The organism is Burkholderia sp. MSMB0856 (genome assembly GCF_001524645.2).
GTDB classification, from domain to species: domain Bacteria; phylum Pseudomonadota; class Gammaproteobacteria; order Burkholderiales; family Burkholderiaceae; genus Burkholderia; species Burkholderia diffusa.
The window spans coordinates 2,282,142-2,397,484 of sequence record NZ_CP013427.1; the positions used below are offsets into that span (position 1 = coordinate 2,282,142).

Below are 115,343 nucleotides of genomic sequence, written 5' to 3' on the forward strand. Positions count from 1 at the left end.
CGTCGAGCGCGCGCACGAGATCCGCATCGAACGACAGCCGCGCGGAAAGTTCGGCGGCCCGGTCACCGAGGAATGCGGCGAGCGCGTCGCGCAGACGCGCGTCGGCCTGCGGTGCGGGATCGGTCGCGACGACGTCGAAGCCCTTCGACAGATAGAAAGCCGCCCAGCTCGCGCCGATCACGCCGGCCCCGACGATCGCGATGCGTTGAATGTCCATGTCCGTCCCGTCTCCGTGGTCTGTGGATAGCGCGACGATTGTCGCATCGATTCACGTCACGACGCGTTGATGCCGGTTGCACTTCCCCTCTTGAAAACCGCCGCGGCGGCCTCTAATTACCGGTTGCCAGGCGGTGCCCGTCACACGCACTGCCCCCGTTTCGACTCGGCGGAAAGCCGCACATCGCACTCGCCATCGGCGTCGCGTCGGCGCGTTTTTCGCGTTTCCTGTTCCGGAGGACCTTCATGAGCGGTATCCATCACGGCCACGACCTGTTCGATGAATTCGCCCGCGTGCAGCGGCAGATGGCGAGCCTGTTCGGCGAGCTTCCGACCGGCATCCGCGCGGTGCGGCCGAGCGCGTTTCCCGCGCTGAACGTCGGCGCGACCGACGACGCGATCGAGATCGTCGCGTTCGCCCCCGGCATGGCCGCGGCCGATTTCGACGTCTCGATCGACAAGGATCTGCTGACGATCAGCGGCGAGCGCAAGCCCGTGCCGCAAGACGCCGGCGACGACGTGCGCACCTATGCGCAGGAGCGCTTTCACGGTGCGTTCCGCCGGGTGGTCGAACTGCCGCAGAACGCGGACGCGGACAACGTCAGCGCCCGCTACGAAAACGGCTGCCTGCTGATTCGCGTCGGCCGGCGCGAGGCATCGAAGCCACGTGCGATCAACGTTCAGTAACCTTCAGGAGAACGACGTGAATATGAGCCAGATCCTGACGGAACGCCAGGCCGGCGCCGTCCACGCGCCCGCCGCCGAGGCCGCACGCCGGCCCGCGATCACGCCGGCCGTCGACATCGTCGAAGACCAACGGCGCGTCACGCTGCGCGTCGACCTGCCGGGCGTGCCGCGCGAGAATCTCGACGTCAAGGTGCACGACAACACGCTGACGATCGAAGCCGACACGCGCATCGACACGCCGGCCGACCTGCGCGTGCGGCATGCCGAAGTCCGCGCGCCGCGCTTCGCGCGCACGTTCGTGCTGAGCCCCGATCTCGACACGTCGCGAATCGATGCGAGCCTGCGCGACGGCGTGCTCACGTTGACGATTCCGCGTCGCGAGGAAACACGCCCGCGCCGCATCGACGTGACGGCCGGCAACGCGTAAGCGCTGCCGCGTGCCGATCGCGCGACGCGCATGACAAAGCCCCGCCGGGCATGACACCCGGCGGGGCTTTGTTTCATCGTGCGGCGCGGTGCACGCCCGCCGTCACGCTCAATCGAAATCGAACAGGTCGAACACCGATTTCTTGCGACGCTGGCCGTCGTGGCGATAGCGGTCGTCGTGCGAGCGGCCGTCACGCCCCCAGCCGTCGTCACGCCCGCGCGGCGCCTGCGCATCGTGCCGCACGGGCGGCTCGTCGCGGCGCGGCGGCGCATCGCCGGTTTCGCGTGCGATCAGCTTGTCGAGCTCGCCGCGATCGAGCCACACGCCGCGGCACGTCGGACAGTAATCGATCTCGATCGACTGGCGCTCGGCCATCAGCAGGTCGGGCGTCTTGCAGACCGGACATTTCATCGCGCTTCTCCTTTCGTTGAGCATTCCGAACCAAGGGCGGGCCCTCGCCCGCCCGCTTTCTCAGTGACCTTCGACCCGCGCCGCGCGCTTCGCCTTCGCACGCCGCGCCAGCATGTTCATGCCTTCGACGAACGCCGAGAACGCCATCGCCGCGTAGATATAGCCCTTCGGCACGTGCGAACCGAAGCCTTCCGCGATCAGCGTCATGCCGATCACGACGAGGAACGACAGCGCGAGCATCACGATCGTCGGGTTGCGGTCGATGAAGCGTGCGAGCGGCTGCGCGGCGAACAGCATCACGCTCACCGCGACGATCACCGCGACGAACATGATCGGGACGTGCTCGGTCATGCCGATCGCGGTCACGATGCTGTCGATCGAGAACACGATGTCGAGCATCACGATCTGGCCGATCGCGGCCCATACCGTCAGTCCGGCCGCGCCGCCGGACGCACCCGCGCCGTCGCCGTCGTGCGACACGTGGTGATGGATCTCGGTGGTTGCCTTCCAGACGAGGAACAGGCCGCCCGACAGCAGGATCATGTCGCGCCACGAGAACGCGTGATCGAACAGCGTGAATACGGGCTCGGTGAGACTCGCGATCCACGCGACGCTGCCGAGCAACGCGAGGCGCATCACGAGCGCGAGCGCGATGCCCAGGCGCTGCGTGCGGGCGCGCTGCGCTTCGGGCAGCTTGTTGCTGAGGATCGAGATGAAGATCAGGTTGTCGATGCCGAGCACGACTTCCATCACGACGAGCGTCAGGAGCGCGGCCCAGACGGCGGGGTCGGCGGCAAGCGTCAGCAGGTAGTCCATGAACAGGGCCGATTCGAATGTGGAAAGCCCGATGATAGGCCACCCCACGACTTCGAAAAAATCAGAGAGAATCTGATCTTTGGTTCGGTTTTTCCGAAATATCGATCCGATGCTGAATTTTCGCCATCTGTACTATTTCTGGGTCGTCGTGAAGGAAGGCGGTTTCGCGCGCGCCGCGGAGCGGCTCGACATGGCCGTGCAGACGATCAGCGCGCAGGTCCGCGAACTGGAAAAGGCGCTCGGCCACCAGTTGCTGCGCCCGGTCGGGCGCGGCATCGCGATGACCGATGCGGGCCAGGCCGCGTATGCGCGCGCCGAGGTCATCTTCGAGATGGGCCGGCTGATTCCCGACGAGGTGCGCGCGGCGGCCAGCCAGCCGACCGTGCGGCTCGCGGTCGGCCTGGCCGACGGGATCTCGAAGCTCGCCGCGCATGCGATCCTCGCGCCGGTGCTCGACACGCCCACGCTGCGGCTGCTGTGCCATGAGGGCGAGCACGACGCGCTGCTCGCGGAACTGGCGCTGCATCACCTCGACCTCGTGCTGGCCGGCCAGGGCGCGCCGTCGGGGTCGAATCTGCGCGTGACGAGCGAGCGGCTCGTCGCGTCGCCGGTCGACTGGTACGGGCCCGCGGCGCTCGTCACGACGGCCGCGCGGCAGCGCTTTCCGCAGTGCCTCGCCGAGTTGCCGGTGCTGCTGCCGACCGCCCACTCGGCGCTGCGCGCACGCCTCGACCTGTGGCTGGAACGGGAACGGATCGTGCCGCGCGTGGCCGGGGAATTCGAGGACAGCGCGCTGATGGCCGTGTTCGCGGCGCGGGGCCTCGGCGTGTTTCCGCTCAGCGAACTCGGCGCGAACGACGCATCGCTGCTGCGTGGGCTGCGCCGGCTCGGCCGGGCGGGCGACGTGACCGAGGAAATCCACGCGATCTGCTCGCGGCGCGGCGAACACCACCCGCTGGCATCGCGACTGCTCGCCGCCGCGCGGCCTGCGCCGGCCGCCTGAAGCGAGCGCGACATCAAACGAAACTATAATGACGCCCCGGCCATACGAGATTGCCACGCGCATCGCACCGGCCCCGCCGCTGCGCCCGCAGCCCCGCGCGGCATCTCGCCGAGCCTTTTGAAAGACGCCATGCACAACCGATTTCGCCTGTTTTCCGTTTCGTGCGCGCTCGCGGCCGCGACCGTGCTGGCGGCGTGCTCGTCGCCGCCCAAGCCGATTTACCAGCAGGAGCAGTTCGACGCGACGAGCAGCCCGTATGCGCACACGTTCCGCTCGAAATCCGACGCGGCCTGCGAGGCCGCGCGGCGCGCGCTGCTGAGCCAGGGCTACGTGGTGTCGTCGTCGCGCAACGATGCGGTCGACGGCAGCAAGAATTTCCAGCCGAGCAACGACATGCACGTCGTGATCGAGTTTCACGTCGTGTGCGCGGACGCGAATGCGGACGGCTCGTCGAGCATCGCGTACGTGAACGCGGTGCAGGACCGCTACACGCTGAAGAAGTCGAATACGTCGGCGAGCGTCGGGCTCAGCGTGTTCGGCTCGCTGTCGCTGCCGATCGGGTCGAGCGACGACGCGCTCGTGAAGACCGCGAGCGAGACGATTCCCGCCGGCGTGTTCTACGAGCGCTTCTTCAATCTCGTCGAGCATTTCCTGAAGATCGATCCGGCCCGCCGCGATCGCGCGACCGTGAAGGCGGCCGAGAAGGAACCCGTCACGCCGCTGCCCGAACCCGCGCCGACGCCGCAGGGCGAGCCGATGAAGATGACGACGCCGGTCGTGCCGACGCCGCCTGCCGCGCCGGTGCCGCTGTCGGGGCCGGGCGTCGCGCCGGCTTCGGGCGCGTCGGCCGTGCCAGCTGCGCCTGCCGCGCCATCGGCCGTGGTCGCGCCGGGGGCGATGCGGGGTGGCGTGCCGGCATCGGTTGCGGCACCTGCGTCGGCGTCGGCCGCAGTCCCGCCTTCCTCCTCGGCATCGGCTGCGGCACCTGCGTCGGCGGCCGTGCCTGCTTCGACGTCGGCTTCGGCACCCGCCTCCGTGCGGACGCCCGCGTCTGCTTCGGCATCGCCCGCATCGGCAGCCTCCGCACCTGCCCCCGCGAGCGCTGCTCCGGCATCGGCGAACAAGGCGCCCTCGCCCGCTGCCGCCGATCCCGTCGCCTCGTCCGCACCGACCGGTGCCAGCGCGCCGTCCGCGAACTGATCGCGCGACCATCTCTCCGCGTCGTGCGCCCGTCGCGCGCGGCGCGCCGTGTGCGCCCTTCCCCGACGCCTCACTTAATCGTCGTACACCCGAAGGCCGGTTGCGCATGCGCGCCGTGACGTGACCGGCGATCGAGCGCAGCCCGTCGCGACGAACCACACGAATCCCGATTCCGCCGACGCCCGCGACCATTCCCGCCGCGCGATCACTCCGTCGTTACGTCTTCGCCCCCGCAGCGCCGCCCGGCCGCGCCGCGACACGCGCGCTGGCGCGTTACCGCAACGTCGCGTTCAGCGCCTGCAACTGCTCGACCGTCGCCGTCACGCCGCCGCACACGATCACCGCGATTTCCGACGCCGAAGCAAGCGCCGGCACCGACTGTTCGAGCGCGGCCAGCGCGGCGCCGCACGCCGGCTCGACGACGATCCGGTGCTCGTCCACGAACCGCAGCGACGCAGCCACCGCCTGCGCATCCGACACGACGACCGGATGGATCGCATGCCGCTTCGCCCATTCGACCGCCGCGTCGCACGGCCGCTTCGCGCCGAGCGACGTTGCGATGCTCGTGATCGCCGGCAATTCGACCGGACGACCTTGCGCGACCGAGCGCGCATAGCTGTCCGCGCCTTCCGTCCCGACCGCGACGACCGGCACGTCGTGCCAGCCGTTGCGTGCGAGCCCCTCGAGGACGCCGCACAGCAGCCCGCCGCCGCCGACCGCGAGCACGACCGCGTCGGGTTTCGGGCCGGCCGCCGCCATCTCGTCGATCATCGTCGCGTGCCCCCGCCACAGCACGGGGTCGTCGAACGGATGCACGAACGCGTCCTGCGCGCCGACGGCCGACAGCGCGTACGCGTTCGCCTCGGCCCAGCTCGCGCCGTGCACGACCACCTCCGCGCCCTCCGCGCGGATCAGCGCCCGCGCGCGAGCCGATGCGGTTTCCGGCACGGCGACGAGCACCGGCACGCCGAGCTCGCGACCGCAATACGCGACCGCGATGCCCGCATTGCCGCCCGACGACGACACGAACCGGCGCGCGCCGGCCGCATGCCGCGCTTCGCACACCGCGCCGATGCCGCGCAATTTGAACGAACCGGACGGCTGCAGCGCGTCGAGCTTCAATCGGATGTTCTTGCCGAGACGGCGCGACGCGATTTGCGAGCGGACATAGGGGGTCGGGATATGAAGCGGCATGGTGCGGGACACGGTCGGGACAAAGGGAACGCACGCGGCCCGTGAACGGGCCCGGCAACGTCGATCATCGTACGGCACGCCCGCCATGCTTTTCCAATACCATCGGATGGTGCTTGCCATGCTTGGCAGGCATATCCACCGAATCAAGTCCGACAACCGGAGTCGACACCGCATGCGCCAGATCGAACTGCGTCACCTGCGTTACTTCGTGGCCGTCGCGCAAGCCGGCAGCGTGATGGGCGGCGCCCGCGCGGCCGGCATCGTCCAGCCCGCGCTGTCGCGGCAGATCCGCGAGCTCGAGGATGCGATCGGCACGCCGCTGCTGATCCGCCGCACGACGGGCGTCACGCTGACGGCGGCTGGCGCAAGTTTCCTGCAGGATGCGACGGGCCTGCTCGCGACGTTGCAGGACAGCCGCGAGCGCGCGTTGCGCAGCGCATCCGGCCAGCTCGGCGAGCTGCGCCTCGGCGCGCTGCCGAACTGCCTGCCGCTGCCGGTCGTCGCGAACGTGCTGAAGGCGTTTCGCGACGCGTGTCCGGACGTGAAGTTGTCGATCGCGCCGATGCTGTCCGCCGAACAGGCGGCAGCGCTGATGCGCGGCCAGCTCGACGGCGGCATCATGGCGTGGCGCCGAGACGAAGCGCCGCATCTGTCGGGCGTGCGGCTGCTGAGCGACCGCTTCGTGCTCGCGATGCCCGCGCCGCCCGGCGGCCGCTTCCGCGCGCCGCGCATGCTTGCCGACGTCGCGCACGAGCCGTTCGTCTGGTTCGACGCGCAGCGCTCCGCCGCGCATCACCGCTTCCTGATGGCGCAGTGCGAACGGGCCGGCTTCACGCCGCGCATCGCGCAGGTGGGCAGCGACATCCCGACGCTGATCGGTCTCGTGGCGGCCGGCATGGGCTGCGCGTTCGTGCCGGAAAGCGCGTCGCCGACATGCCCGCGCACGGTCCGGCTCGTCGCGCTCGACGAACTCGCGAGCCGCTTCGATATCGAGTTCGTATTCGACGGTGCGGCGGTGCCGGCGTCTCCCGTCGTCGCGCGGTTTCTCGAAGCGGTGCGCGACGCGACCGGCCAAGCGGAATGATCGATTGCCGGCACGCGCGAGCCGCGCGCTGACGGTGGATTCAGTCGGCTTCGCCGTCATCGCGCACTAAACATTAGCTCGGACAAACGAAAAATCTTTCAGATCGATGACGGACGACGCCGTCACGTCGGAATTTTTAAATTGGCACCAAAAGAGGCCCTTTAACGTCATTTCGAAATGTTATGCCCCGAAATATACTGCGCCCGCATCCAACCCTCGTGCCAAAGAGAGGATGCTTTTCGCCCCGGTCACGGCCCCCCTGTGACCGGGGCTTTTTTCGTCGGCAAGCCGCGCCGGCGAATCGCCGAAACCGCGCCACTCGGGCCGCACACGCATGCCGGCTCGACTCCGAATTATTGACATCGAATCAAGATAATTTCGCCCGAGCGCGGCTTTTTCCGCAAAAGTAATGCAGGCACACTTCACCCTGTCCGCAATGGCCAGGTGCCGTTGCCCCATGCTTGCAGGAGCTCATCGCGTGAACAGCACGACCTCTTCCCCTTCCCGCCCGGGCGGCAGCGCCGCGCTGCCGCTGCTGGCGCTTGCCGCCGGCGCATTCGGCATCGGCACGACCGAGTTCTCGCCGATGGGCCTCTTGCCCGTGATCGCCGACGGCGTACACGTGTCGATTCCGCAGGCCGGCATGCTGATCAGCGCGTATGCGATCGGCGTGATGGTCGGCGCGCCGCTGATGACGCTGCTGCTCGCGCGATGGTCGCGTCGCTCGGCGCTGATCGCGCTGATGTCGATCTTCACGATCGGCAACCTGTTGTCGGCCGTCGCGCCGGACTACACGACGCTGCTGCTCGCACGGCTCGTCACGAGCCTCAACCACGGCGCGTTCTTCGGGCTCGGCTCGGTGGTCGCGGCGAGCCTCGTGCCGCGTGAAAAGCAGGCCAGCGCGGTCGCGACGATGTTCATGGGCCTCACGATCGCGAACGTCGGCGGCGTGCCGGCCGCGACGTGGCTCGGCCAGATGATCGGCTGGCGCATGTCGTTCGCGGCGACCGCGGCGCTCGGCCTGATCGCGATCGCCGGCCTGTTCGCCGCGCTGCCGAAGGGCGAAGCCGGCAAGATGCCGAACCTGCGTGCCGAACTGTCGGTGCTCACGCGCCCCGTCGTGCTCGGCGCGCTCGGGACCACGGTGCTCGGCGCCGGCGCAATGTTCACGCTGTACACGTATGTCGCCCCGACGCTCGAACACCTGACCGGCGCAACACCCGGCTTCGTCACCGCGATGCTCGTGCTGATCGGCGTCGGCTTCTCGATCGGCAACATCGCCGGCGGCCGCCTCGCCGACCGCTCGCTCGACGGCACGCTCATCGGCTTCCTCGTGCTGCTGATCGTGACGATGGCCGCGTTCCCGCTGCTCGCCCGCACGCATGTCGGTGCGGCAGTCACGCTGCTGGTCTGGGGTGTCGCGACGTTCGCGGTGGTCCCGCCGCTGCAGATGCGCGTGATGCGTGCCGCACACGACGCGCCGGGCCTCGCCTCGGCCGTCAACATCGGCGCGTTCAATCTCGGCAACGCGGTCGGCGCGGCAGCCGGCGGCGCGGCGATCTCGGCCGGCTTCGGCTACGCGGCGGTGCCGCTCGTCGGCGGGCTGATCGCCGCGGCCGGGCTGGCGCTGGTTGCGCTGCAGATGATCCAGCGCCGCCGCGCGCCGGTCGCCGCGAGTTCGTAAGCACGCGGCGATCCGTACGGCTGCCGGCCGGCACGGCGGGCGACGCAACGCGACGCGTCAGTCAGTTCAGTGGTGAACCTCGCCGCGTTCGAGCGGCAGGATCAGGCGCTCGGGGATGCTGCGTCGCGACGCACGCGCGCCGACGTAGTACAGCCCGGCCGGCACGACGAGGCCGAGAATCCATGAGATGTCGGTGCCGCCGAGCGCGTCGACGAGCGCGCCCGTGTAGATGTGGGTCGACATGAACGGCAGCTGCACCAGGATGCCGACCACGTAGATCGTGATCGCCATCACGTTCCAGCGGCCGTAGCGGCCGTCCGGATCGGACAGCGCCGGCACGTCGTAGCGCGAGCGCGTGAAGCAGTAGTAGTCGACCAGGTTGATCGCGCTCCAGGGCGTGAAGAACGCGAGCAGGAACAGGATGAACGCCGTGAATTCCTTCAGGAACGAATGGCGGCCGGCGAGCGCGATCAGCGTCGACACGCAGATCATCCCGAAGATGTACACGAGACGGCTGCGTGACGACACCGCACCCTTGCCGCGGAAACCGCTGACGATCGTCGCCATCGACATGAAGCTGCCGTACGCGTTGAGTGCCGTCACCGTCACCTTGCCGAACGCGATGGTGAAATACAGCAACGCAGCCACGGCGCCCGTCGAGCCGAGCCCGACGATATACGACACCTCATGGTGCGCGAACTGGCTGCCGGCCAGCGCGGCCGCGAACACGCCGAACACCATCGCCGCCTGCGCGCCGATCACCGAGCCGAGGCCCACCGCGAGGAACGTGGCGACCGACGACGTCGAGCGCGGCAGGTAGCGCGAATAATCGGCGACGTACGGGCCGAACGCGATCTGCCACGACGCGGACAGCGACATCGACAGCAGGAAGCTCGCGAGCGAGAAGTGCCGGTTCGCGAGCAGCGCGCCGACGTCGTGGTTCGCGAACAGCTGCGCGAACATGTAGACGAATGCGACGATGCCGACCACGCTCGCGATCCGGCCGACGAAGTGGATCGCGCGATAGCCGAACACCGTCAGCACGACGATCACGGCCGCGAACAGCAGGATGCCGGCCGCGTCGTCGACGTGCAGCAGTTGCGCGACGGCCTGCCCGGCGAGCACCGAGCCGCTGGCGGAAAAACCGATGTACATCAGGCACACGAGCACGATCGGAATCATCGCGCCGTAGACGCCGAACTGCACGCGACTCGAGATCATCTGCGGCAAGCCGAGTTGCGGCCCCTGCGCGCCGTGCAACGCCATCACCGCGCCGCCGACGAGCTGGCCGAGCAGCAGCGCGACCAGCGACCAGAACACGTCGCCGCCGAGCACGACCGCCAGCGCCCCCGTGACGATGGCCGTGATCTGCATGTTCGCCGACAGCCACAGCGTGAACTGGCTCAACAGGCCGCCGTGGCGTTCGGCGTCGGGAATGAAATCGATCGAACGTACCTCGATCAGACCACCGGCTTTTCCACTGGGATTCGTTGACACGGGAAAATCTCCAAGATACTGAGGATCGCAAACGGTTTGGACGAGACGGGGAACGTGCCGAGCCACCCTTTCGACTCGTCGGGTGCGGCGCGCCGTGAATCGCCGGGACACGCGCCACGCACGGTCCGCACGCTGGCGCGCAGCCGGCACGCCCCGTGGCCGACAGTGCCAGCGGATGATCTTGTATATACAACCAGGCAGATATCGGTGATTACCCGGTGTCCGGCAGCTTTCCGGATCGTCCGGGAAAACGGAGCGCATCCGGCGATCGCAGGTGTCGGTCGACCGTATGAAAAATGCAGGGAAAACGAAAACTCAGGCGCCGGCGGGCGACGCCTGATCGGGTGCGGCGACCATGTCGCCGGCGGGAAGGAGCGTCAGCATGCGCCGCGCCGCCTCGATGTCGCGCGCGTGCAGCCATTCGTCGTAGTCTTCGCGGCGCAGGATCACGACGCCCCGCTTCTCGTCGCCGGGCCGATGCATGCGCGCGAACACCGGATGATCGTCGGCATTGACCGTGAGCATCGTCATGCCGATTCGCTCGCGGCCATCGACCGTTTCGTAACGCCGCCAGAGGCCGGCGACGCAGCACGGTTGCCAGCCGTCGACGCCGATCCGGTGCCACACGTTGCGGCCCGTTTCGTAGCACGGCTCGAAGATCCAGCGCACCGGAATCAGGCAGCGCTGGCCGTTGCGCCAGGCGTTGCCGTAGAGTCGCGACGAACCGACCGTTTCCGCGCGCGCGTTCACCGTATCGAGCTTCTTTCGCTTGCGGCCGTTCTCGTCGAGACGCTCGGGCTGCATGAACTTCGGCCAGAAGCCGAACACCGCGCCGACGACCGCGAGGCCGTCGCCGTCGGCGCGCGCGATGGGTGCCGCGTAATCCGGATATACGTCGGGTTCCCACGGCTCGCGGCGAAACAGGTCGCCGATACCGATCCTCAGCTCGCTGATACCCGGGTCTTCGTCAGGGGCGCGGTAGTGCGTGCACACGGTTGGGCAGATGATGGACGCGATGTCTTCATCGTAGGTCAGCGTGCACGTCATATGCCGCTTTTGCGTGGTGTGACGAAACAGTCTTACAACCGTTCGGCCCGCTTGATGGCGTCGTCGCCCGTTCCGGTTCAGGCCAACCGTTCCGATCCGATCACATGCACGCCCGGACGCGCCTCGAGCGCGGCGTCGAGCAGCGCGCGGGCAATGCGCGGCGCCGGATTCACGCGCCACTTCCGCGGCAGCAGCGGCCCGGCAACGCTCAACGCAAGCACCAGCATCCGTTCGCCGAACCGGAATTCGTCGCGGCTGCCGCCGATCAGGCCCGGCCGCACGCAGGTGAGCGACGCGAACCCGATGCCCGCGAGCGCGCGCTCGACCTCGCCCTTCACGCGGTTGTAGAAGATGCGCGAGCCCGGATCGGCGCCGAGCGCGGAATTCAGCACGTAGGTCGGCGAGCCGGCCTGGTGCGCGAGACGCGCGACCGCGAGCGGATAGTCGTGATCGACGCGGCGGAATGCGGCCTGCGAGCCCGCGACGCGCATCGTGGTGCCGAGCGTGCAGATCACCGCGTCGGCCTGCCACCAGTCGGCCGCCTCGGGCAGGTGATCGAAGTCGACCTCCAGCGCGCGCATCTTCGGATGCGGCGTCAACGGCCGGCGCGCGAGCACGACGACCTGGTCCACCCGCGCATCGGCCAGCGCGGCTTCAAGGACGTGACGCCCGACGAGTCCGGTCGCGCCGACGAGCAACAGTTTCATGGCAAGTCATTCCGTGTGAGGCCGGTGAATCGGCGTGGAATCGACACGATGAACGGTCCGCGCGGGAGGGTCAACCGCAACCCGCGTCCTGCCCGTCACCCGCGCACGCAAAAAAGCCCCGCCGTGGCGGGGCTTCGAGCGGCCGCGCATGCCGACGCATGCTCACACATGCAACGCATGCCCCAGCGCGCGCAACGCGGCCTCCTGCATCGCTTCGCCGAGCGTCGGATGCGCGTGGATCGTGCCGCCGATGTCCTCGAGCCGCGCGCCCATCTCGAGGGACTGCGAAAACGCCGCGGCCAGTTCCGACACGCCGCGCCCGACCGCCTGCCAGCCGACGATCAGATGCGTGTCGCGCCGCGCGACGACGCGCACGAAGCCGTCGGTCGCCTGCAGCGTCATCGCGCGGCCGTTCGCCGCGAACGGGAACGACGCGCCGATGCAGTCGACGCCGGCCGCCTTCGCGTCGTCGGGCGACCAGCCGGACGTGACGACCTCGGGATCGGTGAAGCACACGGCCGGGATCGATGCCGGCGTGAACTTGCGGCGGCGTCCGGCGATCAGCTCGGCCACCATCTCGCCCTGCGCCATCGCGCGATGCGCGAGCATCGGCTCGCCGGCTACGTCGCCGATCGCCCATACGTTGCGCATCGACGTCCTGCATTCGTCATCGATGCGCAGCGCGCGGCCATTGCGATCGAGCGGCAGCGATTCGAGCCCGAAGCCGTCGACGCGCGGCCGGCGGCCGACCGCGACCAGCACGCGATCGGCCGGCAGCGTCTTCTCCGCGCCGTCGGGTGCCTGCACGCGCACCGCGCCGTCGCTCGCGAGGCCCAGCACCTTGTGGCCCAGCCAGAGCCCGACGCCGAGCCGCGCGAGCGAATCGGCGACCGGCTTCGCGAGTTCCGCGTCGTATGCGGGCAGCACGCGCTCGGCCACCTCGACGATGCCGACGTCGACGCCGAGCTTGCGATACACGAATCCGAGTTCGAGCCCGATGTACCCGGCGCCGACGACGAGCAGCCGCTTCGGCAACGACACGGGCGACAGCGCCTCGGTCGACGAGACGACGTGGCCGCCGAACGGCATCGACGGCAGCGCGACCGGTTCCGAGCCCGTCGCGAGCAACAGATGCTCGCAGGCGATCTGCGTCGTGTGGTCGCCGGCCACGACGTCGACCGTCTTGCCGTCGACCACGCGCGCGTCGCCGTGCAGCACGCGCACGCCGTGCTTCTTCAGCAGCGCGCCGACGCCGCGCGTGAGCCGCTCGACGATTCCGTCCTTCCACGCGACGCTTTTCGCGATGTCGATCTCCGGCGTGCGCACGCGAATCCCGAGCATCCCGTCGCCGGCCTGCCCGCACGCCTGCTCGAACGCGTCGGCGACGTGAATCAGCGCCTTCGACGGAATGCAGCCGATGTTCAGGCACGTGCCGCCGAGCCGTTCGCGCTCGACGAGCACCGTCGGAATGCCAAGCTGCCCCGCGCGAATCGCGGCGACGTAACCGCCCGGCCCGCCACCGATCACGAGCAGCGTGGTGTGTTCGTTCTTCATCGTTCTCACTCCACGAACAGCAGCGCCGGACGCTCGAGCACGCCGCGCACGGCCTGGATGAATTCGGCCGCGTCCGCGCCGTCGACGACGCGATGGTCGAACGACGACGACAGGTTCATCATCTTGCGCGCGACGATCGCCCCGTCGCGGATCATCGGTCGCTCGACGATCCGGTTCACGCCGACGATGCCGACCTCGGGATGGTTGATCACCGGCGTCGACACGATGCCGCCGAGCGCGCCGAGGCTCGAGATCGTGATCGTCGAGCCGGTCAGCTCGTCGCGCTGCGCGCGGTTCGCGCGCACCGCGTCGGCGAGCCGCGCGATTTCCGCCGAGATCGACCACACGTCGCGCGCTTCCGCATGACGCAGCACCGGCACCGTGAGGCCGCTGTCCGTCTGCGTCGCGACGCCCATGTGCACCGCGCCGTAGCGCGTGACGACACCGGCTTCGTCATCGTAGCGCGCGTTGATCTGCGGGAAGTCGCGCAGCGCGATCACCATCGCGCGGATCAGCAGCGGCAGCGGCGTGAGCCGGCCGCGCGTGTCGCCGTGGCGCAGGTTCAGCTCGGCGCGCAGCGATTCGAGCTCGGTGACGTCGATCTCCTCGACGTAGGTGAAGTGCGGAATGCGGCGCTTCGCCTCCTGCATCTTGCGCGCGATCGCGCGCCGCAGGCCGATCACCGGCACGTCGGTTTCGTCGTTGCGCTCGTCGTAGCCGCGCGCTTGGGATCCGCGTGCCGCGCCGCCGCCCGTGCGTGCATACGCATCGAGGTCCGCATGCAGGATCCGCCCGGCTTCGCCGGTGCCGCGCACGTAGCGCAGCTCGATGCCCATGTCCCATGCGCGCTGGCGCACCGCCGGCGACGCGAGCGGCCGTTCGCCCGGCGCCAGTGCCGCGCGCGGCGGCACCGCATGTTCCGCGCGGTGCGGCTCGGCCGGCGCGCGGGACGCGGCGTGCGGCGTCGCCTTCGGCGACGCATGTGTTTCGGATCCCTCATCGACGGAAGACGACTCCGCACGCACATCGACCGCCGCCGAAGGCTGCGTCGCCTCCGTGCCGGCCTCGCGCGCCTTCGCGCCCGACTTCAGGTTGCCGTCGCCTTCGACTTCGAGACGGATCAACTCGCTGCCGACCGCCATCATCTCGCCGATCCGCCCACCGAGCTCCAGCACTTTGCCGGCCACCGGCGACGGAATTTCCACCGCCGCCTTGTCGGTCATCACATCGGCGAGCGGCTGGTCTTCGGCGATCGTCTGTCCCGGTTGCACGTGCCAGGCCACCAGCTCGACCTCGGCAATCCCTTCGCCGATATCCGGCATCTTGATGACATGAATCCCCATCTCAGGCCTCCATCACGCGTCGCAACGCTTCGCCGACCCGGGCCGGGCCGGGGAAATACGCCCATTCCTGCGCGTGCGGATACGGCGTGTCCCAGCCCGTCGTCCGCTCGATCGGTGCTTCCAGATGATAGAAGCAGTGCTCCTGGACGAGCGACACCAGCTCCGCGCCGTAGCCGCAAGTGCGCGTCGCTTCGTGCACCACCACGCAGCGGCCGGTCTTGCGCACCGACGCGACGATCGTGTCGAGATCGACCGGCCACAGCGTGCGCAGGTCGATCACTTCCGCATCGATGCCGGTCTCCTCGGCGGCGGCCAGCGACACGTGCACGGTCGTGCCGTACGTCAGCACCGTCAAGTCGTTGCCGGGCCGCACGACGGCGGCCGTATCGAGCGGCACCGTGTAATAGCCTTCCGGCACCGCGCTGCCCGGATGCTTGAGCCACGACGTGACGGGACGTTCGTGATGGCCGTCGAACGGCCCGTTGTACAAGCGCTTCGGCTCGAGGAAGATCACCGGATCGTCGTTCTCGATCGAGGCGATCAGGAGTCCTTTCGCGTCGTACGGATTCGACGGCATCACCGTGCGCAATCCGCAGACCTGCGTGAACATCGCCTCCGGGCTCTGGCTGTGCGTCTGGCCGCCGTAGATGCCGCCGCCGCACGGCATCCGGATCGTCATCGGCGCGGTGAACTGGCCTGCGGAGCGATAGCGCAGCCGCGCGCCTTCGGACACGATCTGGTCGGACGCCGGGTAGAAGTAGTCCGCGAACTGGATCTCGCAGACCGGCCGCAATCCATACGCGCCCATCCCGACCGCGGCGCCGACGATCCCGCCTTCCGAGATCGGCGCATCGAACACGCGTGACTTGCCGTACTTGGCCTGCAGGCCCTCGGTGCAGCGGAACACGCCGCCGAAGTAGCCGACGTCCTGCCCGAACACGACCACGTCGTCGTCGCGGCCGAGCATCACGTCCATCGCGGAGCGCAGCGCCTGGATCATCGTCATCGGCTGCGCCGATGCCGTCGTCGTTTCATGTTGCGCCATGATCAGGCTCCCAGTTCCTGGCGCTGACGGCGCAGATGCGCGGGCAGCTCCTTGTACACGTCGTCGAACATCGAGGCCGGCGACGGAATCCGGTCGTCGGCCAGCGTCCCGAACTTCTCCGCTTCCTTCTGCGCGGCGATCACCTCGGCTTCCAGTTCGGCCGTGAGCGCGTCGTGCGCGCTGTCCGACCAGATGCCCTTCGCGATCAGATGCTGCTTGAAGCGGGCGATCGGATCGCCGAGCGGGAAATGGGCCCAGTCATCGGCCGGCCGGTATTTCGTCGGATCGTCCGACGTCGAGTGCGCGCCGGCGCGATAGGTCACCCACTCGATCAGCGTCGGGCCGAGATTGCGGCGCGCGCGTTCGGCCGCCCAGGTCGATGCCGCGTAGATCGCGAGGAAGTCGTTGCCGTCGACGCGCAGCGAAGCGATGCCGCAGCCGACGCCGCGCCCGGCGAACGTCGTCCCCTCGCCGCCCGCGATCGCCTGGAACGTCGAGATCGCCCACTGATTGTTGACGACGTTCAGCACGACCGGCGCACGATACACGTGCGCGAACGTCAGCGCGGTGTGGAAGTCGGATTCCGCGGTCGCGCCGTCGCCGATCCATGCGGACGAGATCTTCGTGTCGCCCTTGATCGCCGACGCCATCGCCCAGCCGACCGCCTGGATGAACTGCGTCGCGAGGTTGCCCGAGATCGAGAAGAAGCCGGCTTCGCGGTCCGAATACATGACCGGAAGCTGGCGCCCCTTCAGCGGATCGCCTTCGTTCGACATCAACTGGCAGATCATCCGTTCGAGCGACACGTTGCGCGCGATCAGGATGCTTTGCTGGCGGTAAGTCGGGAAGCACATGTCGCCGTGGCGCAGCGCCATCGCATGCGCGGCGCCGATCGCCTCTTCGCCGAGGCTCACCATGTAGAAGGAGATCTTCTTCTGACGCTGCGCGATCATCATGCGCGCGTCGAAGATGCGGGTCTTGAGCATCGCGCGCATCCCGGCGATCAGGCGCGCATCGTCGAGGTCCGGCGCCCATGGGCCGAGGGCTTCGCCGTGGTCGTCGAGCACGCGCACCAGGCTGCGGGCGAGATGGGCGGTGTCCGCCGGCGCAACGTCGATCGGCGGGCGGCGAACCGCGCCGGCCGGCGATAGATGCAGATAGGAAAAATCCGTCTTGCAGCCCGGACGCCCGGTGGGCTCCGGCACATGCAGACGCAATGGCTCTGACAGGCTCATCGTGTCGTCTCCACGCTCGATTGTGTCTCACGCTGATGGAAGCGCGCGGCCGGTTGCCGGCTCACGCGCGAGCTGGCGCGCGGATAAGCACGCCAACCTTGGAAATCTATGCCTTATGGCGCGAAACGTCGATGACCAACCCGCTCGCTCCGGGTGAGCAGATTTGCCATGGCGGATGTCGACGGACGATCGATGGTGGCGGCGGCGCGAACGCAGGTCGCCCGTGCTGCGCTGCGTCAACGGCCGGTGGAGCGTGCGTATCGAGCCGGGCCGATCGGTACACGCCGGTCATGTCGGACGATACGAAGCAAAAGACCCCGCGAAATCGTGGATCCCGGCGAGGTCTCGGTGCGTCGGGGCGCTTCCGCGCGCGCCTGGCCGGCCGGGTGGCCCGGCGGGTGATGAATCACGCGTCGGGACGCGCGATATCGAAGCGGCTGTCGGGCGTTACGTGCACGTAGGCCGACGGGCCGCCGGCGCGCAGAATGATGCCGGCGCCGAACGTGTCGAAGATGCCGTCCTTCAGCAGGTCATGACGAATATGCACGGCGATGACCTCGCCGAGCACCAGCGTCGCCGGTGTCTCGACGCCGCGATGATCGCGCAGCCGGATCACGTCGGTCACCTTGCATTCAAAGTTCACGCCGCTTTGCGCGACGCGCGGCACGTCGACGAGGCGCGACGGAATCGCGGTCAGGCCGCCGAGTTCGAATTCGTTGACGCCGTACGGCACCGCGGCACAAGTCTGGTTCATCCGCTCGGCAAGGTCGCGCGTCGCGAGGTTCCAGACGAACTCGCCGGTTTCCTGCACGTTGCGCAGGCTGTCCTTCGCGGCGGTGCTCGAAAAGCCGATGATCGGCGGACGATAGTTGAACGCGTTGAAGAAGCTGTACGGCGCGAGGTTGACCGTGCCGTCGGCGCCACGGGATGAAATCCAGCCGATCGGCCGCGGGCCGATGATCGCGTTCAGCGGGTCGTGCGGGAGGCCGTGGCCTTGCGACGGTTCGTAATAGTGGTAGTTCGAATCGGTCATGGCGGAACGTGTTGCGACAGGCGAGTTGTGTTGAAAGCGCTCGGTGGAAGTGCGTGCGCCGGTGACGCACATGCGTGCGGCGCAACGCGTGTTCCAAGTATCACATGGCGTCACGTTCGTCGCAGCGAAGCTGCACCGCGGGCAGCGTTGCACACGCCGATGCGATGGCTGGCGAACGGCGCCCGCGACCGGCAGCCATGTCAGAAATGATGCAGCAGCGCGACACGCACGACGTACTGGTTCGGGCCCGACGAGATGTCGGCCGCGCCCGGAACGTACGCGTAGTCGAAGTCGGTCCCGGTGTGCGCGTTCATCGCGTGCTGATAGACCCCTTCTACGAACACCGACGTGCGCTTCGACATGTCGTAATTCAGCTTCGTGCTCAACTGATGCCACTTCGGATTGAACGCGCCGACCGTCGACGCGACACGAGCCTGCGTATAGGTGTAAGCCGCGCCAAGGTACAACGAGGGCGTGAAGTGATAGAGCCCGTTCACCTCGAAGTTATCGAATTTCCACGCGGTCCATGCGCCGCCGGCCGGCTGCGTCGTCCCGGTGAAATACGCATTCGACGTCGGATCGTATACATCCACGTGCGAGTAGGCGAACCCGACGAGCGCATTCGCAAACGCGTAGTTCACGCCGATGCCGATGTTCTGCTGCGACGACGCGTCGAACGTGTTGTCGCCGGTGATCGCACCGGTCGTATCGGCATTGCGTGCGTTGTTGATCTTCAAATACGACGCGCCGACCGTCAGCCCGCCCTGCTGGTATTGCAGCGCGGCGCCGTACAGACGATTGTTCGCAAAGCCGCCCGCCTGATTGCTGAATCCGTACATGGCTTCCGCGGTAATCCCGTGCCACACGGGCGACACGTATTTCACCGCGTTGTTCACCCGGAACGAGTAATCGGTGTTGTCGTTGTCGTACGGATGCGCAAACAGATAGCCCGTCCAGTTTCCGTTCGCGGTGAGCGGCGAGAAAATGTCGACGCTCGGATCGTACTGGCGGCCGAACGTCACGGTGCCGTAACGCTCCGACGCGATGCCGACGAAAGCCTGACGGCCGAATTCCCGGCCGCCCTGGCTCATTTTCCCGTTGTTGACGTCGAAGCCGCTCTCGAGCGTGAAAATGGCCTGGTAGCCTCCGCCGAGGTCCTCTGTACCCCTGATGCCCCAGCGGCTGCCGTAATCGTAGCCGCTTTGCAGTTGCACGGTTCCGTGACCGCGTGCGTTGCTCGTGTAGTTGATACCGTCCTCGATCTTGCCGTAGAGCGTCACGCTGCTTTGTGCATGCGCGGCGCCGGCAAGCAACGCGGCGGGCACGATGATCCCCCAACGCTTGTTCATGATGATTTACCCCCCAGGTCTCTCGTTTGCTGGTCGCAATGCTTGCGCGCTGCGAATGCGTGCCGCGTCGATGTATCCCGCGATGCGACGGGCGCAGTGTAATGAGCCGTTTTTCCACTGTTAGTGACCGGCAGCGGAAAGGTGCTCTCCGGAACGGAGACTGTTTTTCGGTACGGAAACCGGATAGCACGGTGGCCAAGACCACTTCATCGAGGGCGATGACGTACGATTCGTGACAGCCCGTATCGCTACGCCGGCATGCACCCGCATGCCCGCGAACGCGAATGACATCCGAGCAGGACCTGGAAACAAAAAAAACCGCGAGAAACGTGTTTCTCGCGGGTCTTCCGAGCTTCGTGAAATCGCATCGAAGCGAATATGGTGCCGGGGACCGGACTTGAACCGGCAAGCCAATCAAGGCGGCGGATTTTCGTCACACTGCTTCTTTCAAAGCCGGCGTCGTCGAAACGAAACCGTTCGTGCGCTGGACTATGCCTTCGCCGTCTCGCGCGGATGTGATCGCCACCCGTGCGCCTTAGGCGCCCCCCGTCTAGTCTCTACACCTTCCTCGCGCGAGCTGTACCGCGAGGCTTGGCTCGGCGTTGCCTCGATGCGCATCGCGCGTCAGGGGTTTCGCCGAATTTGAAGGGTTCTGCACCGACCGTTTCCGGCCGGGCACTCAATCGTTTAAGTCCGCTATGTTTACCAATTTCATCACCCCGGCAAAAGGGCGGACGCGATTCTACCATTGCTTGCACATGCGTTAGCCGATTCACGCGCATTGCACCGCAACGCAGCATGTCGGCCCGCACCGTCCGCGCCCCGATTCATCCGCCGTCGTCGACATCGACGCGACACCTTCATCGATTTCGTCCCGCGCCGCAGCATCCGCCGATACAATCGAATCCGCCCCGCTCGCCGGGCGTCAAACGTCTGAGGTTTGTATCGTGTTTTTTGCGAAACAAACGGCTCGGACGTCATCGCGAAGTCACAAACGTTTTCGATAATTTTCCCGCCGAAAACGTTTACATCGCGTAACTTCATGACCCCGACCATCAAGGACGTCGCCGCGCTCGCCGGCTTCTCGATCGCCACCGTTTCGCGCGCGATCAACGCGCCGCACACCGTCAGCCCCGCCACGCTGGCGACGATCCGCACCGCCATCGACACGCTGCAGTTCCGCCCGAGCCCGCTCGGCCGGCAGTTGCGCGGCGAGCGCACGCGGCTCGTCGGCGTCGTCGTGCCGACGCTGTCGAACCCGGTATTCGCCGACTGCCTGCAAGGCATCGACGAACTCGCGACCGCGGCCGGATTCAAGCTGATCCTGATGACGACCGAATACGACGCGGCACGCGAGCGCCATGCGATCGAGACGCTGCGCGAACAGCGCGTCGAAGGGCTGATCCTGACCGTCGCCGATGCGGACACGCATCCGCTGCTCGACATGCTCGACCGCGACGGCCCGCATTACGTGCTGATGCACAACGACACGCAACGCCGCCCGTCGGTGTCGGTCGACAACCGCCGCGCCGCCTATGACGGCGTCCGTCTGCTGACCGCGCGCGGCCATCGCCGCGTGCTGATGCTGGCCGGCTCGCTCGCCGCGTCGGATCGCGCACGCCAGCGCCATCTCGGCTACGCGCAGGCACTCGAGGAAGCCGGCGTCGCGACGCTGCCGCCGGTCGAAGTCGACTTCAACGCGGCCGAGTTGCCCGACGCGGTGCTCGCGCACCTCACCGCGCAGGCCACGCGCCCGACCGCCCTCTTCTGCAGCAACGACCTGCTCGCGATGGTCGTCATGCGTGGCCTGCGCCGCGCGGGCTTCTCGATTCCCGACGACCTGTCGGTGCTCGGCTTCGACGGCATCGCGATCGGCGAGCTGCTCGCGCCGCCGCTCGCGAGCGTCGCAACGCCGAACCAGGACATCGGCCGCCATGCATGGCAACGCCTCGTCGAATGCATCGGCGGCGCGGCGATCGAGCGCACGTCGCTGATCCTGCCGCACACGGTGCGCGACGGCGCGACGGTCGCGCCGCCGGCCGCCCACCTTCAGTTTCACCAAGCCTGAACGCGCGCCGCGCCAGCGTGCGCGGCGCGGCGACATACCCTTACCCCGCCCGGAGACCCACCGTGTCCTTTCGCCTGACCTCGCTGCTGCGCGTGCTCGCGGCACCCATCGCCTGCGCCGCGCTCGTCGCGTTCGCACCCGCTGCCCACGCAGACGAAACCGCGATCTGCTACAACTGCCCGCCCGAATGGGCCGACTGGACCGCGCAGATCGCGGCGATCAAGCAGAAGACCGGCATCCGCGTGCCGTTCGACAACAAGAACTCGGGCCAGGCGATCGCGCAGCTGATCGCCGAGCAGAAGAGCCCGGTCGCCGACGTCGTCTATCTCGGCGTGTCGTCGGCCTTCCAGGCGAAGGACAAGGACGTGATCGCGCCGTACAAGCCCGCGCACTGGAACGACATCCCCGCGAACCTGAAGGACCCGCAGGGCTACTGGTTCGCGATCCACTCGGGCACGCTCGGCTTCTTCGTGAACAAGGACGCGCTCGACGGCAAGCCGGTCCCGCGCTCGTGGGCCGACCTGCTGAAGCCCGAATACAAGGGCATGGTCGGCTACCTCGATCCGTCGAGCGCGTTCGTCGGCTATGCGGGCGCGGTCGCCGTCAACCAGGCGCTCGGCGGCAGCCTCGACAATTTCAAGCCGGCGCTGGACTGGTTCCGCAAGCTGAAGGCCAACGCGCCGATCGTGCCGAAGCAGACCGCGTATGCGCGCGTGCTGTCCGGCGAGATTCCGATCCTGCTCGACTACGATTTCGACGCGTATCGCGCGAAGTACAAGGATCACGCGAACGTCGAGTTCGTGATTCCGAAGGAAGGCACGATCGCGGTGCCGTACGTGATGAGCCTCGTCAAGGGCGCGCCGCACGATGCGAACGGCAGGAAGGTGCTCGACTTCGTGCTGTCCGACGAAGGCCAGAAGCTGTGGGCCAACGCATATCTGCGTCCGGTGCGCGCGCAGACGCTCGGCGCCGACGTCGCCGCGAAGTTCCTGCCGGCGAGCGAATACGCCCGGGCGAAATCGGTCGACTTCGGCAAGATGGCGGCCGGTCAGCAAGCGTTCGGCCAGCAATACCTGCAGGTGATGCAGTAAGCACCGGACTCAAGCCATGCTCGACCTGACTTTCCCGCTGCGCTGGCGCGTCGCGCTCGTCGCGCCAGCGCTCGCGGTGTTCGCCGCGTTCTGGCTGCTGCCGATGGCGGCGCTCGTGCGAGTGTCTGCCGACGGCGCCTTCCTCACGCAGTACGGGGCGCTGCTCGGCAACACGCGCTACATGAAGAGCCTCGGCGAAACGGTCGCGTTGTCGGCCGGCGTCACGCTCGCGACGCTCGCGCTGTCGACGATCTCAGGCCTGCTGCTCGCGCGCCGCGAATTCGCCGGCAAGCGCGTGCTGCTCGCGCTGCTCACCTTTCCGCTTGCATTCCCGGGCGTCGTGGTCGGCTTCATGGTGATCATGCTCGCCGGCCGGCAAGGGCTGATCGGAATGCTGTCCGCGAAGCTGACCGGCGACAAGTGGGTGTTCGCGTATTCGGTCGCCGGGCTGTTCGTCGGCTACCTGTACTTCTCGATTCCGCGCGTGATCGTCACGGTGATCGCGGCCGCATCGAAGCTCGACGCATCGCTCGAGGAAGCCGCGCGCTCGCTTGGCGCGTCGCCGTGGCGCATCTTTGTCGACATCGTGCTGCCGGCGCTCGCGCCGGGCCTGATCGCGGCCGGCGCGATCTGCTTCGCGACCGCGATGGGCGCGTTCGGCACCGCCTTCACGCTCGCCACCGACCTGAACGTGCTGCCGATGACGATCTACACCGAGTTCACGCTGAACGCGAACATCGCGACGGCGGCAGGCCTGTCGATCGTGCTCGGCATCGTCACCTGGGCCGTGCTCGCGCTCGCGCGCCGTTTTACCGGCCACACCGCCGCCGCCGCGGCCTGAGGATTTCTTCATGCAATCGCTTTCCGGTTCATCCGCGCCGTCGCCGGCGCCTGCCCCGTCGCATGCGAACGGCGCCGCACGCCGCGCGCCGCGCGTGTCGGGCGCGCGTGCGATCGCCGCGCTGCAATGGGGCGTCACGCTGCTGCTGTGCGCGTTCCTGATCGTGCCCGTCGTGATGTCGGTGCTCGCGGGCCTCACCGTCAACTATTTCCGCGGGCTGTCGAGCGGCCTCACGCTGCGCTGGCTCGAACAGGTGTGGCAGCAATACCAGGGCTCGGTCGCGCTGTCGCTCGGCGTCGCGTTCGCGACGCTCGCGATCGTGCTCGTTGTCGGCGTGCCGGCCGGCTATGCGCTCGCGCGCAGCAAGAACCGCGTCGCCCGCGTGATCGAGGAGGCGCTCGTGCTGCCGGTCGCGCTGCCGGGTCTCGCGTCGGCGCTCGCGCTGCTGGTCGTGTACGGCGGCTTCACCGCGTTCCGGATGAGCCTGTGGTTCATCGTCGTCGGCCACGTCGTGTTCACGCTGCCGTTCATGGTGCGCGCGGTCGCGGCCGTCGCCGCCGGCGCCGACCTGCGCACGATCGAGGAAGGCGCGGCGAGTCTCGGCGCGTCGTTCGTCACGCGCTTCGTCACGATCGTGCTGCCGAACCTGCGCCCCGGCATCGTCGCGGGCGCGCTCGCGGTGCTCACGCTGTCGATCGGCGAATTCAACCTGACGTGGATGCTGCATACGCCCGATACGAAGACCCTGCCCGTCGGTCTCGCCGACACCTATGCATCGCTGCGCCTCGAAGTCGGCAGCGCGTACACGATCGTGTTCCTGCTGATGACGCTGCCGCTTCTCGTTGCGATGCAGTGGCTCGGCGTCGATCCGTCCGGCACGCGCGCGCCGAAGCGCCGCCCGCGCTGACCTGCATTGACTTTCCCGCTCCCATGAAACTCGATTCCACTCCCATCACCCTGACCCGCTGCGCGAAGACGTTTCGCGGCACGCGCGTGCTCGAACCGCTCGACCTGTCGATCGGCGCGGGCGAGACGCTCGTGCTGCTCGGCCCGTCGGGCTGCGGCAAGACGACGACGCTGCGCCTGATCGCCGGCCTCGACACGCCGGACGCCGGCGGCACGATCCGGTTCGGGGGCGACGACGTGACCGCGCTGCCGATCGAGCGTCGCCAGGTCGGCATGGTGTTCCAGAACTACGCGCTGTTCCCGAACCTGACGGTGCGCGGCAACGTCGGCTACGGACTGAAGATCCGCAAGACGGAGCCGCGCGCGCTGCGCGAACGCGTCGACGAATTGCTCGCGATGATGCGGCTCGACGCGCATGCGGACAAACCGGTCGATCAGCTGTCGGGCGGCCAGCGCCAGCGTGTCGCGCTGGCGCGCGCGCTCGCGGTGCGCCCGCGCGTGCTGCTGCTCGACGAGCCGCTGACCGCGCTCGACGCGAAACTGCGCGACGTGCTGCGCCGCGAGATGAACGCGCTGCTGCGCGAACTCGGCGTGACGACCGTGTACGTGACGCACGACCAGGCCGAGGCGATGGAGCTCGGCGACCGGATCGTCGTGATGGGCGCGGGCCGCATCGAGCAAATCGGCACGCCGCGCGACATCTATTACCGGCCGGCGAACCGCACGGTCGCGCAGTTCATCGGCACGCTGAACCGGCTTGCGGGACAATGGCGCGACGGCGCGCTCGTGACGACCGGTGGCTCGATCGTCACGCCGCACGCCGCCGACGAGTGGTTCTTCCGCCCGGAGGATGCGCAGCTCGCCGATCCCGAGCATGCGCCGCTGCGCGGCGCGATCGGCGCGTGCGCGTTCCTCGGCGAGCGCACGCGGCTCACGATCGAGCAGGCGGCGCCCGATGCACTCGTGATCGACGTGCCGGGCCGCATCGAGCTCGCGCGCGGCACGGCGGTCGGCCTCACGATCGCGGCGGAAGGCCTGATCGCACTCGCCGCGTAACACCGCCCCACGATAACCAGACATTCCGAGGAACGACGATGCTGCTTGCTCAAATCAGCGATCTCCACATCAAGCGTCCGGGCCAGCTCGCGTACCGGCGCGTCGACACCGCCGCCGCGCTCGCGCGCTGCATCGCGAAGCTGAACGCGCTGGTGCCGCGTCCCGACGCGGTGCTCGTCACGGGCGACCTGACCGACTTCGGTCACGACGACGAATACCGCCATCTGCGCGACCTGCTCGCGCCGCTCGAGATTCCGTATTACCTGATGGTCGGCAATCACGACGATCGCGCGGGGTTGCGGCGCGCGTTCGCCGATCATCCCGAATTGCAGGACGGTGAATTCGTGCAGTACGCGCTCGACGTCGGCGCCGTGCGCGTGCTCGCGCTCGATTCGCAGGTGCCCGGCGCGAGCCCCGGCGACCTGTGCGATGCGCGGCTCGCGTGGCTCGCCGCGCAGCTCGACGCCGCACGCGACCGTCCGGTGATCGTCGCGCTGCACCATCCGCCGTTCGCCTCCGGGATCGGGCACATGGACGCGCTGCGCCTCGCGCCCGCCGCCGCCGCGAAACTCGATGCGCTGCTGCGCGGCCATCCGAACGTGGAACGCGTGCTGTGCGGCCACGTGCACCGGACGATGTTCACGCGCTTCGGCGGCACGCTTGCGTCGGCCGTGCCGGCGCCCGCGCACCAGGTCGCGTTCGACCTGCGCGCGGACGCGCCGTCCGCGTTCCGGCTCGAGCCGCCCGCATTCGCGGTGCACGCTTATACGCCGGAAGCGGGAATGATGTCCCATCACGTGTACGTGGACGAAGGCGACGGGCCTTACCCGTTCTATGAGCCGAGCGGCGAACTGGTCGACTGAAGGCGCGCGTCGCGCGCGATGACGGGCGGCTGCGGGCGGTCGCGGCCCGTGGCGGCCGATCGCGCCCCTGTCGCGCCGCCCGGCCGCCTGGCGGCACGGCCGGCAGGATTCACCGTGCTCCGGTATGATCGGCAGCCTCGATCGGCGCCCGGCCGCCTGCGCAGCCGACGCCGTGCCGCGCGCCCACGCCGCCCAACTCCGTTCCGTTGCCGCCATGTCCGCCGCCTCCACCGACCGCCCGACCGACGCCGCCTCGCCCCACTACTCGCGCAGCCTGCTGTTGCTGCTCGCGACGATCGCGGGCGTGTCGGTCGCGAACATCTATTACAACCAGCCGCTGCTCGACAGCTTCCGCTCGGCCTTTCCCGACGGTGCGTCGTGGATCGGCGCGGTGCCGACCGCGACGCAGCTCGGCTATGCGGCCGGCATGTTCCTGCTCGCGCCGCTGGGCGACCGTTTCGATCGTCGCGGGCTGATCCTGATGCAGATCGCGGGCCTGTCGATCGCGCTGATAGTGGCCGCGACCGCGCCATCGCTGGCGGTACTCGCCGGCGCGAGCCTCGCGATCGGCGTGCTCGCGACGATCGCGCAGCAGGCCGTGCCGTTCGCGGCCGAAATCGCGCCGCCGGCCGAGCGCGGGCATGCGGTCGGCACCGTGATGAGCGGCTTGCTGCTCGGCATCCTGCTGGCGCGCACGGCGGCCGGCTTCGTCGCGGAATATTTTGGTTGGCGGGCGGTGTTCGGTGCATCGGTCGCGGCGCTCGTCGCGCTGGCCGCGGTGATCGTGCTGCGGCTGCCGCGCAGCTCGCCAACGTCGACGCTGTCGTACGGCAAGCTGCTCGGCTCGATGTGGCACCTCGCGGTCGAACTGCGCCGGCTGCGCGAGGCATCGCTGACCGGCGCCGCGCTGTTCGCCGCGTTCAGCGCGTTCTGGCCGGTGCTCACGCTGCTGCTCGCCGGCGCGCCGTTCCACCTCGGCCCGCAGGCCGCGGGTCTCTTCGGGATCGTCGGCGCAGCGGGTGCGCTGGCCGCGCCATACGCGGGCCGTTTCGCGGACCAGCGCGGCCCGCGCGCGATCATCTCGCTCGCGATCGCACTGCTCGCGGCGTCGTTCGTGATTTTCGCGCTGTCGGGGACGAGCCTCGTCGGGCTCGTGATTGGCGTGATCGTGCTGGATGTCGGCGTGCAGGCCGCGCAGATCTCGAACCAGTCGCGCATCTATGCGCTGAAGCCCGAGGCGCGCAGTCGCGTCAACACCGTGTACATGGTGTGCTACTTCATCGGCGGCGCGCTCGGCTCGTCGGCCGGCGTCGCCGCGTGGCACGCGTTCGGCTGGACCGGCATGTGCGCGACCGGCCTGCTGTTTGCCGCGCTCGCCGGCTGGTCCCACCATCGCGGCGCTCGGCGCGGCTGAACGCCGCCGCGCGCGCTGGCGTCACGCGTCGGCGCGGGACGCGGCCGGTTCGTCGGCCGGCGGAAGCGTGAATGCCGGCGCGGGATCCATGACCGCGGCCGGGTCCACGACGGCGCCCGGTGCCGGCACCGCAAGCGGTACCGCGGAAGGCGCGAGGATCGGCGCCGCGTCCGGCATCGCGGCCTGATCCGGCACGGACGCCGCCCCCGCCGCCGGTTCGGCGGCCACGGTCACCGGGGCCGATGAAGCGTCGGCTGCCGCGCGCGCCGCGGGCCGGCGTGCGGGATCGAACACGAACGACAGCCCGACGCTGCCGAGGATCGCGACCGTCGCGATCACGGTCGCCGTCGTCACGGGCTCGCCGAGCATCAGCGCGCCGAGCGCGACCGCGACGATCGGGTTCACGTACATGCAGCTGCTCGCGATGATCGGGCTCGTATGGCGGATCAGGTAGCCGTACGCGACGTACGCGGCCATCGTGCAGAACACCATCAGGTACACGAACGCGAACACCGGGCCGACCGCGACCTGCTCGATGCGCTCGCCCATCAGCCATGCGGCGATCGTGGACATCAACCCGCCCAGGCCGATCTGCAGCGACGTCGACAGGAACAGGTCCGACGGCAGCTTGAGCCGCGTCGCGAGATGCGCGCCGCCCGCCCAGAAGAGCGCGCCGGCGAGCACGCAGATCGTGCCGAGCGCCGAGTTCGCGGCGCCCGCGCCGCCCGAATTCAGCACGACGATGCCGACCATCCCGAGCGCGACGGCCGCCCACTCGCCCTTCGTCACCGGACGCCCGGCGACCGCCGCGATCACGGTCGCGAACAGCGGCACCGTCGCGACCATCACCGCGGCCGAGCCGCTGCTGACGGTGCGCATCCCGAGCGCGATCGTGCCGGACGACAGCGCGACCAGCATCGTGCCGACGATCGCCGAGTTGCGGATTTCCAGCAGCGTCGGCCATTCGGGCTTGCGACGCAGCGCGAAGATGAACAGGCCGATCCCGCCGAGCAGGTTGCGCAGCCCCGACAGCAGCAACGGCGGGAACGACTGCAGCGCGAAATGCAGGCCGCTGTAGGTCGAACCCCAGACGAAATAGATGAATACCAGGGCCAGTGCGACACGGCCGCCGCGGCTTTGCGGCAGGCGGATCCGGATCGGCAGGCGGGCGAGGAAATCGAGGAGGCGGTCGAGCGGTGTCATCGATCAGCCCGCCCGCACGACGTGTCGCGTGCTCCGCTGAAAGACGCCGGCGATGCCGGCAAACGGCCCTGACGGGACCAGGAAGGCGGAGACGAACGTGCGGAACGACATGGCAGTGCGAACGGCGACGAATAAGAACCGGCAAGCGGCGGCAGAGGGTCAGGAAAACGTGCGCAGACCGCTTCGGTTGCGCACGCTCGGCATTATGGCATCACGGATTCGAAAGCATCATCGGACCTGTCTGAAAGGATATCGACTGACGTTTCGGCGCGACATTTTTCGGCATCCGGACGAACCGAATCCGGGGCCGGAAACGCGCTGCTCGGGCGTCGCGGACATCGCCCGACGCCCTTCCCCGCCCATCGCGATCGATCCATCGGCCTGACGGCCAGTCATGCATCGCGGGGGTTGCTTCGCGCTTATCGTGACGGTCGGCCTGCCGATCCGGGCGCCGACATTTTGTCCGTTCAACCCGCACACCATCCATACAAGATTTTGTATAATTCCACCATCCTTCCGCCGAAGCCGGTCGTCTTCGTCGGCAGCGCGCTGGATGCGCTTCGCGGCTTTCCGCTGGCGGCGCGCCGCGAAGCCGGCCACCAGATCGACCAGGTGCAGCGCGGCCTGACGCCCGACGACTGGAAGCCGATGCGCACCATCGGTGTCGGCGTGCGGGAAATCCGCCTGCGCGATGCGAGCGGCGCATTCCGGATCATCTATGTCGCGACCTTCGCGGACGCGATCTACGTGCTGCACTGCTTCCGCAAGCAATCGGCACGCACCTGCAAGGCCGACGTCGAACTGGCCGCCCGGCGCTATCGCGCATTGACGATCGAGAGGAAACGATGAGCAACGAACGCTATACGAATGTCTGGGACGCCATCGAGGGCCAGCCGGCCGAGGCCGAGAACATGAAGCTGCGCTCCGAGCTGATGATCGCGCTCAAGCAGCGCATCGCGCAGCTCGAACTCAGCCAGGCCCAGGCCGCGAAACAGCTCGGCGTCACGCAGCCGCGCGTGTCCGATCTGCTGCGCGGCAAGATCAACCTGTTCGGGCTCGACGCGCTCGTCAACATGGCGGCGGCGGTCGGCCTGCGCGTCGATCTGCAAGTGCGCTAATCCGCGTGAAGCACGGCGGGCGCGGCCGCGCCCCGCCGCTCACGATCCGCCGAACCAGTTGTAGCCCTGATCGACCCAGTAGCCGCCCGGGTAGGTATCGGTCACGAAGATTTCCATGATGTGCTTCGGATTCTTGTAGCCGAGCTTGGTCGGCATCCGCAGCTTCATCGGAAAGCCGAATTCGGGCGGCAGGCGGCGGCCGTCGTAATCGAATGCGAGCAGCGTTTGCGGATGCAGCGCGGTCGGCATGTCGATGCTTTCGTAGTAATCGTCCGCGCATTTGAAGCCGACGTATTTCGCGTGCGTATCGGCGCCGACGCGTGCCAGAAACGCGCCGAACGGCGTGCCGCCCCAGCGGCCGATCGCGCTCCACCCTTCCACGCAGATGTGCCGCGTGATCTGCTCCGCGTGCGGCAGCGCATACAGCTCGTCGAGCGTCCACATGCGCTTGCCCGTCACCCGGCCCGACAGCACGAGCCGGTACGTCGATGCGTCGACGTGCGGCACGTCGTCGATGCCGTAATACGCGTTGAACGGAAACGGCCGCGTGATGTCGGCCTCGGTATAGGTCGGTGCGAGCCGCTCGCCGCTGAACAGCCAGGCCTGCACGCGATCGTTCATGCGCGACACTTTCTCGAGAAACGCGTTGACCGACGCGTCGTCCTGCAGCGTGCAGCCGGTCAGCATCGTCAGGCCGCCGAGCGTCAGCACGCGCCGGTTGAAGAGGCGCCGCGACGGCATCTCGAGTTCGCGGCGCACGTCGAGCTCGAGCGACTTGCGGTCGAGCGTCCAGCTCGGCCGACCGCGGTTGTTTCCGGATTCCGACATGATGAGTTCCTTCGCCCGCGGCGTGCGGGTCAGCGGCCGCGCAGCATCGCGAGCAGCGAGCGCGGCACCAGCAGCGCCATCGCGACGTGTACGACGAAAAACGCGACGAGCAGCGACATCGCCCAGAAGTGCACGACGCGCGCGTTGTCGTAACCGCCGAACAGCTCGCGCAGCAGCGGAAACTGCACGGACTTCCAGATCGTGAGCCCCGACAGCACCAGCACGATCAGATCGACGATTGCGGTCAGGTACGCGGCACGCTGCACCGCGTTGTAGACGCTCAGGTCGTCGTGCGACAACCGGCCGCCCAGCGCCGCGCGCACGTCGCGCCATATCGACGCCGGCGTGACCGGCAGCATCTTGCGCGCGAGACGGCCCGTCGCGATCGACATCGCGAGGTAGAACAGCCCGTTGCCGACCAGCAGCCACATCGCCGCGAAATGCCATTGAAGCGCGCCGCCCAGCCAGCCGCCGAGCGTGATGCCGTGCGCGAACGTGAACGGCGGATAGATCGGCGACGCATCGTAGATGCGCCAGCCGGACAGTGCCATCAGGATCGCCGCGAGCGCGTTGAGCCAGTGGCTCACACGCACCCACAGCGGATGAATGTTGCGCGCGGGCGGCGTGGCAGCCGTGCGCCCGGCAGCGGGAACGGTTTGCATGGTGAAGACTCCCGGAACGTAGCGGCGGTGCGCGATGCGCGGGCGGCCTCGTGCACCGCACGCGCGGGCCGCGCCCCGCCCGCGTCGGTCAGTTCGACGGCGCCATCTTGTCGCCCGACGTCGACTTGCCCATCGCGTCGTGCGACATCGCGTCCTTCTTCATCGCGTGCTTCTTCATGGCGTCTTTCTTCATCGCGCCGTCCTTCGCCATCGCGTCGTGGCCCATCGCATCCTTCGACATCGACGCGCCTTCCTTCGACATCGCGTCGTTCTGCGCATACGCACCCGTTGCGGCCATGGCGAAACCGGCGACACAGGCTGCGATCAGTACTTTTTTCATGACATCTCTCCGAAACATGGGTTTGAGGAGCCGAATAGACGGAGGACGTCGCGGGATATGACAGTCGTTTCGAGATTTTTTTTCGGGGACTGCCGAAACCGCTGCAATGCTGCACCGCGCCGTCATCGTCAGCCGGGCCGCAGGGCCGTGCGGCGGTGTCATGCATCGCGGCTTGCGCGGCGGGCGCGCCGCCCGCATTGCTGCAACTGCACCGCGGCCACCGGTCTGCCACCGGTTGAAACCGCCGCGAAGCCAGTGTATCGTGTGCGCTGCTAACGCGGGGGTCCTGCAATGCGTTCGGTCAAACAACCGGCATTGCGGGTGAGAAATACCCTTTGAACCTGATCTGGATAATGCCAGCGCAGGGAAGCGTACGGATTTCGCCGCCATCCTTCTGACGAAATCCGCCGCCTCACCAAGCCTCGTCTCCTGCTTAGCTCGAGCCCCACATTCGTCAAGGGCTCCGGGCAAGCGCCGTGGCGCCTGTCCGGCGCTCACACAGGAGATTGCATGAACGCCAATCCGAAGTTTCTGTCCGCGGACGCCCACGTCGACGCCGCCGCCGTCGCCCCGCTGCCCAATTCGCGAAAGGTTTATGTAACCGGCTCGCAGCCCGACATCCGCGTGCCGATGCGTGAAATCACGCAGGCCGACACCCCGACCGGCTTCGGCGGCGAAAAGAACCCGCCGATCTACGTGTACGACACGTCGGGCCCCTACACCGATCCGGACGCGAAGATCGACATCCGCGCCGGCCTGCCGGCACTGCGCCAGCGCTGGATCGAAGCGCGTGGCGACACCGAGGTGCTCGACGGCCTGTCGAGCCAGTACGGCCTCGAGCGCGCGGCCGACCCGGCCACCGCCGACCTGCGTTTCCCGGGCCTGCACCGCAACCCGCGCCGCGCGCAAGCCGGCAAGAACGTCACGCAGATGCACTACGCGCGTCAGGGCATCATCACGCCGGAAATGGAATACATCGCGATCCGCGAGAACCAGCGCCGCGCCGAGTACATCGAGAGCCTCAAGTCGAGCGGCCCGAACGGCGCGAAGCTCGCCGCGATGATGGGCCGCCAGCACCCGGGCCAGGCGTTCGGCGCCGCGGCCTTCGGCGCGAACGCACTCGCCGAGATCACCCCCGAGTTCGTGCGCGAGGAAGTCGCGCGCGGCCGCGCGATCATCCCCGCGAACATCAACCACCCGGAATCCGAGCCGATGATCATCGGCCGCAACTTCCTCGTGAAGATCAACGCGAACATCGGCAACTCGGCCGTCACGTCGTCGATCGGTGAGGAAGTCGACAAGATGACGTGGGCGATCCGCTGGGGCGGCGACACGGTGATGGACCTGTCGACCGGCAAGCACATCCATGAAACGCGCGAGTGGATCATCCGCAACAGCCCGGTGCCGATCGGCACGGTGCCGATCTACCAGGCGCTCGAAAAGGTCAACGGCAAGGCCGAGGACCTGACCTGGGAAATCTTCCGCGACACGCTGATCGAGCAAGCCGAGCAAGGCGTCGACTACTTCACGATCCACGCGGGCGTCCGCCTGCAGTACGTGCCGCTCACGGCGAACCGGATGACGGGCATCGTGTCGCGCGGCGGCTCGATCATGGCGAAGTGGTGCCTCGCGCATCACAAGGAAAGCTTCCTGTACGAACACTTCGAAGAGATCTGCGAGATCATGAAGGCGTACGACGTGAGCTTCTCGCTCGGCGACGGCCTGCGTCCCGGCTCGATCTACGACGCGAACGACGAAGCGCAGCTCGGCGAACTGAAGACGCTCGGCGAGCTCACGCAAATCGCGTGGAAGCACGACGTGCAGGTGATGATCGAAGGCCCCGGCCACGTGCCGATGCAGTTGATCAAGGAGAACATGGATCTCCAGCTCGACTGGTGCAAGGAAGCGCCGTTCTACACGCTCGGGCCGTTGACCACCGACATCGCACCGGGCTACGACCACATCACGTCGGGCATCGGCGCCGCGATGATCGGCTGGTTCGGCACCGCGATGCTGTGCTACGTGACGCCGAAGGAGCACCTCGGGCTGCCGAACAAGGACGACGTGAAGGAAGGGATCATCACGTACAAGCTCGCCGCGCACGCGGCCGACCTGGCCAAGGGTCACCCCGGCGCGCAGGTGCGCGACAACGCGCTGTCGAAGGCGCGTTTCGAGTTCCGCTGGGAAGACCAGTTCAACATCGGTCTCGATCCGGACAAGGCGCGCGAATTCCACGACGAGACGCTGCCGAAGGATTCGGCGAAGGTCGCGCACTTCTGCTCGATGTGCGGCCCGCACTTCTGCTCGATGAAGATCACGCAGGACGTGCGCGAGTTCGCGGCACAGCAAGGCGTGTCGGAAACCGAGGCGCTGAAGAAGGGGATGGAGGTCAAGGCGGTCGAGTTCGTGAAGACCGGCGCCGAGATTTATCACCGTCAGTAAGTCGGCAAGCGAACGCGGCGGTCCGCGCGGACCGCTTCGCTTCGTGAAGCATGGCAGGAAGCCCGCTTTCGAGCGGGCTTTTTTTTGCATTCGCGCGCATGCCGTGTGCCTGCCGGCGCAAGCGAAACAATTGATTACGAAACCGCTCGAGCCTTAACAAGTCCTTACAGCAGCGCCACGGAGCGACGCGTAGATTGGATTCATGCGCGGCCGTCAGGCGGCCGCGCGACCTCCGTTCACTACCACAAGGACAGCGATCATGAACCATTCGATTCGGCGTTTTGGGGTATGCGCGCTGCTCGTCGCGACGGTGGCCAGCCTTTCGGCCTGCGATTCGATGACGCGGCGCCAGCGCGATACCGCGATCGGTGCGGGTGTCGGCGGTGTCGCCGGCGCGGCGATCGGCGGCAACGCGCTGTCGACGCTGGGCGGCGCGGCAGCCGGCGGCATCATCGGCAACCAGGTCGGCAAATAAGCCGACCGGCTTACCCGGCTGCCGCGCGACGCGCGGCAAGCGCCGGCCTGACGGCGTTTCCGCACGGCGGAAGCGCCGTTTTTCATATGCGGCGCCGCAACACGCCGCAGCGGCTCGGAAATGATCCGTTACCGTTTAGCGCACCTTGTCATCGCCGCGCGGCCTAAGCTTAAGCATCTGCCGATTGCCGGCTCCGCCGGAGAGACATCATGAACAGGACCCTCGTCGCCGCGGCGCTCGCGTGCACGACGCTCGCCGGCTGTTACTACCCTTACGGCTACTATCCGTCCGGCTATTACACGGCGGCGCCCGTGCAGCCCGCGCCCGTCTATGTCGATCCGGGCCCGGCGTACTACTATCCGGCGCCCGCCTATGCCCCGGCCTGGGGCGGTTACTGGGGCCCCGCGGTATCGCTCAATTTCGGCTTCGGCGGACGCGGCGGCTGGCACCATCACTGAACGACCGCACGGGCCGGTTCGCGGCGGAGGCCAGCGGATTTCCCCGGTTCTTGCCATTTCATCCGATCGTGAAACGACGGCACGGGAACGCGGTGTAAGATTCCTCGCATCCCGTCCCGTCGCCGCCACGCTCAATGTCGCCCAAGAACGCCCTTCTGCTGACCGTCCTCGCTGCCCTGTGGGGCGCGTCGTTCCTGTTCATCCGGATCGGCGTCGCCGACTTCGGCGTCGCGCCGCTGATGGCGCTGCGCGTGGGCATCGGCGCGCTGTTTCTCGCAGGCTTCGCGCTGACGCGCTTCAGGCCCGCCGAGCTCGGCGCGCAGCTGCGCCGTCGCGCGTGGCCGTTGTTCGTCGTTGGCGCGCTCAACTCGGGCATCCCGTTCTGCCTGTTCGCGTTCGCCGAACTGACGCTGTCGGCCGGCGTGACGTCGGTGATCAACGCAACGACGCCGCTGTGGGGCGCGCTCGTCGCCTATCTGTGGCTGAAGGACAAGCTGTCGCTGCCGCGCGCGCTCGGCCTCGTGATCGGCTTTGCCGGCGTCCTCACGCTCGTGTGGGATCAGATCGCGAACGCGCACGGCAGCACCGGCGCCAACGCGACCGCGCTCGCCGCCGCCGCCGCGCTCGGCGCGACGCTGCTGTACGGCATCGCGGCCAACTACACGAAGCGCACGCTCAGCGGCGTCGATCCGCTCGTCAACGCGACCGGCAGCATGATCGGCTCGACCGTGCTGCTGGCGCCGTTCGCGATCGCGACCTGGCCCGCCGCAGCCGTCAGCGCGCATGCATGGGGCGCCGTGCTCGCGCTCGGCATCGCCTGCACGGGCATCGCGTATTTCATCTTCTTCCACCTGATCGCGCACATCGGCCCGGCCCGCGCGATTACCGTGACGTTCGTGATCCCAGTGTTCGGCCTGCTGTGGGGCGCGCTGTTCCTCAGCGAACACGTATCGCTCGTAATGATCGAAGGTTGCGCGATCGTGCTCGTCGGCACCGCGCTCGCCACCGGCGTGATCAAGCGGATTCCCGGGCTGCGCCCGCGCGGCGGCGAAGCGGCCTGAGCGGCAGGCGTGGCCGGCACCCGCCGGTGCGGGTTGCCCGCGACGCGCCGGCCGCCAATCCGCGAGCGCCGCAGGTCGACCGGTGCGCGACGGCGCATAGCGAATTTCGCCGGATGGCGATGCAACCGCCCGGCTTTGCCGCATTCTTCGCACGCGATGCACGCGGCATATTTGGAGCCGTCGCCGCATACACGGCCGGTGGCCCTTGCGTATCACGCGCCGGGCGGACGGCCCCTTCCAGCCGTCGGTGTAGCGTTTGCGTCTGGAGTTACCCTGATACGCGCGCCCCACCATTCCCGTTACACTCGGATCACTCATCCGCAGAAGGCGGTTACGATGCACCACGTTCTTTCGCGTCCACCTGCGCGTGCGACGGCTTCTGCGTGGCGCGCACGATACCGCCCCCCGATCGCCCCAGGGCACCGTTGACATGAAGCCCTCCCGCGACCTCTCGCTCGACTCCCTGCTCGAACGCCTCACGCCGACGCCCAGCGGCTGGATCGCAACGTATCGCGAGACGACGCTGCGCAGCGTGTTTCAACCGGTGCTGTCGATCACGCACAAGCGCGTGGTCGGCTACGAAGCGCTGCTGCGCGTCGTGGACGAGAACGGCGCGCTGGTTTCGCCGGTCGCGCTATTCGACAGGACGCGTGCCGCTGCCGACGCGTTGCTGCTCGACCGGCTCGCCCGCTGCCTGCATACGGCCAATTTCGTCGCGCAAGGCATCGGCGACGGCTGGCTGTTCCTGAACGTGACGCCGCGCGTGCTCGATTCCGGCCTCGTGCAGCGCGAATTCGTCGAGGCGCTGTGCCGTCATTTCGCGCTGCCGCCGAACCGCATCGTGCTGGAAGTCGTCGAGCAGCCGGCGCGCGATGAAGCCGCGCTCGCCCGCACGATCGACATGATCCAGCACCGGGACTTCCTGATCGCGATCGACGATTTCGGCACCGGGTTCTCCAATTTCGACCGCGTGTGGCGCGCACGGCCCGATATCGTCAAGCTCGATCGATCGCTCGTCGAACGCGCGAACGCGTCGGCCGACGATCGCCGCATCATGCATCACCTGGTATCGATGCTCCATCAGGCCGGCGCGATGGTGCTCGCCGAGGGTGTCGAAAGCGACGACGCGCTGCAGACGCTGATGGAGGCCGATATCGATTTCGTCCAGGGTTTCCAGTTCGGCCAGCCCGACGCATCGATCGCGCACGCGAGCGCCGCGGCGCCCGCGATGCTCGACGCCGCGTGGCAACGCTACATCGCCCACCGGCATACGCCGGCGATCGCCGAGCAGCCGGGCTTCGACGCGATCGAGCGGCTCGTGCTCGCCGGCGCGGCCGCGTTTTCCGCGAGCGGCAGCCTGCAGGACGCCGCGCAGCGCGTATTCGTGGTGCCGGCCGCACGCCGGGTGTTCGTCACGGACGAGATCGGCGAACAGTTCCTGCCGTCGATCGGCGCGCGTCCCGAGGACGGCCAGACGAGCGGCACGCGACTCTCGCCGCTGTTCCCGGAGACGCACAGCAACTGGTCGCGGCGCCCGTACTTCCAGCGCGCGATCGCGGCGCCGGGGCGCGTCGCGCTCATGGGCCCGCACTTCTCGCTGACCGAAGGCCGCGATTGCTACACGGCAGCCGTCGCGATTCGCGCGCAAAACCGTCTCGTCGTGTTCTGCGTCGACTTCGTGCTCGACAGCGCGGGCACCGTGATGCGGTAGCGCATACGGCGGCACGACGCCGCCCGCCATGCAGGCCGGCCGGCGATTCGTTTCATCAGTCGATCACCTTCCCTCTTCCGGACTTCACCACGCTGCGGCGCGACTTGTGTTCGAGCCGCCGCTCCTTCGATGCGCGTGTCGGCCGTGTCGCGACCCGCGCACGCGGCGTGAACGCGACGCTGCCGATCAACGCATCGAGCCGCGCGAGTGCTGCCTCGCGATTTTTCTCCTGGGTGCGGTATTCCTGCGACTTGATCACGACGATGCCGTCGCGCGTGATGCGCTGGTCGGACAGCGCGAGAAGCCGTTCCTTGATGACGGGCGGCAGCGACGACGCGCGGATGTCGAAACGCAGATGAATCGCGCTCGACACCTTGTTGACGTTCTGGCCGCCGGCGCCCTGCGCGCGCACGGCGGTCCATTCGACTTCGGCCGGATCGAGCGTGTAGCGGATCATCATCGCGACGTCTCCTTGCGGCGCCGCGCGAGCGCCTCGTCGACGCGGGCCGCCAGGCCCGAATCGCGTTGCGTACGTGTCGCGACCGCCTGCGCCAGCACGCGCCGCGGGCCAATCACCTGCACGCGCGTGCGCGCACGCGTGACCGCGGTGTAGACGAGTTCGCGCGTGAGCACACGGCCGAACGATGCCGGCAGCACGAGCGCGGCCTCGTCGAATTCGGAGCCCTGCGACTTGTGGACGGTCAGCGCGAACGCCGTTTCATGCGGCGGCAGCGCCGCGGGCGACACGGCGCGCGCGGTGCCGTCCGCGCGGCGGAACCATACGCGCAGCACGCCCTGCGCGTCCGGCAACGCGATGCCGATGTCGCCGTTGAACAGCCCGAGCGCATAGTCGTTGCGCGTCACCATGATCGGGCGCCCGGTGAACCAGTGTGCGCCGACCGCGAGCGGCACGCGTGCGGCATGCCGCACGTGCGTGGCCACCAGCGCATTGACGTGCTCGGCGCCGCGCGATCCCGTGCGCGTCGCGCACAGGATCCGGAAGCGGTTGAGCGCATCGAACAACGGCAGCGGATCGGGCTCCGGCCCGGACAACGCGATGCGCAACGCATCGAGGTACGCGCCGAACCGGCGCGCGAGCCGCTCGACCGTCGACGCCGCAAGCGTCTCGCCCGCGTCGTCGTGAAACGACGCGGCAGCGGCCACGTCGGCCGGCAGCGCGTCGAGCGCGCCCTGCACGTCGCCGCGGCGGATCGCGAGCGACAGGCGGCCGATCGGCGAATCGAGACCGAAACGGTAATTGCGTTCGAGCCACACGACGCAGTCTGCGAGCGGTGCGGGCGACGCGGCGGCGATGTCGTCGGCCACCGTTGCAACAGTCGACACCCGTGTTGCCGAACCTCCCGCGTGGGCCTGATCGAGCGGCGTGAGCTCGACGGCGTCGAGCCATGTGAGTTCGTCGGCCTCGATCCATGCAGGATCGGTGGCCGCGGATGCGCTAGCGAAGTCTGTCGGTGCAGGTGACGACGGAGCGGCCAGCGGCACCGCGTCAGCCGGGGAAACCGCTTCGTCCTGCGGGTCGTCATCGAACAGCGACGCCTGTCGCGTATCCACGTTGCGCCGTGCGGGCGGCTTGCGCGCCGCGCTCGCCGACAATGGCGCGGAAGCCGGGGCCGGGGCTTGAGCCGCAACAGCAACCGCCCCCGCCACTTCGCCGTCCGGCACCGGCAAGGCCGCGACGAAAGCCGCTTCGTCGATCCCGAGCGCATCCGCGATGCGCGTGCGCGCAGCGGCGGTGAACGTCGGCCGTGCGCTGAGTTCGGCGAACACGGCGCCGGCTTCGACCGCGGCAAGCTGATCCTTGTCGCCGAGCAGCACGAGCCGTGCACCCGGCGCGAGCGCATCGAGCAGATGCGCGGCGAGCGCGACGTCGATCATCGACGCCTCGTCGACCACGATCAGGTCGTACGGCAACGGATTGTCGCGATGATGGCGAAAGCCCGCCGCCCCGCCGCCGCCGAGCAGGCGATGCAACGTGTACGACGTGTCGGGCAGGCGCGCGGCAAGTTCCGGCGGCAGGTCGCCCGCCCGTGCGTGCAGCGCTTCCTGCATCCGCTGCGCGGCCTTGCCGGTCGGCGCCGCCAGCGCGATGCGCAGCCCCGGATGCGCGTCGAGCAGACAAGCCAGCACGCCGACGACGGTCGTCGTCTTGCCGGTGCCGGGGCCGCCGCTGACGATCGTCACGCGTCCTGTCAGCGCAACGATCGCCGCGACGCGCTGCCAGTCCACTTCGCCCGTCGCGGGCCCGAAGTAACGCGCGAGACTGTCGCGCAACCGGTCGGGCGACAGCACGTCGCCCGGCGCGGCGACGCCGGCCTGCGCGACGAGCGCATCGGCGAGCCGCCGTTCGTAGTCGAAATAGCGCGACAGATACAGATGGTCGTGCCGGTCGACGATCAGCGGCCGCTCGTCGCCGCGCGCGAGCGTGCTGAACGCCACCACGCCGCTTGCTGCAAGCGCCGCGCGCACGTCGTCGACCGGTTCCTCGTAGCGCTGCGCGAGCGCGCCGAGCGACACGCATACGTGGCCGCCCGCGGTCGCCCGGCTCGTCGCGAACGCGGCACGCGCCGCCCAGCGCGCGGCCGCGGCCGGCGCACCCGCACGGCGCGACAGGTCGCCGATGCGTCGCGCGAACCCTTCCGCGAGCGCGATGCCGAAATCAGCCGGCTCGGGCAGGCGCGCGACGAGGCCGCCGGTGAATTCAAGCGTATCGTCGGACACGTTCATGCGCGGCCCCCTTCCATCATCCGGTCGAGCGCGTCGACGAGTTCGCGCGCGGGCCGCCGCGCATGCACGCCGGCCGGTTCGCCGGCACTGCGCCAGTCCGGCCGCACGCCACGCACGAACAGGTACAGATAGCCCGCGATATGCGTGTCGTAGTCATAGTCGGGCAGCCGCCCGCGCAAATAGCGATGCAGCGCAACCGTATAGAGCAGCGCCTGCAGGTGATAGGCATGATCGGCCATCGCGACGTCGAGCGCGCGCGGGCCGTAAGCGTCCGGCGTATTGCCGAGATGGTTCGACTTCCAGTCGACGATCCAGAAGCGGCCGTCGTGTTCGACGATCATGTCGATGAAACCCTTGATGAAACCGGCGAGCACGCCAGCGTCCAGCGCAACGTCCGGATAGCCGTGTGCGACCAGCAGCCGGCGCAGCGCGCCCAGCTCGAGCGACGGCGCCGGGAACAGGAAACCCATTTCGTCGAGCCGCTTGGCGGGATCGAGATCCGCAAGCCGCATGCCCGGCACGAGCTCCGTGCGCACGACATCGTCGACGAGCCGCGCCATCATCGCGGGCAGGCGCGTCGCGAGTTCGGGCTCGGCCTCGACTGGCCGGTCATGCAGCGCGCCGAGCGCCGCCTGGTGCCATGAATCGGGCTCGGTGAACCGACTGAGTTCGAACAGGCGGTGCAGACACTCGCCCGCTGCCGCGCCGCGCGGAAACACGAGGATGTCGTCGTCCGGCGGCTCGACCGCGACGGTGTCGTCCACGGCAAGCGCGCCGTCCGGCGCGACGGCGGCAAGCGCATCGTGATCGGGCCGCAGCTCGTCGTCCGGCACGACCGCGACGCCCGCCTCCTCGCGCGCCATCGACGCGGTCAGCGAACTGAAGCTCGCCATCCGCCACGCGTCGCGCAGCACGCGCGTCGCATGGCGGGCGGCGAGCGTCTGCGATGCATCGTGGCCGGCAGCCAGCCGCTCACGGCGCGCCGGCACCGGCAACGGTGCAACGCTCACGGGCCCACCGGCGAGCGCTTGCCACGCAGCATCGAGCACCGCTTCGTCGGGCGGCTCGTCAAGCCACGCGTCGAACGACTGGCCGGCCCCGGCCACGAGCCAGTTCAGCACGCTGCGCCGCGCCTCGCGGGTCGAGCGCGACGACAGATAAGGCCCGGCGACGAGATAGCACCGATAGACCGCGCGCGTGAGCGCCACGTAGACGAGCCGCGCGCGTTCCGCCGCCTGCTCGCGCAGCGCCTGGCGCGCGGCATGCTCGGCGGCTTCGTCGTCGCACCCGTAATGCAGCACGGCGTCGCCCGCATCGTCGTGATACTCGCGCGCGTCGGGCAGCCCCGACGCGGGCGGCTCGCGCAGCCCGCCGTCGTTCAGGAACGGACAGAACACGACCGCGTATTCGAGGCCCTTCGACTTGTGCACGGTCACGATCTGCACGAGGTTGCGATCGGACTCGAGACGCAGCTGCGCTTCCTCGCCGCCGCCGTCGAGCCGTTGCGCGGCGAGCCAGCGCAGCGTCGGCGCGATGCCCGGCTGCGCGGACGCGCGCGCCTGCGTCAGTTCGGCCAGATGGTTGATGTCGGTCACGCGGCGTTCGCCGTCCGCGCCGGCCATCAGCCGCTCGGCGATCCGCAGCTCGCGCGTGAACGTGCGCCACATCACCGCGAAGCCGCGTTCGCGCCACAACAGCCGATAGCGCGAGAAGCGCTCGACCCAGCTCATCGCGTCCGCGCTGTCGGCCGCTGCGCGCGACACATCGCCGTCGCCCTGCTCCATCCGCCACAACGCCCCGGCATCGAGGCCGAACCAGTCGGCGGCCAGCGCCGCGCGCAAGCGCCGCAGGTCGCCCGGCGCATCGATCGCCGCGAGCACGCGCTCGAGCTGCTCCGCATCGCCGGTCGAAAACACGGACGCCTGCGCGAGCTCGACGCTGCCGATGCCCCACGTGGCAAGCACGCGCTTCACGAGACTCCCCTGCCGGTGCGTCTGCACCAGCACCGCGATGTCGCCCGGCGACAGCGGCGTATCGCCGAGCCGCACATGTCCTTCGCGCGCGCCGCGCATCAGCCGGGCAATCTCGGCCGCGCACGCCTGGGCGGCCTGTGCCTGCGCGTCGCGCTTGAGCAGCGTGCCGTCGCCGCCCGGCAGCGCCCAGATCCGGAAATCGCCGCCCGGGGCCGGGTCGGCGCCGTCGACGAACGGTGCACGCACGCGCGTGCCGGCGCGCACCGCGTAATAGTCGAGCCCGTCGAGCACGAACGCGCGCGGGTTCGACATGAAGAAGCGGTTGCACGCATCGACGATCGCCGGCGTCGAACGCTGGTTGACCGCGAGCGTATAGCACGCGCTCGCGCTTGCCCGCGCGGCGAGATACGTATGCAGATCCGCCGCGCGGAAGCTGTAAATCGCCTGCTTCGGATCGCCGACGAGAAAGAGCGGCCCGCCCGGTGCGAAGATCCGGTCGAAGATCGCGAACTGCAGCGGGTCCGTATCCTGGAATTCGTCGATCAGCGCGGCCGGATAGCGCGCGCGCAGCGTCTCGGCGAGCCACGGATGCGCATGCAGCGCGTGATAGAGGTTCGCGAGCAGATCGTCGAACGACACGACGCGGCGCGTACGCTTGCGTTCGGCCAGCTCGCCCGGCGCGGTGTCGAGCCAGTCGGCGACCAGCGCGAGCCAGCGCGCGCGCTGCGCGGCCTCGGCGGCGGCCACCGCCGCTTCGAGCGCGTCGGCGACGTCGAAGAATGGGTGTTCGGGGGTCGCGCCACCCTTTTTCGTCGCCTTCGCGAGCGCCGTGCGTGTGAGCTTGAGCGCCGCCTTCGGCAGCGCGGCGGCGGAGTTGCCTTGCGCGAAATGCGCGGACCACGCGCCGAGCGCATCGGCGACGGCGTCGGGCTTGTGCGAACGCTGATTGAGCACGGGCTGCGCGGCGCGCAGCAGCGCGTCGATCGCATCCCGCTCGTCGTCCCACATCCGCGCGGCCTCCGCGAAGCATTCGACGGCAGCGGCCTCCGCCGATGCGTCCGGTTCGACGACGCCGTCCCAGCGTAGCGCGGCGAGCGGCTTCTTCAGCCGCCGCGCGAGCTGGGCGTCGAGCGCGGCCGGGCCCGCGCCCGAATCGACGAGCCACGTCGCGAAGCCGGGCCAGCGCGCGGCCATCGGTTCGACGCGCGTACGCCAGAAGTCCGCCGCGAGCTCGAAGCGCAGCGCTGCATCGTCGGCCTGCATCTCGAACGCGAACGGCATCGCAGCCGCGAACGGCGCTTCCTGCAGCGCACGCTGGCAGAACGCGTGGATCGTGTGGATCGCCGCCTGGTCGAATGCGCGCAGCGCGCGCCGGATCCGCTTCGCGGCGGTCTCGGGGTCGAGCGCGCCGGCTTCGCCGAGCGTCGTCTCGAGCAGGCGCGCGACGAACGGATCGCCGCCGTCGTCGCCGGTATCGAGCGCATGCGCGAGTTGCGCCAGCCGCCCGCGGATCCGCTCGTGCAGCTCGGCCGTCGCCGCCTTCGTGAAGGTCACGACGAGGATTTCATCCGCGCCGAGATCCTTCTCCAGCAGCAGGCGCACGTAAAGCGCGCAAATATTCCACGTCTTGCCGGTACCGGCCGACGCCTCGATCTGGTTGACGCCGTCGAGCGGACACGCGAACACATCGAGTTCGAGCGCCGCCTGCGGCTGGGATGCGGCGCTCATGCGGCCTCCTTCAGATGCTCCAGCATCGGCTCGAACACGAGCCGCGCGAGTGTGCCGAACGGTTCGTCGAGCGAAGGATGCGCACCGCGCCATGCGATCGCGATCGCCGGATCGTCGGCTTCGCTCACCACGCGCTCGTTGATCCAGACGCTCGCCGCCTTCGCCTCGCCGTCGGAAATGCGCGCCCACGCGCTGCGCGGGAAGAACCGCAGCGGCATGCGCCGCCCCGCGCGAAACAGCGCGGCGAGCGGCGCGAGGCGCTCGAGCGGTGCCGCGACCGGCGTGAGTTCGAACGCGCCGCCGCTGCCGAACCACAGCGTGCGGCGCGGACCGTCGGGCTCCACCGCGCAGTAGACGAGGTGCGCGAGCCACGCGGACAGGTAGTCGCGCGCGCTCGGCCGTGCATAGCGATAGATGATCTGGCCTGCCGGCGTCAGCCGGTTCAGCGTGCCGTGCAGTTCGAGCGGCGCACTCACCGCATCGCTCGACAGCATCGCGTCATCGGCACCGAACAACGCCTGTTCGGTGTCGGGCCAGGCAGGCGCGATCGCGAGCGTGAACGGCCGCCGTTCCATGCCGTCGGCCAGCGCACGCCGCACGTTCGACGCAAGCTGCGTCATCGAGCCGAGCGCCTGGTCGCGCCAGACCGCGCCCGTCGCGCCGCCCGGTAGTTCCGGGCTGGCGTCCGCGATGCGCAGCGCATGATCGTGCACGCCGCCTTCGTCCGATTCGATCAGGAGCGGCAGCACGCGCTCGGCGAGCGCGTCGCTGCCCGCGAAGTCGAGTGCGAACGGCTCCGTGTCGAGCAGTTCGGCCTGCGCGTCGGACAGCACGATGCCGAGCCGCGCACGCAGCAGCGCGCGGGCCGGATGCCGCCAGAACCGTTCGAATTCGCTGAACGCGACAGGTTCGACCGGCTCGGCCGGCAGCGGCTGCGCGAAGAACGGCTGCTCGCGCATCGCGTCGCGCGCGGCTTCGGCTGCCAGCAGCGACGCCAGCGTCGCGCGCTCGGCGTCGTACGACGCCAGTTCGCTGCCGGGCCGGAAATACTCGGCCGCGAACGGTTGCAGCGGATGTTCGACGATGAACGCGCGCCGCGCGGCATCGACCGCGTCCGGTGTGGCATCCTCGCCGGCCGTGACGAGCGCGAGATGGTCGAGCAGTTCGTCGACGAGCGCCGCGGGCGGCAACGGCGCGTTATCGCGAATGCTGCGCCCCGTATAGGCAATCAGCAGCCGGTCGCGCGCGGCGAGCAGCAGGTCGAGGAACAGGTTGCGTTCGTCGTCGCGACGCTGCCGGTCGCCGAGCTTCGGCAACACGGCCATCAGGTCGAACTCGTCCGCGCGCGCGAGGCTCGGCAGCACGCCGTCGTCCATGCCGAGCAGGCACACGACGCGGTATGGCAGCCCGCGCAGGCTCGTCAGCGACGAGAACGTGACGCCGCCCCACGGCACCCCGCCGCGCGCCGGATCGTCGAGCGCGGCTGCCAGCCCCGCGCGTACGACGGCCGCGGGCAAGGCTTCGTCGGGCGCGCCTTCCGTCATCGCGGCCAGCATCGCGTCGAGTGCGTCGCGCACGCCCGAGAGCGCATCGGCATACGCGGCACCGGAGTCGAAGAACCGCGCAAGCGTGTCGGCGAACAGTTCGCTCCATGCGCGTGGCGTGTGCGCGTCGGCGAGCCGTCGCGAGAAGCCGTCGAGATCGTCCGTGAAGCGCGCGAGCCGGCCGAGCAGTTCGGCCTCGCTGCCGGTTGCCGCCTCGATCGGCAGCCACGCGCCGACCGGTGCCGCGCCCTCGGGCATCGCATAGCCGAGGAAGAGGCGCGCGAGCGCATCGGAAAACGTATGGCGCGGCGCAGGCACCGCCGCATCGTCGCTCACCGTCGGCGACAGCCCACGCCGCGCGCCGGCGGCTGCGAGCCAGGTCTGAACCGTCTCGAGCGCGGTTGCGTCGATGCCGTAACGGGCCGCAACCGCGTCGACGCGCAGCCATTCGACCAACTCGGGCGCGCCGACCTGCCGTTCCGGCAACGCGAGCCATTCGAGCAGCACGCGCGCGACCGGGTTCGCCTGCGACGGCGGCAGGCCGGTGATCCGGTAAGGCACGCGCGCGCCGCCGGCGCCCGCGGTGCCGAACACGGCATCGATCAGTGGCCCGGCCGCCGCGAGATCGGCGACCGCCACGAGCACATCGGACGGCTGCAGCGTCGCGTCCGCATCGAACCACGCGAGCAGGCGGTCATGCAGCACCTCGAGCTGGCGCGCGAGGCTGTGGCATACGTGCACCTCGATCCCGCGCTCGGCCGGCGCTTCGCCGAGCTCCGCCTCCGGTTGCAGGTCGAGGATCGCATTCTGCACGCGCGCGAGCCAGGTCGGCGCGGGATTCCCGACGAAACGCGACGCATCGCCCGACGCGGCGCTTTCAGTCAGTTCGTGCAGCATGTGCAGCTGCGCCTGCGTCTGCCGGCCCCACTCCGCGAGCAGCGGATGGCCGACTTCCTGATAGTCCAGCCGGCCGGCCGCGTCGAGCGCCTCGGCATGCGCGGCGGTGACGATGTCGAACCAGAATTCTCGGCACGGATTGAGCGCATAGACGCGCACGTCGATCCAGCGCGACAGCTCGCGCAGCAGCGCGACGTGCAGCGGCGGCATCGTCGGCAGCGCGAACACGCTGACCGATTCCGGCCAGTCGGCACGCGCGACGGTTTCGGGATCGAGGTTGCGCGCCTCCACGAGGAAGCGATGCGCGGGCGGCGTGCCGCTGTCGCTCAGCTCCGCAAGCAGCACGCGCCACAGCGCCGCCTGCCAGTGCTCGTCGTCGCGTGCGGCATCGGTGATTCCGCGCGGCGCGACGTCGCCCGCGAGCACCGACTCGCCGGCCTGCCATGCGGCCAGCCATTCGGGCCGATAGGTCAGGTAATGATCGAGCACGGCCGCGACGCGCTGTGCGAGCTCGTAGCGCATCGCGTCGTCGGACGCGGACAGATACGCAGCCAGCCGCGGCGACGCGAGCCACGGCGCGCCGCTCGCGCCCTGCGCGAACAGCCGGTAGCAGCGCCACACGAGGCGGTCCGGTGCGAACGGCGAGCGGGCGGGCACCGTCAGCACGCGGCCGATCTGCGCCCACAGCCATTGCGCGAGATACGTAAACTCGACGTTCGCGCACACGCCGTGGCGCACAGCGATGTCGAGTTCCAGACGGCGGCGCAGCGCCGCGCTCGGCACGATGACCTGTTGCGGCGCCCACGGGCCGTTGCGGGCCGGAAACGCGGCCAGGTCGTCGAGCAGCGCGTCGGCCAACGTTTCGTGACGGTTCGAATAGAAGAGATGGAGCATGAAGCGGGTGTCGGAGCCTCGCGCCGGCCAGGCCGTGCGAACGGGAGCACCAAGGATAGCAAAAGGACCGTCGCGGCGAACCTCGTCCGAAAGGCCAGGTTTTGCGGACCACGAAATACGATAGACTCGTCGCCAGTCAATACGCCGCCCCTGGCGTCTTCGTCTGTCATTCAGCCCATCGATGCGCTATTCGGTCGAAATCAGAAAGTTTTTCTACAGCCAGTACTTTTTCGGCGGCCTGCGGATCGCGGTCGGCGTATCGCTGCCGGCCGTGCTGTGCCTGATCGTGTTTCACAACCGGGAGCTCGGCTTCACGATCTCGACCGGCGCGCTCGGCGCGTGCGTCGTCGACATGCCGGGCCCGCTGAAGTACAAGCACAACGAAATGCTCGCGTGCAGCGTGATCGGCTTCCTGGCCGCGCTCGCGACCGGCCTCGCCACGCCGAACATCTTCGCGTTGTGGCTGACGATCGTGCCGCTCACGTTCGTGCTGTCGCTGATCGTCGTCTACGGCAACCGCTGGCCGCAGATCAGCTTCGCGACGCTGTTCATGATGGTGATGACTCTCGAGGAGAAGTTCACGCCGCTGCAAGCGTTCGTCAATGCCGGCTGGATTCTCGCGGGCGGCCTCTGGTACACGTACTGGGCGACGCTCGTGTCGCAATGGCAGGCGCGCCGGATCGAACAGCAGGCGCTCGCCGAAAGCCTGTTCGCGTGCGCCGACTACCTGCTCGCGCGTGCGCAGTTCTACGATCTCGATGCCGATCTCGACGAGTGCTATCGCAATCTCGTCGCGAAGCAGATCGCCGCGGTCGAAACGCAGGAAACCGCGCGCGACATCGTGCTGCGCAACCTGCCGAAGCTGCGCCGCGGCAAGCTCGACCCCGGCCGTACGACGATGTACAACCTGTTCATCAACAGCGTCGACCTGCACGAGCTGTTCGTCGGCGCGCACACCGACTACCCGCTCGTGCGCAACACGTTCGGCGGCTCCGACCTGATCATTTTCTACCGCGACCTGATCCGCAAGGCGGCCCGCGACCTCGAGGAAATCGGCCTCGCCGTGCTCGAGAATCGCGCGCCGCATTCGCGAATCAGCGTCAAGGCCGAACTGCGCGCGATCGAGTACGAGATCGAGCTGATGCGCAAGAAGAACTTCCCCGCCACCAACGCGGAAGCCTACGCAGCCGTGCTCGCGACGTTCCGGCGCATCTGGAGCGCGACGCGCCTGATCGACCGGATGCGCCGCAACCTGTCGGGCCATGCCGACCCGCAGCAGACCGAACTGAAGATCGACAAGGCGCTCACGCGCTTCCTGCAGCGGCGCCGGATGTCGCCGCTGCTGATCTTCTCCAACCTGAACATGCGCTCGCCGAGCTTTCGCCACGCACTGCGCGTGACGATCGCGGTCGCGGTCGGCTTCTGGCTCGGCCGGCTGCTGCCGCTCACGAACGCCTACTGGATCGTGATGACGACCATCATCATCCTGAAGCCCGGCTACTCGCTCACCAAGCAGCGCAACGCGCAGCGTATCGTCGGCACGTTGATCGGCTGCGCGGCGAGCATTGCGCTGATCTACACGGTCAAGGAGCCGCACCTGCTGATCGCGATCATGTTCGGGTCGATGGTGATGAGCTACAGCCTGCTGCTGTTCAACTACGCGGCGAGCGTCGTGTTCACGTCGTCTTACGTGCTGCTGATGTTCCACCTGCTCGCGCCGGGCAGCATGCGGATCATCGGCGAGCGCGCGATCGACACCGTGGTCGGCTGCATGATCGCGATCGCAGCGAGCCGCCTGTTCCCGTACTGGGAATACCGGCTGATGGGCAAGCTCGTCACCGACATGCTGACCTCGACCCGCAAGTATTTCGAGGCCGTGTGGCGCGCCGGGCGCGGCGTGTCGCCGCCGCCCGTGCCGGCCGCCGACGGCGCGGCGGTCGTGCCGGTCGTCGCCGCGGCGATCGAGACGCCGGCCACCGCCCTCGACGACGACTACCGCTACCGCCTCGCGCGCAAGGACGTGCACATCGCGTTCGCGAACCTCGGCCAGGCGTTCCAGCGAATGATGATCGAGCCGAAGGCGCACCAGCGCTTCGTGCCGGAGCTGAACGACCTGCTCGTGCAGACGCACGTGCTCGGTGCCCAGATCACAGCCGCCGCGCCGCTGATCCGCAGCGCGTGCGCGGCCGACGAGAACATCGTCCACGACGATGCGTTGCGCCGCGGCCTGTCCGCCGTGCTCGAGAACCTCGAGAAGGCGGAAGCCGGCGAGCCGCCGCCGGCCGACCAGCTCGACACGACGAAGCAGATCACCCGCGACCTCGACGCAATGGTCGTGTCCGCGGAAAAATCCGACGCGGTGGGCGCCGAGCTCACGCACGACCTGAAGGTGCTCGCGCACCAGTGCAAGCAGATGCTCGCGTCGTCGCTGCTGATTCGCAAGGACGCGAGCGTCATCCGCCTGCCCGCATGAGGCCCTGACGTCGTTCCGCCGCCGGCCGCCCGCGCACGCAAGCCGGCCGGCCGGCAGCGCTCCCCGCTCCCGCAACTCCCTCCCGAAGCATGACCCGCACGCCCCATACGGCCCACGCGTCCGCCGCGCGACGGCCCCACCTCCGATTACACCGGTTGCGCCAGTCAGGGAATACCCGATTCCGGTCGCTGGCTCCGGCTTGTTATCATTCCGACATCTTCAAGTTGTATATACAACTTGAACCAACCGGGCCGGCCCCGTTCGCCCGGTCCGTCGCATAACGATATCGGAGACTCGATGAAGAACTTGCAGCGCCATCTGAGCGCGCGGCACATCCGCTTTCTCGCGCTGGGCTCGGCGATCGGCACCGGCCTGTTCTACGGCTCGGCGTCCGCGATCCAGCTCGCGGGCCCGGCGGTAATCCTGGCCTATATCCTGGGCGGCGCGGCTGTCTACATGGTGATGCGCGCGCTCGGCGAGATGGCCGTGCGCGAGCCCGTCGCCGGCTCGTTCGGCCACTACGCAACCGAAAACCTCGGCCCGTTCGCGGGCTTCGTCACCGGCTGGACCTACACGCTCGAAATGGTGATCGTCGCGATCGCCGACATCACGGCATTCGGCATCTATATGGGCTTCTGGTTTCCGGATGTCCCTCAATGGATCTGGGTGCTCGGCGTCGTCGCGATCATCTGCGGGCTGAACCTGTGCCATGTGAAGGTGTTCGGCGAGCTCGAGTTCTGGCTGTCGATCATCAAGGTCGGCGCGATCGTCGCGATGATCGGCGGCGGCGTCGCGATCCTGCTGACCGGCATGCATTTCGGCCATTCGGCCGACGTGCCGACATTCGCGAACCTGTGGAACCATGGCGGCTTCTTCCCGAACGGGATCGGCGGGTTGATCGCATCGCTGTCGGTCGTGATCTTCGCGTACGGCGGCATCGAGGTGATCGGGATGAGCGCCGGCGAGGCGAAGGATCCTGAGCGCGTGATTCCGCGCGCGATCAACGCGGTGCCCGCGCGCATCCTGTTGTTCTATGTGCTGACGATGGTCGTGCTGATGTCGATCAGCCCGTGGACGGGCGTCGGCAGCGACGGCAGCCCGTTCGTGCAGATCTTCTCGGCGCTCGGCGTGAAGTCGGCCGCGACCATTCTCAACCTCGTGGTGATCAGCGCGGCGATCTCGGCGATCAACAGCGATATCTTCGGCGCGGGCCGGATGATGTTCGGGATGGCGCGGCAGGGCCAGGCGCCGCGCGTGCTGATGGCGACGTCGCGGCACGGCGTGCCATGGGTCACGGTGCTCGTGATGGCCGGTGCGCTGCTGATCGGCGTGCTGCTCAACTACCTGATGCCGAAGGACGTGTTCCTGGTGGTCGCGGCGATCGCGACGTTCGCGACCGTGTGGGTGTGGCTGATGATCCTGCTGTCGCAGGTCGCGATGCGCCGCCGCCTGTCGAGCACGGAGGTCGCGGCGCTGAAGTTCAAGGTGCCGCTGTGGCCCGTCGCACCCGCGCTGACGATCGCGTTCATGGCTTTCGTGATCGTGATGCTCGGCTGGTTCGAAGATACGCGCGTCGCGCTTTACGTCGGCGCGGCATGGCTCGCGCTGCTCGCGCTCGTGTTCTACGCACGAATCCGCCCGAAATTTGCGCCTGCGTCACGTTGACGCACGACTGACCTTCCACGCGGCGCGCGGGCTTCGGCGCCCGCATCTATCGCGGCGCGACGCCTCGCGCCGCCCACCGCTTCCACTCTTCCTGCCGTTCCTGCGCATCGCTGGCGGCCCGACCGGGCCGTGCAGCGATCATGCGCATCCGCGCCGGAGTCAGTGCGACGCGGCGCTCGCGGCCTCGGCCGGATGGGCCTCGTCGTACGCGTGCTTCTGCGAGATCGCGTTATACAGGATCGTCCCGATCACGAGCAGCACGGCCACGACGATCAGGATGCTCACGTTGCGGACAGGGTTCTTCTTGCGCTGATCGTTCATGGTCGGTACGGCTCCGTCGATTTCGTTGAAGCGGGCATTCTACGCGCTTGCGCCTGCGCTGCGACGCCCCGGTAGCACACCTCCCTCCCATCTTCCTCCCCGCTTTCCGACACCTTTCATTTGATAATCATTCCCATTTCGATCTAGAATCCGAAATCTTTCGCTTTGTAATGTTTCGGGTTGCTCGGGCGGCAGGCACGCCCCGGAACGCTTCTTCGTCCGCCTGCCTCATCGGAGTCTCCATGTCGAATCCGCGCACCCGCCTGCTGCCGCTCGCCGGCGCCCTCGCCCTTGCCGCCGCCGCATTCGCGCCACTGGCCCACGCGGCCGAGGAAGTGAGCCTGTACACCACCCGCGAACCGAAGCTGATCCAGCCGCTGATCGACGCGTTCACGAAACAAAGCGGCGTCAAGGTCAACACGGTGTTCGTGAAGGACGGCCTGCTCGAGCGCGTGAAGGCGGAAGGCGCGCAGTCGCCCGCCGACGTGCTGATGACGGTCGACATCGGCAACCTCCTCGACCTCGTCGACGGCGGCCTCGCGCAGCCGGTGCACTCGAAGGTGCTCGACGATGCGATTCCCGCGAACCTGCGCGGCGCGCAAGGCGACTGGTACGCGCTGTCGCTGCGCGATCGCGTGCTGTACGTGGAGAAAGACCTGAAGGTCGACGCGTTCCGCTACGAGGATCTCGCCGACCCGAAATGGAAGGGCAAGGTCTGCATCCGCTCGGGGCAGCATCCGTACAACACGGCACTCGTCGCGGCGATGATCGCGCACGACGGCGAAGCCGCGACCGAAAAGTGGCTGCGGGGCGTGAAGGCGAACCTCGCCCGCAAGGCGACGGGCGGCGACCGCGACGTCGCGCGCGACATTCTCGGCGGCATCTGCGACGTCGGTCTTGCCAACGCGTACTACGTCGGTCACATGAAGAACGCGGAGCCGGGCACTGATGCGCGCAAGTGGGGCGACGCGATCAAGGTCGTGCGGCCGACGTTCGCGAACGCGAAGAGCGGTGGCACGCACGTGAACATCAGCGGCGCGACGGTCGCGAAGCACGCGCCGCACAAGGCCAACGCGGTGAAGCTGCTCGAGTACCTCGTGTCGCCGGAAGCGCAGGCGCTGTATGCGCAGGCGAACTACGAATATCCGGTGCGCGCGAACGTGAAGCTCGATCCGGTGATCGCGAGCTTCGGCACGCTGAAGGTCGACCCGCTGCCGCTGACCGACATCGCGAAGCACCGCAAGGCGGCCAGCCAGCTCGTCGACAAGGTCGGCTTTGACAACTGACACAACGTTCGTCCGCGCGCGCCGCCGGCCGCTCCGTTCGCGCGCGGGCGGCCTCTGGCTGGGCGCGGCCGTCGCGATCGCCGCGGCGGTCGCGGCGCCGCTCGCGGTGCTGGTCGCCGCCGCGTTCGGCGCCGATCTCGCGCACTGGAAGCATCTCGCCGAATTCGTGCTGCCGCAGGCGCTCGTCAACACGCTGCTGTTGCTCGCGGGCGTCGGCGCGATCGTCACGGTGGTCGGCACCGGCTGCGCGTGGCTCGTCACCGCGTACGACTTTCCCGGCCGCCGGATGCTGACCTGGGCGCTGCTGCTGCCGCTCGCGGTGCCCACCTATATCGTCGCGTTCGCCTATCTCGACCTGCTCCATCCGATCGGCCCCGTGCAGGGCGCGATCCGCTGGCTGCTCGGCTTCGACAGCCCGCGCCAGTTCCGTCTGCCCGACCTGCGCTCGCTGCCCGGTGCGATCTTCGTGCTCGGTTTCGTGCTGTATCCGTACGTGTACCTGAGCACGCGCGCGATGTTCGTCACGCAGTCCGCGAGTCTGCTCGAAGCCGCGCGCACGCTCGGCGCGGGACGCATCGCGACGTTCTGGCGCGTCGTCGTGCCGCTCGCGCGGCCCGCGATCGCGGTCGGCGTGAGCCTTGCGCTGCTCGAAACGCTGAACGACATCGGCGCATCGGAATTCCTCGGCGTGCAGACGCTGACCGTGTCGGTCTACACGACGTGGATCACGCGCTCCGATCTCGCCGGCGCCGCGCAGATCGCGCTCGCGATGCTCGCGATCGTCGTCGGCATGATCGCGCTCGAACGCTACGGGCGCCGCCGCCAGCGCTACGCGCACGGCCGGCGCATGCGGCCGGTCGCACCGCGCAAGCTGACGGGCGCGGCCGCGTGGAGCGCCGCCGCGCTCGGCTGGCTGCCGGTGCTGCTCGGCTTCGGCGCGCCGGCCGCGTACCTCGCGGTCGAGACCGGCAAGCGGCTGCATCTCGTCGGCGGCGTATCCGCGCAATTGATCACCGGGCTCGCGAACACGCTGACGATCGCCGCCGCCGCAACCGTCGCGACGCTCGCATGCGGGCTCGTCGTCGCGTGGGCGGCGCGCGCGCAGCGCGACAGCGCGCGCGCGGGCCCGGCCCGCGTGTGCGCGCGAATCGCGAGCCTCGGCTACGCGGTGCCGGGCACCGTGCTCGCGATCGGCCTGCTGATCCCGTTCGCGGCGGCCGATCGGCTGCTCGGCGCGGCGCTCGGCCGTGACGGGCTGCTGCTGATGGGGTCGGCGGCCGCGCTCGTGATCGCGTACACCGTACGCTTTCTCGCGATCTCGGCCGGCAGCATCGAAGCCGGCCTCGCGCGCATACCGCCGTCGCTCGAACACGCGGCGCGCTCGCTCGGCGAGACGGCCGGCGGCACGCTGCGCCGCGTGCACCTGCCGCTGCTGCGGCCCGCGCTCACGACGAGCGCACTGCTCGTCTTCGTCGACGCGATGAAGGAGCTGCCGGCGACGCTGCTGCTGCGCCCGCTGAATTTCGACACGCTCGCGACCTGGCTGTATGCGGAGGCCGCGCGCGGCACCTATGAGGAAGGCGCGGTCGCCGCGCTCGCGATCGTGCTGGCCGGGCTCGTGCCCGTGATCCTGCTCGCGCGCACCCGTCACAAGATCGGAGCCTGACACCGTGAACCTGCTCGAACTCGACGACCTCTGCGTCGCCTACGACACGCCGCACGGCCGCCGCACGGTGGTCGACGGGCTGAGCCTCGCGCTGCCGCGCGGCGACATCGGCTGCCTGCTCGGCGCATCGGGCTGCGGCAAGACCACCGTGCTGCGCGCGATCGCGGGCTTCGAGCCCGTGCGCATGGGACGCATCGTGCTGGACGGCACGCCCGTCGCGGCGCCGTCGCTCGACGTGCCGCCCGAACGGCGACGTATCGGGATGATGTTCCAGGACTACGCGCTGTTCCCGCACCTGAGTGCGGCCGACAACGTCGCGTTCGGCCTGCGGCGCATGCCGAAGGCCGAACGGCGCGCGCGCGTCGCGGACATGCTCGAGCTCGTCGGCCTCGCCGCTTCCGGCAGCGCGTATCCGCACGAACTGTCGGGCGGCCAGCAGCAGCGGGTCGCCCTCGCCCGCGCGCTCGCGCCGTCGCCCGAGCTGCTGCTGCTCGACGAGCCGTTCTCGAATCTCGACGTCGATACGCGCGAGCGGCTCGCGTTCGAGCTGCGCGACATCCTGAAGCGCACGGGTCACACCGCGATCCTCGTCACGCACAACCAGGCGGAAGCGTTCGCGATCGCCGACCGGATCGGCGTGATGAAGGACGGCCGGCTCGCGCAATGGGACACGCCGTACGCGCTGCACCACCATCCGGCCAGCTCGTTCGTCGCGGAATTCGTGCGCCGCGACGCGCTCGCGGACGAACGCGCACGCGCGCTGTCGCGCGGCCGCTGACCGGGCGATAACGGCACGTATCGGCGGCGCGCACACGTAACGCCCCTGCTCACCGACGCGGTCCGTTGCCGCCCCGCGCGCTATGCCGGCTCGGACAGATCGCGCACCGGCAGCGCGGTCGAATACTTGATCTGCTCCATCGCGAACGACGAACTCACGTCGAACAGCGGCACCGCGCGGATCAGTTGCTTGTACACGCGATCGTAATCGTCGATGCCGGCCACCACGACCCGCAGCAGATAGTCGGTCTCGCCGCTCATCCGGTAGACCTCGACGACTTCCGGCATGTCGCGCACGGCCTGCGTGAAGCGCTGCGCCCACTCCTCGGTGTGCTGGTTCGTGCGGATCGCGACGAACACAGTCGTGCCGACACCGAGCTTGCGCGGATCGCACAGCGCGACCTGCGCGCGGATCGCGCCGGTTTCCTTGAGCCGCTGCACGCGCTTCCAGCAGGGTGTCTGCGACAAATTCACGCGCTGCGCGAGTTCCGCGATCGGCAATGTGGCATCTGCTTGCAACAGCTCAAGCAGTTTGCGATCGATGGCATCCATTTACCCGGTCCCTCGTAGATAGAAATTTTTTCTATGCATCCTACATGACGGGGAACAATATGGAAACCGCCGCGCGGCGTCGACCGGGATAAATACCAATCAGGCCGGGAAGCATCCGCGTCACGCGCGATCCCGCGCGCAGCGGCCCATCGATCATCGACACACCAGACGAAACAGGCGATTCCACCTCGACGGGTGGAATCGCCTGAAGTCATTGCGGCTGCGCAGCCGGCTGGCCGCTCGCGGCGAATGCGGCACCTGCGCGCCGCCTTGCCGTGGGATCGCTCAATACGCGACCGTTGCGATCTCGCGCACGAAGCTGTGTTGCTCGAGCGCATCGACGAACGCGACCGCGTAGTCTTCCGCCGAGATCCTGCTGTTGCCCGCTGCGTCCACGATCAGCTTGCCCGTGCCCGTGCGGAACGTGCCCGTGCGCTCGCCCGGCGCGATCAGGGCTGCCGGCGCGAAGAACGTCCAGTCGAGATCGCCGACCGTTTTCAGATAATCGAGCGCATCGCGATGCGCGAGCGCGACTGCCTTGTACGCGTCCGGGAAACCTTCGGTGTCGACCAGTTGCTTGCCCGGCGCGACCTCGAGCGAACCGGCGCCCCCCACCACCACGAGCCGCTTCAGGCCCGCCTGGCGCGTGCTTTCCACCAGCGCCTTCGCCGCGGCGGCGATCTTCGCGGGTTCGTCCTGCTTCTGGCTATACGCGCTCGCGACGACGTCGTGGCCCGGCAGCGCGGCCGCGATGCTGGCCGCATCGAACAGGTCGGCCGCCTTCGCGGTGATGCCGTCGCCGGCCGCGCCCGGATGGCGTGACAGCGCGGTCACGCGATGGCCGCGGCGCACGGCTTCCGCGGCGATGCGCGAGCCGATCATCCCGGTGGCGCCGAACAGTGCGATGTTCAAGGTACGTTGCGTCATGTCGATTCTCCAGAAGTAAAAAGTAACTACGTTGATTACACATAAGATCGAAAAAAAACGGAGCAACACTCCGTCGTGCCGGTCGCCGCGCGTACGCGTCACCCGGCCTCCTGCCCTGCATCAGCCGTTGCTCGCCATCACCCGCCGGTGCTTCCCGCCGGCCGGCGGCGCTGCTCCGATTCGAGCACGTCGGCCGCGACGTCCGCAAGCGTGCGCGTGGCAAGCGATGCTTCCATCGCGCGCTGCGCGTCGCCGATATAGTCGATCAGCACGCCCTGGATGTGCCGCCCGACGAGACACGCGGGATTCGGCGCCTCGCGATGCAGCGCGAACAGCTGCGCATCGTCGACCGCGCGATACACGTCGAGCAGCATGATCTCGGCGGGCTCGCGCGCCAGCAGCGCGCCGCCGCCCGCGCCGAGCTGCGACGTGGTCAGCCCCGCGGCCGCCAGCATCGACAGCAGACGGCGAATCAGCGCCGGATTCGTGTTCACGCTACCCGCGATGATGTCGGACGACAGCGGCGCACCTTCCTGCATCGACAGCAAGGCAAGCACATGAACGGCAAACGCGAACCGGCTGCTGGTATTCATTCCTCACTCACTCGGTGACGCCGGCCCGAACGGCAGCCGGCGACAATGTGTACGCACTATAGTTACATTTCACGCATTCCGCAAGGGGCGCTTACTCGCCGCTGGCCGGCTTCGCACCCGATGCGTTCTGCTGACTCCACTGCTGGAGCTTCTTGCCGGCCTCCGCCATCTTCGCGCCCGCTTCCGATGCCGCGTGTGCGACGACGGCGGACGCGGCCGCATCGATCTGCGCCTGCGCGGCGGACGCGAGGCCGCTCGCGGACAGCGGCGGCACGGCCGAGGCCGCGCTCGCGATGCCGGCCTTCGCGGCATTGATCTGCTGGTTGACGGTGCTCGCCACCTGGTCGAGCGCCTTGGCCGCGTTGTTCGCGGCATCGGCGGCCGCGCTGGCGGCCGTATCGGGTTGCGTGGCCGGCGTGCCGGACTTCTCGCAGCCTGCGAGCAACAGCGCCGCACCGACGGCCGCGGCCGCCAGCACGGACCCGGGCACGCGACGCGCCAGCCAAGTCTTCATCTTCATCAGCGATCTCCGGCCGTGCGCCGCACGGCCTGAATGGTTGGACCAGCGTCGATGATACCGCCTGTGGAACAGGGCCAATGACGACTGGTGATTAAAAATGCCTTTCAATTTCGGATTTGTCTGATTCAATCGCAGGCGTGCCGAGACTAAAGTGGGCGGGCCTCAATCCGCTCCGTCTGCTGCCCGTTTCTTCATGGCTTTCCTCATCGACTGGTTCATTGCGCTGGCCGCCGCGCTCGCCGCCACCCTGTTCCTGTGCCTTCGCTCACCGTCCGCGTCGTGCCTGCGCGCGGCCGGGCGCCCGCGCCGCGTGGCGTGCGCTCGCCTGCTCGCCCAGGCGGTGATCGGCTTCTGGACGGCCGCGCTGATCGTCGCGCAAGGCATCCTCGGCCCCGACGGCGACGGCCAGTCGCACGCGGGCTTCGCGGCGCTCGCGTTTGCCGCACTCGGGCTCACCACCGTCGCCGCCTATTGGTGTGCATGCGCACTGCGGCTGCGGCGCTCACGCGTGCTGTTCGCCCGCCGCTGACGCGCCAGACCGGTGCATCGCGGCGCACCACGTCGCGTATCGCACGCACCAGTTGCGCTCGCATCGCACCACGCGCGTGCATTCGTTGCCCCACCGGCCCCACACGCAGCCTGCCCCGCTTCCGTGCACGCGTCGCCGACATGCCGCATCGCACGGCCGCCCGCACCACTTATACGCACTCGTTCACCAAGTTGGCTCGATATTTGCATTCCTTGCCCGTTTTTTGCGCAAGGAAGCCACAGCATGGATGGTCTGAAATCCGGCGTCGACACACTGTTCCTGTTGATCGGCGCCGTCATGGTGCTCGCGATGCACGCGGGCTTCGCATTTCTCGAGCTCGGCACGGTCCGCAAGAAGAACCAGGTCAACGCGCTCGTGAAGATCCTGGTCGACTTCTCGGTGTCGACGCTCGCGTATTTCTTCATCGGCTACACGATCGCGTACGGCGTCGAGTTCTTCGACGACATCGGCACGCTGTCGCAGCACAGCGGCTACGCGCTCGTGCGCTTCTTCTTCCTGCTGACGTTCGCGGCGGCCATTCCCGCGATCGTGTCCGGCGGCATCGCCGAACGCGCGAAATTCAACCCTCAGCTCGTCGCAACGCTGATCATCGTCGGCTTCATCTATCCGTTCTTCGAAGGAATCGCATGGAATGAACGCTTCGGAGTGCAGGGCTGGCTCACGCATGCGTTCGGCGCGCCGTTCCACGATTTCGCGGGCTCGGTCGTCGTGCATGCGTTCGGCGGCTGGGTCGCGCTGCCGGCCGTGCTGCTGCTCGGCGCACGCCACGGCCGCTATGCGAAGGACGGCCGGATCGCCGCGCACCCGCCGTCGAACATTCCGTTCCTCGCACTCGGCGCATGGGTGCTCGCGGTCGGCTGGTTCGGCTTCAACGTGATGAGCGCGCAAACGCTCGACAAGATCAGCGGCCTGGTCGCCGTGAACTCGCTGATGGCGATGGTCGGCGGCACGCTCGCCGCGTGGATGGCCGGCCGCAACGATCCGGGCTTCACGTACAACGGGCCGCTCGCGGGCCTCGTCGCGGTCTGCGCGGGCTCCGACGTGATGCATCCGATCGGCGCGCTCGTCACCGGCGCGGCAGCCGGCGCGTTGTTCGTCGCGATGTTCACCTGCGTGCAGAACAAGTGGCGCATCGACGACGTGCTCGGCGTGTGGCCGCTGCACGGGATGTGCGGCGCGCTCGGCGGCATCGCGGCCGGCGTGTTCGGGCAACCCGCGTTCGGCGGCCTCGGCGGCGTGTCGTTCGTGTCGCAGCTCATCGGCACGCTCGGCGGCATCGCGATCGCCACCGCCGGCGGCACGCTCGTGTACGGCGCGCTGAAGGCGACCGTCGGCCTGCGCCTCGAGCGCGAAGCCGAATTCGACGGCGCCGACCTGTCGATCCACCGCATCTCGGCGACGCCCGAGCGCGACTGAGCGCGAACACACACCCAACCGGCGTCCGGCAGCGCGCCTGACGGACGCCCGACGCATCATTACGTTTTCAATTCAAAAAACTTTCATCGAGCGTCCCTAAACTTCGGTCCAGTTTTCAACTTGCCTTCGCATTGCTTGCTGATCGCCTGCTTCGCGAAAGGCCATTCTTCCAACATTCGAAACTGGACTCCACATGCCCGCGTTGCCCAATGCTTCCCGTCGTCAGGCCCTGAAGATCCTCGCCGGCGCGCCCATGCTGCCCCTCTCCGGCCTCGCGCTGCCGGCCCTGCTGACGGGCTGCGGCGGCGACGACAATCCGGGGGCGACGCCGGCCGCCGCCGCGTACACGTCTGCGGCATTCTCGGCGATGGCCGCGCCCACGCTCGACAACGCGGCCGCGATGGCCACGACGACGGTCGGCTCGACGCTGTCGGTGTCGTTCTCGGACGGCTCGTCGCGCAACTTCAAGCTCGCGTACCGGCCGTTCTTCGTGACGGGCGACATGGTGCCGGACGGCAAGGGCGGCACGACGCTCGCGGGCGGCTACTACGACATCAACAACCAGCCGATCATCGACCGCTCGGTGGCGGGCAAGGAGCGCCAGTTCTATTCGGACTGCCCGGACGGCAGCTCGCTGCTGACGCTGAAGAATGCGAACGTGGCCGGCGTGAAGGGCAACACGGTGTTCGCGGTCGTGCAGTTCGAATACACGACGCGCGACCAGGCGAGCGCATCGCAGTACGGCCAGCTGCCGTCGCCGATCGCGGTGATCACGCTCGACCAGGATCCGTCCAGCGGCGCGCTGAAGGTGGTCAAGTATCACAACGTCGACACGTCGAAGGCGCACGGCCTGTGGATCACGTGCGGCGCGAGCCTGTCGCCGTGGGGCACGCACCTGTCAAGCGAGGAATACGAGCCGGACGCGACGAAGGCCGCGACCGACGCGCAGTTCAAGGCATTCAGCCGGAACACGTTCGGCGACGAGACGAAGGCGAACCCGTATCACTACGGCCACCTGCCCGAGATCACGGTGAACCCGGACGGCACCGGCTCGGTGAAGAAGCACTACTGCCTCGGCCGCATCTCGCACGAGCTGATCCAGGTGATGCCGGACCAGCGCACGGTGATGATGGGCGACGACGCCACCAACGGCGGCCTGTTCATGTTCGTCGCCGACAAGGCGGCCGACCTGTCGGCCGGCACGCTGTACGTCGCGAAGTGGACGCAGACGTCGTCCGCCGGCGCCGGCAGCGCGACGCTCACGTGGATCAGGATCGGTCACGCGACCAGCAGCGAGATCGAGACGCTCGCGAACACGCTGAAGGCGTCGGACATCATGGACCTGACGACGACCGACCCGAACGACGCGAGCTACACGAAGATCCACTTCGGCGGCAAGTTCAACTGGATGCGCGTGAAGCCCGGGATGGAAAAGGCGGCCGCGTTCCTCGAGACGCATCGCTACGCGGCGCTGATCGGCGGCAGCATGGCGTTCACGAAGCTAGAAGGCACGACGGTCAACGCGAAGGACAAGATCGTCTACACGGCGATGTCGCGGATCGAGACGTCGATGGTCCAGGGCAATGCGGTGTCGCGCGACGTCGCGGTGGACAAGAAGATCGCAGCAGGCGCCGTCTACGCGCTGAACCTGAAGGCCGGCCAGCGCGACACGTCGGGTGGCGCGATCGACAGCGAGTGGGTGCCGGTCGACATGGGCGCGCCGGCCGCGCTCGTCGGCGAGGACCTCGCCGCGGCCGATGCGCTCGGCAACCTCGCGAACCCGGACAAGATCGCGAACCCCGACAACCTGAAGTTCTCCGAGAAGCTGCGCACGCTCTTCATCGGCGAAGACTCGGGCATGCACGTGAACAACTTCCTGTGGGCGTACAACGTCGACACGAAGTCGCTCGTGCGCGTGCTGTCGTGCCCGGCCGGCGCCGAATCGACGGGCCTGCACGCGGTCGACGAGATCAACGGCTGGACCTACATCATGAGCAACTTCCAGCACGCGGGCGACTGGGAGTCGCCGCTGCACGACAAGGTCAAGCCGACGCTCGATCCGCTCGTGCGCGCGAACTTCAAGGACCGCTTCGGCGCCAGCGTCGGCTACCTGACGGCCGAGCCGACCAGCATCAAGCTCGCGAAGGGCTGACCCTCGGCACCGTGGGGCCGCGTGCCCCTGTCACGCTTTCTTCTTCACGTTTCATTCGTCGGCGCTCCACGCCGGTTTACGCGCGATGCCCATTGCGGGCATCGCGCTTTTTTTTCGCGCGCCGCACGCACGCAGGCGCGCACGAGCACGGTCGAACGGGGGATTTCAGCGATCGGGGGATAATACGGACCTGATGCGTCCGGCGGACGGGCAAAAAAAAGCGCCACGGAGACCGTGGCGCTAAAAAAGTTCTAGCCATTCCGAGGGCCGTGCTAGAACCTGAGAGACTGCGCGAAACACCGTTGCCGGTTAAACTCGTGAAACGATGTTTCGAAAACGTGAGACATTCTTTCCGTTTCCGCCCGACAAGTCAAGCGGTATTTGCACCGGTTTGTTCGCTTCCCGGTAATGCACATTTGAGCGCTTTCCTAATAAACCAAGGGTGAACCCGTAAAATCTCATCTGATGAACGATTCACCCATGGAACACGCATCTTTTGACAATCATCCTACAATACCAACAAAATTGAAATCGAGTTTCGGAAATAGAGAGAATCCCTCGTGTCGACACCTTTAACGCCTCCCGCGCCCCGCGACCGCGAATCGTCGCCGGACGAGATCACCGCGCTCGCGCGCGGCCTCGCCGTGCTGCGGCGCATCGCGGCCGCCGACGCCCCGGTCAGCAACCGCGAACTCACAGAATTGACGGGCATCCCGAAGCCGACCGTGTCGCGCATCACCGCGACGCTCGTCAGCGCCGGCTTCCTGTTCCAGTTGCCCGACAGCGAGCGCTTCGTGCTGACCGCGTCGGTGCTGGAACTGAGCCACGGCTTCCTGCGCAACTTCGACATCCGCGCGCGCTCACGGCCGTTCATGATCGAACTCGCCGAGCGCACGTCGCTGTCGGTGCACCTCGCGGTGCGCGACCGGCTCGACATGGTCGCGATCGACGTGATCCGGCCGCGCTCGGCCGTGCTCGTCACGCGTCTCGAGATCGGCTCGCGGATGGACATCGCGCGCACCGCGGTCGGCCGCGCGTATCTCGCGGCACTGGAGGACGACGAGCGCCGCGTGCTGCTCGACGCGCTGCGCGCGACGGCCGGCGACGACTGGCCGCACATATCCGCGCGCCTGAACCCCGGCGTCGAGGATGCGATGCGCACGGGCCATGCGATCGCGATCGGCGAATGGCGCGAAGGGCTGAACGCAGTCGCGGCCGGTTTCGTCGGCCCGTCGGGCCAGCGCTATTCGGTGAACTGCGGCGGCGCATCCAGTCAGTGCCCGCCCGAATGGCTGCAGGAACACGTGGTGCCCGCGCTGCACGAATGCATCGCGAAAATCACCCGTGAGATCGGCGGCGCACCCGCCCGGCGCAGCGCCGTGTAATCGATCCGTCATCGTCCCGTCGCCTTCTGTAACGACCGTAACCCGTTGAAAGATAGACGACTGGACTGTAACGGGGACGGGACGTAGCATCATGCCCATCGTCGCGCCGCATTCGCGGCGCGCACCGCTCTTTTCTTTTCCCGCGCGGGCCGGAAGGGCCCGGATCGAGCCGGCCCTCCGGCACCGCAAGCCCACGCGCCGCCCCGGGCCCGTCTCCCGGCCCGCCGCGCCGTCTTCCTGACAGAACACGATGGACAACCAACAAAAGCCCACGCCCCCTTCGAAGGATCCTGCCTCCCCCGCCGCGCGCCGCCCGCGCCGCACGCTGGTGATCGGGACGCTCGCGGTCGTCGTCATCGGCGGCTTGCTGTGGTGGCACCCGTGGAACCGTACGCAGGCGGACGCGTCGGCAGCGGGCAGCGCGGCCTCCGGCGCGAGCGCCGGCGGCGGTGGCGGCCATCGCGGCCGCGGCGGCCCCGCCGCCATGGCGAACGTTCCGCAACCCGTATCGGTCGCGACCGCGACGCAGGGCGAGATGCCGATCGTGCTGTCCGCGCTCGGCACCGTGACGCCGCTCGCGAACGTGACGGTCAAGACGCAGTTGTCGGGTTATCTGCAGTCCGTCGCGTTCCAGGAAGGCCAGATCGTCAAGAAAGGCGACCTGCTCGCGCAGGTCGACCCGCGCCCGTATCAGGTCGCGCTCGAGAATGCCGAAGGCACGCACGCGCGCGACTCGGCGCTGCTCGCGACGGCCCGCATCGACCTGAAGCGCTACCAGACGCTGCTGTCGCAGGACTCGATCGCGTCGCAGACGGTCGACACCCAGGCGTCGCTCGTCAAGCAATACGAAGGAACGGTGAAGACCGACCAGGCGGCGATCGACTCCGCGAAGCTCAACCTCACGTACGCGCGCATCACGGCGCCGGTGTCGGGCCGCGTCGGCCTGCGCCAGGTCGACCCCGGCAACTACGTGACGCCGGGCGACACGAACGGGATCGTCGTGATCACGCAATTGCAGCCGATGAGCGTGATCTTCACGACCTCGGAGGACAACCTGCCGCAGATCGTCAAGCAGGTGAACGCGGGCCGGAAACTGTCGGTCACCGCGTACAACCGCAACAACACGGTGCCGCTCGAGACGGGTTCGCTCCAGACGCTCGACAACCAGATCGACACGAGCACCGGCACGGTCAAGCTGCGCGCGACCTTCGACAACAAGGAAGGCCTGCTGTTTCCGAATCAGTTCGTGAACACGCGGCTGCTGGTCGACGTGATGCGCGATGCGACGATCGTGCCGACGGCCGCCGTGCTGACGGGCTCGATCGGCCAGTTCGTGTACATCGTGAAACCCGACAACACGGTGACGGTGCGCAAGGTCAAGGTCGGCCCGGTCGACGGCGAGCGCACGAGCATCGTCAGCGGCGTCGCGATCGGCGAGCGCGTGGTCACCGACGGCTCCGACCGGCTGCGCGAAGGCGCGAAGATCACGATCCCGGCCGACAAGCCGAAAGGCGCGTCGGGCGCACACGGCGCCGGCGCGGCGTCGGGTGCATCGGGTGCGGCCGCCCACCGCGGCGGACAGAAGCACGGCGCGTCGCAGGCAGCGGCCCCCGCGGCCCAGTAACGCGCGGGCCGCTCGATGAATCCATCCCGCCTCTTCATTCTCCGGCCGGTCGGCACCGCCCTCCTGATGGCGGCGATCATGCTGGCCGGTCTCGTCGCGCTGCGCTTCCTGCCGCTCGCCGCACTGCCCGAAGTCGACTACCCGACGATCCAGGTCCAGACCTTCTATCCGGGCGCGAGCCCGGAGGTGATGACGTCGTCGGTCACTGCGCCGCTGGAGCGGCAGTTCGGCCAGATGCCGTCGCTGAACCAGATGTCGTCGCAAAGCTCGGCCGGCGCGTCGGTGATCACGCTGCAGTTCTCGCTCGACCTGCCGCTCGACATCGCCGAACAGGAAGTGCAGGCCGCGATCAACGCGGCGGGCAACCTGCTGCCGTCCGACCTGCCCGCCCCGCCGATCTACGCGAAGGTCAATCCGGCCGACGCGCCGGTGCTGACGCTGGCCATCACGTCGAAGACCTTGCCGCTCACGCAGGTACAGGACCTGACCGACACGCGCCTCGCGATGAAGATCTCGCAGATCGCGGGTGTCGGCCTCGTCAGCCTGTCGGGCGGCAACCGGCCGGCCGTACGGATCCAGGCGAACCCGACCGCGCTCGCGAAGTACGGGATGAACCTCGACGATCTGCGCACGACGATCTCGAACCTGAACGTGAACACGCCGAAGGGCAACTTCGACGGCCCGACGCGCGCGTACACGATCAACGCGAACGACCAGCTCACCAGCGCCGATCAATACAACGACGCGGTCGTCGCCTACAAGAGCGGCCGCCCGGTGATGCTGACCGACGTCGCGAAGGTCGTCGCCGGCTCGGAGAACACCAAGCTCGGCGCGTGGGTGAACGCCGAGCCCGCGATCATCCTGAACGTGCAGCGCCAGCCGGGCGCGAACGTGATCGCGACCGTCGACGCGATCAAGGCGCAGCTGCCGAAGCTGCAGGAGACGCTGCCCGCCGCGCTCGACGTGCAGATCGTCACCGACCGCACGACGATGATCCGCGCCGCCGTGCGCGACGTGCAGTTCGAGCTGCTGCTCGCGGTCGCGCTGGTCGTGCTGGTGATGTACCTGTTCCTCGCGAACGTCTACGCGACCATCATCCCGAGCCTGTCGGTGCCGCTGTCGCTGATCGGCACGCTCGCGGTGATGTACATGGCGGGCTTCTCGCTGAACAACCTGTCGCTGATGGCGCTCACGATCGCGACCGGCTTCGTCGTCGACGACGCGATCGTGATGATCGAGAACATCGCGCGCTACGTCGAGGAAGGCGATTCGGGGCTCGAGGCCGCGCTGAAGGGCTCGCGGCAGATCGGCTTCACGATCATCTCGCTGACTGTGTCCCTGATCGCGGTGCTGATTCCGCTGCTGTTCATGGGCGACGTGGTCGGCCGGCTATTCCACGAGTTCGCGATCACGCTCGCGGTGACGATCGTGATCTCGGCGATCGTGTCGCTCACGCTCGTGCCGATGATGTGCGCGAAGCTGCTGCGCCACTCGCCGCCGCCCGAAAGCCACCGCTTCGAGGCGCGCGTGCACCGCGCGATCGACTGGGTGATCGCGCGCTACGCGGTCGCGCTCGAATGGGTGCTGAACCGCCAGCGCTCGACGCTCGTCGTCGCGCTGCTGACGCTCGGGCTCACCGCCCTGCTCTACGTATACGTGCCGAAAGGCTTCTTCCCCGCGCAGGATACCGGCGTGATCCAGGCGATCACGCAGGCGCCGCAATCGATCTCGTACGGCGCGATGGCCGAACGCCAGCAGGCGCTCGCGGCCGAGATCCTGAAGGATCCGAACGTCGAAAGCCTCACGTCGTTCATCGGCGTCGACGGCAGCAACATCACGCTGAACAGCGGCCGGATGCTGATCAACCTGAAGGCGCGCGACGAGCGCGCCGAGTCGGCCGCGCAGATCATCCGCGACCTGCAGCAGCGCGTCGCGAACGTGACCGGCATCACGCTGTTCATGCAGTCGGTGCAGGACCTGACGATCGACTCGACCGTGAGCCCGACGCAGTACCAGTTCATGCTGACGAGCCCGAACCCGGACGAATTCGCGACCTGGGTGCCGAAGCTCGTCACGCGGCTGCAGAAGGAGCCGTCGCTCGCCGACGTCGCGACCGACCTGCAGAGCAACGGCCAGTCGGTCTACATCGAGATCGACCGCGCAAGCGCCGCGCGCTTCGGCATCACGCCGGCGACCGTCGACAACGCGCTGTACGACGCGTTCGGCCAGCGCATCGTGTCGACCATCTTCACGCAGTCGAACCAGTACCGCGTGATTCTCGAGTCGGAGCCGAAGGACCAGCACTACGCCGAATCGCTGAACGACATCTACCTGCCGTCCGCGGGCGGCGGTCAGGTGCCGCTGTCGTCGATCGCGTCGTTCCACGAACGGCCGTCGCCGCTGCTCGTCGCGCACCTGTCGCAGTTCCCGTCGACGACGGTCTCGTTCAACCTCGCACCGGGCGCGTCGCTCGGCGAGGCCGTGAAGGCGATCGACGCCGCCGAGAAGGACATCGGCCTGCCCGGCTCGTTCCAGACGCGCTTCCAGGGCGCGGCGCTCGCGTTCCAGGCATCGCTGTCGAATCAGCTGTTCCTGATCCTCGCGGCGGTCGTCACGATGTACATCGTGCTCGGCGTGCTGTACGAAAGCTACACCCATCCGATCACGATCCTGTCGACGCTGCCGTCGGCCGGCGTCGGCGCGCTGCTCGCGCTGATGATCACCGGGCACGATCTCGACATCATCGGGATCATCGGGATCGTGCTGCTGATCGGCATCGTGAAGAAGAACGCGATCATGATGATCGACTTCGCGCTCGAAGCCGAACGCGTCGAAGGCAAGCCACCGCGCGAGGCGATCTACCAGGCGTGTCTGCTGCGCTTCCGGCCGATCCTGATGACGACGCTCGCCGCGCTGCTCGGCGCGGTGCCGCTGATCTTCGGCGCCGGCGCGGGCTCCGAGCTGCGCCAGCCGCTCGGGATCGCGATCGCGGGCGGCCTGATCGTGTCGCAGGTGCTGACGCTGTTCACGACGCCGGTGATCTACCTCGGCTTCGACAGCCTCGCGCGCCGCGTGCGCGGCTGGTTCGAACGGCACGGCCCCGGCCGCGACGCCGGCAAGCAGACGGGCGCGTAAGCGATGAACCTGTCGCGCCCCTTCATCACCCGCCCCGTCGCGACGACGCTGCTCGCGCTCGGCGTCGCGCTCGCGGGCCTGTTCGCGTTCATCAAGCTGCCGGTGTCGCCGCTGCCCCAGGTCGACTTCCCGACCATCTCGGTGCAGGCGTCGCTGCCCGGCGCGAGCCCCGAGACGGTCGCGACCAGCGTGACGAGCCCGCTCGAGCGGCACCTCGGCTCGATCGCCGACGTCAGCGAAATGACGTCGACCAGCACCGTCGGCAACGCGCGGATCATCCTGCAGTTCGGGCTGAACCGCGACATCGACGGCGCCGCGCGCGACGTGCAGGCCGCGATCAACGCGGCGCGCGCCGACCTGCCCGCGTCGCTGAAGAGCAACCCGACGTACCGCAAGGTCAACCCGGCCGATTCGCCGATCATGGTCGTGTCGCTCACATCGGAAACGTCGTCGCCCGCGAAGCTGTACGACGCCGCGTCGACGGTGCTGCAGCAGTCGCTGTCGCAGATCGACGGGGTCGGCCAGGTGTCGGTGAGCGGCTCCGCGAACCCGGCCGTGCGCGTCGAGCTCGAGCCTCACGCGCTGTTCCACTACGGAATCGGCCTCGAGGATGTGCGGGCCGCGCTCGCGTCCGCGAACGCGAACAGCCCGAAGGGCGCGATCGAATTCGGCCCGAAGCACTACCAGCTCTATACGAACGACCAGGCCTCGCAGGCGTCGCAGTACAGCGACCTGGTCGTCGCCTACCGCAACGGCGCGGCCGTGCGGCTGTCCGACCTGTCCGAGGTCGTCGACGGCGTCGAGGATCTGCGCAACCTGGGCCTGTCGAACGGCAAGCGCGCGGTGCTCGTGATCCTCTACCGCTCGCCCGGCGCGAACATCATCGAGACGATCGACCGCGTGCGCGCGGCGCTGCCGCAACTCACGGCGTCGCTGCCGGCCGACATCACGGTGACGCCGGTGCTCGACCGTTCGACGACGATCCGCGCGTCGCTGAAGGACACCGAGCACACGCTGCTGATCGCGGTGAGCCTGGTCGTGATGGTCGTGTTCCTGTTCCTGCGCAACTGGCGCGCGACGCTGATTCCGAGCGTCGCGGTGCCGATCTCGATCATCGGCACGTTCGGCGCGATGTACCTGCTGGGCTTCTCGATCGACAACCTGTCGTTGATGGCGCTGATCGTCGCGACCGGCTTCGTCGTCGACGATGCGATCGTCGTGCTCGAGAACATCACGCGCCACATCGAGAACGGCAAGCCGCGGCTGCAGGCTGCGTTCGACGGCGCGCGCGAGGTCGGCTTCACCGTGCTGTCGATGAGCATATCGCTCGTCGCGGTGTTCCTGCCGATCCTGCTGATGGGCGGCATCGTCGGGCGCCTGTTCCGCGAATTCGCGTTGACGCTGTCGCTCGCGATCGGCGTGTCGCTCGCCGTCTCGCTGACCGTCACGCCGATGATGTGCGCGCGGCTGCTGCGCGAGTCGCACGAGGTGCAGGAGGAAGGCCGCCTCGGCCGGTTCCTCGAGCGCTTCTTCACGCGGATGCAGCGCGGCTACGAGCGCACGCTGTCGTGGGCGCTGCGCCGTCCGCTGCTGGTCCTGCTGATCCTGTTCGCGACGATCGGCCTGAACGTCTACCTGTACATCATCGTGCCGAAGGGCTTCTTCCCGCAGCAGGACACCGGGTTGATGATCGGCGGCATCCAGGCCGACCAGTCGACGTCGTTCCAGGCGATGAAGCTGAAGTTCTCCGAAATGATGCGGATCGTGCAGGCCAACCCGAACGTGAAGAGCGTCGCGGGCTTCACCGGCGGCACGCAGACCAACTCCGGCTTCATGTTCGTCACGCTGAAGGACCGCACCGAGCGCAAGCTGTCGGCCGATCAGGTGATCCAGCAGCTGCGCAAGCCGCTCGCGGACGTCGCGGGTGCGCGCACGTTCCTGCAGGCCGCGCAGGACATCCGCGTCGGCGGCCGGCAGAGCAATGCGCAGTACCAGTTCACGCTGCTCGGCGATTCGAGCGCCGAGCTGTACAAGTGGGGCCCGCTGCTGACCGAGGCGCTGCAAAAGCGCGCCGAGCTGACCGACGTGAACTCCGACCAGCAGCAAGGCGGCCTCGAGGCGATGGTGACGATCGACCGTGCGACCGCCGCGCGGCTCGGCATCAAGCCCGCACAGATCGACAACACGCTGTACGACGCGTTCGGCCAGCGCCAGGTCTCGACGATCTACAACCCGCTGAACCAGTACCACGTCGTGATGGAAGTCGCGCCGAAATACTGGCAGAGCCCGGAGATGCTGAACCAGGTGTGGATCAGCACGTCGGGCGGCAGCGCGAACGGCTCGCAGACGACCAACGCCGCGGCCGGCACCTTCGTCGCGACCTCGGCCGGCACGTCGAGCGCCGGGACGGCCGCCACCAGCGCCGCGGCGATCGCGTCCGATTCGGCGCGCAACCAGGCGCTGAACTCGATCGCGTCGAGCGGCAAGTCGAGCGCGTCGTCGGGCGCGGCGGTGTCGACGTCGAAGTCGACGATGATCCCGCTGTCCGCGATCGCGACCTTCGGCCCGAGCACGACGCCGCTGTCGGTCAACCACCAGGGGTTGTTCGTCGCGACGACGATCTCGTTCAACCTGCCGCCGGGCGTGTCGCTGTCGGAGGCGACCCAGGTGATCTACCAGACGATGGCGCAGATCGGCGTGCCGCCGACGATCGTCGGCAGCTTCCAGGGCACCGCGCAGGCGTTCCAGCAGTCGCTGAACAACCAGCCGATCCTGATCCTCGCGGCACTCCTGGCGGTCTACATCGTGCTCGGGATCCTGTACGAGAGCTACATCCACCCGATCACCATCCTGTCGACGCTGCCGTCGGCCGGCGTCGGCGCCCTGCTCGCGCTGCTGCTGTTCAAGACCGAGTTCAGCATCATCGCGCTGATCGGCGTGATCCTGCTGATCGGTATCGTGAAGAAGAACGCGATCATGATGGTCGACTTCGCGATCGACCAGACGCGCAACGGCAACAAGTCGTCGTTCGATGCGATCCACGAGGCGTGCCTGCTGCGCTTCCGGCCGATCATGATGACGACGATGGCGGCGCTCCTCGGCGCGCTGCCGCTCGCGTTCGGCAGCGGTGACGGCGCCGAGCTGCGTGCGCCGCTCGGGATCGCGATCGCCGGCGGCCTGATCATGTCGCAGGTGCTGACGCTATACACGACGCCGGTCGTCTATCTGTACATGGACCGGTTCCGCGTGTGGGGCGAAAAGCGCCGCAACCGCCGCGGCAACACGGGCGGACCGGCGGTGGCGGGCGAGTAAGCGGGTAACGGGGCACGCGGCCGCATCAAGCGGCCGCGTGACGGGCTTGCACGCCAGCCGCGATCGGCTATCGTGCGTCCATGCTCACCCTCGCGCCCCTTCCCGGGGACCCGCCATGAACGTCCAGCTGAACCATACGATCGTCTGGTGCCGCGACAAGCACGCGTCGAGCCGCTTCCTCACCGAGCTTCTGGAACTCCCGGCGCCGACGCCGTTCGGCGCGATGCTGGTCGTCCAGCTCGACAACGGCGTGTCGCTCGACTTCTACGAAAAAGAGGGAGACATCACGGCCCAGCATTACGCTTTCCTGACCGACGAGGCCGGCTTCGATCGCGTGTTCGCGCGCATTCGCGAGCGCGGGCTACCGCACTGGGCCGATCCTGCGAAACGGCATCCCGGCGACATCTACCGCCACAACGGCGGGCGCGGTGTGTACTTCGACGATCCGGACGGTCACTTCCTCGAAGTAATGACGCAGCCATACGTGCTGAACGGATAGCGGAACGCGTCGGCCGGCATTGCACCGGCCGACGTGGCGACGCGGGCGGCGCCCCCGATCGGATGCCGCCCCGCCGTGACGCCGTTACTCGGCGGCGGCTGCCGTCTTGCGCGGGCGACGCGCGCGGGTCGCCGTCTTGCGGGCCGGCTTCTTCGGCTTGGCGCCGGGTGCCGCTTCGACAGCCGCTTCACCGGTCGATTCGGCAGCCGGTGCTGCTTCGTGTTGCGGCTGCGCGGCCGCCGTCGAGGCACCGTGCTCGCCGGCCGTCGGCGCCGCATGCTGCGCCGCGACGTGGCGATCCTCACCGTGCTCCGCGTCGCGATGAGGCGCTTCGGCATGTTTCTCGCTGCCGTGCTTGGCGCCGCCGTGCGAAGCCTCGTCCGGCTTAGCCGCCGCGTGACGGCCGGCGCCCTTCGCTTCGCCACCCTTCTTCGCGCCGGTCTTCTTCGCCGCGCTCTTGCGCGCGCGCTTGCGGCCGTCCTTCGCGTCGCCGTGCGCCTCGGCTGCTTCATTCGCTTCAGCCGTCGCGGCCGGCACGTGCGCCGCGTCGCTCACGACGTCGACGAGGTCCGCCTCTTCGGCATCGACCTGCGCGCTTTCGTGAACGCCCGCTTCCGCACGCTGCCCGCGATGCCGCGGCTCACGCTCGGCCGTTGCTGCCTCGCCGTGGCGCCCGCCGTGACCGTGCTGCGCGCCACCCGTTTCACGCGCCGCCGTCGGCTCGGCCGCCGTGGCGGACTGGCGCGGCCGCGACACGAACGCGCCCGACTTGTCGTCGCGCCCCACCTCGAGCAGGCCGCGCGCCTGCGCTTCGTCGAGCAGGTTGCCGAACGCACGGAAGCCGTAATACGACTCGTTGAAATCCGGCTTGCGGCGCTTGATCGCGCTCTTGAGCACCGACGCCCAGATCTTGCCGACGTCGTCGCGCTCCGATGCCAGCGCGTCGAACGTCTCGACCGCGAGCGCGATCGCCTCGCTCCGGCGCACTTCCAGCTCCGGCTTGCGCGACGGCTCGTCGGCGCGCTTCGCGCCGCCGTTGCCCGTGCGCTGCTGTTCGCGCTTCGCCAGCGCGCGCTGCTGCTCGCGCACCAGGTCGTCGTAGAAAATGAATTCGTCGCAGTTCGCGACCAGCAGGTCCGAGGTCGACTTCTTCACGCCGACGCCGATCACCTTCTTCGCGTTCTCGCGCAGCTTCGACACGAGCGGCGAGAAATCCGAGTCGCCGCTGATGATCACGAACGTATCGACGTGCGACTTCGTGTAGCAGAGGTCGAGCGCGTCCACGACGAGCCGGATGTCGGCCGAATTCTTGCCCGACTGGCGCACGTGCGGAATCTCGATCAGCTCGAAGCTCGCCTCGTGCATCGACGCCTTGAAGCCCTTGTAGCGCTCCCAGTCGCAATACGCCTTCTTCACGACGATGCTGCCTTTCAGCAGCAGCCGCTCCAGCACGGGCTTGATGTCGAATTTCTCGTACTTCGCGTCGCGCACGCCGAGCGCGACGTTCTCGAAGTCGCAGAACACGGCCATGCTGACGTTGTCCAGGGGTAATGCCATGTGTACTCCAACCGGTTGGTCGCCGCGTTGTATTGCGTAGCGGCGAAAAATGCATCGCGCACATGATAGCCGGTCGGCGGGTCGATTCCGCCATCCATGCGCGCGACCGCGCGGATAACGGGGTGCCGCGCCGGCCGTTACGGAGCGGTACAGCCCCAATTACCCGCGCGCCGCCTCCCCAAATCGACATACACTTGAGTATCGGTCGTCCGTCCCTATCTGGGAGGATGACGCATCGCGCAAGGAGCGGTTTCATGACGACGAAGGTATTGCTGATTGGCGCGACCGGCCGCACGGGTCGAGCCTGCGCGGATCTGCTGCTCGAGCAGCCGGAATTCGAGGTGACTGCGCTGGTGCGCCGGCACGGCTATGCGCTGCCGGGCGCGAAGGTCGTCGAGGCCGATCTGACGGGCGATTTCTCGCACGCGTTCCAGGGCATCACGCACGTGATCTACGCGGCCGGCTCGGCGGAATCGGAAGGCGCCGCCGAAGAGGAGCAGATCGACCGCGACGCGGTCGCGCGCACGGCCGAGCATGCGCTCGCCTACAACGTGCAGAAGCTGGTCGTGATCAGTTCGCTGAGCGCGTACTGGCCGGAGCGCAGCGGCGACGCGCTGCGCCACTATTCGCGGATGAAGCGCGAAGGCGACGACCGCGTGATCGCATCGGGCATCGACTACGTGATCCTGCGCCCCGGCCCGCTCGCAGACGGCCCGGGCGTCGGCAAGATCGCGCTGACCGAGGAGCCGCTCGACCCGGCGCCGCCGGTGTCACGCCAGGATGTCGCATGGGCCGCGATCGAGGCGATCAAGCTCGGCATTTCGCGCAAGGTCATCGGCTTCGTCGGCGGCAGCGTGCCGATCGAACAGGCGTTGCGCGCGTAACGCACGCCTGCGCCGCCCGCCCGGGCGGCGCGTTCTCGTCGTGCCGGCGGCCCGCGATGCGGGCCGCTTTACTGCGCGCTTGCTGCCTCCGGCTTACTGCTTCGGATGCGCGTCAGCCCACGCCTTCACCGCGCCGAGGGTGTTCTCGACGTGCTTGTCGGGCGACAGGCTCGTGTATTCGTACAGCACCTTCCCCTCCGGCGAAATCACGTAGGACACGCGGTTCGCCCGATCGAGCGCGGGCAGCTTCGCGTCGTATTCGCGGATGATCTTCGCGTCCGGATCGGCCGCGACCGGGAACTTGCTGCGGCACTCGCTCACCGAGAACTTCGTCAGCGTGTCGATGTTGTCCGCGGATACGCCGATCACCGTCGCGCCGTAAGCCTTGTAACGATCCACGGCATCCGCGAACGCATGCGCCTCGATGGTGCAACCCTTCGTGAACGCGGCCGGGTAGAAGTACAGCACGACCGGGCCGTGCTTCAACGCATCGGCCAGCGAGTACGTGTAAGTCTTGCCGCCCAGCGACGCCTGCGTCGTGAAGTCGGGCGCCGCGTCGCCCGGCTTCAGTTGCGCCTGCGCGACCAGCGCATGGCCGGCCACCAGCAGCGCCGCCGCGCCGCCCACCAACAGTTTTCGCTTCATCTGCGTCCTCATTTCTTATAAAGTCAGCCTCGATGTAGGCCATACCGGCGTTCGCCTGTCGAACGCCGGTGTGCACGACCCGGCCCGGCCGCAGCGCCAGCCGCGGCCGGCCGGTTAAAGATTCCGCGCAGTCTGCCGTTATTCCTTCCGGACAGCCGGTTCCAGCCCTTCACGTCAGCGAGATACATGGAAGCCAACAGGAAACAGACGCCACGCAAGGGCTCCTGGCGCAATGCCTTGCATACGCTGCGCCGCTTCGCCTGGTCGGGCGGCGCGCTGATGCCTGCGCGCGCCGGTGCGCCGCGCCGCGACGACACCGTGCGCAACTGGCTGGAACAGACGGTCGGCACGGTGGATTTCCTCGCCCATGTCGACCGCGAGCTGCGCTTTCTGTACGTGTCCGACGCGAGCCTGCGCTTCATCGGTTATCACCGCGACTACCTGCACACGCTGACGCTGCGCGACCTGATCGCGGAACAGGATACCTCGGTGCTCGAAGGCCTGCTTGCGCGCGCCGCGCGTTCCGGCCAGGTCGAGAAGGCGACGATGTGCATCGTCAAGTCGCTCACCTACCCGCTCGACGTCGAGATCCGCGCGTTCAAGAGCCGCCACCACGGCGTCGACGGCTTCGCGATCGCGGCGTTCGACGTGTCGGCCTGGCGCGCGCTCGAGGCGCGCCTGACGTACGAGATGCACCACGATCCGATGACGGGGCTCGACAATCTGTCCGCGCTCGTGCCCGCGCTGATGCGCGCGCAGCAGGCCGCCGACGAAAGCGGCACCTGCGCGGCGCTGCTGCTGCTCGACCTCGACGACTACCAGCGCATCAACCGCGCGCTCGGCTACGACGCCGGCGACACGCTGCTGCGCGACACCGCGCAGCGGCTGCAGGCGCTCGTCGCACCCGGCGAACAGCTCGCGCGCGTCGCGAGCGACAAGTTCGCGATCGTGTTCACCGCGCCGGACCGCACGCGCGCGAGCAATGCCGCCGACGCGCTCGCGCGCCGGCTGCAGGCCGCGGTGCGCGAACCTTACGCGTACCAGGGGCAGACCGTCCACTTGTCCGCGAGCATCGGCATCGCGCTGTACCCGGACGAGCGCGCCGCGCCCCATCGCGCCCAGCATCACAGCCCGCTGCTGCGCCGCGCCGACCATGCGCTCGCGCAGGCAAAGGCGTCCGGCGGCAATGCGCTCGCGTTCCATGAACCGGTCGACGATCCGGCCGACGCGGAACGGCTGAAGCTCGAGGCCGACCTGTACGACGGCGTGCGCAACGGCGAGTTTTCGCTGCACTTCCAGCCGATCACGCGCAGCCAGTCGGGGACGGTGGACGGCGTGGAGGCGCTGATCCGCTGGCGCCATCCGGTGCACGGCCTCGTGCCCCCGGCGACCTTCATTCCGCTCGCCGAATCGATCGGCCTCATCAACTATCTCGGCAACTGGGTGCTCAAGGCCGCGTGCATGCAGCTCGTCGCCTGGGATCGCCAGGGGCTCGCGCTGCAGTACGTGGCGGTCAACGTGTCGCCGCAGCAGTTCCGCGACCCACGCTTCACGCAGAGCGTGCGCGAGGCGATCGCGCTGACGGGCATCGACCCGCGCCGCATCGTGCTGGAAATCACCGAAAGCCTGCTGATGCACGACCCCGTGCAGGCGAAGGGGCTGCTGGAGGAGCTGACCGCGCTCGGCATCCGCTTCGCGATCGACGATTTCGGTACCGGCTATTCGAGCCTTGCGTACCTGCAGCGCTTCCCGCTCGCGAAGCTGAAGATCGACCGCAGCTTCGTCGAGAACCTGCTGACGTCGCGCAACGATCGCGCGATCGTGTCGGCGGTGGTCGGCCTCGCGCAAACGCTCGATCTCGAGCTCGTCGCGGAAGGCGTCGAGACCGAGGCGCAGCGCGAGCTGCTGACCGAGATGGGCTGCAACCACATCCAGGGCTGGCTCGTCTGTCAGGCGCTGCCGTCCGAGGAGCTCGCGCGGCGCTTCGAGGCGCAGCAGCTGCGCCTGCACGCCGCCTGACGCGCGCGGCGAACCGGATAGATCCGTATGTCAATCACCGCACACCTGCCCCGCACGGCGCTGCTCGACAAGCTGTGGGCCCGGATGAACGAACGGGGCGACTTCCCGCTGCTGTCGGAGTCGCTGCGCGCGACGATGGCCGCGATGAAGAACGACGATCTCGACTTCACCGCGCTCGTGCGCGTCGTGCTGTCGGATTTCGCGCTCACGCAGAAAGTCCTGCGGCTCGCCAATTCCGCGATGTACATGGCGTTCGGCGGCAACATCACGACCGTCACGCGGGCGCTGATGGTGCTCGGCATGGACACCGTCGGCCATCTCGTCGTCGGACTCAAGCTGGTCGACCATTTCCACCACAGCACCCCGCGCCGCATCGACGCGAAGCTCGAGCTGAACCGCGCGCTGCTGTCCGGCTGCGTCGCCCGCAAGCTGACCGAGCATGCCGAGTTGCGCGGCGGCGAGGAAGCCGTCGTCTGCACGCTGATGCGTCAGGTCGGCAAGCTGCTGGTGGTCTGCTATCTCGACAGCGAATGGGACCGGATCCGCCGCCGCGCCGCCGAGCTGAACGGCGACGAAGCGGCCGCGTGCGTCGACGTGCTGGGCGTCGGCTTCGACGAGATCGGTCTCGAGGCCGCCGCGAGCTGGCGGCTGCCTGACGTGATCCGCGCCGGCATGGCCGACGGCGACGGCGGCAGCGCACACGCGGCCAGCGCCGACGAGGACGACATCGACGAAGACCGCCAGCGGCCCCGCGACGCCTGCGCCGACGACAGCCCCGAGCGCGTGCGCTGGCTGCGCGCGGTGAGCCGTTGCTCGACCGACGTCGCCGGTGCGCTCGCGATGCCCGCGGGCCCGCAGCGCGATGCGCATATCGCGGTGCTCGCGCAGCACTACGAGCAGGAACTGGACATCGACGCCGGCGCGCTGGTGGAAATCGCCGACCGACTCGCACGCGAGGAAGCGAGCGACACCGTGATGCGCGAGATCGTCGAGCTGCGCGCGAACGCCGACGCGATCGCGCGGGCGCAGCCCGAGCCCGAGGCATGCCTCGAAGCCGGTCTCGCTGACCTCCGCGCGCTGCCGTCCGAACATGTGCTGACGCCGGTGCTCGCGCTCGCGTCGGAAAGCCTGCTGGCGGGCCTCGCGTTCACGCGCACCGTGATGTTCGTGCGCCGTGACGACGGCGCGTTCGCCGCGCGGCTCGGCTTCGGCCCGGACGTCGACGCGGCGCTCGACCGCCTGTGCTTCGACGAGCGCTTCGAGCCGGACGTGTTCCATCTCGCGATCACGAACTCGGTCGGCATCTTCATCGAGCAGGCGCAGGACCCGAAGATGGTGAAGCGCCTGCCCGCGTGGTATCTCGATGCGCTTCCCGACACGCGCGCGTTCGTGCTGCTGCCGGTGCGCGTCGGCACGAAGACCGTCGGCCTGCTGTACGGCGACTGGGCCGGTGCGCAGCCGGCGCGCAAGATCACGCAGCAGGAGATGAGCGTGCTCAACGAGCTCGCGCGCGAACTGGGGCGGTTCTTCCCCGCGTAACGCAAGCGGCGCCCCAAAAGCAAACCGGCCGCGAAAGCGGCCGGCTGCATGGTGCGACGGATCGAAACGCTTACTTGAGCGTGACCGGCACGCTGAAGTATTTCTTCGCGAGGTTGTCGATCGTGCCGTCGGCCTTCAGTTCCTTCAGCGCCTGATCGAGCGCCGTCTTCAGCGCCGCGTCGTTCTTGCGCAGGCCGAAACCGACGCCCGAGCCGAGGATCTCCGCATCGCTCACCGTGCCACCGGCGAAGCCGAAGCCCTGGCCTTGCGGCTTCGACAGGAAACCCTTCGAGCCCGCTTCCGAATCCTGGAACGTCGCGTCGAGACGGCCCGACTTCAGGTCGGCGTAGGCCAGGTCCTGCGTCTGGTACGGTACGACGTCGACGCCGGCCGGCGCCCACTTCTTCTTCGCGTACGCTTCCTGGATCGTGCCCTGCAGCACGCCGACCCGCTTGCCCTTCAGCGCTTGCGGGGTCGGCAGCAGGCCGCTGCCCTGCTTCGCGATCAGCTGGTTCGGAATCGTGTAGATCGGATCGGTGAACGCGATCGCGTGCTTGCGCTGGTCGGTGATCGTCATGTCCGAGTTGATCGCATCGAACTTGCGCGCCTGCAGCGCGGGGATCAGGCCGTCGAAGTCGTTCTCGACCCACACGCACTTCGTCTTCAGCTTCGCGCACACCGCGTTGCCGATGTCGATGTCGAAGCCGGTCAGCTTGCCGTCGGGCGTCTTGTATTCGAACGGCGCGTACGAGGCCTCGACGCCGAACCGGATCTCCTTCAGATCCGCAGCCATCGCGCTGCCTGCCGCCACGGCCGATGCCGCCACTACCGCATGCGCGGCCACTTTACGCCAATCCAACTTCATCAGGTGTTCTCCTCGATACTCGAATGTTCCGGAACTACGGGCACATGCATCATTGCAGGGTCGGATGACAACGACAATGCCGATACCGTGCCTTGATGCGGCGCAACAGCCGCAAGGCCGCGATTGTACCAATCCGCGCGGCCCGATACGGCAAAGCGGCCGCCGGCGCACGATGCTGCGCTGCATGCGCGATGACGGCCGGATGCGCCGTCGAACTTGCAAGACGATGTCGCAAATACGCAAGGCGCGACGCGCGGGCCGTCTGCGCGGCATGCGTGCGTCGACGCAATTCGGGGATGCCGCGGGACGATGCGCGGGCGACGGATCACCGTAGCCGCGCGCAACCGTTTTTTTGTCAGACGAGTGCGGCGAGCGTCTCGCGCGTCGTGTCGACGACGAGCAGGCCCGCGCGCAAACCCGGCTTCACGGTCGGATTCGGAAACACGATGCGCTCCTCGTCGTGCTGCACCGTGTAGCGATAGTCGCCGTCCTGCGCGAGCACGGTGCCGCGCGCGAACGCGGTGAAGTTCGCGACGTCGGCCGCGACGAACAATTCGAGCGCGTCGCTCTGCTTCGTGATCTGGTCGATCACGGTGAACACGCGCGGCAACGGCGGATGGTCGACGTCGCGCGACGGATGGCCGCCCCACGCGCCCGAGACGAGCTTGCGCACCGCGCGGTCCGCCGGCGCGAAGCGCGACAGATCGTTCTGGCCGAACGGCCGCACCTTGCCGAGTTCGAGCGTGCATGCGAGCGTGCCGCAATGCTCGGCCGTGTAATGCGAATACGTATTGCCCTTCGCGGTATGCAGCAGCACGGCCGCGATGCGCGCATCGCCGAGCCATTCGATCATCGCGCGGGTCGGCGGCGTGCCCGTGTGCGGCAGCAGCGCGAACTGCTCGAACACCGATGCGCGGATCGCCGTGTGCATGTCGACGTGCCAGCGCGCGCCGCCCGCCGGCGCGGCCGCGAAGAACGCGGCGGCCGCCGCTTCGAGCTGCGCCGCGCGCGGCGCTTCGCGACTCGCGGGCACTTGCGTGTGGCGGCCGCTGAACAGGCGGTTCAGGTCGTCGTCGAGATAGCGTTCGCCCGCGCGCATCGCCGGCACGTTGCCGAGCACGACGAGCAATCGGCACGCGAGCGGCAGCGTGGCCGCCGCGAGATCGCGCACGAGCATCGACAGCAGCTCGATCGGCGCGGTCTCGTCGCCATGCACGCCGGCCGACATGAGCACGCTCGCCGCGTCGCCGGCCCCGTCGGCCAACGCCGGCTCGAGCTGGAGCAGCCCGTCGCCGAGCCATTGCCAGCGCACCGCACCGTCCGCGCACGTGCCGTCCTTCACGGGCGGCGCGTCGCCCGCGAGCGTGAACGCGAGGAAGTCGTCGAGCAGCGCGGCGGCCGGCATGCGGGACTCAGCGCTGGAAGTCATACAGCGACCCGACACGCAGGATCTGCGTGAGCTCGTCGAGCGCCGTGCGCGATTCGTCGAGCAGCGTCGGATCGGCGAGGTCTTCCGGGGCGAGACGATCGCGGTAATGCTTTTCGATCCACGCGTCGAGCGACGCGAACAGCGTGTCGTTGATCCACACGTTCGACGTGACGGCCGCACGCTCGGCTTCGTTCAGCACGACGCGCAGGCGCAGGCACGCGGGGCCGCCGCCGTTCTTCATACTTTCGCGCAGGTCGAACACAAGCACGTCGCGGATCGGGCCGTTGCCGGCCGCGAGCTGATCCAGATAGGCGGCGACGTTCGCGTTCTCGCGGCATTCCTGCGGCACGACGAGCACCTGCGAGCCGTCCGCGCGCGACAGCAGCTGGCTGTTGAACAGATACGACGTCACCGCGTCGTTCACGCTCACGGCCGCTTCGGGCACCTCGATCACGTTCAGCCGCGCGCCGCGCGCGTCGAGCGTGGCCGTCAGCGTGTCGTAGATCGCCTGCTTGTTGACGAACGCACGCTCGTGCGTGAACAGCGTGTCGCGGTTGCCCACCGAGATCACGTCGTTGTGGAACACGCCTGCATCGATCACGTCCGGATCCTGCTGCGCATAGACCGTCGCCGTTTCGGCGAGACCGTGGCGATGCGCGACCGCGCGGCTCGCCTCGAAGGTCTGGCGCGCCGGGAAGCGCTTCGGCTCCGGGCCGCGGCGGTATTCCGCGCGGCCGTACACGAAGAACTCGACGCCCGGCTGGCCGTATTCCGCGCAAAAGCGCGTATGGTTCGCGGCTCCCTCGTCGCCGAGTGCCGGCGTGCCCGTCAGCGCCTCGTGCACCGCGAAGTGCGCGGGATCGGCGAACAGCGTCGACAGCGTGCGGCGCGTCGCCTCGTGCTCGATCGCGCGATGCAGCTTGCTGCACAGGTTGGCCGGCGTGAAGTGCACGCGGCCGTCGCTCGTGTCGGCCGACGGGCTGACGGTCGCCGCATTCGCGGTCCACATCGCCGACGCCGAGCTCGCCGCGGCGAGCAATTCGGGCGCCTGCTTCGCGGCCTTCGCGATCACGTCCGCGTCCTTGCCGGAGAAGCCGAGCTCGCGCAACAGGCGCAGCGACGGGCGCTCCTGCGGCGGCAGCACGCCTTGCGCGAAACCGAGATCCGCGAGCTGCTTCATCTTGCGCAGCCCCTGCTTCGCGGCGGCCTTCGGGTTCGCGGCCGACTTCTCGTTGTTGAGCGACGCCACGTTACCGAACGACAGCCCGGCGTAGTTGTGGGTCGGGCCGACGAGTCCGTCGAAATTGGCTTCTTGTGCGTTCATCGTCGTTCCCTCGATCAGAAATGCAGGCCCGGCGACAGGCTCGCGGGCAAGGTCAATTCGGCGCTTTCCACCGACGCCATCGGATACGCGCAGTAGTCGGCCGCGTAGTACGCGCTCGGCCGATGGTTGCCCGAGCGGCCCGTGCCGCCGAACGGCGCGGCGGACGATGCACCGTTGGTCGGGCGGTTCCAGTTGACGATCCCTGCACGGATCGTGCGGCGGAAGTGATCCCATGCCTTCGCGTCGTCTGCCAGCAGGCCGGCGGACAGGCCGAACGCCGTGTCGTTCGCGCGCTCGATCGCTTCGTCGAACGTCGCGTAGCGGACGATCTGCGCGAGCGGGCCGAAATGCTCTTCGTCGGGCAGGTTCGCCACGCCGGTCACGTCGATGATCGACGCGTTCACGAAACCCAGGCGCGGATCGCGCTGCGTCATCGCGATGATCGGCTTCGCGCCCTGCTCGATCAGGCGCGATTGCGCGTCGACGAGCTTCGCGGCCGCGCGGGCCGAGATCACCGCGCCCATGAACGGCTGCGGATCGGCGTCGAACACGTCGGCCGTGATCTTCGACGTGACGTCGGCCAAACGTGCGAGGAAACGGTCGCCGAACGCGCCCTGCGGCACGAAGATGCGGCGCGCGCACGTGCAGCGCTGGCCGGCCGACAGGAACGCCGACTGGATCGTGTGATGCACGGCCGCGTCGATGTCCTCGACTTCGCCGATCACGAGCGGGTTGTTGCCGCCCATCTCGAGCGCGAGCACGATTTCCGGACGGCCGCCGAACTGCTTGTGCAGCAGCGTGCCGGTGTCCGAGCTGCCGGTGAAGAACAGCCCGTCGATCTGCCGATGATTCGCGAGCGCGATGCCCGTGTCCTTCTCGCCCTGCACGAGGTTCAGCACGCCGGCCGGCAGCCCGGCCTCCTGCCACACCTCGACCGTCGCGCGCGCGACGCCCGGTGCGAGCTCCGACGGCTTGAACACGACCGTGTTGCCCGCGATCAGCGCCGGCACGATATGGCCGTTCGGCAGGTGGCCGGGGAAGTTGTACGGGCCGAACACCGCGACGACGCCGTGCGGACGATGGCGCAGCACCGCGACGCCGTCGGCCATGTCCTGGCGCTTCTCGCCGGTGCGTTCCTGGTAGGCCTGGATCGAGATGCCGACCTTCGCGGCCATCGCCGCGACTTCGGTGCGCGCTTCCCACAGCGGCTTGCCCGTCTCGCGGCCGATCGCGGTGGCGATCGCTTCCTTGCGCTCGGTGAGCAGCGCCGCGAAGCGCTTGACGATCGCGCAGCGCGATTCGAAGTCGAGTGCCGACCAGCCGGCGAATGCGCGACGCGCGCTCGCGACCGCACGGTCGACGTCGGCCGCCGATGCACTGCCGCCCTGCCATGCGATCGCGTCGGTGCCCGGGTTGCGCGAAGCGAAGACGGGGCCCGAGCCTGCGACCCAGGCGCCGTCGATGAAGAGTTCCGTCATGATTCGTTTATCCCTGTTTGACTTTGAGCGGCAGCACGCGAACCGGATCGCCGGCCTTCACGTCGAGCGCGGCGGCATCGTCGGCCGACAGCACGAACGCACCATTCACGACCACGCCCGGCGCGACGCCGACGCGGAAATCGCCGAGCGACGTATTCGACACAAGCGACTTCGGCGAATGGCCGCCCGGCGCATCGTCTCCGACGTCCGGCTCGCCGATCGCGACCGGCACGACGACGCTTTCGCGCACCGTGCGCAGGTCGTTGACGTGGCATTCGAGCACCGGGCCCGCGTCGAAGATGTCGACGTGATTCTGGTAGCGCAGCCCTTCCGCCTCGAGCATCTTGCGGGCCGGCAGCGTGTCGCGGTGCGTGAGGCCGACCGCGTCCTGCGCGTCCTGCGGCAGCAGGTCGACGTACACCGGATAGCGCGGCATCAGTTCCGCGAGGAACGACTTGCGGCCGTGCGAGCTGAGGTAGTCGGCCGCATTGAAATCGATCTGGTAGAAGTGCGAACCGACCGCGCGCCAGAACGGCGACGTGCCGTCGTCGTCGAAGTGGCCGCGCAGCTCCGCGCAGATGCGTTCCGGAAAGCGGTCGCGGAACTGCGCGATGAACATGAAGCGCGAGCGCGACAGCAGGCCACCGACGCCGCCCGTGCGATAGCGCGGGCTCAGGAACAGCGAGCACACTTCCGCATAGCCCGTCAGGTCGTGCGAGATGTTCAGCGCGTGCATCCGCGTCCACACGCCGAGCTCCTGGCTCGCATGCACGACCGTGCTCACGCGATAGTTGTAGAACGGCTGCTCGAGGCCGACCTGCGACTCGATCCCGCACACGCCCGCGATGTCGCCCGTCTTCGATTCTTCCATCACGAAGAAGTAGCCGGCTTCGCCCGGCGCCGCCTCGCCGTCGAGCGTGCGGCGCGTGCGTTCGATGCGCGCGGCAAGCGCGTCGCGATCGGGCTTGAACGTGGTCAGGCCCGGCCCGGTTTCCTTCGCGAGCGATACGAGCGCGTCGACGTCGCCCGTTTGTACGACCCGAACGACGATCATGCTGCGTCTCCCTTCATGTCTTCATCGTCGCGGCGGTGCAGCGGCACGCAGCGCACGACGTCCCCCTCCTTCACATCGAGCGCCGCGCGCACGTCACCGGCCAGCGGCGCATGGGCGCCCCGCGCGTCGGCCGTGTCGCCCGGCAGGTCGGCCAGCACGCAGCGGAACGATTCGCCGCTGCCGGTCGACACCATGTATGCGACGTCGCCCCGCTGGTGCGCGGCCTCGCGCACGACGCGCTCCGCGCCGTGCTTCACGCACGCGGTGCGGTCGACCTGCGCGGTCAACACCGGGCCCGCGTCGAAGATGTCGACGAAACGGTCCGGCTCGAAGCCTTCCTCGAGATGGATGTCATACGCGAGCAGCGCCGATTCGTTCGGCTCGCCGAGCACGCGCTGCGCGGCTTCCGGCAGCAGCGGCACGTAGAGCGGATACGCCGGCATCACTTCCGCGATGAACGTGCGGCTGCGGCCGCCCGACGCGATGTCGACGTCGGTGAAGTTGCGGCCGAAGAACTTGCGGCCCACCGCTTCCCAGAACGGCGATGCGCCCGTGCCGTCGCTCACGCCGAGCAGCAGCGTGAACACTTCCGGCGTGAAGCGGCGGCGGTTCGCGGCGATGTACATCATCCGCGCGCGCGAGATCAGGTGCGCGGCCGCGTCGCCGCGCAGCGACGGATCGACGTAGAAGCCGGCCAGCCGGCTCTTGCCGGTCAGCTCGTGCGACATCGTGAGCGCGTGGATCTTGCGGTTCACGTGCAGCTCGCGCGACGCGTGGATCAGTGCGTCGTTGCGGAACGCGTAGAACGGTTCCGAGTAGCCGGCCGCGGCCACGATGCTCGCCGTGCCGAGCAGCTTTCCCGTCGACGAATCCTCGAGCACGAAGAGGTAGAACTCCTCGCCGGCGAAATCGACGTCCGCGCGAAACGAATCCTCGGAGAGCGCCACGCGCGCTTCGAGCGCCGCGCGATCGTGCGGCAGCGAGTGCAGGACCGGCTGCGCGGTGCGCGCCATGTGCGCGAGCGCATCGAGATCCGTGAGTTTGCCGGGGCGAACAAATAGCATCGTCGTTCCTGTCTGCGATGGGTGCGCCGATCAGCGCGCGGTGGCTTCCTGGGCCGCGAGCACCTGCTCGACCGCCTTCTCGAAGCGCTTCACGCCTTCGTCGAGCAGGTCGAACGGGATCACGAGCGACGGGACGAAGCGCAGCACGTTCGGGCCGGCGATCAGCATGATCAGGCCGTTCTCGGCGGCGGCGGTGACGAAGTCCTTCGCGCGGCCGTCGAATGCGGCGGTGAGTTCCGCGCCGACCAGCAGGCCCTTGCCGCGGACGTCCTTGAAAATGCCGAAGCGTGCGTTGATGCGTTCCAGCGCGCCCTTCAGTCGCACGCTGCGTTCGCGCACGCCTTCGAGGAGTGCCGGGTCGCCGATCAGTTCGACGACCTTGTCCGCGATCGCCGACGCGAGCGGGTTGCCGCCGTACGTCGTGCCGTGCACGCCGACCTTGAAGTGCGCGGCCAGTTCGTTCGTCGTCAGCATCGCGCCGATCGGGAAGCCGTTGCCGAGCGCCTTCGCGGTCGTGAGGATGTCCGGCGTGACGCCCGTGTCCATGTACGCGTAGAACTGGCCCGTGCGGCCGACGCCCGTTTGCACTTCGTCGAAGATCAGCAGTGCGTCGTTGGCGTCGCAGGCTTCGCGCAGTGCCTTCAGGAAGGCCGGATCGGCCGGGATCACGCCGCCTTCGCCCTGCACCGGCTCGACGATCACCGCGCAGGTTTGCGGGCCGATCGCGGCCTTGGCGGCTTCGATGTCGTTGAACGGCAGGTGCTTGATGCCTTCAGGCACCGGGCCGAAGCCTTCCGAATATTTCGGCTGGCCGCCGACGCTGACCGTGAAGAACGTGCGGCCGTGGAACGACTGGACGAACGACACGATTTCGTATTTGTCGGCGCCGTGGCGGTCGAATGCGACGCGGCGTGCGAGCTTCAGGGCAGCTTCGTTCGCTTCGGCGCCCGAGTTCGCGAAGAACGCGCGGTCGGCGAAGGTCAGCGATTCGAGGCGCTTCGCGAGGCGCAGCACCGGCTCGTTCGTGTAACCGTTGCCGATGTGCCAGAGCTTGCGGCCTTGTTCGTCCAGAACCTTCAGCAGTTCCGGGTGGCCGTGGCCCAGCGACGTCACAGCGATGCCGCAGGCGAAATCCACGTATTCGCGGCCGGCCGTGTCGCACACGCGCGAGCCCTCTGCACGGTCCGGCACGAACGGCGCGGGGGAGAATACCGGCACCATCACTTCGTCGAATGTCTGGCGGGTCACGGTCGAGGTCGTCATGGTCGTTCCTTTCGGTTTCGTAAGAGGGTTCAACAGGATCAAGTTTAGGTAAGGGTGACGCAAGCGTCTTGCGGATTTGCGACGGGTTCTATCGGAAGCGGATTGTTCGGCTTATTTTGCCTTCCCGGCGGGAGCTTGGTTTTGGCGTGCGCGTTATTTGGGGTCGTTTGCTGGTGCGCCCGCGGTTGGCGTGAAGCACCTGGGATCGTGTCGGTCTATCAGCGTCGCCCCTGCGCGGGGCGGCGGTTACTTTTCTTTGTCTTGCCAAAGAAAAGTAACCAAAAGAAAGGCGCTCGGATAACGTATGACTTCCCGGTGCCGTGGCCATCCAAGTGGCCCTCGCCTAAGTGTCCGCGCCAGGCGGGAACCCGGAGTGGTTCGAGCAATGGGTCTGACATCACTCGCCACCCCACGGAGCGGTATACCGCCCGCTGGCTCCGTCCTCGCTTCGCTCGGCCGACAGGTCCACCCATCCCCTTTTCAACGCGGTTGGACGAATGTTTTCCAGAATCGTGGTGGGTAGCACATTGATCCAATAAATCGAATTTGTCGTCGCTATGCAGCGGAGCCTCACTGATTCGGCGAACTGATCAGTGGGCGTTCCTGATGACGCGCGCGCCCATGAATTGCGGCTGAAGAACCTTGCAGCCGAGCGAAGCGAGGATGGAGCTAGCGGGCGGTATACCACTCCGTGTGGTGGTGAGTGATGTCAGACCCATTGCTCGAACCACTCCGGGTTCCCGCCTGGCGCGGACACTTAAGCGAGGGCCACTTTGATGGCTATGGCACCGGGAAGTCATGCGTTATCCGAGCGCCTTTCTTTTGGTTACTTTTCTTTGGCAAGACAAAGAAAAGTAACCGCCGCCCCGCGCAGGGGCGACGCTAATAGACCGACACGCCCCCAGGTGCTTCACGCCAACAAACCGCGCACCGCAAAAACCTCAATCCTTGGCACCACGCTCGACCAGCGCCCCCCCACGAGGCTCACTACCCCCGCCGGTCTGCTTCTCGAGCCACGCTCGCCGATCTTCCCGAGGCGTCACACCAAACCGCTCGCGATAAGCGTTGGAAAAATGCGCAGCAGAAGAGAACCCGCAAGCGAGACTGACCTGAACCACCGACTTGCTGGTCCGCTGCAACTGGGTCCTGGCCTTGAGCAACCGGAGATTGAGGTAATACTTCGAGGGCATCGCCCCGAGATACTGGCGAAAAAGCCTTTCGAGCTGCCGCCGGGAAACGCCCACGAGCCCGGCGATCTCATCGGTCGTCAAGGGATCCTCGACATTGGCTTCCATCAACAGCAACGCATCGTTCAGCCGAGGATGCCGCTCGCCCGGCGCGGTCACGAAAGGAATCCGCTGCCGCTCCTCGCCGCTGCGCAGCGTGCCGGCCCCGAGCGCATCGGCAATGCGCTCACCCAGATCCGCCCCGTGTTCCCGGCCGATCATGGCCAGCATGAAATCGACGGTCGCCTGCCCGCCCGCACACGTCGCCCGATCGCGATCGATCTCGAAGATCTGCTGCGTGACGATCGACCGCTCGAACTGTTCGGCGAACTGCTGATACGTCTCCCAGTTCACGCTCACGCGATATCCGGAAAGCTGCCCGGCCATCGCGAGCCACCACACGCCGTGGTGAATCCCGGTCACAACCGGCGTGCGCTGCCCGACCCGCGCGAGACTCGCGAGAAACAACCGATAGTCCGCAAACTGCTGAAACCGCTCAGACACGACGATCAGCCAGTCGCACGCGATCGCATCGTTGAACGCCGCATCGGCATGCCACTGCGCACCGCCGGCGAGCGGCACCGGCCGCCCGTCCCACGAACACACCTGCCAGCGATACAGCAAGCGCCCGTCGATCTCGTTCGCGAGATGCAACGCATCGACGATCGGACCCACACCCGACATCGACACGGGCGGCAATGCAACGATCGCCACCTGCGTCGTGCGGGTGGCGCCTGCGGGACGAGACACCGGTACCACGTATGAAACCCGCCTTTCGCGTTACTTGAGACTGCCCGACAGGAACTGCTTCAGACGCTCGCTCTGCGGACGCACCAGCACCTCCTTCGGATCGCCCTCTTCCTCGGTCCGCCCCTGATGCAGGAACATCACGTGGTTCGACACGTTGCGCGCGAAGCCCATCTCGTGCGTGACGACGATCATCGTGCGGCCTTCCTCGGCCAGCTTCTGCATCACCTTCAGCACTTCGCCGACCAGTTCCGGGTCGAGCGCCGAAGTCGGCTCGTCGAACAGCATCACGTCGGGATGCATCGCCAGCGCCCGCGCGATCGCGACACGCTGCTGCTGGCCGCCCGACAGATGCGACGGATACTGCTTCTCGACGCGCGGCGGCAAACCGACCTTCTCCAGGTACTCGCGCGCACGCTCCTCGGCTTCCTTCTTCGAAATACCAAGCACGTGCAGCGGCGCTTCCATCACGTTCTCGAGCACGTTCATGTGCGCCCACAGATTGAAGTGCTGGAACACCATCGCGAGCTTCGTGCGGATGCGCTGCAACTGCTTGTGATCGGCCACCTCGAGCGCGCCGGCGCGGTCGGTCTTCGTGCGCACGGCCTCGCCGTCGACGACGATCTGCCCCGCATTCGGCCGCTCGAGAAAATTGATGCAGCGCAGGAACGTGCTCTTGCCCGAACCGCTCGCGCCGATGATGCTGATGACGTCGCCCGCCTTCGCGTTCAGCGACACGCCCTTGAGCACCTCGTTATCGCCGTAGCGCTTGTGAATGTCGACGGCGGCAAGCTTGACGGAAGCGGACGCGCTCGTTTGAGTGATCTCGGCCAACTGGCTCTCCTCGAAGTGAAATCAATGACGGCCGGCCGCGAGATACGCGAGCCAGTGGCGCTCCGCCCGGCGAAATGCCGCGACGAGTGCGAACGATACCGCAAGATAGATCAGCGCGGCGATTCCGAACGACTGGAACGCCATGTAGGTCGCGGAATTGGCGTCGCGCGCGACCTTCAGGATGTCGGGCACGGTCGCCGTGAACGCGACGGTGGTCGCATGCAGCATCAGGATCACCTCGTTGCTGTACAGCGGCAGCGCGCGGCGCAGCGCCGACGGCAGGATCACCCGGCGGTACATCGTGAACGGCGACATCCCGTACGCACGTGCCGCCTCGACCTCGCCGTGCGGAATCGCGCGAATCGCGCCGGCGAAGATCTCGGTCGTGTACGCGCAGGTGTTCAGCGCGAACGCGAGAATCGCGCAATTGAAGCCGCTGCGGAAAAACGCGTCGAGCAGCGAGTGCGACCGCACGAACTCGAGGCTGTACATGCCCGTGTACATCAGCAGCAGCTGCACGTAGAGCGGCGTGCCGCGGAACACGTACGTGTAGAACCGCACCGGCATCGACAGCCACTTCTTCTTCGACACGCGCGCGACCGCGAGCGGCACCGCGCACACGAAGCCGAGCGAAATCGACGCGACGAGCAGCCACAGCGTCACCGCAAGGCCGGAGAGGCGCTGGCCGTCCCAGTAAAGGAACGCCTGGCCGAATTCCTGGAGGATCTCGATCATAGTTCTGCGTGCCGCACGCCCATGGAATAACGCTTCTCGAGCTGGATCAGCACGAGGTTGGAAACGGTCGTGATCGCGAGGTAGATCAGCGCCGCAATGAGGATGAAGAAGAACATGTTGAACGTGCTCTTGCCGGCGTCCTGCGCGGCCTTCACGACGTCCGCGAGACCGATGATCGACACCAGCGCGGTCGCCTTCACGAGCACCTGCCAGTTGTTGCCGATGCCGGGCAGCGCGAAACGCATCATCTGCGGAAACATGATCCGCACGAACACGCGCATCCCGCTCATCCCGTACGCCGCGCCGGCCTCGAGCTGGCCGCGCGGCACCGACAGGAACGCCCCGCGGAACGTCTCGGTGAAGTACGCGCCGTAGATGAAGCCGAGCGTCAGCACGCCGGCGACGAACGGATCGATGTCGATCTGGTCCCAGCCGACGAGGTCGGTGAACTGATTCAGCCAGATCTGGATGCTGTAGAACAGCAACAGCATCAGGACGAGATCGGGCACCGAGCGGATCAGCGTCGTATAACCGGTCGCGATCGCTCGCAGCACCCGGTTGTGCGACAGCTTCGCCACCGCGCCGATCAGCCCCAGCGCCACCGCAGCGGCGAGCGACAGCACCGACAGCTCGATGGTCTGCACGGTGCCGGCCCAGAGGACAGGACCAAAGCCGTAAAGGAACACGCGCGTCTCCAGTGTTGATATGAACACCGGCACGCATACCTTCCCGCGCCGGGCTGACGCGGATAGTCGCAAGCGAAATTGATTGCCTCAAATCACCGTGCGCGTGATTGCTGCGTCGCAGCAATTCGTCGCACCATTTGCAGGCAAGACCTACGCCACTGTTTCAAAAGGAAAAAAGCCGCTTCCTGACAGTCGGATGACACGCAGGGAAGCGGACTTTTTGCAATTTTCCGGTCGCTTTTTCGATATAGCGCCGCGGGTGGTCTCACCGCCCCTTCAGGATGTCGGAGCGCGAAGTCGTATAGACAAGCCCGTCCGGGCCGAAATGAACGTTGAAGAATGCGTCGGTGTTTACGCCGTCCTCGAGCCACCGCCAGCTCCACACGATCTCGGGCTTCAGCGGGTACTGCGCGATGTCGCCCGGCTTGCCGAGCAGGCGCCGCACCTCGTCCTCGGTCATCCCCGGACGCACCTTCGCGAAGTTCTCGGCGGTCAGCACCTGCGTCGCGCCCGTGTAGTGCCCGCTCGCGTCGAGGTCGACGAACCAGGTCTGGTTGCCCATCGGGCCGCGCGGATATTCGAGACGCTTCGAGCCGTCGGTGAACGCGCGCTCGGTCTCCGGCTTGCCCATCGTGGCGCGCACGTCGGCTTCGGTCGATACGCCGGCCTTCAGCCCCTTGAGCAGCAGCGGCGCTGGCTTGATCGCGTTGAAAAAGTCCCTGATACGTTGCACGTCGAGATTGCCTTGCTTGTCGTCGCAGCCGGTCAACGCCAGCGCGGCGGCCAGCATCGTCACGGGAAGCAGCCGGAAACGGAAAATCATCGGAAGAAATGCGCGTCGAGAAAACACGCGGCAAGGATACCCGTGCAACGCCAAAAGCGCGAGACGGGCGCGCGGCCCGTCTCGTGTTCACTGCATCGTTTCGGTTTGCACCTCGGCCTCGCGGCGTGCCTGCGGGGTGCGCGCCCCGGCTGGCGTCGCCTTGATCCGGCGGCGCGTGCGCACCAGTTCGGCCAGCTGCCACGAACCGAGCGCCAGGCAGCCGAACAGCACCTCGCGGCCGCGCTTGACCAGCGCGAGCGACAGCGCCGTCTCGCGATCGACGCCGAACATCTGCGCGAGCAGCACGACGGTCGCCTCCTGCACGCCGAGGCCGCCCGGCACCATGAACGCCGCATGCCGCACGGCCTGCGTCATCGCCTCGATGGCGATCGCGCTGCCGATCGATACCGGATGGCCGAGCAGCGCGAGCGCCCAGTAGATTTCGAGCGCGCCGAGCACGTAGCCGGACAACTGCCAGAAGAACGCGCTGAACAGCAGCGCCGTGCGCGACATCAGCGCGTCGATGTCGCCATCGAGACGGCGGCCGTCGACGCCCTGCAGCAACCGGTGCGAATCGCCGAGCAGACGCCCCGCGAACCGCTCGATCGCATGGAAGATCCCGCCGCGACGCATCAGCACGACGCCGAGCACCGGCAGCGGCAGCGTCAGCAGCAGCGCGAGGCCGATCGTGCCGCCGCCCATGTCGTGCGTCGTCGCGAGCAGCAGCACGAGGCCGAGCGCGGCGAATGCATACTGGACGACGATCGTCACCAGCACCTCGACGATCACCGACGCGGTCACGCGGCTCGCGTCGGGCACCTGCCAGCGGGCCATCCGGATCCCGACCAGCTCGCCGCCGATCCCGACCACCGGCAGCAGCCGGTTCACGGCTTCGCGCACGGTCGCGACCCACCACAGGAACGACAGCGACGCGCGACGGTCGAGCAGCTGGTGCCACGCGTACGCGTCGAGCAGCAACGGCAGCGCGTGGAACGGCACGAGCCAGAGCAGCGCGAAACCGGCGCGCTCGAGCATCTGCGTCACGTCGCCAATACCTTCGTGCAAACCGAGCGCGAGCAGGATCCCGATGCCGATCGGCCAGCCGAGCCATTTGATCCACCTGGTCATGACGGCTGCGCCCCCGCTTCGCGCGACGCTCGCGTGCCGCACCGCGCCGCCGGCTGGCCGAACACGTCGGCAAAACCGCCGGTCGCGACGCCCGCAGCCTTCAGCGCAGCCGCGACGCGCGGCGACAGCAGCGCGTCCAGTTCGTCGACCGGGCGGTAATCGGCCATCGTCGGCGTGATCGGGCCGTCGCCCGCTTCCGCCGGATGACAGTAGATCTCGCCGACGCCGGGCGGCAGCGCCGCGAGCGCGTCGAGCAGCACGGCCTCGTCCATCGCGCCCGTATGCTCGATCCCGACCACATAATCGTTATGCGCGAGCCCCGCGCGGTCGAGCCGCGCGCGCACCAGCGCGATCCACGGCTTGAGCAGCGCGGGCGCGCGCGTTTCGTACGGCAGCCGCACCGCGCGCAGCCCGTAGTCGCGGCCGATCTCGATGATCATCGACAGCACGGTCGGATGCAGGTGGAAATGCTTGTGCGCGTTCACGTGGTCGAGCGGCAGGCCGCTCGCCGCGAACGCATCGAACTGCGCGCGGATCTCGCGGCGCAGCTGCGCACGCACGTGCGGCAGGAAGAAGAAGCGGCAGCCGTCCTTCGCCATCGCATCGCCGAACCGCCCGTCGGGGCCGACGAGCGCGGGAATTTCATGCGCGGGCAGCGTGGCCGGCCCGTCCGCGAGAACGAGGTGCAGGCCGACCGCGAGCGACGGCAGCCGCCGCGCGCGTTCGATCGCATCCTGCGCCGCGGGCGCACCGACCATCAGGCTCGCGGCGTTCAGCACGCCGTCGCGATGCGCGCGCTCGACCGCCGCGTTGACGCGCGGGTGCAGCCCGAAGTCGTCCGCGGTGAAGATCAGCGCCCGCGCCGCCCGCTGCGTCGTCACGAATCAGGCCTCGTGCGCGCGCAGGAAGCGGAAGAATTCGACGCCTTCGCGCAGACGGCGCTTCATCATGTCCCAGCTCGTCAGCATCTCGCGGACGATCTCCCAGATCTTCGACGGACGGAAGTAGAACTGGCGATAGAACTGCTCGAGGTGGTGATAGATCTCGTCGCGCGACAGGTGCGCGTAGCCGATCGCCGCGAGCTGCACGCCTTCCTTGCTCACCAGGTTGATGGTCTTGTTCTCTTCCATCCAGCCGTTTTCCACGGCCTGCTTGTAGAGCGTCGTGCCCGGATACGGCGCGGCGAGCGACACCTGGATCGTATGCGGATTGATTTCCTTCGCGTACTCGATCGTCTTCTTGATGGTTTCCTGCGTCTCGCCCGGCAGGCCGAGAATGAAGGTGCCGTGGATCTTGATGCCGAGCTTCTTGCAGTCCGCGCTGAAGCGGCGCGCGAAATCGGTGCGCACGCCCTTCTTGATGTTCACGAGGATTTGGTCGTCGCCGGATTCGAAGCCGACCAGCAGCAGGCGCAGGCCGTTTTCCTTCATGACCTTCAGCGTCTTGTACGGCACGTTCGCCTTCGCGTTGCACGACCACGTCATGCCGAGCTTGCCCAGACCGATGGCGATGGCTTCGGCGCGCGGCAGGTCGTCGGTGAAGGTGTCGTCATCGAACATCAGTTCCTTCACTTCCGGCATGTTGTCGCGGATCCACTTCGCTTCGGCGAGCACGTTCTCGACCGAGCGCGTGCGGTAGCGATGGCCGCTGACCGTCTGCGGCCACAGGCAGAACGTGCAGCGCGACTTGCAGCCGCGGCCCGTATAGATCGAGACGTACGGGTAATTCAGATAGCCGATGAAGTAGTTGTCGATCTTCAGGTCGCGCTTGTAGACGGGCGCGACGAACGGCAGTTCGTCCATGTTCTCGAGGATCGGACGCGCTTCGTTGTGCTCGATCGAGCCGTCCTTCGCGCGCCAGCTCAAGCCCTTGATCTCGGGGAACGGCTTGCCTTCGGCGATTTCCTTGCAGGTGTAGTCGAATTCCTCGCGGCACACGAAGTCGATCGCCTCGCTCGCCGTGAGCGAGTTGTGCGGATCGACCATCACCTTCGCGCCCACCATGCCGACCAGCATCGACGGCTTCATCTTCTTGAGATCCTGCGCGAACATCGCGTCGGTCGGGAACGACGGCGTGCTCGTGTGGATGATCACGAGGTCGTAGTCATTGGCGATCTTCAGCGTCTCTTCGACCGACAGGCCGTCGGCCGGCGCGTCGACGACGCGGCTGCCCGGCACGAGCGCGGCCGGCTGCGCGAGCCACGTCGGGTACCAGAAGGAACGGATTTCGCGCTTCGCCTGGTAGCGCGAGCCGGCTCCGCCGTCGAAGCCGTCATACGAAGGGGCCTGCAAGAACAGCGTTTTCATGAATGCTCCGGTAGCCTGCATAGTTCGATTCGTTTCAACGATTCAGTCAATCAACCGCGGGCCGCCCTGCCGGCGCCCGCCTCTCTGTCATGTCGCGTCGCGCGGCGTTGCCGCGCGGCGCGTCTCGGCCTTCGGGCCGGATTCGATCGGGGCCGGGCGCATGGCCGGCTCCCTCGGGGAACACACCTCAGCGGCCGTCCCCGCCTTCCACCGCCGCCGTCGCGCGTTCGCCGCCGACGACCGTCATCCTCGCGCCACGCCACACGACGTGCGTGCCGAACGCGGCCGCGAGCCATTCGAGCGCGAGCAGCGTGTCGCGCACCGCGACGAGCGGCAGATCGCGCCAGAACGCGCGCCAGCCGTCCTCGCCGCGCGCGTGCAGCACGAGCCGCCCGAACGCGCCCACGACGGCCGCGCCACCCGCCAGCGTGCCGGCGACGGTGCCGTCGAGACGCAGTGCCAGTGCCGCGCCGATCGCGAGCCACGGTACGGTAAACGTGATGAACAGGAACGCGAAGCCGGCCGGATTCAGCGAACGGATCGTGCGCAGCCAGCGCGTCTCGCGGTGCCAGAGCGGCCCGAACGACGGCTCGATCACGTCGGTCGCGACCTCGACCTCGGACAGCACGGTGCGCCGCCCGAGGCGGCGCGGCAGCTCGGCGAGCCAGAAATCGTCGGCCAGTTCGTCCTTCAGCGTGATGAAGCCGCCGATCCGGTCGAGCGTGTCGCGCGTCAGCGCGAGCGTCGCGCCGAAGCCGAAGCGGCTCGAGCGGCCGAGGTGCGTGATCCGTACCGACGGCGCGAACCAGGCATCGACGAACTGCGCGCCGATCCGCGTCCAGAACCCGCCGACGCTGCGCGCATGATACAGGCACGTGACGACCCCGACCGACGCGTCGGCGAGCGGCGCCGTCACGCGCTCCAGATAATCCGGCTGCACCGCGATGTCGCTGTCCGCGATCACGATGCGACCGTACTTCGCACGCTCGGCCAGATTGATCAGGTTGCTGACCTTCAGGTTCTTGCCGTGCACGCGCGCGTCGACCACGAGCGTGATGTCGCATTCCGGATAATCGGCGCGCAGCCGCTCGACCACGGCGATGGCCGGATCGGCCGCCGACGCGACCCCGAACAGCACTTCATGGCGCGGGTGGCGCTGCTCGCAGAACGTCGCGAGGTTCTCGTACAGGTGCGGCTCCGCGCCGCACAGCGGCTTGAGCACGCTGACGGGCTCGAAGCCGTCGCGCGCGGCGGTGCGCGGCGTGCGCGGACGCGGCGCGAACGCGGCGACGAGCGCATAGCCGGCCGCGGCCAGCGTAAACACCGTCAGGAGCCAGTCCAGCAACGTGACGGCCGGCGTCATGCGCGACGCTCTCCGGCAACGCGCGCGCCCTGCCGATCGATCGAACCGGGTTGAACGTGATTGGATATTCCGACAGCAACGAACGCGGGCACGACCCGACTCCTTGTTCCAGCAGCGTCTGTGTAATGGGGAGGCACGGCCCGGTCCCCGAAGGCGGCCATGCCCGGCTTCGCGTGGCATATCCTCGCGCAATGCCCGGGACGGGATGCGGGAAGATTCGAATGGCTACCATCGGCACAACATGGGCAGGCGCCGGATTTTATCAGCCCGCGCCGCCCCGCGCTCGGACGCCTCGCGAAACGGACTGGTGCAATTTCGGCAAAGCTGTGCGGCCGACGAACCATTCTGATACCACCTCGTTCACGTTAGCGTAAGCGCTTTGCAGGCATATTGCAGTCTTGAAAATCAAACGTTTCGTGGAAATTTGTGCGTCGATGCGAAGACATGCCCAATCGCGGTAAAGATTGGTAATTATTCCGAGATTGGGTTGATTTCTGCAACAATCCCCAGACCGTACCTTGCACCCCTGAAAGGCTCATGGGTATCCGTGCGTCGCCAGCGCGTTCCGGAACCCTTTGGCAAAATCGTCGGCATCTGTTGCGCATGCGCATCACCGCGCCCCTCCCCTTCGAAGGCCACCCCATGATTCCGTTTTCCGTACTCGATCTCGCCCCCATTCCCGCCGGCGCCGACGCCGCCCAGGCGTTCCGCAACACCGTCGATCTCGCGCAGCACGCGGAGCGTCTCGGTTACCGGCGCTACTGGCTCGCCGAACATCACAACATGCCGGGCATCGCGAGCGCGGCGACCGCCGTCGTGATCGGTCACGTGGCGGGCGCGACGAAGACGATCCGCGTCGGCTCGGGCGGGATCATGCTGCCGAACCACCCGCCGCTCGTGATCGCGGAGCAGTTCGGCACGCTCGCGTCGCTGTATCCGGGGCGCATCGACCTCGGGCTCGGCCGCGCGCCCGGCACCGACCAGACCACGTCGCGCGCGCTGCGCCGCGACCTGATCGGCAGCGCCGACGCGTTTCCGGACGACGTCGCCGAGCTGCAGCGCTACTTCGCGGAACCGGTGCCCGGCCAGCGCGTGCGCGCGGTGCCCGGCGCGGGGCTGGACGTGCCCGTGTGGCTGCTGGGTTCGAGCCTCTTCAGCGCGCAGCTCGCCGCGATGCTCGGGCTGCCGTTCGCATTCGCGTCGCACTTCGCGCCGGACTATCTGATGCGCGCGCTCGAGCTTTATCGCGCGCAGTATCGGCCGTCGGCCGCGTGGCCGAAACCGCATGCGATGGTCGGGGTCAACGTGTTCGCGGCCGATACCGACGACGAGGCGCGGCGCCTCTTCACATCGCTGCAGCAGCAGTTCATCAACCTGCGCCGCGGCACGCCGGGCAAGCTGCCGCCGCCCGTCGACACGCTCGAGGCGAGCGAGTTCGAGCTCGCGAACGTCGCGCACGCGCTGTCGTTCGCGGCCGTCGGCTCGCGCGACACAGTGCGCGACAAGCTGCGCGACCGGATCGCACAAACGGGCGCGGACGAGGTGATCATCACCGCGCAGATCTACGATCACGCCGCGCGGGTGCGCTCGTTCGAACTGGCGGCACAGATCCGCGACGAACTCGCGAACGAAACCCGCTGACCGGGCGGGTGCGCCCGTGCAGGCGTCACTGCGGGTGCACCGCCTCCATGCCTTCGAGCAGCGCCTTGTGGAACGCGTCCGGGTCCTGGATCTGCGGCGCGTGCCCGAGCGCCGGGAATTCGACGAGCTGCGCGCCGGGAATCGCCGCCTGCGTGCGTTTTGCGAGCTCCGGGTAACGACCGAGCTTCGCGTGCACGTCGGGCGGCGCCACGTCCTTGCCGATCGCGGTCGTGTCCTTGTCGCCGATCAGCAGCAGCGTCGGCACGCGGATCGCGCCGAGTTCGTAGACCACCGGCTGCGTGAGGATCATGTCGTAGATCAGCGCGGAGTCCCACGCGACCGCGTCGCGGCCCGGACCGCGATACATGCCGGCGAGCATCTGCACCCAGCGCTCGTAGGACGGCGCCCACTTGCCCGCGTAGTAGGTCGCCTGCTCGTAGCGGCGGATGCCGTCCGCCGTCGTCTTCTGCTCGCGTGCATACCAGTAGTCGACCGACAGCGGCGGCACGCCGAGCGCCTTCCAGTCCTCGAGGCCGATCGGGTTCACCAGCACGAGCTGCTCGGTCGCCTTCGGGTACATCAGCGCGTAGCGCATCGCGAGCATCCCGCCCGTCGAATGGCCGACGATCGTCGCCGACTTCACGCCGATCGACTCGAGCAGCGCATGCGTGTTGCGCGCGAGCTGCTGGAAGCTGAACTGGTAGCGCTCGGGCTTCGACGATTTGCAGAAGCCGATCTGGTCCGGCGCGATCACGCGATAGCCGGCGCGGCTCAGCACGCCGATCGTGTCCTCCCACGTCGCCGCGCAGAAGTTCTTCCCGTGCAGCAGCACGACGGTGCGGCCGTTCGGGTGCGCCGGCTGCACGTCCATGTACATCATCTCGAGGGTTTCGCGCTGGGACACGAACGCATAGCGGTGCACCGGCTCCGGATAGGCGAAGCCTTCCAGGCGGGGGCCGTACACGGGCCCGTCGTTACCGGCCGGCGCCGGGACGGCGGCCGCGGCTGGCGTCGCGCATGCGGCAGCGACACCCGCGCCGAGCACGGCGGCGCGCGCGAGGGACAACATCTTGCAAATCGAAGGCATGGCGATCACGGTAATGGGAAATGCACGCGGGCAACCAGGCGGCTGCGCGCCCCGCGATTCTACGCGGTCGGGCTGACGACGGCGCGCAACACTCGATGACCGCGCGACTTCCGCGCACGCGACGATCTCGGGTATCGTGTGACGTGACCCTGAAACGCCTGCAGGCGAACGCTCATGAAAAACGTCCTCAGCATTCAGTCGCACGTCATCTACGGACACGCCGGCAACAGCGCGGCCGTGTTCCCGATGCAGCGCCTCGGCGTCAACGTCTGGCCGCTCAACACCGTCCAGCTGTCGAATCACATGCAGTACGGCCACTGGGCCGGCAGCGCGATCGACGCCGCGAAGATGGAGCAGCTCGTCGACGGGGTCGCCGCGATCGGCGCGCTCAAGCGCTGCGACGCGGTGCTGTCCGGCTTCGTCGGCTCGCCGGCGCAGGCGCGCGCGACGGTCGAGATCGTGCGCACGGTGAAGGCGATGAACCCGAACGCGTGGTACTTCTGCGATCCGGCGCTGGGCCAGACGGGCGGCATCCGGCCCGAACCCGGCGTCGAGGAATTCATCGTCCAGGAGATGCCGGCGCTCGCGGACGGCATGTCGCCGAACCACACCGAGCTGCAGAAGCTCGCCGGGCGACGCATCGAAACCGTCGCCGAAGCCGTCGACGCCTGCCGCGCGCTGATCCGCCGCGGCCCGAAGATCATCCTCGTCAAGCACCTGCACGACCGCAACAGCCCGGCCGACCGCTTCAACATGCTCGCCGTCACCGAGACCGAAGCGTGGATCGGCCAGCGCCCGCTGTATGCGTTTCCGCGCCATCCGGTCGGCGTCGGCGACCTCACCAGCGCCATCTTCGTCGCACGCCGGCTGCGCGGCGACTCGGTGCGCGCCGCGTTCGAGCACACGCTCGCGGCCGTGCACGCGGTCGTGAAGGCGACCTACGACGCGCGTCGCTACGAGCTCGAACTCGTCGCCGCGCAGGATGAAATCGCGCGCCCGAGCGAATGGTTCGGCGCGTGGGTGACGGACGCCTGACGCCGCCGCATCCGCGTCGCCGGCGCGCGCCATCTGCTTTTCTGTTGTCCTGCTGTCCTGCTGTCCTGCTATCCGCTTTCCCGCTGTCCGCATCCCCGCTTCCCTTGCATCACGACCGTCGGCCGTTGTCCGTTCAATGCCGCGCGTGCAAACGTTTCCGGACTTCACATGAATGACACCGAATACTCGCTATGCTCGCGGCGGCACGACTGGCGCAGCCGCATCCTGCGCCGCGGACGCGCCCGTTATTTCCCGCATGTCCCGCCAACCGGCTCCCCCTTTAACGCACGATAACGACCATGACCCGATCGAACCGTCGTGATTTCCTGCGCGTCGCCGCCGGCACTGCCGGCGCCGCCGCGCTGAACCTGTTCCCGCCCGTGATCCGCGATGCGCTCGCCATTCCCGCGAACCGCCGTACCGGCACGATCCGAGACATCGAACACATCGTGATCCTGATGCAGGAGAATCGCTCGTTCGACCATTACTTCGGCACGATGCGCGGTGTCCGCGGCTTCGGCGACCCGCGCCCGCTGCGCCTCGCGAACGGCAAGTCGGTGTTCCACCAGCCGGTCGGCCCGGCCGAACTGCTGCCGTTCCACCCGGGCGCCGACAAGCTCGGCCTGCAGTTCCTGCAGGACCTGCCGCACGGCTGGCAGGACATGCACGCCGCGTGGAACAAGGGCCGCTACGACCAGTGGGTGCCGAACAAGGGCACCACGACGATGGCGTACCTGAAGCGCGACGACATCCCGTTCCACTATCAGCTCGCCGATGCGTTCACGATCTGCGACGCGTACCACTGCGCGATCCCGAGCTCGACCGACCCGAACCGCTATTACATGTGGACCGGCTACGTCGGCAACGACGGCACGGGCGGCGGCCCGGTGCTCGGCAACGAGGAAAAGGGCTACGGCTGGACGACTTATCCGGAAGTGCTCGAACAGGCCGGCGTGTCGTGGAAGATCTACCAGGACGTCGGCACGGGGCTCGACGCGAACGGCTCGTGGGGCTGGACGCAGAACCCGTACATCGGCAACTACGGCGACAACGCGCTGCTCTACTTCAACCAGTACCGCAGCGCGCTGCCCGGCACGCCGCTGTACGAAAAGGCGCGCACCGGCACCAACATCAGCGCCGGCGGCACGCTGTTCGACGTGCTGCAGCAGGACGTGAAGAACGGCACGCTGCCGCAGGTGTCGTGGATCTGCGCGCCGGAAGCCTACTCGGAGCACCCGAACTGGCCGGCCAACTACGGCGCGTGGTACATCGAGCAGGTGCTGAAGGCGCTCGTGTCGAATCCGGACGTGTGGAGCAAGACCGCGCTCTTCATCACGTATGACGAAAACGACGGCTTCTTCGACCATGTGCAGCCGCCGTTCGCGCCGCAGTCGCGCGACAACGGGCTGTCGACGGTCGCGACGACCAACGAGGTGTTCGCCGGCGACGCGTCGCACATGGCCGGCCCGTACGGGCTCGGGCCGCGCGTGCCGATGCTGGTGGTGTCGCCGTGGACCAAGGGCGGCTGGGTCTGTTCGCAGACCTTCGATCACACGTCGCTGCTGCAATTCATCGAAGCGCGCTTCGGCTCGCAGTACGCGGTCACCGCGGCGAACGTGTCGCCGTGGCGCCGCACGGTGTGCGGCAACCTGACGTCCGCGTTCGACTTCGCGACGCCTGACGCAAGCTGGCCGCAGCTCCCGGACACGAGCGGCTACGCGCCGCCCGACCGCAACCGTCACCCCGACTACATCCCGGTGCCGCCGGTCGTCCAGCATCTGCCGAAGCAGGAGGCCGGCCTGCGTCCGGCGCGCGCGCTGCCGTATGAACTGTTCGTGCACGGCCGGATCGACAACGCGAGCGGCCAGTTCCGGCTGACCTTCGCGAACACCGGCACCGCGGGCGCGGCGTTCCAGGTTCAGGCGCGCAATCGCGTCGACGGCCCGTGGACCTACACGGTCGACGCCGGCAAGCGGCTTTCCGACACGTGGAGCCCGGCGCCGTCGCTCGGCCTGTACGACCTCGACGTTTACGGCCCGAACGGCTTCTATTGCCACTTCCGCAGCCCCGCCGCGTTGGCGGTCGGCCCCGCGAGCGTCAACCCCGAGGTGATCTACGGCTACGACGTCGCGAACGGCAACATCACGCTGCGCCTGATGAACCGCGGCCACAAAACCGTGCGGCTCAAGGTGACGAACGCATACGGCCACGGCCATGCGCGTGAGTTCGACCTCAAGCCGGGCACGCACGTCGACGACTACTGGGACCTGCGCGGCAGCAACGGCTGGTACGACCTGACCGTCAGCGACGGCAAGCCGCTCGGCTTCCAGCGCCGCTTCGCGGGTCACGTCGAGACCGGCCGCCCGAGCACCAGCGACCCGGCCATCCGCACGACCTCGGCGCACGACGACGCCGAAGCCGCATCGGACGCGCTGTCCGACTGACGGCTCTCATGACGCGGCGCGGCCCCGGCGGGCCGCGCCGTGTTCGAACTCCGCTCCGCCGCCCGCCTCCCCGCCCGTCGCGCTCGCGACGGGAAACTCCCGATACCGGCCGCCCGCGCTCGCGTGGAAGCTGTGCGCAAATCCGCACCGAATGCGCGGCAAATTGCCAAGACCCGCACATATCGGCGACCTATATATCGAGGCGATCGGGGCTCCTCGCAGAGCCTGACGGGAGATTCTTCCGGGAAGCATCAGCATGCCGACCTCCCCGCCCGATTCCGAGAAGCGGTCGAACCGCCCACCCGTCGCACGCGCCCGGCCCGCCGGCTGCGTGCGGTATCCACCCGCTGGTGTAAGAACAAGAGGAACGAACATGAAATTGCGTCATTCCCTGTTGTCGGTATCGGTCGTATCCGCGGTAGCTCTCCTCTCGCAACAGGCCGCTCAGGCGGCCGACTCGACCGACGTCAAGGTCGGCTTCGCCGCGCCGCTCACCGGCGTGAACGCCGGTTACGGCAAGGATCTCCAGAACGGCGTGCAGCTCGCGCTCGACGATGCGGCCGCGCAGAAGATCCAGATTGCCGGCAAGCCCGCGCACTTCAACCTCGTCGTACAGGACGACCAGGCCGACCCGCGCATCGGCGTGCAGGCGGCCCAGGCGCTCGTCGACCAGAACGTGTCGGTGGTGGTCGGCCACTTCAACTCGGGCACGACGATTCCGGCGTCGGTGGTCTACGACAAGGCCGGCATCCCGGTGATCGACCCGGCCGCGACCAATCCGACGCTCACGTCGCGCGGGCTCGCGAACATGTTCATGGTGATCGCGACCGACGGCCAGAACGCCGGCAACGCGGGCAAGTACGCCGTGGACGTGACCAAGGCTAAGCGCATCGCGATCATCGACGACCGCACCGCGTTCGGCCAGGGCGAGGCCGACGAGTTCGAGAAGGCCGTGAAGGCGGCCGGCGGCAACATCATCGGCCGCGAGTTCACCAGCAACCAGGCGGTCGACTTCCGCGCGCAGATCACGAGCCTGAAGGGCAAGAATCCCGACCTGATCTTCTTCGGCGGTCTCGACTCGCTCGCCGCGAACTTCATCAAGCAGATGCGCCAGCTCGGGCTGAACGCGCAGTTCGTCGGCGGCGGCGGCGTGAAGGACAACGAGTTCATCAAGATCGCCGGCCCGGCCGCGGAAGGCGCGATGGCGTGGGAATACGGTCGGCCGCTCGACGAGCTGCCGCAGGGCAAGGATTTCGAGCAGCGGTTCAAGAAGCGCTTCGGTGTCGACGTGCTGTCGTATGCGCAGTTCGGCTACGACGCGGCGTGGGCGGCGATCAAGGCGATGCAGGCGGTCAACTCGACCGATCCGAAGGTCTATCGCCCGGCGTTGAAGAAAGTCGACTTCGAAGGTGTCACCGGCCGCATCTCGTTCGCGAGCGACGGCTCGCTGAAGAGCGGGATGTCGACGCTGTATCAGGTGAAGAGCGGTGCGTGGAAGACCATCGTGACGAAGGGAGGCTGATCGAGCGGGATGGGCGGCCTGGACAGCCAGGCCGCCGGGGCGCGGGCGGTGGCGGGAACGCCGCCCCGCCTTCACACGCGCGATGCGGATACCGACGGATGGGTAGCCGGCAATATAACGATCGGCGCAATGGCGCCGATCTTATACGATGACTGATGTTAATGCGGTGATATTCGCCGTCGCCCGCGGCAATGCGCGGGCCGTCTCGTCAGCTGGCCTGCGTATCGCGTTCCGCCTCGGCCGCCTCGTGCGCACGGCGCAGCCGCTCGCGGCTGTTGGTCAGGTGCGTGCGCATCGCGGCACGCGCGGCTTCCGGGTCGTGACGCGCGATCGCCTCGTAAATGTCTTCATGCTCGTGATTGAGCCGGCCGACATAGCGCTCGAGGTCGTCACCGGCGAAGCGCGCCGAATTCACGCGCGTGCGCGGAATGATCGACGCGCCGAGCTGCGTCATGATGTCGACGAAGTAGCGGTTGCCGGTGGACTGCGCGATCTGCAGGTGGAACTGGAAATCGAGCTGGGCCGTGTCGCGGCCGCCGCCCGCCCCCGACGCGATCGCGTCGAGCGCACGCCGCAGCGCGGCGAGGTCGGTATCGTTCGCGCGCTGCGCCGCGAGGCTCGCGCATTCGCTTTCGAGGCTGATGCGCAGCTCGAGCACGGCAAGCACGTCGCGCAGCGTCGTGATGGTCGCGGGATCGATGCCGAGCGTCTGGCGGCGCGTCGGTTCGAGCACGAAGCTGCCGATGCCGTGGCGCGTCTCGACGAGGCCGCTCGCCTGCATCCGCGAGATCGCTTCGCGCACGACCGTGCGGCTGACGCCCTGCGCCGCCATGACTTCAGTTTCGGTCGGCAGCTTGTCGCCGGGACGCAGCGTGCCGTTTTCGATCTGCGCGGTCAGCGCGTCGACGACATCTTGTGCGAGGCTGCGTGCGCGACGGCGCGGCGCTGCGGGAAGCGTGGGCACGGACATGAGGCCGGTTCCTTTTTGAATGATCGTAATGTGAGCCGAGGGTTTACGCGGGGTTTGAGCGAACGCCGATGATTCATTATACTGCGTCACAAGTCATCCGACGACTGATGATCGAGCCACGGATCTCCTGTCGACCGAGGCCGGCGTACAAGCACCTGCCAGGTCCCGTGGTTCGCGATCGGCCGACATTCGCGCTTCTGCGCGGCTGCCGGCGCCCGGTTTCACGGTCGACCGAAGCGCGCATCCGCGTTTGTTCCGGTCTGCCGCGACACAGGCATCGAGCGGGTCGCCCCCACCCTTTCGGGTTGCTGTCGACATGCGGGGCTTGCGCGCCGCGCACGTCGGTTGTCGAATGATCGCACCTCCCGCCGCGCGCGGCAAAGCTTTTGCCGCACGGCATTGCCCACTCTTTCGCCATCGCCGCCATGAACGCCGTCACTGCCTCGCCTTCCCACGACACGCCGCGCATCGTCGACCTGCAAGCCATTCCGGTCGCCGGCCACGACAGCATGCTGCTCAACCTGAGCGGTGCGCACGGCCCGTTCTTCACCCGCAACCTCGTGATCCTGAAGGACAGCGCGGGCCGCACCGGCATCGGCGAGGTGCCGGGCGGCGAAAGCATCCGCCGCACGCTCGAGGATGCGCGCGCGCTCGTCGTCGGTCAGCCGGTCGGCAACTACCATGCGGTGCTCAACGACGTGCGGCGCACCTTTGCCGACCGCGACGCGAGCGGCCGCGGCCTGCAGACTTTCGACCTGCGCACCACGATCCACGCGGTCACCGCGCTCGAGGCCGCGCTGCTCGACCTGCTCGGCCAGCATCTCGGCGTGCCCGTGGCCGCCCTGCTCGGCGAGGGACAGCAGCGCGAGCGCGTCGAGATGCTCGGCTACCTGTTCTACGTCGGCGACCGCACGCAAACCGCGCTGCCCTACCGCGATGGCCGCGGCGCGACCGACGACTGGACGCGCGTACGCGACGAGGCCGCGCTGACGCCCGAGGCGGTTGTGCGCCTCGCCGAAGCCGCGCATGCGCGCTACGGGTTCAACGACTTCAAGCTGAAGGGCGGCGTGTTCGAAGGCGCACGCGAGGTCGAAGCCGTGACGGCGCTCGCCGAGCGCTTCCCCGAAGCGCGCGTGACGCTCGATCCGAACGGCGCGTGGTCGCTCGACGAGGCCGTGCGGCTGTGCCGCGACCTGCATCACGTGCTCGCGTATGCGGAAGATCCGTGCGGTGCGGAAAACGGCTACTCCGGCCGCGAGGTAATGGCCGAATTCCGCCGCTCGACCGGGCTGCCGACGGCGACCAACATGATCGCGACCGACTGGCGGCAGATGGGCCATGCGGTGCAGTTGCAGGCGGTCGACATCCCGCTCGCCGACCCGCACTTCTGGACGATGCAGGGCTCGGTGCGCGTCGCGCAGATGTGCCGCGACTGGGGCCTCACGTGGGGCTCGCATTCGAACAACCACTTCGACGTGTCGCTCGCGATGTTCACGCACGTCGCGGCAGCCGCGCCCGGTCAGGTCACCGCGATCGACACGCACTGGATCTGGCAGGATGGCGAACGGCTGACGCGCGAGCCGCTGAAGATCGAGAACGGGCTCGTGGAAGTGCCGAAGCGTCCGGGTCTCGGCATCGACATCGACATGGATGCGGTCGCGGTCGCGCACGAGCTGTACAAGCAGCACGGCCTCGGCGCGCGCGACGATGCAGCTGCGATGCAGTATCTGATTCCGGGGTGGACGTTCAACAACAAGCGCCCCTGCCTCGTGCGCTGATTGCGGGACGAGCCGGGCGGCGGGTCCGCCCGGTCGAAAGACTAGCCGGCCGCACCTGCCCAGCCAGGCCTAGCCGGCCGCCCCGATCCCCCGCGCCATTCCCGACGCGGCGAGCACGATGACCATGACGAGCACGGCCTGCCAGTGGCCGATCCGCACGTAGGTGCGTGCGCGGTCCAGATCGGGCATCTGCTGCTGCCGCGCGGCGATGCGCCAGCGGATCAGCCCGAGCATCGGCACGATCTCGAGCAGCAGGATCAGCACGAGCGCGGTCATCTTGAGGTGAAAGAGCGGCTCGTGAAGGTAATACGCGGCGCCCTTCTCGAAGCCGCCGAACGCGCGCGTGAGTCCCGTCGCGATCAGCACCAGCGCGGACAATCCCCAGGCCGCGTCGGCCTTGAACACGCCGGGCAGGTCGGCGGCCTGCGCCGACGCGATGAGCCGGCGCAGCGCGCGGTTGCGCCCCGCGATCGCGGCGAACGCGACGCCGAACGCCATCAGGTGAACGGCTGCCAGCAACCAGCGAACGATCATTGCGCCTCCTTGTCGCCCGCGCGCCGCGCAGGCCTTGTCAGACGATCTGCTTGAGCGCGGCGTCGAGCGCGAGCACCGCGACGCGGTCGCCCTCGGTCGCGAGCGGCGCGCGCATCACGATCTGCCGGTTATGACCGACGGCCGCCGGCGAATCCCACAGCAGTTCCACCTTCGGCCGCCGAAACAGGCTGCCGCGACGCGGCTGCACGGCGGCCGCCTGCGCACCCTGCTCGGCTTCGGCGACCGCGCTCCGGCCGGGCCAGCGGACCGACAGTTCGCGCGCGTCGTACTGGCCGACCTTGCGGCTCTCCATCCAGACGATCGCGGTACGCGTGAGCGTATCGAGCGAGATCGCGTAGCGGCCGACCGCGAAGCGGCGCGCGGCCACGTTGGTGCGCCACAGCGGCCGCGGGCGGCACATCCACACGATCGCCGCATACAGCGCCGGCGCGGCGACGAGCCAGCCGTTGGTCGCCGTCACCGCGTGCAGCGCACGGCGCCAGCCGGCCGCCCACGCGAACGCGCCGATCGACCACACGGCAAACAGGAAACCGATCAGCGCGAAGACCCGCAGCGCCTGTCGCAGCCACTGCGGCAGCGGATGGAACGGCCGCTCGGCGCGCGCGACGGCGCCCGGCAGCGCGAGCAGCAGGAAGATCAGCACGAGATAGACGAACGCCCATGGCGACGACACCATCGCCGACAGCGACGCGCGATAGCCCATCTGGGACATCGAGAACAGCCAGCGCGCGAGCAGCACGAGACCGATCGCGCGCAACGCGAAGATCACGCCGGCGCCGGGGGCCGGCGCTGCGCGCGTGGTTTTCGATCTCGCCAAGACTGCTCTCCTCTCGATGTTCGTGCGGGGCCGGATTTCGCGGCACGGCCATTATAGGGACATTACCGTCTGGACAGACGGCCGGATGGCGTGCCGGACCGCTTCCGGGGCCGTTCGCGGCGCCGGGCGCGGCGAGAATACAACAGATCGGCGCCGCAGATGTGACAACGCCCCGCCGGTGACCCGGACGGGGCGTCGATGACGGCCTCAGCCGCAGTGCGGCCGGCGCTCCGGCATCAGCTTGCGTTGACTTCGCGCAGTACCGTGCGGCGCTTCTGGCGCAGCAGTTCTTCGTAGCCCTTCACGTAGTTCTGCGCCATCACCTTCGACGAGAAACGTGCTTCGAACGCGGCGCGCACCTTCTCGCGCGGCAGCGTATCGAGGCGCTTGAGCGCCGCGACGGCCGACAGTTCGTCTTCGACGACGAAGCCCGACACGCCGTTTTCGATCACTTCCGGCACCGAACCGCGCTTGAACGCGATCACCGGGGTGCCGCAGGCCATCGCCTCGATCATCACCAGGCCGAACGGCTCCGGCCAGTCGATCGGGAACAGCAGCGCGTGCGCGTTGCCCAGGAATTCGGTCTTTTCCGACTCGCTGATTTCGCCGATGTATTCGACGTGCGGCAGCGCGAACAGCGGCTTGATCTTCTCTTCGTAGTACGCGCGGTCGGCCTTGTCGAGCTTCGCGGCGATCTTGATCGGCAGGCCGGCCTGCTCGGCGATGCGAATCGCGGTGTCGACGCGCTTCTCCGGCGAGATGCGGCCGAGGAACGCGAGGTAGCTCGGCTTCACGTTCGGGATCGGCGTCAGCAGGTTTTCCGGCAGGCCGTGATACACGGTCGACAGCCAGTTCGCCTGCGGCAGCGGGATGCGCTGGTTGTCGGAGATCGACACGACCGGCACGTCGCTGAACGCGTTGAAGATCGGCTGCAGTTCCGGCAGGTCGAGACGGCCGTGCATCGTCGTCAGATGCGGGACCGGCTGGCGCGAGAACAGCGAGAACGGGTAGTAGTCGATGTGGCAGTGCAGGACGTCGAACTCTTCCGCACGGCGGCGCACCTGCTCGAGGAGCAGCATGTGCGGGGCCATCACGTCGCGGATCGTCGGGTCGAGGCGCAGCGCCTGCGGCCAGCACGCTTCGAGCTTCGCCGACGTTTGCGAATCGCCGCTCGCGAAGAGCGTGACGTCATGCCCCATCTCGACGAGAGCTTCGGTGAGGTAGGACACCACTCGCTCGGTACCACCGTACAGTTTCGGGGGCACCGCTTCGTGCAACGGAGCGATTTGGGCGATTCGCATGCGTAACTCCTAAAAAATCGGCTAAAAACCAGGTATGGGTCGGCAACCTGCCGGCGGTCCGGGCTGGATGCATGTCGTCCGAAAGTCGGACGAATCAGCCTGCCGGGGGCGTCGAACCCGCGCTGCTCAAGGAGCGTCGGCGACGCGACAGGCATAGAACGTTTGAAACGAAGACCCGTTGACAGGGGTTCGTAAAAACCTGGAATCGAACCCGGAGCCGATTATCTAGGGTTAATCCCGATACGGCGCACAACATTTCAAACACTTTACTTTGTTACAAAGGTGCAACACTTTGCAACCCGCGGACTTGGGCGTCCGTTCTAGAGTGGAAGGCCCTTTTGGCGTTCCGAGTCATCCCTCGCCGCCGGCATCGCGATTCCGGCGCATGCGGCAGGACAGGATGCCGGATTTTATCTCAAAATTGATCGCGCGCCCCTGACCAAGGCAAGATTCGCGCGGCGCAAAGCACGGCCTTGTTTACAATGCCGGATTATTCAGTCCGGGCGACCGTGGGCTGCGATCCACCGATCAGCTCAATCACCGAATCACCGCACGCATATTTTGGAATCTCTCACCCCTGCCCAGCGCAACGCCCACAACGCGAAGCTGTCGAGCTACGCGCATCGGCCGATCGCGTTCCTGTTCCGCTACATCCGCCTGCATCCCGTCGCGCACCTGGTCGTGCTCTGCAGCGTGCTGGCCGCCGTCGGCTGCGCGCTCGGCTCGCAATACGCGATCAAACACCTGATCGACGTGCTCGCGACCGGGCGTCATCATCCGGGCCCGTTGTGGAGCGCATTCGCGCTGCTCGTCGGGCTGATCGCGGCCGACAACCTGCTGTGGCGCGTCGGCGGCTGGGTCGCCGCGCACACGTTCGTCGCGGTCACCGGCGACCTGCGGCGCGACCTGTTCCAGTACCTGATCGGCCACTCGCCGACGTACTATTCGGAAAAGCAGCCGGGCACGCTCGCGAGCCGCATCACCGCCACGTCGAACGCCGTCTATACGTCCGAGAACACGATGGCGTGGAACGTGCTGCCGCCGTGCATCGCGGTGATGGGCGCGATCCTGATGATCATCGTCGTGAACCCGCTGATGGCCGCCGGCCTGCTCGGCTGTTCGGCCGTGCTCTCGATCGTACTGTTCAAGCTCGCCGGGCGCGGTTCCGCGCGCCATCACGCGTTCGCGTCGAAGGCCGCCGCGGTCGACGGCGAGCTCGTCGACGTGATCGGCAACATGGGCCTCGTGCGCGCGTTCGGGATGACGCTGCGCGAACAGAAGCGCTTCGGCGCGACGGTGAAGGCCGAGATGGACGCGCGCCAGCAAAGCCTGCTCTATCTCGAGAAGCTGCGCCTGCTGCACGCGGTGATCACCGCGATGCTGTCCGCCGGCCTGCTCGGCTGGGCGCTGTGGCTGTGGGACCAGGGCCGCGCGACCTCCGGCGACATCGTGCTCGTCAGCTCGCTCGGCTTCACGATCCTGCACGGCACGCGCGATCTGGCGGTCGCGCTCGTCGACGTCACGCAGCACGTGGCACGCCTGTCCGAAGCCGTAAAGACGCTGCTCGAGCCGCACGGGATGCCGGACCGCTCCGACGCGCAACCGCTGTCGGCCAAGGGCGGGCGCGTCGATTTCGAACGCGTGACGTTCGCGTATCCGCATCGCCGCGCGATCCTCGATCACTTCGATCTCCATATCGAACCGGGCCAGCGCGTCGGCCTGATCGGCAAGTCGGGCGCCGGCAAGTCGACCGTGCTCGCGCTGCTGCAGCGCTTCTACGACACGCAGGACGGCGCCGTGAAGGTCGACGGGCAGGACGTGAAGGCGATCACGCAGGACAGCCTGCGGCACGCGATCGCGCTCGTGCCGCAGGACATCTCGCTGCTGCACCGGACCATCTACGACAACATCGCATACGGCCGGCCCGAAGCGACCCGCGACGAAGTGCTCGCCGCCGCGCGCGACGCCCGCTGTTCGGAGTTCATCGAGGCGATGCCGGAAGGCTATGACACTATCGTCGGCGACCGCGGCGTGAAGCTGTCGGGCGGCCAGCGCCAGCGCATCGCGATCGCCCGCGCGATCCTGAAGAACGCGCCGATCCTGCTGCTAGACGAAGCGACGTCCGCGCTCGACAGCGCATCCGAGGAAGCGATCCAGAGCGCGCTCGACCGCCTGATGGTCGGCCGCACCGTGATCGCGATCGCGCACCGGCTGTCGACGCTGCGCAACTTCGACCGGATCATCGTGATGAGCAACGGCAAGGTGATCGACGACGGCAGCCCCGACGTGCTGCGCAACCGTCCGGGCCTGTACCGCGACCTGCTCGCGAAGCAGCACGGCCGCCATCACGCGCCCGACGGCACCGCACCGACCGGCGAACGCGTGGCCTGACGCCACGCCACGCAGCCGACAAAAAAAGCCGCCGTGCTTCGCGCACGGCGGCTTTTTTCATGGCACCGCAAACCTTTGCCGCGCGGCGCGCGGATTACACGCGCTGCAGGTCGCGCAGGAAGTTGTCGCGCCACACCGACACGTTGTTCTCGCGCAGCTGCGCGATCATGTCCGCATAGCGCGCGCGCCGCTCGGCGAGCGGCATCGTCAGCGCCTGCGACAGCGCGTCGGCCATCCCGTCGATGTCGATCGGATTGACGATCAGCGCGCCCGTCAGCTCGCGCGCCGCGCCCGCGAAACGCGACAGCACGAGCACGCCCGGATCCTCCGGATTCTGCGCGGACACGTACTCCTTCGCGACGAGATTCATGCCGTCGCGCAGCGGCGTCACGAAGCCCACGCGCGCGAGGCGATACAGCGCGGCCAGCACCTGCCGGTCGTACTGGCGGTGAATGTAGAGGATCGGCGCCCAGTCGAGCTCCGCGTAGCGGCCGTTGATGCGCCCCGACTCCGCTTCGAGCTGCAGGCGGATGTCCTGGTACGCGCGCAGGTCGGCGCGCGTCGACGGTGCGATCTGCAGGAACGACACGCGGTTGCGGATCGACGCCTGGTGCTCCAGCAGCTTCTCGAACGCGCGGAACCGCTCGACGAGCCCCTTCGAATAATCGAGGCGGTCGACGCTCATGATCAGCTGGCGCCCGCGCAGCGACGTGGCCATGCGCGCGGCCTTGCCGTTCTCGCCGGCCTGCGCGAGCGACGCGATTTCGTCCGGATACACGCCGATCGGATAGGCGGCCGCACGCAGCGTGTTGCCGAACGCGCTGACGCGCACCGTATGCCCTTCGCGCGTCACTTCGCCGCCGGCCTCGAACTCGATGTAGTCGCAGAATGCGCGCAGGTCCGGATCGGTCTGGAAGCCGAGCAGGTCGAACGCGCACAGCGACTCGACGAGCTCGCGATGCGGCGGCACGTTGACGAGCACCTGCGCGGCCGGAAACGGAATGTGCAGGAAAAAGCCGATGCGATTCTTGACGCCGGCCGCACGCAATGCACGCGCGAACGGGATCAGGTGATAGTCGTGCACCCAGATCACGTCGTCGTCCTGCAGCAGCGGCACGAGCTGCTGCGCGAGCCAGACGTTCACGCGGCTGTAGCCTTCGAACTCGTGGCGGTCGTACTGGATCAGATCGGCGCGGTAATGAAACGCGGGCCACAGCGTCGCGTTCGAGAAGCCTCGGTAGTACTGGTCGTAATCGCGGCGCGACAGCCCGACGGTCGCGAACGTCACGGGGCCGCGTTCCTCGATGCGGATCTGCGGCGCACCGGACGCGACCACCTCGCCACTCCAGCCGAACCACATGCCGCCCGTCTCCTTCAGCGCGTCGTACACGCCGATCGCGAGGCCGCCCGCCGCCGGTTCGCCTTCCGAAATCGGGGCGACGCGGTTCGAAACAATGATGAGCCGACTCATGCGCCCTGCTGCTCCGCGCCAAGCCAGCGGGCGATCTGCTCGTGCAGCGCGTCGACCGAGTCGAGCCGCGTACGGGCCGACGTCTCGCCCGCGCCGACCTTGATCGACACACCGCCGCGCGCGTTAACCACCGCGAAGCCCTTCTCGTCGGTCAGGTCGTCGCCCGCGAACAGCGGCATGCGGCCCGCGAACGGCGGCTCGTCGAGAAACGCGGCCAGCGCGCGCCCCTTGTCGACGCCCTTCGGTTTGATCTCGAATACCATCTTGCCGGGCTGCAGCACGTACGCATCCGCATATTCGGCGACGAGGCGCTCGGCCGCTGCGCGCGCGGCCGGCTCGCGCTCAGGCGCGTTGCGGTAGTGCAGCGCGACGGCCGCGCCCTTGATTTCGAGCAGCATGCCCGGATGACGGTCGACGACGGCCGCGAGTTCGCGCTCGATGCGCAGCAGCCGCTCGTCGTTGAAGCCGATGCGCTGCGTGTCGCCGTTCGCATCGCGACGTTCGGCGCCGTGCAGGCCCGCGATCGGCAGGTCCGGCATGTTCAGGAACGTGTCGAGATTGTCGATGCCGCGACCCGACACGACGGCGACCGCACCGTGCGTGCGACGCCGCAGTTCATCGAGCAGCGTCAGCAGCGACGGCGGCACGTGAATGCTGTC

At 68.0% G+C, this 115,343-nt stretch carries 93 protein-coding genes and 1 riboswitch (2 of these 94 cut by a window edge); of the genes, 42 read left to right on the forward strand and 51 right to left on the reverse strand.

Annotation, left to right across the window (positions count from 1 at the left end; translation table 11 throughout):
- A protein-coding gene (locus WS87_RS11800) for a 3-hydroxyacyl-CoA dehydrogenase NAD-binding domain-containing protein (protein ID WP_059815789.1) crosses the window boundary here: on the reverse strand, positions 1 to 217 show its beginning. 701 nt of this gene lie to the left of the window's left edge; the window shows 217 of its 918 coding nt (coding positions 1–217); the start codon lies at positions 215 to 217; the stop codon falls past the left edge of the window.
- Positions 218 to 462: 245 nt separating this feature from the next.
- On the opposite strand from WS87_RS11800, the gene WS87_RS11805 reads away from it, so the two are divergent.
- Both WS87_RS11805 and WS87_RS11810 read left to right on the forward strand, forming a co-directional pair.
- Entirely contained in the window at positions 463 to 903 is a 441-nt protein-coding gene (locus WS87_RS11805; protein WP_059523516.1) for an Hsp20/alpha crystallin family protein, read from the forward strand.
- 16 nt (positions 904 to 919) lie between these two features.
- The gene (locus tag WS87_RS11810; RefSeq protein ID WP_059815792.1) at positions 920 to 1,330 is read left to right on the forward strand and encodes an Hsp20/alpha crystallin family protein; all 411 of its coding nucleotides are present in this window, start codon (positions 920 to 922) and stop codon (positions 1,328 to 1,330) included.
- Positions 1,331 to 1,438: 108 nt separating this feature from the next.
- Here WS87_RS11810 and WS87_RS11815 read toward each other — a convergent pair whose 3' ends face one another.
- Positions 1,439 to 1,741, reverse strand: coding sequence for a TFIIB-type zinc ribbon-containing protein (locus WS87_RS11815; RefSeq protein WP_059523520.1), 303 nt, complete (start codon positions 1,739 to 1,741; stop codon positions 1,439 to 1,441).
- Positions 1,742 to 1,801: 60 nt separating this feature from the next.
- Complete coding sequence (locus WS87_RS11820) at positions 1,802 to 2,557, reverse strand: TerC family protein (RefSeq protein WP_059523522.1); 756 nt, start codon at positions 2,555 to 2,557, stop codon at positions 1,802 to 1,804.
- A 109-nt stretch (positions 2,558 to 2,666) separates the two neighbouring features.
- Here WS87_RS11820 and WS87_RS11825 point away from each other — a divergent pair, with 109 nt between their 5' ends.
- Together WS87_RS11825 and WS87_RS11830 are read left to right on the forward strand one after the other, a co-directional pair.
- The gene (locus WS87_RS11825; protein WP_059815795.1) at positions 2,667 to 3,560 is read left to right on the forward strand and encodes a LysR family transcriptional regulator; all 894 of its coding nucleotides are present in this window, start codon (positions 2,667 to 2,669) and stop codon (positions 3,558 to 3,560) included.
- A 129-nt stretch (positions 3,561 to 3,689) separates the two neighbouring features.
- Positions 3,690 to 4,760, forward strand: coding sequence for a DUF2242 domain-containing protein (locus WS87_RS11830; protein ID WP_059815798.1), 1,071 nt, complete (start codon positions 3,690 to 3,692; stop codon positions 4,758 to 4,760).
- Positions 4,761 to 5,033: 273 nt separating this feature from the next.
- On the opposite strand, the gene WS87_RS11835 is transcribed toward WS87_RS11830, so the two are convergent.
- Positions 5,034 to 5,954 carry a pyridoxal-phosphate dependent enzyme gene (locus tag WS87_RS11835; protein ID WP_059815801.1) on the reverse strand — a complete coding sequence of 307 codons (921 nt, stop codon included), beginning with the start codon at positions 5,952 to 5,954 and terminating at the stop codon, positions 5,034 to 5,036.
- Between the two features lie 172 nt (positions 5,955 to 6,126).
- On the opposite strand from WS87_RS11835, the gene WS87_RS11840 reads away from it, so the two are divergent.
- The gene (locus WS87_RS11840) at positions 6,127 to 7,038 is read left to right on the forward strand and encodes a LysR family transcriptional regulator (RefSeq protein WP_059815804.1); all 912 of its coding nucleotides are present in this window, start codon (positions 6,127 to 6,129) and stop codon (positions 7,036 to 7,038) included.
- A gap of 478 nt (positions 7,039 to 7,516) precedes the next feature.
- A complete protein-coding gene (locus WS87_RS11845) occupies positions 7,517 to 8,722 on the forward strand; it encodes an MFS transporter (protein WP_059523533.1) in 1,206 nt (401 codons plus the stop codon).
- Positions 8,723 to 8,788: 66 nt separating this feature from the next.
- Here WS87_RS11845 and WS87_RS11850 read toward each other — a convergent pair whose 3' ends face one another.
- From WS87_RS11850 to WS87_RS11895, 9 genes are all read right to left on the reverse strand, one after another.
- Positions 8,789 to 10,219 (reverse strand): purine-cytosine permease family protein, encoded by a 1,431-nt coding sequence (locus WS87_RS11850; protein WP_059523535.1) that lies wholly within the window; start codon positions 10,217 to 10,219, stop codon positions 8,789 to 8,791.
- Between the two features lie 315 nt (positions 10,220 to 10,534).
- Complete coding sequence (locus tag WS87_RS11860) at positions 10,535 to 11,212, reverse strand: SOS response-associated peptidase family protein (protein WP_059816381.1); 678 nt, start codon at positions 11,210 to 11,212, stop codon at positions 10,535 to 10,537.
- Between the two features lie 131 nt (positions 11,213 to 11,343).
- Entirely contained in the window at positions 11,344 to 11,973 is a 630-nt protein-coding gene (locus WS87_RS11865; RefSeq protein ID WP_059815807.1) for an NAD(P)H-binding protein, read from the reverse strand.
- 162 nt (positions 11,974 to 12,135) lie between these two features.
- Positions 12,136 to 13,527, reverse strand: coding sequence for a dihydrolipoyl dehydrogenase (lpdA, locus tag WS87_RS11870; protein WP_059815810.1), 1,392 nt, complete (start codon positions 13,525 to 13,527; stop codon positions 12,136 to 12,138).
- A gap of 5 nt (positions 13,528 to 13,532) precedes the next feature.
- The gene (locus WS87_RS11875) at positions 13,533 to 14,870 is read right to left on the reverse strand and encodes a dihydrolipoamide acetyltransferase family protein (protein WP_059815813.1); all 1,338 of its coding nucleotides are present in this window, start codon (positions 14,868 to 14,870) and stop codon (positions 13,533 to 13,535) included.
- Position 14,871: 1 nt separating this feature from the next.
- Positions 14,872 to 15,915, reverse strand: a complete 1,044-nt coding sequence (locus tag WS87_RS11880; RefSeq protein ID WP_059465554.1) for an alpha-ketoacid dehydrogenase subunit beta — start codon at positions 15,913 to 15,915, stop codon at positions 14,872 to 14,874.
- 2 nt (positions 15,916 to 15,917) lie between these two features.
- Complete coding sequence (locus WS87_RS11885) at positions 15,918 to 17,150, reverse strand: 3-methyl-2-oxobutanoate dehydrogenase (2-methylpropanoyl-transferring) subunit alpha (protein ID WP_059702082.1); 1,233 nt, start codon at positions 17,148 to 17,150, stop codon at positions 15,918 to 15,920.
- 406 nt (positions 17,151 to 17,556) lie between these two features.
- Positions 17,557 to 18,183 (reverse strand): flavin reductase family protein, encoded by a 627-nt coding sequence (locus WS87_RS11890; RefSeq protein WP_059815817.1) that lies wholly within the window; start codon positions 18,181 to 18,183, stop codon positions 17,557 to 17,559.
- A 200-nt stretch (positions 18,184 to 18,383) separates the two neighbouring features.
- On the reverse strand, positions 18,384 to 19,532 hold the full coding sequence (locus WS87_RS11895; RefSeq protein ID WP_059815820.1) for a porin: 1,149 nt from the start codon (positions 19,530 to 19,532) through the stop codon (positions 18,384 to 18,386).
- Between the two features lie 1,042 nt (positions 19,533 to 20,574).
- Between WS87_RS11895 and WS87_RS11900 the strand changes: the two genes are divergently transcribed.
- The 7 genes from WS87_RS11900 (at position 20,575) to WS87_RS11930 (ending at position 27,771) form a co-directional block, all read left to right on the forward strand.
- On the forward strand, positions 20,575 to 21,600 hold the full coding sequence (locus WS87_RS11900; protein ID WP_059815823.1) for a LacI family DNA-binding transcriptional regulator: 1,026 nt from the start codon (positions 20,575 to 20,577) through the stop codon (positions 21,598 to 21,600).
- Between the two features lie 62 nt (positions 21,601 to 21,662).
- A complete protein-coding gene (locus tag WS87_RS11905) occupies positions 21,663 to 22,691 on the forward strand; it encodes an ABC transporter substrate-binding protein (RefSeq protein ID WP_059815826.1) in 1,029 nt (342 codons plus the stop codon).
- A gap of 16 nt (positions 22,692 to 22,707) precedes the next feature.
- Positions 22,708 to 23,532, forward strand: coding sequence for an ABC transporter permease (locus WS87_RS11910; protein ID WP_059815829.1), 825 nt, complete (start codon positions 22,708 to 22,710; stop codon positions 23,530 to 23,532).
- Between the two features lie 10 nt (positions 23,533 to 23,542).
- A complete protein-coding gene (locus tag WS87_RS11915) occupies positions 23,543 to 24,439 on the forward strand; it encodes an ABC transporter permease (RefSeq protein ID WP_059691139.1) in 897 nt (298 codons plus the stop codon).
- Positions 24,440 to 24,462: 23 nt separating this feature from the next.
- Positions 24,463 to 25,494 (forward strand): ABC transporter ATP-binding protein, encoded by a 1,032-nt coding sequence (locus WS87_RS11920; RefSeq protein WP_059815832.1) that lies wholly within the window; start codon positions 24,463 to 24,465, stop codon positions 25,492 to 25,494.
- A 38-nt stretch (positions 25,495 to 25,532) separates the two neighbouring features.
- On the forward strand, positions 25,533 to 26,357 hold the full coding sequence (locus WS87_RS11925; RefSeq protein WP_059815834.1) for a phosphodiesterase: 825 nt from the start codon (positions 25,533 to 25,535) through the stop codon (positions 26,355 to 26,357).
- Positions 26,358 to 26,571: 214 nt separating this feature from the next.
- Positions 26,572 to 27,771 carry an MFS transporter gene (locus WS87_RS11930; protein WP_059816385.1) on the forward strand — a complete coding sequence of 400 codons (1,200 nt, stop codon included), beginning with the start codon at positions 26,572 to 26,574 and terminating at the stop codon, positions 27,769 to 27,771.
- A 21-nt stretch (positions 27,772 to 27,792) separates the two neighbouring features.
- Here WS87_RS11930 and WS87_RS11935 read toward each other — a convergent pair whose 3' ends face one another.
- Entirely contained in the window at positions 27,793 to 28,974 is a 1,182-nt protein-coding gene (locus tag WS87_RS11935; protein WP_059815837.1) for an EamA family transporter, read from the reverse strand.
- Positions 28,975 to 29,469: 495 nt separating this feature from the next.
- Between WS87_RS11935 and WS87_RS11945 the strand changes: the two genes are divergently transcribed.
- Together WS87_RS11945 and WS87_RS11950 are read left to right on the forward strand one after the other, a co-directional pair.
- Positions 29,470 to 29,823 carry a type II toxin-antitoxin system RelE/ParE family toxin gene (locus WS87_RS11945; protein ID WP_059691135.1) on the forward strand — a complete coding sequence of 118 codons (354 nt, stop codon included), beginning with the start codon at positions 29,470 to 29,472 and terminating at the stop codon, positions 29,821 to 29,823.
- Positions 29,820 to 30,092, forward strand: a complete 273-nt coding sequence (locus WS87_RS11950) for a helix-turn-helix domain-containing protein (protein WP_059523570.1) — start codon at positions 29,820 to 29,822, stop codon at positions 30,090 to 30,092. Before WS87_RS11945 ends, WS87_RS11950 begins: the two co-directional genes overlap by 4 nt.
- 39 nt (positions 30,093 to 30,131) lie before the next feature.
- On the opposite strand, the gene WS87_RS11955 is transcribed toward WS87_RS11950, so the two are convergent.
- The 3 genes from WS87_RS11955 to WS87_RS11965 all read right to left on the reverse strand — a co-directional run bounded on the left by WS87_RS11955 (position 30,132) and on the right by WS87_RS11965 (position 31,922).
- Positions 30,132 to 30,920 carry a molybdopterin-dependent oxidoreductase gene (locus WS87_RS11955; protein ID WP_059815850.1) on the reverse strand — a complete coding sequence of 263 codons (789 nt, stop codon included), beginning with the start codon at positions 30,918 to 30,920 and terminating at the stop codon, positions 30,132 to 30,134.
- Between the two features lie 29 nt (positions 30,921 to 30,949).
- Positions 30,950 to 31,582: a cytochrome b/b6 domain-containing protein gene (locus WS87_RS11960; protein WP_059523575.1), complete on the reverse strand. Its 633-nt coding sequence runs from the start codon at positions 31,580 to 31,582 to the stop codon at positions 30,950 to 30,952.
- An 88-nt stretch (positions 31,583 to 31,670) separates the two neighbouring features.
- Positions 31,671 to 31,922: a pentapeptide MXKDX repeat protein gene (locus tag WS87_RS11965; protein WP_059523577.1), complete on the reverse strand. Its 252-nt coding sequence runs from the start codon at positions 31,920 to 31,922 to the stop codon at positions 31,671 to 31,673.
- A gap of 269 nt (positions 31,923 to 32,191) precedes the next feature.
- Positions 32,192 to 32,308: riboswitch (TPP riboswitch) on the forward strand.
- 124 nt (positions 32,309 to 32,432) lie between these two features.
- Between WS87_RS11965 and thiC the strand changes: the two genes are divergently transcribed.
- The 5 genes from thiC to WS87_RS11995 all read left to right on the forward strand — a co-directional run bounded on the left by thiC (position 32,433) and on the right by WS87_RS11995 (position 38,069).
- Positions 32,433 to 34,364: a phosphomethylpyrimidine synthase ThiC gene (gene thiC, locus WS87_RS11970; RefSeq protein ID WP_059815853.1), complete on the forward strand. Its 1,932-nt coding sequence runs from the start codon at positions 32,433 to 32,435 to the stop codon at positions 34,362 to 34,364.
- A gap of 259 nt (positions 34,365 to 34,623) precedes the next feature.
- Complete coding sequence (locus tag WS87_RS11975) at positions 34,624 to 34,839, forward strand: glycine zipper 2TM domain-containing protein (RefSeq protein ID WP_059449419.1); 216 nt, start codon at positions 34,624 to 34,626, stop codon at positions 34,837 to 34,839.
- A gap of 209 nt (positions 34,840 to 35,048) precedes the next feature.
- Positions 35,049 to 35,297: a hypothetical protein gene (locus tag WS87_RS11980; protein WP_059523584.1), complete on the forward strand. Its 249-nt coding sequence runs from the start codon at positions 35,049 to 35,051 to the stop codon at positions 35,295 to 35,297.
- Between the two features lie 134 nt (positions 35,298 to 35,431).
- Positions 35,432 to 36,358, forward strand: coding sequence for a DMT family transporter (locus WS87_RS11985; RefSeq protein ID WP_059815859.1), 927 nt, complete (start codon positions 35,432 to 35,434; stop codon positions 36,356 to 36,358).
- 430 nt (positions 36,359 to 36,788) lie between these two features.
- Positions 36,789 to 38,069 carry an EAL domain-containing protein gene (locus tag WS87_RS11995; protein WP_059815862.1) on the forward strand — a complete coding sequence of 427 codons (1,281 nt, stop codon included), beginning with the start codon at positions 36,789 to 36,791 and terminating at the stop codon, positions 38,067 to 38,069.
- Positions 38,070 to 38,124: 55 nt separating this feature from the next.
- On the opposite strand, the gene arfB is transcribed toward WS87_RS11995, so the two are convergent.
- From arfB to recC, 4 genes are read right to left on the reverse strand one after another with little or no spacing between them, the layout of a single operon-like run.
- Entirely contained in the window at positions 38,125 to 38,529 is a 405-nt protein-coding gene (gene arfB, locus WS87_RS12000) for an alternative ribosome rescue aminoacyl-tRNA hydrolase ArfB (protein WP_044848015.1), read from the reverse strand.
- Positions 38,526 to 40,814, reverse strand: coding sequence for an AAA family ATPase (locus tag WS87_RS12005; protein WP_059815865.1), 2,289 nt, complete (start codon positions 40,812 to 40,814; stop codon positions 38,526 to 38,528). The genes arfB and WS87_RS12005 overlap by 4 nt, the downstream gene beginning before the upstream one ends.
- Positions 40,811 to 44,515: an exodeoxyribonuclease V subunit beta gene (gene recB / locus WS87_RS12010; RefSeq protein ID WP_059815868.1), complete on the reverse strand. Its 3,705-nt coding sequence runs from the start codon at positions 44,513 to 44,515 to the stop codon at positions 40,811 to 40,813. Before recB ends, WS87_RS12005 begins: the two co-directional genes overlap by 4 nt.
- Positions 44,512 to 47,850, reverse strand: coding sequence for an exodeoxyribonuclease V subunit gamma (gene recC, locus WS87_RS12015; protein WP_059815870.1), 3,339 nt, complete (start codon positions 47,848 to 47,850; stop codon positions 44,512 to 44,514). Before recC ends, recB begins: the two co-directional genes overlap by 4 nt.
- Positions 47,851 to 48,031: 181 nt before the next feature.
- Between recC and WS87_RS12020 the strand changes: the two genes are divergently transcribed.
- Together WS87_RS12020 and WS87_RS12025 are read left to right on the forward strand one after the other, a co-directional pair.
- A complete protein-coding gene (locus WS87_RS12020; protein ID WP_059815872.1) occupies positions 48,032 to 50,323 on the forward strand; it encodes an FUSC family protein in 2,292 nt (763 codons plus the stop codon).
- Positions 50,324 to 50,620: 297 nt separating this feature from the next.
- Complete coding sequence (locus WS87_RS12025) at positions 50,621 to 51,988, forward strand: amino acid permease (protein ID WP_059815875.1); 1,368 nt, start codon at positions 50,621 to 50,623, stop codon at positions 51,986 to 51,988.
- 159 nt (positions 51,989 to 52,147) lie between these two features.
- On the opposite strand, the gene WS87_RS33965 is transcribed toward WS87_RS12025, so the two are convergent.
- Positions 52,148 to 52,309, reverse strand: coding sequence for a hypothetical protein (locus tag WS87_RS33965; RefSeq protein ID WP_006476417.1), 162 nt, complete (start codon positions 52,307 to 52,309; stop codon positions 52,148 to 52,150).
- 242 nt (positions 52,310 to 52,551) lie between these two features.
- Here WS87_RS33965 and WS87_RS12035 point away from each other — a divergent pair, with 242 nt between their 5' ends.
- From WS87_RS12035 to WS87_RS12045, 3 genes are read left to right on the forward strand one after another with little or no spacing between them, the layout of a single operon-like run.
- Positions 52,552 to 53,595 carry a Fe(3+) ABC transporter substrate-binding protein gene (locus WS87_RS12035; protein WP_059815878.1) on the forward strand — a complete coding sequence of 348 codons (1,044 nt, stop codon included), beginning with the start codon at positions 52,552 to 52,554 and terminating at the stop codon, positions 53,593 to 53,595.
- Complete coding sequence (locus tag WS87_RS12040; RefSeq protein WP_059815881.1) at positions 53,585 to 55,261, forward strand: ABC transporter permease; 1,677 nt, start codon at positions 53,585 to 53,587, stop codon at positions 55,259 to 55,261. The genes WS87_RS12035 and WS87_RS12040 overlap by 11 nt, the downstream gene beginning before the upstream one ends.
- Before the next feature lie 4 nt (positions 55,262 to 55,265).
- Positions 55,266 to 56,039 carry an ABC transporter ATP-binding protein gene (locus WS87_RS12045; protein ID WP_059815884.1) on the forward strand — a complete coding sequence of 258 codons (774 nt, stop codon included), beginning with the start codon at positions 55,266 to 55,268 and terminating at the stop codon, positions 56,037 to 56,039.
- A gap of 80 nt (positions 56,040 to 56,119) precedes the next feature.
- Here the strand turns inward: WS87_RS12045 and WS87_RS12050 are convergent, their stop codons facing one another.
- From WS87_RS12050 to WS87_RS12065, 4 genes are all read right to left on the reverse strand, one after another.
- Positions 56,120 to 56,590, reverse strand: coding sequence for an Lrp/AsnC family transcriptional regulator (locus WS87_RS12050; RefSeq protein WP_006754321.1), 471 nt, complete (start codon positions 56,588 to 56,590; stop codon positions 56,120 to 56,122).
- A gap of 285 nt (positions 56,591 to 56,875) precedes the next feature.
- A complete protein-coding gene (locus WS87_RS12055; protein WP_059815887.1) occupies positions 56,876 to 57,517 on the reverse strand; it encodes an NAD(P)-dependent oxidoreductase in 642 nt (213 codons plus the stop codon).
- Positions 57,518 to 57,654: 137 nt separating this feature from the next.
- On the reverse strand, positions 57,655 to 58,110 hold the full coding sequence (locus WS87_RS12060; protein ID WP_059815889.1) for an Rrf2 family transcriptional regulator: 456 nt from the start codon (positions 58,108 to 58,110) through the stop codon (positions 57,655 to 57,657).
- Positions 58,111 to 58,201: 91 nt separating this feature from the next.
- Entirely contained in the window at positions 58,202 to 58,630 is a 429-nt protein-coding gene (locus WS87_RS12065; protein WP_059523609.1) for a hypothetical protein, read from the reverse strand.
- 193 nt (positions 58,631 to 58,823) lie between these two features.
- Here WS87_RS12065 and WS87_RS12070 point away from each other — a divergent pair, with 193 nt between their 5' ends.
- The 8 genes from WS87_RS12070 to WS87_RS12105 all read left to right on the forward strand — a co-directional run bounded on the left by WS87_RS12070 (position 58,824) and on the right by WS87_RS12105 (position 72,703).
- The gene (locus WS87_RS12070) at positions 58,824 to 59,159 is read left to right on the forward strand and encodes a hypothetical protein (RefSeq protein WP_059815892.1); all 336 of its coding nucleotides are present in this window, start codon (positions 58,824 to 58,826) and stop codon (positions 59,157 to 59,159) included.
- Positions 59,160 to 59,402: 243 nt separating this feature from the next.
- On the forward strand, positions 59,403 to 60,596 hold the full coding sequence (locus WS87_RS12075) for an ammonium transporter (RefSeq protein ID WP_059815895.1): 1,194 nt from the start codon (positions 59,403 to 59,405) through the stop codon (positions 60,594 to 60,596).
- 193 nt (positions 60,597 to 60,789) lie between these two features.
- The gene (locus WS87_RS12080) at positions 60,790 to 62,748 is read left to right on the forward strand and encodes a PhoX family protein (RefSeq protein ID WP_059815898.1); all 1,959 of its coding nucleotides are present in this window, start codon (positions 60,790 to 60,792) and stop codon (positions 62,746 to 62,748) included.
- A gap of 560 nt (positions 62,749 to 63,308) precedes the next feature.
- Entirely contained in the window at positions 63,309 to 64,133 is an 825-nt protein-coding gene (locus WS87_RS12085; protein WP_059815901.1) for an IclR family transcriptional regulator, read from the forward strand.
- Positions 64,134 to 64,383: 250 nt separating this feature from the next.
- On the forward strand, positions 64,384 to 65,757 hold the full coding sequence (locus WS87_RS12090) for an MdtA/MuxA family multidrug efflux RND transporter periplasmic adaptor subunit (RefSeq protein WP_059815905.1): 1,374 nt from the start codon (positions 64,384 to 64,386) through the stop codon (positions 65,755 to 65,757).
- A 15-nt stretch (positions 65,758 to 65,772) separates the two neighbouring features.
- Positions 65,773 to 68,892, forward strand: coding sequence for an MdtB/MuxB family multidrug efflux RND transporter permease subunit (locus tag WS87_RS12095; protein ID WP_059815908.1), 3,120 nt, complete (start codon positions 65,773 to 65,775; stop codon positions 68,890 to 68,892).
- Positions 68,893 to 68,895: 3 nt separating this feature from the next.
- On the forward strand, positions 68,896 to 72,204 hold the full coding sequence (locus tag WS87_RS12100; protein ID WP_059815911.1) for an efflux RND transporter permease subunit: 3,309 nt from the start codon (positions 68,896 to 68,898) through the stop codon (positions 72,202 to 72,204).
- Between the two features lie 115 nt (positions 72,205 to 72,319).
- Positions 72,320 to 72,703, forward strand: a complete 384-nt coding sequence (locus tag WS87_RS12105; protein ID WP_059815914.1) for a VOC family protein — start codon at positions 72,320 to 72,322, stop codon at positions 72,701 to 72,703.
- Positions 72,704 to 72,787: 84 nt separating this feature from the next.
- On the opposite strand, the gene WS87_RS12110 is transcribed toward WS87_RS12105, so the two are convergent.
- Positions 72,788 to 74,260 (reverse strand): NYN domain-containing protein, encoded by a 1,473-nt coding sequence (locus WS87_RS12110; RefSeq protein WP_059815917.1) that lies wholly within the window; start codon positions 74,258 to 74,260, stop codon positions 72,788 to 72,790.
- A 254-nt stretch (positions 74,261 to 74,514) separates the two neighbouring features.
- Here WS87_RS12110 and WS87_RS12115 point away from each other — a divergent pair, with 254 nt between their 5' ends.
- Positions 74,515 to 75,144, forward strand: a complete 630-nt coding sequence (locus tag WS87_RS12115; protein WP_059815920.1) for an SDR family oxidoreductase — start codon at positions 74,515 to 74,517, stop codon at positions 75,142 to 75,144.
- Between the two features lie 93 nt (positions 75,145 to 75,237).
- On the opposite strand, the gene WS87_RS12120 is transcribed toward WS87_RS12115, so the two are convergent.
- Positions 75,238 to 75,789, reverse strand: coding sequence for a peroxiredoxin (locus WS87_RS12120; protein WP_059523629.1), 552 nt, complete (start codon positions 75,787 to 75,789; stop codon positions 75,238 to 75,240).
- Between the two features lie 279 nt (positions 75,790 to 76,068).
- Here WS87_RS12120 and cdpA point away from each other — a divergent pair, with 279 nt between their 5' ends.
- Positions 76,069 to 77,808, forward strand: a complete 1,740-nt coding sequence (gene cdpA, locus WS87_RS12125) for a putative bifunctional diguanylate cyclase/phosphodiesterase (RefSeq protein ID WP_208456480.1) — start codon at positions 76,069 to 76,071, stop codon at positions 77,806 to 77,808.
- Between the two features lie 27 nt (positions 77,809 to 77,835).
- Positions 77,836 to 79,347: an HDOD domain-containing protein gene (locus WS87_RS12130; RefSeq protein WP_059815926.1), complete on the forward strand. Its 1,512-nt coding sequence runs from the start codon at positions 77,836 to 77,838 to the stop codon at positions 79,345 to 79,347.
- Between the two features lie 70 nt (positions 79,348 to 79,417).
- Here WS87_RS12130 and WS87_RS12135 read toward each other — a convergent pair whose 3' ends face one another.
- The 16 genes from WS87_RS12135 to hpnI form a co-directional block, all read right to left on the reverse strand.
- Positions 79,418 to 80,212 (reverse strand): ABC transporter substrate-binding protein, encoded by a 795-nt coding sequence (locus WS87_RS12135; RefSeq protein WP_059467138.1) that lies wholly within the window; start codon positions 80,210 to 80,212, stop codon positions 79,418 to 79,420.
- 355 nt (positions 80,213 to 80,567) lie between these two features.
- A complete protein-coding gene (gene astE, locus WS87_RS12145; RefSeq protein WP_179952343.1) occupies positions 80,568 to 81,617 on the reverse strand; it encodes a succinylglutamate desuccinylase in 1,050 nt (349 codons plus the stop codon).
- A 7-nt stretch (positions 81,618 to 81,624) separates the two neighbouring features.
- Positions 81,625 to 82,965 carry an N-succinylarginine dihydrolase gene (gene astB, locus WS87_RS12150; protein ID WP_059815932.1) on the reverse strand — a complete coding sequence of 447 codons (1,341 nt, stop codon included), beginning with the start codon at positions 82,963 to 82,965 and terminating at the stop codon, positions 81,625 to 81,627.
- A 14-nt stretch (positions 82,966 to 82,979) separates the two neighbouring features.
- Positions 82,980 to 84,443: a succinylglutamate-semialdehyde dehydrogenase gene (gene astD, locus WS87_RS12155; protein WP_059815935.1), complete on the reverse strand. Its 1,464-nt coding sequence runs from the start codon at positions 84,441 to 84,443 to the stop codon at positions 82,980 to 82,982.
- Between the two features lie 7 nt (positions 84,444 to 84,450).
- Complete coding sequence (gene astA / locus WS87_RS12160) at positions 84,451 to 85,497, reverse strand: arginine N-succinyltransferase (protein WP_059815938.1); 1,047 nt, start codon at positions 85,495 to 85,497, stop codon at positions 84,451 to 84,453.
- Positions 85,494 to 86,561 (reverse strand): arginine/ornithine succinyltransferase subunit alpha, encoded by a 1,068-nt coding sequence (aruF, locus tag WS87_RS12165; RefSeq protein WP_059815941.1) that lies wholly within the window; start codon positions 86,559 to 86,561, stop codon positions 85,494 to 85,496. The genes astA and aruF overlap by 4 nt, the downstream gene beginning before the upstream one ends.
- 30 nt (positions 86,562 to 86,591) lie before the next feature.
- On the reverse strand, positions 86,592 to 87,824 hold the full coding sequence (locus tag WS87_RS12170; RefSeq protein ID WP_059815944.1) for an aspartate aminotransferase family protein: 1,233 nt from the start codon (positions 87,822 to 87,824) through the stop codon (positions 86,592 to 86,594).
- Positions 87,825 to 88,765: 941 nt separating this feature from the next.
- The gene (locus tag WS87_RS12180; protein ID WP_059815947.1) at positions 88,766 to 89,809 is read right to left on the reverse strand and encodes a GlxA family transcriptional regulator; all 1,044 of its coding nucleotides are present in this window, start codon (positions 89,807 to 89,809) and stop codon (positions 88,766 to 88,768) included.
- 21 nt (positions 89,810 to 89,830) lie between these two features.
- Entirely contained in the window at positions 89,831 to 90,631 is an 801-nt protein-coding gene (locus WS87_RS12185) for an ABC transporter ATP-binding protein (protein ID WP_059815950.1), read from the reverse strand.
- Positions 90,632 to 90,652: 21 nt separating this feature from the next.
- Positions 90,653 to 91,366 carry an ABC transporter permease gene (locus tag WS87_RS12190; RefSeq protein ID WP_059447650.1) on the reverse strand — a complete coding sequence of 238 codons (714 nt, stop codon included), beginning with the start codon at positions 91,364 to 91,366 and terminating at the stop codon, positions 90,653 to 90,655.
- The gene (locus WS87_RS12195) at positions 91,363 to 92,052 is read right to left on the reverse strand and encodes an ABC transporter permease (protein WP_059815953.1); all 690 of its coding nucleotides are present in this window, start codon (positions 92,050 to 92,052) and stop codon (positions 91,363 to 91,365) included. Before WS87_RS12195 ends, WS87_RS12190 begins: the two co-directional genes overlap by 4 nt.
- Before the next feature lie 265 nt (positions 92,053 to 92,317).
- Positions 92,318 to 92,875, reverse strand: a complete 558-nt coding sequence (locus tag WS87_RS12200; protein WP_059815955.1) for a hypothetical protein — start codon at positions 92,873 to 92,875, stop codon at positions 92,318 to 92,320.
- A gap of 87 nt (positions 92,876 to 92,962) precedes the next feature.
- Entirely contained in the window at positions 92,963 to 94,003 is a 1,041-nt protein-coding gene (locus tag WS87_RS12205; protein WP_059816389.1) for a lysylphosphatidylglycerol synthase domain-containing protein, read from the reverse strand.
- Positions 94,000 to 94,884: a hopanoid biosynthesis-associated protein HpnK gene (gene hpnK / locus WS87_RS12210; protein WP_059815958.1), complete on the reverse strand. Its 885-nt coding sequence runs from the start codon at positions 94,882 to 94,884 to the stop codon at positions 94,000 to 94,002. Before hpnK ends, WS87_RS12205 begins: the two co-directional genes overlap by 4 nt.
- A gap of 3 nt (positions 94,885 to 94,887) precedes the next feature.
- Positions 94,888 to 96,330: a hopanoid biosynthesis associated radical SAM protein HpnJ gene (gene hpnJ, locus WS87_RS12215; protein ID WP_306426965.1), complete on the reverse strand. Its 1,443-nt coding sequence runs from the start codon at positions 96,328 to 96,330 to the stop codon at positions 94,888 to 94,890.
- A gap of 166 nt (positions 96,331 to 96,496) precedes the next feature.
- Positions 96,497 to 97,672, reverse strand: a complete 1,176-nt coding sequence (hpnI, locus tag WS87_RS12220; RefSeq protein WP_059815960.1) for a bacteriohopanetetrol glucosamine biosynthesis glycosyltransferase HpnI — start codon at positions 97,670 to 97,672, stop codon at positions 96,497 to 96,499.
- 642 nt (positions 97,673 to 98,314) lie between these two features.
- Between hpnI and WS87_RS12225 the strand changes: the two genes are divergently transcribed.
- Complete coding sequence (locus tag WS87_RS12225; RefSeq protein ID WP_059815963.1) at positions 98,315 to 99,313, forward strand: LLM class flavin-dependent oxidoreductase; 999 nt, start codon at positions 98,315 to 98,317, stop codon at positions 99,311 to 99,313.
- 25 nt (positions 99,314 to 99,338) lie between these two features.
- Here the strand turns inward: WS87_RS12225 and WS87_RS12230 are convergent, their stop codons facing one another.
- The gene (locus WS87_RS12230) at positions 99,339 to 100,400 is read right to left on the reverse strand and encodes an alpha/beta fold hydrolase (RefSeq protein WP_059815967.1); all 1,062 of its coding nucleotides are present in this window, start codon (positions 100,398 to 100,400) and stop codon (positions 99,339 to 99,341) included.
- 174 nt (positions 100,401 to 100,574) lie between these two features.
- On the opposite strand from WS87_RS12230, the gene pdxY reads away from it, so the two are divergent.
- The 3 genes from pdxY to WS87_RS12245 all read left to right on the forward strand — a co-directional run bounded on the left by pdxY (position 100,575) and on the right by WS87_RS12245 (position 105,401).
- On the forward strand, positions 100,575 to 101,435 hold the full coding sequence (pdxY, locus tag WS87_RS12235; RefSeq protein ID WP_059523664.1) for a pyridoxal kinase PdxY: 861 nt from the start codon (positions 100,575 to 100,577) through the stop codon (positions 101,433 to 101,435).
- A gap of 299 nt (positions 101,436 to 101,734) precedes the next feature.
- Positions 101,735 to 103,879: a phosphocholine-specific phospholipase C gene (locus tag WS87_RS12240; RefSeq protein WP_059815970.1), complete on the forward strand. Its 2,145-nt coding sequence runs from the start codon at positions 101,735 to 101,737 to the stop codon at positions 103,877 to 103,879.
- 373 nt (positions 103,880 to 104,252) lie between these two features.
- Entirely contained in the window at positions 104,253 to 105,401 is a 1,149-nt protein-coding gene (locus WS87_RS12245) for a branched-chain amino acid ABC transporter substrate-binding protein (protein WP_059523668.1), read from the forward strand.
- 208 nt (positions 105,402 to 105,609) lie between these two features.
- Here the strand turns inward: WS87_RS12245 and WS87_RS12250 are convergent, their stop codons facing one another.
- Entirely contained in the window at positions 105,610 to 106,371 is a 762-nt protein-coding gene (locus WS87_RS12250; protein ID WP_059815973.1) for a FadR/GntR family transcriptional regulator, read from the reverse strand.
- A 425-nt stretch (positions 106,372 to 106,796) separates the two neighbouring features.
- Here WS87_RS12250 and gudD point away from each other — a divergent pair, with 425 nt between their 5' ends.
- Positions 106,797 to 108,149: a glucarate dehydratase gene (gene gudD / locus WS87_RS12255; protein ID WP_059815976.1), complete on the forward strand. Its 1,353-nt coding sequence runs from the start codon at positions 106,797 to 106,799 to the stop codon at positions 108,147 to 108,149.
- A 69-nt stretch (positions 108,150 to 108,218) separates the two neighbouring features.
- Here gudD and WS87_RS12260 read toward each other — a convergent pair whose 3' ends face one another.
- The 3 genes from WS87_RS12260 to WS87_RS12275 form a co-directional block, all read right to left on the reverse strand.
- Complete coding sequence (locus tag WS87_RS12260) at positions 108,219 to 108,683, reverse strand: DUF2214 family protein (RefSeq protein ID WP_059815980.1); 465 nt, start codon at positions 108,681 to 108,683, stop codon at positions 108,219 to 108,221.
- A gap of 37 nt (positions 108,684 to 108,720) precedes the next feature.
- The gene (locus WS87_RS12265) at positions 108,721 to 109,521 is read right to left on the reverse strand and encodes a hypothetical protein (RefSeq protein ID WP_059815984.1); all 801 of its coding nucleotides are present in this window, start codon (positions 109,519 to 109,521) and stop codon (positions 108,721 to 108,723) included.
- A 236-nt stretch (positions 109,522 to 109,757) separates the two neighbouring features.
- A complete protein-coding gene (locus WS87_RS12275; protein WP_059523676.1) occupies positions 109,758 to 110,822 on the reverse strand; it encodes a glycosyltransferase family 4 protein in 1,065 nt (354 codons plus the stop codon).
- A gap of 561 nt (positions 110,823 to 111,383) precedes the next feature.
- Here WS87_RS12275 and WS87_RS12280 point away from each other — a divergent pair.
- A complete protein-coding gene (locus WS87_RS12280) occupies positions 111,384 to 113,213 on the forward strand; it encodes an ABC transporter ATP-binding protein (RefSeq protein WP_059815988.1) in 1,830 nt (609 codons plus the stop codon).
- Positions 113,214 to 113,307: 94 nt separating this feature from the next.
- On the opposite strand, the gene otsA is transcribed toward WS87_RS12280, so the two are convergent.
- Both otsA and otsB read right to left on the reverse strand, forming a co-directional pair.
- The gene (gene otsA / locus WS87_RS12285) at positions 113,308 to 114,684 is read right to left on the reverse strand and encodes an alpha,alpha-trehalose-phosphate synthase (UDP-forming) (protein WP_059815991.1); all 1,377 of its coding nucleotides are present in this window, start codon (positions 114,682 to 114,684) and stop codon (positions 113,308 to 113,310) included.
- Positions 114,681 to 115,343 carry the 3' portion of a trehalose-phosphatase gene (gene otsB / locus WS87_RS12290; protein ID WP_059523682.1) on the reverse strand. Its footprint extends 90 nt past the window's final position, so only the last 663 of its 753 coding nucleotides appear in the window; its start codon lies beyond the right edge, outside the window; its stop codon occupies positions 114,681 to 114,683. The genes otsA and otsB overlap by 4 nt, the downstream gene beginning before the upstream one ends.

Excerpts from the sequence above, each read along its gene's own strand:
- WS87_RS11815 (WP_059523520.1), bottom strand. The coding sequence starts at position 1,741 with ATGAAATGTCCGGTCTGCAAGACGCCCGACCTGCTGATGGCCGAGCGC.
- WS87_RS11950 (WP_059523570.1), top strand. The coding sequence starts at position 29,820 with ATGAGCAACGAACGCTATACGAATGTCTGGGACGCCATCGAGGGCCAG.
- WS87_RS12190 (WP_059447650.1), bottom strand. The coding sequence starts at position 91,366 with ATGATCGAGATCCTCCAGGAATTCGGCCAGGCGTTCCTTTACTGGGAC.
- WS87_RS12260 (WP_059815980.1), bottom strand. The coding sequence starts at position 108,683 with ATGATCGTTCGCTGGTTGCTGGCAGCCGTTCACCTGATGGCGTTCGGC.
- WS87_RS11965 (WP_059523577.1), bottom strand. The coding sequence starts at position 31,922 with ATGAAAAAAGTACTGATCGCAGCCTGTGTCGCCGGTTTCGCCATGGCC.
- WS87_RS12240 (WP_059815970.1), top strand. The coding sequence starts at position 101,735 with ATGACCCGATCGAACCGTCGTGATTTCCTGCGCGTCGCCGCCGGCACT.
- WS87_RS12095 (WP_059815908.1), top strand. The coding sequence starts at position 65,773 with ATGAATCCATCCCGCCTCTTCATTCTCCGGCCGGTCGGCACCGCCCTC.
- gudD (WP_059815976.1), top strand. The coding sequence starts at position 106,797 with ATGAACGCCGTCACTGCCTCGCCTTCCCACGACACGCCGCGCATCGTC.
- WS87_RS12035 (WP_059815878.1), top strand. The coding sequence starts at position 52,552 with ATGTCGAATCCGCGCACCCGCCTGCTGCCGCTCGCCGGCGCCCTCGCC.
- WS87_RS11825 (WP_059815795.1), top strand. The coding sequence starts at position 2,667 with ATGCTGAATTTTCGCCATCTGTACTATTTCTGGGTCGTCGTGAAGGAA.
- WS87_RS11985 (WP_059815859.1), top strand. The coding sequence starts at position 35,432 with ATGTCGCCCAAGAACGCCCTTCTGCTGACCGTCCTCGCTGCCCTGTGG.
- WS87_RS12250 (WP_059815973.1), bottom strand. The coding sequence starts at position 106,371 with ATGTCCGTGCCCACGCTTCCCGCAGCGCCGCGCCGTCGCGCACGCAGC.
- WS87_RS11925 (WP_059815834.1), top strand. The coding sequence starts at position 25,533 with ATGCTGCTTGCTCAAATCAGCGATCTCCACATCAAGCGTCCGGGCCAG.
- WS87_RS12120 (WP_059523629.1), bottom strand. The coding sequence starts at position 75,789 with ATGAAGCGAAAACTGTTGGTGGGCGGCGCGGCGGCGCTGCTGGTGGCC.
- WS87_RS12080 (WP_059815898.1), top strand. The coding sequence starts at position 60,790 with ATGCCCGCGTTGCCCAATGCTTCCCGTCGTCAGGCCCTGAAGATCCTC.
- WS87_RS12205 (WP_059816389.1), bottom strand. The coding sequence starts at position 94,003 with ATGACCAGGTGGATCAAATGGCTCGGCTGGCCGATCGGCATCGGGATC.
- hpnJ (WP_306426965.1), bottom strand. The coding sequence starts at position 96,330 with ATGCAGGCTACCGGAGCATTCATGAAAACGCTGTTCTTGCAGGCCCCT.
- WS87_RS11890 (WP_059815817.1), bottom strand. The coding sequence starts at position 18,183 with ATGACCGATTCGAACTACCACTATTACGAACCGTCGCAAGGCCACGGC.
- WS87_RS12100 (WP_059815911.1), top strand. The coding sequence starts at position 68,896 with ATGAACCTGTCGCGCCCCTTCATCACCCGCCCCGTCGCGACGACGCTG.
- astA (WP_059815938.1), bottom strand. The coding sequence starts at position 85,497 with ATGATCGTCGTTCGGGTCGTACAAACGGGCGACGTCGACGCGCTCGTA.
- recB (WP_059815868.1), bottom strand. The coding sequence starts at position 44,515 with ATGAGCGCCGCATCCCAGCCGCAGGCGGCGCTCGAACTCGATGTGTTC.
- WS87_RS11975 (WP_059449419.1), top strand. The coding sequence starts at position 34,624 with ATGAACCATTCGATTCGGCGTTTTGGGGTATGCGCGCTGCTCGTCGCG.
- WS87_RS11835 (WP_059815801.1), bottom strand. The coding sequence starts at position 5,954 with ATGCCGCTTCATATCCCGACCCCCTATGTCCGCTCGCAAATCGCGTCG.
- lpdA (WP_059815810.1), bottom strand. The coding sequence starts at position 13,527 with ATGAAGAACGAACACACCACGCTGCTCGTGATCGGTGGCGGGCCGGGC.
- WS87_RS11805 (WP_059523516.1), top strand. The coding sequence starts at position 463 with ATGAGCGGTATCCATCACGGCCACGACCTGTTCGATGAATTCGCCCGC.
- otsA (WP_059815991.1), bottom strand. The coding sequence starts at position 114,684 with ATGAGTCGGCTCATCATTGTTTCGAACCGCGTCGCCCCGATTTCGGAA.
- WS87_RS12060 (WP_059815889.1), bottom strand. The coding sequence starts at position 58,110 with ATGAATACCAGCAGCCGGTTCGCGTTTGCCGTTCATGTGCTTGCCTTG.
- WS87_RS11930 (WP_059816385.1), top strand. The coding sequence starts at position 26,572 with ATGTCCGCCGCCTCCACCGACCGCCCGACCGACGCCGCCTCGCCCCAC.
- astD (WP_059815935.1), bottom strand. The coding sequence starts at position 84,443 with ATGACGGAACTCTTCATCGACGGCGCCTGGGTCGCAGGCTCGGGCCCC.
- WS87_RS11875 (WP_059815813.1), bottom strand. The coding sequence starts at position 14,870 with ATGGGGATTCATGTCATCAAGATGCCGGATATCGGCGAAGGGATTGCC.
- recC (WP_059815870.1), bottom strand. The coding sequence starts at position 47,850 with ATGCTCCATCTCTTCTATTCGAACCGTCACGAAACGTTGGCCGACGCG.
- WS87_RS12065 (WP_059523609.1), bottom strand. The coding sequence starts at position 58,630 with ATGAAGATGAAGACTTGGCTGGCGCGTCGCGTGCCCGGGTCCGTGCTG.
- WS87_RS12110 (WP_059815917.1), bottom strand. The coding sequence starts at position 74,260 with ATGGCATTACCCCTGGACAACGTCAGCATGGCCGTGTTCTGCGACTTC.
- WS87_RS12050 (WP_006754321.1), bottom strand. The coding sequence starts at position 56,590 with ATGGATGCCATCGATCGCAAACTGCTTGAGCTGTTGCAAGCAGATGCC.
- WS87_RS12170 (WP_059815944.1), bottom strand. The coding sequence starts at position 87,824 with ATGACGACCTCGACCGTGACCCGCCAGACATTCGACGAAGTGATGGTG.
- WS87_RS11885 (WP_059702082.1), bottom strand. The coding sequence starts at position 17,150 with ATGAGCCTGTCAGAGCCATTGCGTCTGCATGTGCCGGAGCCCACCGGG.
- WS87_RS11995 (WP_059815862.1), top strand. The coding sequence starts at position 36,789 with ATGAAGCCCTCCCGCGACCTCTCGCTCGACTCCCTGCTCGAACGCCTC.
- WS87_RS12090 (WP_059815905.1), top strand. The coding sequence starts at position 64,384 with ATGGACAACCAACAAAAGCCCACGCCCCCTTCGAAGGATCCTGCCTCC.
- WS87_RS12230 (WP_059815967.1), bottom strand. The coding sequence starts at position 100,400 with ATGCCTTCGATTTGCAAGATGTTGTCCCTCGCGCGCGCCGCCGTGCTC.
- WS87_RS12005 (WP_059815865.1), bottom strand. The coding sequence starts at position 40,814 with ATGAACGTGTCCGACGATACGCTTGAATTCACCGGCGGCCTCGTCGCG.
- WS87_RS12025 (WP_059815875.1), top strand. The coding sequence starts at position 50,621 with ATGAAGAACTTGCAGCGCCATCTGAGCGCGCGGCACATCCGCTTTCTC.
- WS87_RS12055 (WP_059815887.1), bottom strand. The coding sequence starts at position 57,517 with ATGACGCAACGTACCTTGAACATCGCACTGTTCGGCGCCACCGGGATG.
- WS87_RS12275 (WP_059523676.1), bottom strand. The coding sequence starts at position 110,822 with ATGCGAATCGCCCAAATCGCTCCGTTGCACGAAGCGGTGCCCCCGAAA.
- WS87_RS11935 (WP_059815837.1), bottom strand. The coding sequence starts at position 28,974 with ATGACACCGCTCGACCGCCTCCTCGATTTCCTCGCCCGCCTGCCGATC.
- WS87_RS11900 (WP_059815823.1), top strand. The coding sequence starts at position 20,575 with ATGACCCCGACCATCAAGGACGTCGCCGCGCTCGCCGGCTTCTCGATC.
- WS87_RS12115 (WP_059815920.1), top strand. The coding sequence starts at position 74,515 with ATGACGACGAAGGTATTGCTGATTGGCGCGACCGGCCGCACGGGTCGA.
- WS87_RS11880 (WP_059465554.1), bottom strand. The coding sequence starts at position 15,915 with ATGGCGCAACATGAAACGACGACGGCATCGGCGCAGCCGATGACGATG.
- WS87_RS11915 (WP_059691139.1), top strand. The coding sequence starts at position 23,543 with ATGCAATCGCTTTCCGGTTCATCCGCGCCGTCGCCGGCGCCTGCCCCG.
- hpnI (WP_059815960.1), bottom strand. The coding sequence starts at position 97,672 with ATGACGCCGGCCGTCACGTTGCTGGACTGGCTCCTGACGGTGTTTACG.
- WS87_RS12130 (WP_059815926.1), top strand. The coding sequence starts at position 77,836 with ATGTCAATCACCGCACACCTGCCCCGCACGGCGCTGCTCGACAAGCTG.
- WS87_RS12105 (WP_059815914.1), top strand. The coding sequence starts at position 72,320 with ATGAACGTCCAGCTGAACCATACGATCGTCTGGTGCCGCGACAAGCAC.
- WS87_RS12020 (WP_059815872.1), top strand. The coding sequence starts at position 48,032 with ATGCGCTATTCGGTCGAAATCAGAAAGTTTTTCTACAGCCAGTACTTT.
- WS87_RS11895 (WP_059815820.1), bottom strand. The coding sequence starts at position 19,532 with ATGAACAAGCGTTGGGGGATCATCGTGCCCGCCGCGTTGCTTGCCGGC.
- WS87_RS11910 (WP_059815829.1), top strand. The coding sequence starts at position 22,708 with ATGCTCGACCTGACTTTCCCGCTGCGCTGGCGCGTCGCGCTCGTCGCG.
- WS87_RS12070 (WP_059815892.1), top strand. The coding sequence starts at position 58,824 with ATGGCTTTCCTCATCGACTGGTTCATTGCGCTGGCCGCCGCGCTCGCC.
- WS87_RS11955 (WP_059815850.1), bottom strand. The coding sequence starts at position 30,920 with ATGTCGGAATCCGGAAACAACCGCGGTCGGCCGAGCTGGACGCTCGAC.
- pdxY (WP_059523664.1), top strand. The coding sequence starts at position 100,575 with ATGAAAAACGTCCTCAGCATTCAGTCGCACGTCATCTACGGACACGCC.
- WS87_RS12245 (WP_059523668.1), top strand. The coding sequence starts at position 104,253 with ATGAAATTGCGTCATTCCCTGTTGTCGGTATCGGTCGTATCCGCGGTA.
- WS87_RS33965 (WP_006476417.1), bottom strand. The coding sequence starts at position 52,309 with ATGAACGATCAGCGCAAGAAGAACCCTGTCCGCAACGTGAGCATCCTG.
- aruF (WP_059815941.1), bottom strand. The coding sequence starts at position 86,561 with ATGCTATTTGTTCGCCCCGGCAAACTCACGGATCTCGATGCGCTCGCG.
- WS87_RS12135 (WP_059467138.1), bottom strand. The coding sequence starts at position 80,212 with ATGAAGTTGGATTGGCGTAAAGTGGCCGCGCATGCGGTAGTGGCGGCA.
- WS87_RS11820 (WP_059523522.1), bottom strand. The coding sequence starts at position 2,557 with ATGGACTACCTGCTGACGCTTGCCGCCGACCCCGCCGTCTGGGCCGCG.
- arfB (WP_044848015.1), bottom strand. The coding sequence starts at position 38,529 with ATGATGATCCGCTACACGCTCGATCCGGCCGAAGTCGAATGGACCGCC.
- WS87_RS11865 (WP_059815807.1), bottom strand. The coding sequence starts at position 11,973 with ATGAAACTGTTGCTCGTCGGCGCGACCGGACTCGTCGGGCGTCACGTC.
- WS87_RS12225 (WP_059815963.1), top strand. The coding sequence starts at position 98,315 with ATGATTCCGTTTTCCGTACTCGATCTCGCCCCCATTCCCGCCGGCGCC.
- astB (WP_059815932.1), bottom strand. The coding sequence starts at position 82,965 with ATGAACGCACAAGAAGCCAATTTCGACGGACTCGTCGGCCCGACCCAC.
- WS87_RS11830 (WP_059815798.1), top strand. The coding sequence starts at position 3,690 with ATGCACAACCGATTTCGCCTGTTTTCCGTTTCGTGCGCGCTCGCGGCC.
- WS87_RS11920 (WP_059815832.1), top strand. The coding sequence starts at position 24,463 with ATGAAACTCGATTCCACTCCCATCACCCTGACCCGCTGCGCGAAGACG.
- WS87_RS12075 (WP_059815895.1), top strand. The coding sequence starts at position 59,403 with ATGGATGGTCTGAAATCCGGCGTCGACACACTGTTCCTGTTGATCGGC.
- WS87_RS11980 (WP_059523584.1), top strand. The coding sequence starts at position 35,049 with ATGAACAGGACCCTCGTCGCCGCGGCGCTCGCGTGCACGACGCTCGCC.
- thiC (WP_059815853.1), top strand. The coding sequence starts at position 32,433 with ATGAACGCCAATCCGAAGTTTCTGTCCGCGGACGCCCACGTCGACGCC.
- WS87_RS11840 (WP_059815804.1), top strand. The coding sequence starts at position 6,127 with ATGCGCCAGATCGAACTGCGTCACCTGCGTTACTTCGTGGCCGTCGCG.
- astE (WP_179952343.1), bottom strand. The coding sequence starts at position 81,617 with ATGCCGGCCGCCGCGCTGCTCGACGACTTCCTCGCGTTCACGCTCGCG.
- WS87_RS11960 (WP_059523575.1), bottom strand. The coding sequence starts at position 31,582 with ATGCAAACCGTTCCCGCTGCCGGGCGCACGGCTGCCACGCCGCCCGCG.
- cdpA (WP_208456480.1), top strand. The coding sequence starts at position 76,069 with ATGCCTGCGCGCGCCGGTGCGCCGCGCCGCGACGACACCGTGCGCAAC.
- WS87_RS12200 (WP_059815955.1), bottom strand. The coding sequence starts at position 92,875 with ATGATTTTCCGTTTCCGGCTGCTTCCCGTGACGATGCTGGCCGCCGCG.